The sequence below is a fragment of the Methylosinus sporium genome (genome assembly GCF_003113265.1).
GTDB lineage: Bacteria > Pseudomonadota > Alphaproteobacteria > Rhizobiales > Beijerinckiaceae > Methylosinus > Methylosinus sporium.
Map to the genome: position 1 here is coordinate 55,680 of NZ_PUIV01000004.1, position 115,343 is coordinate 171,022.

The 115,343-nt window shown below is 64.4% G+C and carries 90 protein-coding genes (2 of these 90 cut by a window edge); 42 read left to right on the forward strand and 48 right to left on the reverse strand.

Going from position 1 to position 115,343, the window contains the following annotated elements:
* The 5 genes from C5689_RS04450 to C5689_RS04470 all read left to right on the forward strand — a co-directional run.
* On the forward strand, positions 1–776 hold the 3' portion of the coding sequence (locus C5689_RS04450) for a cell envelope integrity TolA family protein (protein ID WP_108916063.1). It extends 220 nt beyond the left edge of the window; only the last 776 of its 996 coding nucleotides appear in the window; its start codon lies beyond the left edge, outside the window; the stop codon is at positions 774–776.
* A 16-nt stretch (positions 777–792) separates the two neighbouring features.
* Positions 793–1,485: an ABC transporter ATP-binding protein gene (locus C5689_RS04455; RefSeq protein WP_108916064.1), complete on the forward strand. Its 693-nt coding sequence runs from the start codon at positions 793–795 to the stop codon at positions 1,483–1,485.
* Positions 1,482–3,962 carry an ABC transporter permease gene (locus tag C5689_RS04460; RefSeq protein ID WP_108916065.1) on the forward strand — a complete coding sequence of 827 codons (2,481 nt, stop codon included), beginning with the start codon at positions 1,482–1,484 and terminating at the stop codon, positions 3,960–3,962. Before C5689_RS04455 ends, C5689_RS04460 begins: the two co-directional genes overlap by 4 nt.
* A complete protein-coding gene (locus tag C5689_RS04465; RefSeq protein WP_108916066.1) occupies positions 3,952–5,010 on the forward strand; it encodes a lipocalin-like domain-containing protein in 1,059 nt (352 codons plus the stop codon). The genes C5689_RS04460 and C5689_RS04465 overlap by 11 nt, the downstream gene beginning before the upstream one ends.
* 131 nt (positions 5,011–5,141) lie before the next feature.
* Positions 5,142–6,122, forward strand: coding sequence for a hypothetical protein (locus tag C5689_RS04470; protein ID WP_108916067.1), 981 nt, complete (start codon positions 5,142–5,144; stop codon positions 6,120–6,122).
* Positions 6,123–6,220: 98 nt separating this feature from the next.
* On the opposite strand, the gene C5689_RS04475 is transcribed toward C5689_RS04470, so the two are convergent.
* The 3 genes from C5689_RS04475 to C5689_RS04485 form a co-directional block, all read right to left on the reverse strand.
* Positions 6,221–8,311 (reverse strand): transglycosylase domain-containing protein, encoded by a 2,091-nt coding sequence (locus tag C5689_RS04475; RefSeq protein WP_108916068.1) that lies wholly within the window; start codon positions 8,309–8,311, stop codon positions 6,221–6,223.
* A 257-nt stretch (positions 8,312–8,568) separates the two neighbouring features.
* Positions 8,569–14,397: an alpha-2-macroglobulin gene (locus C5689_RS04480; RefSeq protein ID WP_483237931.1), complete on the reverse strand. Its 5,829-nt coding sequence runs from the start codon at positions 14,395–14,397 to the stop codon at positions 8,569–8,571.
* 98 nt (positions 14,398–14,495) lie between these two features.
* Positions 14,496–19,604 carry a hypothetical protein gene (locus tag C5689_RS04485; protein ID WP_108916070.1) on the reverse strand — a complete coding sequence of 1,703 codons (5,109 nt, stop codon included), beginning with the start codon at positions 19,602–19,604 and terminating at the stop codon, positions 14,496–14,498.
* 316 nt (positions 19,605–19,920) lie between these two features.
* Between C5689_RS04485 and C5689_RS04490 the strand changes: the two genes are divergently transcribed.
* The 14 genes from C5689_RS04490 to C5689_RS04555 all read left to right on the forward strand — a co-directional run bounded on the left by C5689_RS04490 (position 19,921) and on the right by C5689_RS04555 (position 34,009).
* Positions 19,921–20,310, forward strand: coding sequence for an SH3 domain-containing protein (locus tag C5689_RS04490; protein WP_108916071.1), 390 nt, complete (start codon positions 19,921–19,923; stop codon positions 20,308–20,310).
* Positions 20,311–20,554: 244 nt separating this feature from the next.
* On the forward strand, positions 20,555–21,025 hold the full coding sequence (locus C5689_RS04495; protein WP_108916072.1) for an SH3 domain-containing protein: 471 nt from the start codon (positions 20,555–20,557) through the stop codon (positions 21,023–21,025).
* A gap of 348 nt (positions 21,026–21,373) precedes the next feature.
* Complete coding sequence (gene ccoN, locus C5689_RS04500; protein ID WP_108916073.1) at positions 21,374–23,032, forward strand: cytochrome-c oxidase, cbb3-type subunit I; 1,659 nt, start codon at positions 21,374–21,376, stop codon at positions 23,030–23,032.
* Positions 23,033–23,044: 12 nt separating this feature from the next.
* Entirely contained in the window at positions 23,045–23,803 is a 759-nt protein-coding gene (gene ccoO / locus C5689_RS04505; RefSeq protein WP_108916074.1) for a cytochrome-c oxidase, cbb3-type subunit II, read from the forward strand.
* Positions 23,804–23,806: 3 nt separating this feature from the next.
* Positions 23,807–23,959 (forward strand): cbb3-type cytochrome c oxidase subunit 3, encoded by a 153-nt coding sequence (locus tag C5689_RS04510; RefSeq protein ID WP_108916075.1) that lies wholly within the window; start codon positions 23,807–23,809, stop codon positions 23,957–23,959.
* Between the two features lie 5 nt (positions 23,960–23,964).
* Positions 23,965–24,852 carry a cytochrome-c oxidase, cbb3-type subunit III gene (ccoP, locus tag C5689_RS04515; protein ID WP_108916076.1) on the forward strand — a complete coding sequence of 296 codons (888 nt, stop codon included), beginning with the start codon at positions 23,965–23,967 and terminating at the stop codon, positions 24,850–24,852.
* A gap of 11 nt (positions 24,853–24,863) precedes the next feature.
* On the forward strand, positions 24,864–26,312 hold the full coding sequence (gene ccoG, locus C5689_RS04520) for a cytochrome c oxidase accessory protein CcoG (RefSeq protein WP_108916077.1): 1,449 nt from the start codon (positions 24,864–24,866) through the stop codon (positions 26,310–26,312).
* A 10-nt stretch (positions 26,313–26,322) separates the two neighbouring features.
* Entirely contained in the window at positions 26,323–26,829 is a 507-nt protein-coding gene (locus C5689_RS04525; RefSeq protein WP_108916078.1) for a FixH family protein, read from the forward strand.
* A 9-nt stretch (positions 26,830–26,838) separates the two neighbouring features.
* Complete coding sequence (locus tag C5689_RS04530; RefSeq protein WP_108916079.1) at positions 26,839–29,133, forward strand: heavy metal translocating P-type ATPase; 2,295 nt, start codon at positions 26,839–26,841, stop codon at positions 29,131–29,133.
* Complete coding sequence (gene ccoS / locus C5689_RS04535; protein ID WP_108916080.1) at positions 29,130–29,285, forward strand: cbb3-type cytochrome oxidase assembly protein CcoS; 156 nt, start codon at positions 29,130–29,132, stop codon at positions 29,283–29,285. The genes C5689_RS04530 and ccoS overlap by 4 nt, the downstream gene beginning before the upstream one ends.
* Positions 29,282–30,376, forward strand: a complete 1,095-nt coding sequence (locus tag C5689_RS04540) for a hypothetical protein (RefSeq protein ID WP_108916081.1) — start codon at positions 29,282–29,284, stop codon at positions 30,374–30,376. The genes ccoS and C5689_RS04540 overlap by 4 nt, the downstream gene beginning before the upstream one ends.
* Positions 30,377–30,547: 171 nt before the next feature.
* Entirely contained in the window at positions 30,548–33,013 is a 2,466-nt protein-coding gene (locus C5689_RS04545) for a TIGR02302 family protein (protein WP_108916082.1), read from the forward strand.
* Between the two features lie 192 nt (positions 33,014–33,205).
* On the forward strand, positions 33,206–33,517 hold the full coding sequence (locus C5689_RS04550) for a hypothetical protein (protein WP_108916083.1): 312 nt from the start codon (positions 33,206–33,208) through the stop codon (positions 33,515–33,517).
* Between the two features lie 210 nt (positions 33,518–33,727).
* Complete coding sequence (locus tag C5689_RS04555) at positions 33,728–34,009, forward strand: hypothetical protein (RefSeq protein ID WP_146188318.1); 282 nt, start codon at positions 33,728–33,730, stop codon at positions 34,007–34,009.
* On the opposite strand, the gene C5689_RS04560 is transcribed toward C5689_RS04555, so the two are convergent.
* The 6 genes from C5689_RS04560 to C5689_RS18800 all read right to left on the reverse strand — a co-directional run bounded on the left by C5689_RS04560 (position 34,003) and on the right by C5689_RS18800 (position 40,219).
* Positions 34,003–35,334 carry a hypothetical protein gene (locus tag C5689_RS04560; protein WP_108916085.1) on the reverse strand — a complete coding sequence of 444 codons (1,332 nt, stop codon included), beginning with the start codon at positions 35,332–35,334 and terminating at the stop codon, positions 34,003–34,005. The genes C5689_RS04555 and C5689_RS04560 overlap by 7 nt on opposite strands.
* A gap of 12 nt (positions 35,335–35,346) precedes the next feature.
* Positions 35,347–35,982 (reverse strand): DnaJ domain-containing protein, encoded by a 636-nt coding sequence (locus tag C5689_RS04565; protein ID WP_108916086.1) that lies wholly within the window; start codon positions 35,980–35,982, stop codon positions 35,347–35,349.
* A complete protein-coding gene (locus C5689_RS04570) occupies positions 35,979–38,267 on the reverse strand; it encodes a GumC family protein (protein WP_108916087.1) in 2,289 nt (762 codons plus the stop codon). Before C5689_RS04570 ends, C5689_RS04565 begins: the two co-directional genes overlap by 4 nt.
* Before the next feature lie 43 nt (positions 38,268–38,310).
* Positions 38,311–38,916 carry a polysaccharide biosynthesis/export family protein gene (locus C5689_RS04575; RefSeq protein WP_244594583.1) on the reverse strand — a complete coding sequence of 202 codons (606 nt, stop codon included), beginning with the start codon at positions 38,914–38,916 and terminating at the stop codon, positions 38,311–38,313.
* 70 nt (positions 38,917–38,986) lie between these two features.
* Complete coding sequence (locus C5689_RS18795; protein ID WP_108916089.1) at positions 38,987–39,877, reverse strand: tyrosine-protein phosphatase; 891 nt, start codon at positions 39,875–39,877, stop codon at positions 38,987–38,989.
* Between the two features lie 129 nt (positions 39,878–40,006).
* Complete coding sequence (locus tag C5689_RS18800; protein ID WP_146188319.1) at positions 40,007–40,219, reverse strand: hypothetical protein; 213 nt, start codon at positions 40,217–40,219, stop codon at positions 40,007–40,009.
* 17 nt (positions 40,220–40,236) lie between these two features.
* Here C5689_RS18800 and C5689_RS04585 point away from each other — a divergent pair, with 17 nt between their 5' ends.
* Entirely contained in the window at positions 40,237–41,787 is a 1,551-nt protein-coding gene (locus C5689_RS04585; RefSeq protein ID WP_108916090.1) for an O-antigen ligase family protein, read from the forward strand.
* Positions 41,784–42,980, forward strand: a complete 1,197-nt coding sequence (locus C5689_RS04590; RefSeq protein WP_108916091.1) for a CgeB family protein — start codon at positions 41,784–41,786, stop codon at positions 42,978–42,980. The genes C5689_RS04585 and C5689_RS04590 overlap by 4 nt, the downstream gene beginning before the upstream one ends.
* A gap of 102 nt (positions 42,981–43,082) precedes the next feature.
* On the opposite strand, the gene C5689_RS04595 is transcribed toward C5689_RS04590, so the two are convergent.
* The 22 genes from C5689_RS04595 to C5689_RS04700 form a co-directional block, all read right to left on the reverse strand.
* Entirely contained in the window at positions 43,083–43,886 is an 804-nt protein-coding gene (locus C5689_RS04595; protein ID WP_158271751.1) for an FkbM family methyltransferase, read from the reverse strand.
* A gap of 140 nt (positions 43,887–44,026) precedes the next feature.
* On the reverse strand, positions 44,027–45,172 hold the full coding sequence (locus tag C5689_RS04600; RefSeq protein WP_158271752.1) for an acyltransferase family protein: 1,146 nt from the start codon (positions 45,170–45,172) through the stop codon (positions 44,027–44,029).
* A gap of 52 nt (positions 45,173–45,224) precedes the next feature.
* A complete protein-coding gene (locus C5689_RS04605) occupies positions 45,225–46,508 on the reverse strand; it encodes a glycosyltransferase family protein (RefSeq protein ID WP_158271753.1) in 1,284 nt (427 codons plus the stop codon).
* Positions 46,505–48,538 carry an asparagine synthase (glutamine-hydrolyzing) gene (gene asnB / locus C5689_RS04610; protein WP_108916095.1) on the reverse strand — a complete coding sequence of 678 codons (2,034 nt, stop codon included), beginning with the start codon at positions 48,536–48,538 and terminating at the stop codon, positions 46,505–46,507. Before asnB (C5689_RS04610) ends, C5689_RS04605 begins: the two co-directional genes overlap by 4 nt.
* Positions 48,511–49,188, reverse strand: coding sequence for a methyltransferase domain-containing protein (locus C5689_RS04615; protein ID WP_108916096.1), 678 nt, complete (start codon positions 49,186–49,188; stop codon positions 48,511–48,513). Before C5689_RS04615 ends, asnB (C5689_RS04610) begins: the two co-directional genes overlap by 28 nt.
* Before the next feature lie 97 nt (positions 49,189–49,285).
* On the reverse strand, positions 49,286–50,650 hold the full coding sequence (locus C5689_RS04620) for an oligosaccharide flippase family protein (protein WP_158271755.1): 1,365 nt from the start codon (positions 50,648–50,650) through the stop codon (positions 49,286–49,288).
* Between the two features lie 129 nt (positions 50,651–50,779).
* Positions 50,780–52,726 (reverse strand): asparagine synthase (glutamine-hydrolyzing), encoded by a 1,947-nt coding sequence (gene asnB, locus C5689_RS04625; protein ID WP_108916098.1) that lies wholly within the window; start codon positions 52,724–52,726, stop codon positions 50,780–50,782.
* 123 nt (positions 52,727–52,849) lie between these two features.
* Positions 52,850–54,409 (reverse strand): hypothetical protein, encoded by a 1,560-nt coding sequence (locus C5689_RS04630; protein WP_108916099.1) that lies wholly within the window; start codon positions 54,407–54,409, stop codon positions 52,850–52,852.
* Between the two features lie 23 nt (positions 54,410–54,432).
* A complete protein-coding gene (locus C5689_RS04635) occupies positions 54,433–55,629 on the reverse strand; it encodes an acyltransferase family protein (RefSeq protein ID WP_108916100.1) in 1,197 nt (398 codons plus the stop codon).
* Positions 55,630–55,726: 97 nt separating this feature from the next.
* Positions 55,727–56,803 carry a CgeB family protein gene (locus tag C5689_RS04640; RefSeq protein WP_108916101.1) on the reverse strand — a complete coding sequence of 359 codons (1,077 nt, stop codon included), beginning with the start codon at positions 56,801–56,803 and terminating at the stop codon, positions 55,727–55,729.
* Positions 56,800–58,725 (reverse strand): asparagine synthase (glutamine-hydrolyzing), encoded by a 1,926-nt coding sequence (gene asnB / locus C5689_RS04645; protein ID WP_108916102.1) that lies wholly within the window; start codon positions 58,723–58,725, stop codon positions 56,800–56,802. The genes C5689_RS04640 and asnB (C5689_RS04645) overlap by 4 nt, the downstream gene beginning before the upstream one ends.
* Positions 58,726–58,880: 155 nt before the next feature.
* A complete protein-coding gene (locus C5689_RS04650) occupies positions 58,881–60,074 on the reverse strand; it encodes a glycosyltransferase (protein ID WP_158271756.1) in 1,194 nt (397 codons plus the stop codon).
* Between the two features lie 41 nt (positions 60,075–60,115).
* Positions 60,116–61,660 carry a GMC oxidoreductase gene (locus C5689_RS04655; protein ID WP_108916104.1) on the reverse strand — a complete coding sequence of 515 codons (1,545 nt, stop codon included), beginning with the start codon at positions 61,658–61,660 and terminating at the stop codon, positions 60,116–60,118.
* Positions 61,657–62,457, reverse strand: a complete 801-nt coding sequence (locus C5689_RS04660) for an aldo/keto reductase (protein WP_108916105.1) — start codon at positions 62,455–62,457, stop codon at positions 61,657–61,659. Before C5689_RS04660 ends, C5689_RS04655 begins: the two co-directional genes overlap by 4 nt.
* A 16-nt stretch (positions 62,458–62,473) precedes the next feature.
* A complete protein-coding gene (locus tag C5689_RS04665; RefSeq protein WP_158271757.1) occupies positions 62,474–63,352 on the reverse strand; it encodes a class I SAM-dependent methyltransferase in 879 nt (292 codons plus the stop codon).
* 25 nt (positions 63,353–63,377) lie between these two features.
* On the reverse strand, positions 63,378–64,343 hold the full coding sequence (locus tag C5689_RS04670) for a glycosyltransferase family 2 protein (RefSeq protein WP_108916106.1): 966 nt from the start codon (positions 64,341–64,343) through the stop codon (positions 63,378–63,380).
* Positions 64,340–66,460 carry a bi-domain-containing oxidoreductase gene (locus C5689_RS04675; protein ID WP_108916107.1) on the reverse strand — a complete coding sequence of 707 codons (2,121 nt, stop codon included), beginning with the start codon at positions 66,458–66,460 and terminating at the stop codon, positions 64,340–64,342. Before C5689_RS04675 ends, C5689_RS04670 begins: the two co-directional genes overlap by 4 nt.
* A gap of 17 nt (positions 66,461–66,477) precedes the next feature.
* Positions 66,478–68,163, reverse strand: a complete 1,686-nt coding sequence (locus C5689_RS19065) for a heparinase II/III family protein (protein ID WP_108916108.1) — start codon at positions 68,161–68,163, stop codon at positions 66,478–66,480.
* On the reverse strand, positions 68,160–69,452 hold the full coding sequence (locus C5689_RS04685; RefSeq protein ID WP_244594588.1) for a glycosyltransferase family 4 protein: 1,293 nt from the start codon (positions 69,450–69,452) through the stop codon (positions 68,160–68,162). The genes C5689_RS19065 and C5689_RS04685 overlap by 4 nt, the downstream gene beginning before the upstream one ends.
* Positions 69,453–69,460: 8 nt before the next feature.
* Positions 69,461–70,621 carry a non-hydrolyzing UDP-N-acetylglucosamine 2-epimerase gene (gene wecB / locus C5689_RS04690; RefSeq protein ID WP_108916109.1) on the reverse strand — a complete coding sequence of 387 codons (1,161 nt, stop codon included), beginning with the start codon at positions 70,619–70,621 and terminating at the stop codon, positions 69,461–69,463.
* Positions 70,621–72,483: an asparagine synthase (glutamine-hydrolyzing) gene (gene asnB, locus C5689_RS04695; protein WP_108916110.1), complete on the reverse strand. Its 1,863-nt coding sequence runs from the start codon at positions 72,481–72,483 to the stop codon at positions 70,621–70,623. Before asnB (C5689_RS04695) ends, wecB begins: the two co-directional genes overlap by 1 nt.
* 16 nt (positions 72,484–72,499) lie before the next feature.
* A complete protein-coding gene (locus tag C5689_RS04700; RefSeq protein WP_108916111.1) occupies positions 72,500–73,852 on the reverse strand; it encodes a nucleotide sugar dehydrogenase in 1,353 nt (450 codons plus the stop codon).
* Positions 73,853–74,619: 767 nt separating this feature from the next.
* Between C5689_RS04700 and C5689_RS04710 the strand changes: the two genes are divergently transcribed.
* The 4 genes from C5689_RS04710 to C5689_RS04725 are packed head-to-tail and all read left to right on the forward strand — an operon-like array spanning position 74,620 to position 78,658.
* The gene (locus C5689_RS04710) at positions 74,620–76,119 is read left to right on the forward strand and encodes a UbiA family prenyltransferase (RefSeq protein WP_108916113.1); all 1,500 of its coding nucleotides are present in this window, start codon (positions 74,620–74,622) and stop codon (positions 76,117–76,119) included.
* Between the two features lie 17 nt (positions 76,120–76,136).
* A complete protein-coding gene (locus tag C5689_RS04715; protein ID WP_167398683.1) occupies positions 76,137–77,468 on the forward strand; it encodes an FAD-binding oxidoreductase in 1,332 nt (443 codons plus the stop codon).
* Positions 77,465–78,214 (forward strand): SDR family NAD(P)-dependent oxidoreductase, encoded by a 750-nt coding sequence (locus C5689_RS04720; protein ID WP_108916115.1) that lies wholly within the window; start codon positions 77,465–77,467, stop codon positions 78,212–78,214. Before C5689_RS04715 ends, C5689_RS04720 begins: the two co-directional genes overlap by 4 nt.
* Positions 78,215–78,247: 33 nt before the next feature.
* Complete coding sequence (locus C5689_RS04725) at positions 78,248–78,658, forward strand: GtrA family protein (RefSeq protein WP_158271758.1); 411 nt, start codon at positions 78,248–78,250, stop codon at positions 78,656–78,658.
* A gap of 80 nt (positions 78,659–78,738) precedes the next feature.
* On the opposite strand, the gene C5689_RS04730 is transcribed toward C5689_RS04725, so the two are convergent.
* Complete coding sequence (locus C5689_RS04730; RefSeq protein WP_146188321.1) at positions 78,739–80,403, reverse strand: hypothetical protein; 1,665 nt, start codon at positions 80,401–80,403, stop codon at positions 78,739–78,741.
* 370 nt (positions 80,404–80,773) lie between these two features.
* Between C5689_RS04730 and C5689_RS04735 the strand changes: the two genes are divergently transcribed.
* Both C5689_RS04735 and C5689_RS04740 read left to right on the forward strand, forming a co-directional pair.
* Positions 80,774–80,965, forward strand: coding sequence for a twin transmembrane helix small protein (locus C5689_RS04735; RefSeq protein ID WP_174800232.1), 192 nt, complete (start codon positions 80,774–80,776; stop codon positions 80,963–80,965).
* Between the two features lie 11 nt (positions 80,966–80,976).
* Positions 80,977–81,555, forward strand: a complete 579-nt coding sequence (locus tag C5689_RS04740) for a cob(I)yrinic acid a,c-diamide adenosyltransferase (RefSeq protein ID WP_108916118.1) — start codon at positions 80,977–80,979, stop codon at positions 81,553–81,555.
* Between the two features lie 3 nt (positions 81,556–81,558).
* On the opposite strand, the gene C5689_RS04745 is transcribed toward C5689_RS04740, so the two are convergent.
* Positions 81,559–82,122, reverse strand: a complete 564-nt coding sequence (locus C5689_RS04745) for a TlpA family protein disulfide reductase (RefSeq protein ID WP_244594589.1) — start codon at positions 82,120–82,122, stop codon at positions 81,559–81,561.
* 190 nt (positions 82,123–82,312) lie between these two features.
* Here C5689_RS04745 and C5689_RS04750 point away from each other — a divergent pair, with 190 nt between their 5' ends.
* From C5689_RS04750 to C5689_RS04775, 6 genes are all read left to right on the forward strand, one after another.
* Positions 82,313–83,716 carry a cation diffusion facilitator family transporter gene (locus tag C5689_RS04750; RefSeq protein ID WP_108916120.1) on the forward strand — a complete coding sequence of 468 codons (1,404 nt, stop codon included), beginning with the start codon at positions 82,313–82,315 and terminating at the stop codon, positions 83,714–83,716.
* 102 nt (positions 83,717–83,818) lie between these two features.
* Positions 83,819–84,484, forward strand: coding sequence for a hypothetical protein (locus tag C5689_RS04755; protein ID WP_108916121.1), 666 nt, complete (start codon positions 83,819–83,821; stop codon positions 84,482–84,484).
* A 65-nt stretch (positions 84,485–84,549) separates the two neighbouring features.
* On the forward strand, positions 84,550–85,536 hold the full coding sequence (locus C5689_RS04760) for a hypothetical protein (protein WP_108916122.1): 987 nt from the start codon (positions 84,550–84,552) through the stop codon (positions 85,534–85,536).
* A 9-nt stretch (positions 85,537–85,545) separates the two neighbouring features.
* A complete protein-coding gene (locus tag C5689_RS04765) occupies positions 85,546–87,171 on the forward strand; it encodes a Dyp-type peroxidase (RefSeq protein ID WP_108916123.1) in 1,626 nt (541 codons plus the stop codon).
* Positions 87,172–87,314: 143 nt separating this feature from the next.
* Positions 87,315–88,670, forward strand: a complete 1,356-nt coding sequence (locus C5689_RS04770) for a cytochrome P450 (RefSeq protein WP_108916124.1) — start codon at positions 87,315–87,317, stop codon at positions 88,668–88,670.
* A 69-nt stretch (positions 88,671–88,739) separates the two neighbouring features.
* Positions 88,740–88,988, forward strand: a complete 249-nt coding sequence (locus tag C5689_RS04775; protein WP_108916125.1) for an exodeoxyribonuclease VII small subunit — start codon at positions 88,740–88,742, stop codon at positions 88,986–88,988.
* A 7-nt stretch (positions 88,989–88,995) separates the two neighbouring features.
* Here the strand turns inward: C5689_RS04775 and C5689_RS04780 are convergent, their stop codons facing one another.
* The 3 genes from C5689_RS04780 to C5689_RS04790 all read right to left on the reverse strand — a co-directional run bounded on the left by C5689_RS04780 (position 88,996) and on the right by C5689_RS04790 (position 94,003).
* The gene (locus C5689_RS04780; RefSeq protein WP_108916126.1) at positions 88,996–90,273 is read right to left on the reverse strand and encodes an efflux RND transporter periplasmic adaptor subunit; all 1,278 of its coding nucleotides are present in this window, start codon (positions 90,271–90,273) and stop codon (positions 88,996–88,998) included.
* Positions 90,270–93,458, reverse strand: a complete 3,189-nt coding sequence (locus tag C5689_RS04785) for an efflux RND transporter permease subunit (RefSeq protein WP_108916127.1) — start codon at positions 93,456–93,458, stop codon at positions 90,270–90,272. The genes C5689_RS04780 and C5689_RS04785 overlap by 4 nt, the downstream gene beginning before the upstream one ends.
* A 68-nt stretch (positions 93,459–93,526) precedes the next feature.
* Positions 93,527–94,003, reverse strand: a complete 477-nt coding sequence (locus C5689_RS04790) for a MarR family winged helix-turn-helix transcriptional regulator (RefSeq protein WP_108916128.1) — start codon at positions 94,001–94,003, stop codon at positions 93,527–93,529.
* A 230-nt stretch (positions 94,004–94,233) separates the two neighbouring features.
* On the opposite strand from C5689_RS04790, the gene C5689_RS04795 reads away from it, so the two are divergent.
* Entirely contained in the window at positions 94,234–94,476 is a 243-nt protein-coding gene (locus tag C5689_RS04795; protein WP_108916179.1) for a cysteine rich repeat-containing protein, read from the forward strand.
* Positions 94,477–94,482: 6 nt separating this feature from the next.
* Here C5689_RS04795 and C5689_RS04800 read toward each other — a convergent pair whose 3' ends face one another.
* On the reverse strand, positions 94,483–94,791 hold the full coding sequence (locus C5689_RS04800) for a hypothetical protein (protein WP_108916129.1): 309 nt from the start codon (positions 94,789–94,791) through the stop codon (positions 94,483–94,485).
* A gap of 288 nt (positions 94,792–95,079) precedes the next feature.
* On the opposite strand from C5689_RS04800, the gene C5689_RS04805 reads away from it, so the two are divergent.
* Both C5689_RS04805 and C5689_RS04810 read left to right on the forward strand, forming a co-directional pair.
* The gene (locus C5689_RS04805) at positions 95,080–95,916 is read left to right on the forward strand and encodes a hypothetical protein (RefSeq protein ID WP_108916130.1); all 837 of its coding nucleotides are present in this window, start codon (positions 95,080–95,082) and stop codon (positions 95,914–95,916) included.
* A gap of 138 nt (positions 95,917–96,054) precedes the next feature.
* Positions 96,055–96,429, forward strand: coding sequence for a hypothetical protein (locus C5689_RS04810; RefSeq protein ID WP_108916131.1), 375 nt, complete (start codon positions 96,055–96,057; stop codon positions 96,427–96,429).
* A 70-nt stretch (positions 96,430–96,499) separates the two neighbouring features.
* On the opposite strand, the gene C5689_RS04815 is transcribed toward C5689_RS04810, so the two are convergent.
* Positions 96,500–97,381 carry a response regulator transcription factor gene (locus tag C5689_RS04815; protein WP_108916180.1) on the reverse strand — a complete coding sequence of 294 codons (882 nt, stop codon included), beginning with the start codon at positions 97,379–97,381 and terminating at the stop codon, positions 96,500–96,502.
* A 755-nt stretch (positions 97,382–98,136) separates the two neighbouring features.
* Between C5689_RS04815 and C5689_RS04820 the strand changes: the two genes are divergently transcribed.
* Positions 98,137–98,538, forward strand: a complete 402-nt coding sequence (locus C5689_RS04820) for a DUF1190 domain-containing protein (RefSeq protein ID WP_108916132.1) — start codon at positions 98,137–98,139, stop codon at positions 98,536–98,538.
* Positions 98,539–98,571: 33 nt separating this feature from the next.
* Here C5689_RS04820 and C5689_RS04825 read toward each other — a convergent pair whose 3' ends face one another.
* Positions 98,572–99,414, reverse strand: a complete 843-nt coding sequence (locus tag C5689_RS04825; protein WP_108916133.1) for a DUF3108 domain-containing protein — start codon at positions 99,412–99,414, stop codon at positions 98,572–98,574.
* 98 nt (positions 99,415–99,512) lie between these two features.
* The gene (locus C5689_RS04830) at positions 99,513–99,929 is read right to left on the reverse strand and encodes a CxxCxxCC domain-containing protein (protein WP_108916134.1); all 417 of its coding nucleotides are present in this window, start codon (positions 99,927–99,929) and stop codon (positions 99,513–99,515) included.
* Between the two features lie 141 nt (positions 99,930–100,070).
* Between C5689_RS04830 and sseA the strand changes: the two genes are divergently transcribed.
* From sseA to glnA, 4 genes are all read left to right on the forward strand, one after another.
* Positions 100,071–100,943, forward strand: coding sequence for a 3-mercaptopyruvate sulfurtransferase (sseA, locus tag C5689_RS04835; RefSeq protein WP_108916181.1), 873 nt, complete (start codon positions 100,071–100,073; stop codon positions 100,941–100,943).
* A gap of 334 nt (positions 100,944–101,277) precedes the next feature.
* A complete protein-coding gene (locus C5689_RS04840; protein WP_108916182.1) occupies positions 101,278–102,297 on the forward strand; it encodes a glutamine synthetase beta-grasp domain-containing protein in 1,020 nt (339 codons plus the stop codon).
* Between the two features lie 249 nt (positions 102,298–102,546).
* Positions 102,547–102,885, forward strand: coding sequence for a P-II family nitrogen regulator (locus C5689_RS04845; protein ID WP_108916135.1), 339 nt, complete (start codon positions 102,547–102,549; stop codon positions 102,883–102,885).
* Between the two features lie 99 nt (positions 102,886–102,984).
* Entirely contained in the window at positions 102,985–104,394 is a 1,410-nt protein-coding gene (gene glnA, locus C5689_RS04850) for a type I glutamate--ammonia ligase (protein ID WP_108916136.1), read from the forward strand.
* Between the two features lie 108 nt (positions 104,395–104,502).
* On the opposite strand, the gene prfB is transcribed toward glnA, so the two are convergent.
* From prfB to C5689_RS04890, 8 genes are all read right to left on the reverse strand, one after another.
* Positions 104,503–105,634 (reverse strand): peptide chain release factor 2 gene (prfB, locus tag C5689_RS04855; protein ID WP_108916137.1). Its coding sequence is split into 2 segments (ribosomal slippage): positions 104,503–105,564 and positions 105,566–105,634, totalling 1,131 coding nucleotides; the frame shifts between segments, so codons are not numbered across the junction.
* 138 nt (positions 105,635–105,772) lie between these two features.
* Entirely contained in the window at positions 105,773–107,401 is a 1,629-nt protein-coding gene (locus C5689_RS04860) for a rhomboid family intramembrane serine protease (protein ID WP_146188322.1), read from the reverse strand.
* Positions 107,402–107,490: 89 nt separating this feature from the next.
* Positions 107,491–109,035 carry a pyridoxal phosphate-dependent decarboxylase family protein gene (locus C5689_RS04865; protein ID WP_108916139.1) on the reverse strand — a complete coding sequence of 515 codons (1,545 nt, stop codon included), beginning with the start codon at positions 109,033–109,035 and terminating at the stop codon, positions 107,491–107,493.
* 107 nt (positions 109,036–109,142) lie between these two features.
* Positions 109,143–109,835 carry a fumarylacetoacetate hydrolase family protein gene (locus C5689_RS04870; RefSeq protein WP_108916140.1) on the reverse strand — a complete coding sequence of 231 codons (693 nt, stop codon included), beginning with the start codon at positions 109,833–109,835 and terminating at the stop codon, positions 109,143–109,145.
* A gap of 10 nt (positions 109,836–109,845) precedes the next feature.
* Positions 109,846–111,042 carry an acetyltransferase domain-containing protein gene (locus C5689_RS04875; RefSeq protein WP_108916141.1) on the reverse strand — a complete coding sequence of 399 codons (1,197 nt, stop codon included), beginning with the start codon at positions 111,040–111,042 and terminating at the stop codon, positions 109,846–109,848.
* Positions 111,043–111,173: 131 nt separating this feature from the next.
* On the reverse strand, positions 111,174–112,139 hold the full coding sequence (locus C5689_RS04880) for an Hsp33 family molecular chaperone (protein WP_108916142.1): 966 nt from the start codon (positions 112,137–112,139) through the stop codon (positions 111,174–111,176).
* A gap of 37 nt (positions 112,140–112,176) precedes the next feature.
* Entirely contained in the window at positions 112,177–113,127 is a 951-nt protein-coding gene (gene argF, locus C5689_RS04885; RefSeq protein WP_108916143.1) for an ornithine carbamoyltransferase, read from the reverse strand.
* Complete coding sequence (locus C5689_RS04890) at positions 113,124–114,311, reverse strand: aspartate aminotransferase family protein (RefSeq protein WP_108916183.1); 1,188 nt, start codon at positions 114,309–114,311, stop codon at positions 113,124–113,126. Before C5689_RS04890 ends, argF begins: the two co-directional genes overlap by 4 nt.
* A gap of 613 nt (positions 114,312–114,924) precedes the next feature.
* Here C5689_RS04890 and C5689_RS04895 point away from each other — a divergent pair.
* Positions 114,925–115,343, forward strand: partial view of a GcrA family cell cycle regulator gene (locus C5689_RS04895; protein ID WP_108916144.1) — the 5' portion only. The gene runs 118 nt beyond the window's last position; 419 of the gene's 537 nt are visible here — the first part of the coding sequence; its start codon is at positions 114,925–114,927; its stop codon lies off the right edge, out of view.

Sequence of the window (115,343 nt, forward strand, 5' to 3'; positions counted from 1 at the left end):
AACAGCCGCAACCAGAGCCGGAGCCCGAGAAAGAGCAGCCCAAGCCCGAGGAGAAGGAGAAGCAGAAGCCTCCGCCGCCGCAAAAGCTCGTCGACGACGAGAAGCCCGCCTTCGACGCGCCGCGCGCGCCGAATCAGGAAAAGCTCGACCGCGAGGCGCCGGATCAGGAGACTAAATCCGCCCGTCGCGAGCCGCCCAATGAGCAGCGCGCCGCCAAGCCTGCGCAGGAAAAATCCGCCGATCCGCGACAGCAGCAGGCGGCCAGAGCCGAGCCCGCGCCGGCGACGCCCAAGGCGGAGGAGGACAAGCCCGACGCCGAGATCGTCGAGCAGGGGCAGCCGCAGCTCGAGGCGCGGCTCGACGACAGGCGGGGCGATGTCGAGATCAAGGCCTCGCCCGAGCCCAAGCCGAAATCCATCGCCGATCAGCTCGCCTCGCTGGAGCCGCTGCCGGATTTCAAGCTTTCCGGCTCCTCCAAGCCCGCGCCGGTCAGCGGCGGCACGGCGAAGACCACTTATCTCTCCGTCCTCTACGGGCTGATAATACCGCATTTGCATGTGCCGCCGCCCTTGCGCAACAAGACGACGCCAAATCATGGCGTCGTCGTGTTCTTCATCGACGAGGGCGGGCATCTCACGCATCAGGCGGTCTATCGCTCGAGCGGCTTTCCGGAGCTCGACAACGCCGCCCTGGCCGCCGTGCGCCGCGCCGCGCCTTTCCCCGCGCCGCCCTATGGCCATCCGCGCGGCATCCAATTCCACTTCGATCCGAAATGAGGGCGTTTTGAGCGTGATGTCGGCGGCGCGTGATGCGGCCGTAAATGGCGCATTATTGCGCGTGACGGGCCTTTCCAAATCCTATCGCGGGCCGCAGGGGCCGCTGCCCGTTCTGCGCGGCGTCGACCTCGCGCTCGCCGCCGGGACGAGCCTCGCGCTGATGGGCGAGTCGGGCAGCGGCAAGAGCACGCTGCTGCATCTCGTCGCCGGGCTCGACCATGCCGATAGCGGCGCCATTCGCATCGACGATGTGGAAGTGACGAAGCTCGACGACGACGGCCGCGCGGCGCTGCGCCGCAAGACGCTCGGCGTCGTGTTCCAACAGTTCAATCTCGTGCCCAGCCTGACCGTCGGCGACAATCTCGCCCTGCAGGCGCGGCTCGCCGGGCGTTACGATTGCGATTGGCGCGACGCGCTCGCCGACCGCCTCGGCCTTTCGGCGCTGCTCGATCGCTATCCCGAGCAATTGTCGGGCGGGCAGCAGCAGCGCGTCGCCGTCGGCCGGGCGCTGGCGCCGCGCCCGCGGCTGCTGCTCGCCGATGAGCCGACCGGCAATCTCGATGAAGCGACCGGCGACGCCGTGCTCGATCTTCTGCTCGAGCTCTCCGCCACGGCGGGCGCCGCGGTGCTGATGGTCACGCATAGCGCGCTGCTCGCAGCGAAGCTCGACCGCCGCGCCACGCTCGCCGGCGGAAGGCTCGCTCTATGAGACAGTTCCTCTACGCGCTCGCCACGCTGGCGAGTCATTGGCGGCGGCGGCCCGGCCAATTCGCCGCGCTCTTCGTCGGCCTCGCCATAGCGACTGCGCTGTGGAGCGGCGTCGCGGCGCTCAACGATCAAGCGCGCCGCAGCTATGACCATGCGGCCGGCGCGCTCGGCCTCGGCGCCTCGCCCAGTCTCGTTGCGGCGAGCGGCGGTTTTTTCGTGCAGGATATGTTCATCGCGCTGCGGCGCGCCGGCTGGAAGGTCTCGCCGATCCTCGAGGGGACGATCCGCCTCGGCGACAAATCCTATCGTCTCGTCGGCGTCGAGCCGCTGACTCTGCCCAAAATCTCCAGCGCCAAAATGCCGACGGGCGAGGCGCTGAATGATTTCCTCGGCCCGCCCGGCCGTGCGCTGGCCGCGCCGCAAACTCTGCGCGCGCTCGGCCTCGCCATGGGCGCGACGCCGAGGATCGGCGACGCGGATAGGCTGCCGCCGCTCGCCATCGCCGAAGACCTCTCGCCGGGAATGATCGTCGTCGACATCGGCGTCGCGCAACGCCTGCTGCATCGGCCGGCGCGTTTGTCGCGCCTGCTCATCGCCGAGGAGCCCGCGCCGGATGCGCCCGCGCTCGCAGCCGTCATCGGCGAGGCTCTACGCCGCGTCGAGGCGGATGAGGCGCCGGAACTCGCCAAGCTCACCGACAGCTTTCATCTCAACCTCACCGCCTTCGGCCTTCTGGCCTATGTGGTTGGGCTGTTCATCGCTCATGCGTCTTTCGGCCTCGCCTTCGAGCAGCGCCTGCCCATCATTCGCACGCTGCGCGCGATCGGCGCATCCTTGCGCGCGCTCACATTCGCGCTGATCGCGGAGCTGACGCTGCTCGCGCTTCTCGCCGGCGTAGCGGGAATGATCGGCGGCTATCTCATCGCCGCCGCTCTGCTGCCCGATATGGCCGCGAGCCTCGAAGGACTCTATGGCGCCGAGCTCGACGGCGCGCTCGGCCTCGCGCCCTCCTGGTGGATATCCGGAATCGGCATGGCGCTGATCGGCGCCGTGATCGCCGCGGCGAGCGGTCTCGTCAAGACTCTGCGCCTGCCTGTGCTCGCCATAGCGCAGCCCTTCGCCTGGCGCGAGGCGCAGCGCCATTGGCTTTATCGCCAAGCGGCGCTCGCCGCTCTCGCGCTCCTGGGCGCGGCGGCGGCGCTGCTCTTGGGCGAAGGGCTCGAGGCCGGCTTCGTCTCCATGGCGGGATTGCTGCTCGGCGCGGCGCTCGCTCTGCCGCTGCCGCTCGCCGCAATGCTGCGACTCGGCGAGCGACGCGCGCGCGGACCGCTCACAAAGTGGTTCTTCGCCGATGCGCTGCAGCAGCTTCCCGGCCTCTCGCTGGCGCTGATGGCGCTGCTGCTCGCGCTCTCGACCAACATAGGCGTCGGCTCGATGGTGGAGGGCTTCCGTCGCACATTCGCGCAATGGCTCGATCAGCGCCTCGTCGCGGAAATCTATTTCGAAGCCGCGAGCGAGACGGACGCGCATCGGATCGAGACCTGGCTCGCGCGCCGCGAGGACGTCGCCGCCATTCTACCGCTGTGCAAGGCGAAGACGACTCGGCGCGCCTCGGCTATCGAAACCGCTTGGCCCGTCGAGATCGTCGGCGCGCCGCCGCATGAGACATTCAGCGCGCATTTTCCATTGCTCGAAACGCGCGCCGACGCTTGGGGCTCCGTCGCGCGCGGCGACGCCGCCCTCGTCAGCGAGCAGCTCGCGCGGCGTCTTCGTCTGGAGCTCGGCTCTCATTTGAACATACCGACGCCGACAGGCGATTGGCGCGTCGAGATCGTCGGACTCTATCCCGATTACGGCGCCGCCAAGGGCCAGCTGCGCGTCGATCGCGATGCGCTCGTATCGCGCTGGCCGGACGCGCGCAAGCTCGACTATATGCTGCGCGCCAAGGCCGAATCCGCGCCCGATGTGATGCTCGCGCTGCAATCGGAATTCGGAGCCGGCGTCGCGCGCATCATCGATCAGGCGGCGCTGAAGCAGCGCTCGATGACCATATTCGAGCGCACTTTCGCCGTCACCGCCGCGCTCGACGCGCTGACGCTCGTGGTCTCGGCCATTGCGTTATTCGCCAGCCTCACCACGCTCGCCGCCGCGCGCACGCCGCAGCTTGCGCCTCTATGGGCGGCGGGCGTCTCGCGGCGCAGCCTCTCTCTGCTCGAATTCGTGCGCGTCACGCTGTTCGCGGCGGCGACGGCGCTCGTCTCCGTGCCGCTCGGCCTCGCGCTCGCTTATGATCTCGTCGCCATCGTCAATGTCCGCGCCTTCGGCTGGCGCCTGCCCTTTCATGTGTTTCCATCGCAATGGCTCGAAGTCTTCGCTCTGGCGCTGCTCACCGCCGCGCTCGCCGCGCTATTACCCATTCGCCGTCTCGCGCGCATCGCGCCGGCGTCGCTGCTCGCGGTCTTCGCCAATGAACGCTGACGCGATGCGCGGCCTCTTCCTCTCGCTGGCGCTCTGCGCCGCCTCTTTCGCCCACGCAGAGGGTTTCGCCGGCCTCGGCGATGAGGCTCGAGGCTTCGCCGAGCCGCAGCCCGGCCATAGGCTCGTCTTTCCGCGCGATCATGGCGCGCATCCGCAATTTCGCATCGAGTGGTGGTATCTCACCGCCAATCTGAAAGACGAGTCCGGCAAATCCTATGGCGCGCAATGGACCTTGTTCCGTCACGCCCGCGCGCCCCAGGACGGCGAAGGCTGGGACAGTCCGCAAGCCTTTGTCGCGCACGCGGCCGTCACGACGGACACGCTGCATCTCTTCGCCGAGACCCGCGCGCGCGGCGGCGTCGGACAGGCGGGCGTCGAGGCGGCGCCATTCCGCGCCTTTATCGATAATTGGTCCTTTTCCGCGACAGAATCCAATCTCTCCGGCGCGAGCATAGCCGCCGTCGCGCCGCGCTTTCGCTACACGCTCGCGCTCGCCGCCGACGAGCCGCTCGCGCTGCATGGCGAAGCCGGCTTCAGCCGCAAATCGGAGAGCGGACAGGCCTCTTATTATTACAGCCAGCCTTTTTTCCGCGTCGACGGCGCGCTCGCCATAGACGCCGCCGAGCGCAAGGTCACGGGCCGCGCCTGGATGGACCATGAGTGGAGCAGCCGCCCGCTCGCCGCGGATCAGAAAGGCTGGGACTGGTTCTCGCTGCATCTCGACGGCGGCGCAGCGCTGATGCTGTTTCGCTTGCGCAGCGACAAGACGCTCCCCTTCGTCTCGGGAAGCTTCATCTCCGCCGATGGCGCGGCGCGCGCGCTCGCGCGCGACGATATTTTTCTCGAGCCGCTGGAGCAGAGCCTCGTCTCCGGCCGCCTGCTGCCCATACGCTGGCGTGTACGCGTCGCGAGCCTTCGCCTCGACATAGAGGCGAAGCCGCTCAATTCGCAGAGCTTCATGGGAACCGGCCTCGGCTATTTCGAAGGGCCCATCGCCGTCTTCGGCTCGCATCGCGGCGAGGGCTACCTCGAGATGACGGGATACTGAAGCGCCGGTTTCGATTCTCCGCCGAAGCTTGATCCGAATGTCATCGGCTCTATCCATACTGGGACGCTTTCTTCTGACGCAACGCTCTCGCCGGACGCGTTTCCGCGACGCATCGCCATGGGATTTCTCACATGTATCTGTCGCCGACCTTTTTCCTCGATCTCGGCCTGCGCACATTCACGAACAATCCCTTCTTCAGCCGCGATCGTCCTATTCTCGCCGCGGGCGAGAGCGACTTTCGCCTGCTCGAGGGACAAGAGGGACTCGTCGTCACTCTGGGGCCGAATACGGCGTTTTTCGATCGTCCCAATCGCTCCGTCTGCCGCTGGCCAGGCGTCAAGACGATCCCGCGCCAGAGCCCGCACGCAATTCCTCGGCGCTCCTTCTTCGCCAATGAGAGCAACGCCTTTCTGCAGATATTCTGCGGCGGCGGCGACGTTCGGCTGAACCGCGTCGCCACGCTCGGCGATCAGCGGCAGATTCTCCTCTCCGCCGGCGCCGGCAATGTCGTCGAGAAAATCGATCTCACCGAGCTCGCGCGCGAAGGCGCGCCGGCGCTGAAGTTTCTGCAGCCCGCCTATCTCTGCTCTTCGGCGGAGGTCGCGATACGTTCGACGCCCTGCGACGCCGCCACCATGAGCTGGGCGCGCGCGCCCTATGTCTATCGCGCGGAACAGCAGGAGAGCGCGGGACGCCAGGCGATCCTCTGCCTCTCCGGCCGCACGATGGTCTGGTGCGAACGCCTCGCGCCCGGCGAGAGCCGCGATTTCGCGCTCGGCAATGTCATCGCCGCGACGGAGAATATCGATTCCAAGCTGCGTCCGACGAGCCAATGCCATCCGGAGGACGAAGACGACGCGCCGGCCTCGACGCTGGCGAAGCCCGTGCGGACGCGGCTGCGTGAATTCACCGAAGCGACAGGCATTTTATTCGAATCGATGCGGGCGCGCGAAGGCTTCCTCGTCTGCGAATTGACCAATCGCTCCGAGCGCCCGGCCTATGTCTATGTGCAGCTCAACAAGGACAGTTTCTATGGAGGCTCGGGCTTCGTCGGCGTCATGGTGAAGCTCGTCTCGGCGTTCTTGCGCATGTCGCATCTGCCGTTACGCTGAGCCGCCGCCTGTCATCGCGCGCGACCCGGCTCCTTTAAGGAAAAAGCCGGCCCTGGTAAACATCTGAGGGCGAGACGAAAAAAGCCGCGGCCCGGCTCTCACTCGATCGTCACCTCCACGACGCGCGAGCCGCCCGGCCGCAGCGGCAGACGCGCTTGAAATCGATGCGTTCCGGGCTGCATGGGCCAAAACGCCGGCTTGTCCGCATCGGCGAGCTGAAACGGCCTGCCGTCCACCATCCAGAGAATTTGCTCCACCGAGGCGGGGGCCGAGACGCGCAGGGCGAGGCGATCGAGCGCCGCCGGCTGCTCGGGATTGCGCCAAATATGGGTTCGATTCTCGGGCGTCGCGATCGCGAGCTCGAGATTTTCGTCGAACGGGGCCGGCAGCGACGCGCTGCTCGCGCCGACGGGCAGCGACGGCGCTCTCTCCGGCTTCACCCATTCCACCAGCGTTTCGCCGCAGCTTCCGTCGCTGCGTCCGCCGGCAAGGCACATTTCCATCGGCGCGCGGCCCCGCGGCGGTGGAAAGGTCCCCGCCTCCGTCTCGCCGGGCCTTGCGCCATGAATGAGAGTCAGCGCCGCATGAGCGAGCCGCGCGCTCGAGGAAGCGCCGCTCAACCTGTTCATCGCGCCGGCGTCGCCGCGGCCGACCCATACGCCGACGACGGCCTTGCGCGAGAATGCGATGGTCCAAGCGTCGCGATAGGCTTGTGACGTGCCGGTCTTCACCGCCACGGCGAATGGATATTCGAGCGGCCCATAGCGTGGGAAGCTCGGCAGGCGCGCGAGCGGATCGGCCAGCATGGAGGTGACGAGCCGCGCCGTGTCGCTCGACATAACGCGAATGGAGCGGCGGCGCGTTTGCTCCTTCGCGAAGACGAGATCTGACAGCAGGCCGTCCTCGGCGAGCGCGCCATAAGCGCGCATCAAATGCTCGAGCCGCGTCGGCAGCGCGCCGATCGCCATGGAGAGGCCGAAGGATTCCGCCGGGGCCTCGAGATCATGCAGGCCGAGATCGTGCAGAAATTGGAAATTGGCCTCGAGCCCGACCCGGCGCATGAGATTGGTCGCGGGCACATTGCGCGAATTGGCGAGCGCCTGGCGCGGCAGCATCGGCCCGAGAAATGCGCCATCGGCATTGTTGACGCCGGCTGCGCCCTCTGGGACATCGGCGAGGAGATCGGTGGGCTCGAGCGCGCCGCGCTCGAATGCGAGCGCATAGACGAAAGGCTTCAACGTCGAGCCGGGCGAACGCAGAGCGCGGGTGAAATCGATGGCGCCGTCGCGCCAGTCGCGATAATCGGAGGAGCCGATATCGGCGAGCACCGCGCCCGTGCCGCGCTCCACGACCATGAGCGCAACCTGCTGCGCGCCCGCCGAGCGCCACAGCGAGAGATAGCGCCGCGAAAGATGCGCGAGCTTTTCTTGCAACGAGAGATCAATCGTCGCGCCGATGCGCGGATCATGAGCCGAGGCCGGCGCTATGAGGCCCTCGCGCACGAGCCTCTCATAGCGCAATGCGAGATGCAGCGCCTCCGGCCGCCGCGCGGCACCGATCGGGCGCAGAGTCGCGAGCTGCCGCTCCGCGAGCGCGATTTGCGCCGGCTCGACGCGATTTTCGCGCGCGAGATACGTCAAAGCGCGCGCCGCCCGCGCGCGCGCGAGGGCGAGCCCGCTCTCGCGAAAGAGATTCATGCGCCCCGGCGATTGCGGAACGGCGGCGAGCAGCGCGATCTCGGCGAGCGAGAGATCCGCGACCGGCTTGTCGAAATAAAAGCGCGCGGCATGGGCTATTCCATGGCTGCCATTGCCATAGGGCGCGAGACGCAGATAATGCGCGAGCACGGCGTCATGACCCTTGCGCGCGACGAGCGCGAGCGCCGTCGCCGCTTCCACGATCTTGGCGGAGACGCTGCGCGGCGCGGGATTTTGCATCCGCGCGACCTGCATGGCGATGGTGGAGGCGCCCTCGCGGCGCTTTCCCCCTACGAGATTGCGCCATGCCGCGCGCAATAATGCGCGCGCATCGACGCCCCCATGCGAGGCGAAGCGGCGATCCTCGAGCGCGAGCGTCGCGAGCGCGACCCGCTGTGGAATGTCACGCAATGGCCAATAGCCATAGTCGATCCGCGCCGCGTCACGCGCGCCGATCTGCGTGAGAAAAGCGCCGTTGCGGTCATAGACCATCGGCGTCGGCCGCGGCGCGACGAGCTGCGCGCGCTCGAGGGCCGTATGAACGACGAAAGCGGAAGGAACGAGTAGCGCAACAATGAAGACGAAAAATAAGAAAAGAGCGGGCCGCCTCCTTCTCCCACTCGTGGGAGAAGGCGTCGCGCGAATGCGCGACGGATGAGAGTCCGCGAAATCGCCATCGCCATCATCCGACCCCGCTTCGCGGGGCCGCCTTCTCCCGCAAAGCGGGAGAAGGAAACCGCGAAGCGACTTCATTTCGTGATTTCCACGCGCTTGCCGGCGCTCTGCGCTTGCAGCCCCTTCTTATACATCGTCTCGACGACGCCCGGCGGCTCGGTGAAGGCGCCCGCCGTCTGCGCCTTGGCGCGGAAGGCGAAGCGATATGTTCCCTTCGGCAATTGGTCGTAAGCGTAGAATACGCGATCATCGCCGAAGGAGACGCTGGTCGGCGCCAGCGTCGGCGCGCTCGACGGCTGCGCCTCGGCGGGCGCCGTCGCGAGATTGGGGTTCAGTGGCTCGAAGCCGGCCGGCAGCGGCAGCGAGATCGCCACATGGGTGCGATCCTGCGGATTGACGAGCTCCGCTGTTTCCTCGATCACATCGCCGATGGCTAGCTTCACGACGCCATTCTCCGCCGCGATTTTTTCCAATGGCGCATCCGCTTTGCCGACGCGCAGAATATCGCGCGTCAGCGCGAAGCCTTCGCTCACCGGCAAAGCCTTCGCGCCGCTCTCTTGCGGCTCGTATCGCGTCTCGACCAACGCCACGATCGGCGCCGTTCCACGATTGACGACCGTCAGCGCCGAAGGAGCCGTGCTCGTCTCGCGCAGGACAGGATTATTGGCGTCCAGCGTCAGGGTCCGCGGCGGCGCGTCGTCCTGCGAGAGCGCGATCTGCAGCGGCGTTTGCGGACGACGCCAAATCTCTGCGAGCGCGTCGATCGCGGCGGCGGTGGCGTTGGTCGAGCCCCAGCCGTCGCCCTCGCCCAATCGCAGCAGCGCGTCGCGCAGCAGCCCCGCGCGCGGATCTGAAGGCGAAGCGATCGTGACGGCGCGCAGCATCTCCGCAAGCGAGCGCGTCTCGGAGGGGAGGATGATCGGATTGCCGCTGTCCGCCGCCTGACCCGCATAATATTGCGCGCCATTGCGAGAGAGAATCTTCACGCGGCTCCACAGCGAATCGAGCAAGGAATCGACGATGCGCCGATCGCCCGATTGCGCGCGCGCGGCGGCGCGCGTCAGCTCCGCAACACTGGCGCCCGCCATGAAATCGGCGTGGCGCGACAGCTCGGCGACATAGGATTCGTCGAGCTTGCCGCCGTCGGCGAGCGCGATCAGCGCCTCGACGCGCTCGCGCAATTCCTCGCCGGAGAGCAGGCGCGGATAATCCGAACGCAGCGACAGCTTCAGCACATTGGCGAGACGATCGGCGAGCGGCTTGTCGATCGGCTCGCCCGCGCGTTCTGCGCCGACGAGGAAAGAATAGGCCCAGGCGGTGAGCGACACATTTCCGCGCGCGCGCGGCCAGAAGGCGACGAGCCCATCGGCGTCGACCGCCTGATCGATCGCGCGGATCGCGTTGCGCACATCGCTCGAAAGACGGCTCTCGAGCCCCGCGGCCGAGAGAATCGGCGTGAAATTTTTGAGCGCCAGCGCCGAGCGCGCGAGCGAGAGGCGTTGCTCTGTGCAGCCATAAGGATATTCGACGAGCGCGTTCAATCCCGCGACGAGCCGCACCAGAACGGGATCGCCGGCGAGCGTGACGTCGCGGCGGAAGGAGCCGGGCCGCGCCGCGTCGGTCGCGGCCGCGAGGGCCTTGCTCTCGCCCGGCGCGATCTCGACGATCTCATAGCGCCGCACCGGCAAGCGATCAGGCCTGATCGGCAAGTCGATCTCCACCGCATCGCGCGCATGGTCGGCGTCGCGCTCCACACGAAAATTCAGCTTCACGCTCTCCTTGCCGGGCGCTGGCTCCGGTACGCTCGCGCGAACGTCTATGCGCGCGGGCTTGTTCGCGATCCAGCTGAAAGCCTGCGACGCATTGCTCGCCAGCGTCAGCCCCTCTGCGGCGACGGAGGCTCTGCCGCCGCCGCCGGGCCCCTCGACGATGCGCGCGAGAACGGACACATCGAGCGAATCGCCCGGCCGCAGGAAGCGCGGCAACACAGGCTGCGCGACGAGCTCCTGACGAATGAGCATCTCGCCCGTCGCATAGCCGAAACGATCGGCGCCGCTCACCGCCTTGGCGCGCAGCTTGAACACGGTGAGCGAGTCGGGCAGCTTCACCTTGATCTTGGCGACGCCGTCGGCGCCCACTTTCACGCTCGGCAGATAGATCGGCACGGGCGTGAAATTCTTGCGCACGCTGACATTGGTTTCCGCGCCCCATTCGTCGAGGCCGGCGTCGCCGCCAGGAATCTCCTCCAGCGGAATCTTGCCGAAAGCGAGATTGCGCGTGTCGCGCGCGGCGAGCCTCGTCTCGCGCTCGACGATGAAATCCGGCAGCGGATCGAGCGGCCGCTCCTTGGCGAGCGACAGCACCGCCTGATCGACCATCCAGAATGTCGCTTCTCCGGCGAGCGGCTTGCCGAGATCATCGGAAAGACGCAAGCTGACCTCCACCTCCTGCCCCGGCCGCGCCTTCGTCGGATAATCGAGCTTTGCGGTCACGATATTCTTGACCGGCGTCACCTCGATCCATTTGGTGGCGGCGATCGTCACCGGCTTGCCCTGGTCGATATTGGAGGCCGCCGCCGGCGCGCTGTCCTTCAAGCGCCCCCGCATAATGAGGAAATGCACGGCGAGCTTCGGCGTCTGCTCCTTGCGCAGCGTGAGCGTGTAGCGCCCGAAGCCATTGGCGATGTCGATGAGCTGATAATCGAACACGCCATTGGGCTGCTCGACGATGGCGAGCGCCTTGGCGCTTTGGAACGGCGATTGGACGATGAGCGTCGCCGTCTCGCCCGGCGCATAGGATTGCTTGTCGGTCGTGATCGTCGCGGTGGAAGCCGGCGGATGCTGGAAGGTCACAGGCGTATTGCCGCCGACGAAGAAATCGACGCTCACCTGCTGACGACGGCCGATGCGATCATAGGCCTCGAGCTGCACGACATAGACGCCGGCCTCGCGCGCCTCCAGCTCTATTTTCTGCGCCTCTTTCGCGCTCGTCAGCCTGCGCTCGAGGAGCGTCTCCTCCATCACCTGCGTCACATATTTCGCCGCGCCCTGCGCGAAATCGGAAGCCTGCAGCGTCGACACCCAATTGCGCTTGATGAAGCGCATGGTGACGGGAAGTCCTTCCACGGCCTCGCCTTTGCCGTCGAGTGCGAGAAACTCCGGCGTCACCGCGCCGGGCCGCTCGACATAGCGCGACAGCTTCACGCCGAGCGCGAAAGGCGGAACGGCGATGACATTCTGCACATTGCGCACCTCTATTCCGTCGTCGCCGGTGACGGTCGCCTCGATCGAATAGCGCCGCGGCTGCGCGGTCGGCTCTATCGTCGTATCGAAGGTCATGCGCGAGGCGCCGCCGGCGTCGGTGCGCGCGTCGCGCTCCAGCACTGGCGAGGATTTGAACTTGCCCTCGCCGGAGAAGCGCGCGTCGCTCGAGAACAAAAAGCCCTCGCGTCCGGGCGGCTGAAACACATGCGGAAATTGCACGGCGCGCCATTTCACCGGCCGTTCCGAAACCAGCCCGCCGGCGAAATAACGCGCGATGAGATCGACATTGAACTCGCCGTCGAGCGGAACGATCTGCGGCGCATTGAGCACCACCTCGAATGTCGGCAGACGATAGGCCTCTTTCTTGAACGGAAACTGTCCGCAAGAGGCGGTCTGCGGCGCGTCGCCCTCGGCCTCTGCGCTTTCGCTCGGCTCGGCCTCATCGCCTTTCGTGTCGCTCTTCTTCGGCTTTGCGCCATCGGGCTCGAAGCGCAGCGAATAATCGCCGGTCGCCGGCGTCTGCGCGTCGAATTTGTGATAGAAGCTCCCGGCGGCGTCGAGCTTCACCGGAATGCGCCATTCCTGATTGCCGGGACCGGAGACGACCAGCGTTCCACCAGCTTTCGCAATGGCCAGAGCGCCATCGCGATAGGCGCGCACGAAGCCCTTTATATGCACCGGCTCCTCGGGCCGATAGATCGGCCGCTCGGCGAACACATGGCAGAGCGTGCGCGGTTCCTCCTTGCGCGGCTCCTGCGGATTCGCGGTCCAGGCGAGCCAGGCGCCATCCGGCTTCGTCCAATTCTCGCGCGCATATTCGGAGGGGCCGTCATTGGCGTCCAACACGAGCGTGTCGAGGCCTTTGGTCACGACGATGCGGCGCACATCGGCTTCCGCGCGCTTGCCGGGATCGAAAGCGAAGAAGCCGGAATTGTCGGTGGTCCCGCGCGCGAGCGTGACGAATTTGTCGCCCTTCACGCCTTCGAGCCGCACTTCCGCGCCGGAGATGGGCTGCGCGGTGGCGAGCGAGGTGACGACGAAGCGCACGCGCGCGCGCTCCTCTATCGCGCTCAGCGACAGATCGGTCACTTGCGCGCGCAGCCAATGGCGTTTCTTCTCATCCACGGCGCGCAGGCCGATGAGATAGGTTCCCGGCTGTCCAGCGCCGGCGATCTTGGCAAATTCGCTCGAGAGATCGAGGCCGAATTTGGCGTCGGCGCCATTGCGGCGGATCGGCAGATCGAGCAGCGCCGAAACGGCGGGCGAGCCCAGCGCCTTTATGCGCGCGGCGATCGCCTCGGCCTCCGGCGCATCGGTCTCGCCCCAATGCGCGGGCTCATTGCCGGGCAACGGCGGCGCGGCGCTGTCCTCCGTCTCGACGCCGCTCTTGGGGAAAGGCCAGAAGTCGCGCGCGAGCGGATCGATCGCATGAATGCGAATATCGGCGCGGTCATAGCCGCGTCCGCGCAGCGGCAACAATTGCGGGCCGAAACGTTCGACGAGCCCTTGCGCGGCGTCCCATGCGAGCGCCGGCCGGTCGCGATCGAAAGCGAAGCGAAGCGCGAAACGCGAGGCGAGCGCGCGCTTTCTGACATCGCGCAGAGCGCCCGGCGCGAGCGCCAGCTCATAGACGCGATCGGAGAGAAACTTGCCATAGACGTTGAGGCGCTTGTGGTCGATCTCGACGGAGAGATCGTCGACCGGCGGCGAGATGCGCAGCGCCTCGCGCGCGCGCAGAATGTCGATCTCGTCCGGCTGCTCGGTGAAGCTCAATGTCAGCCGGCGCCGATTGGCGGGCTGGTAATTGGAGACGGGCGCGGAGTCTTCCTCGCCCTCCGATGAAGCCGACGCCGGCGCGACGGCATAGCCGAAGGCGCAACGCAGCACGCCGTCCTGCTTGTCGTCGCTCCAGCCGCGGCCGCAGCTCGCCTCACTGACAGCGAAAGGCGCGGCGGAGCGCGCGCGCAATTCGAAAATCTCATCGTCGAGGCCCGGCTCGTCGGCGAGCTTCAAGCGCAGGATCGCGACGCGTCCGTCGTGAATCGTCTCGCGCAAGCGAATGACGACGCTCTGCGCGGCGTTGCGATCGGCGCGCTCCAGCGGACGAATGTCATAGTCCTTCGGCGTCAGCAGCTGACCGCCGAGCGGAGAAATTCCGGGCGCAGGACGTAATTCGATCGTCAGCAGGCGCGCCAGCGCGGCGATATCGACGGGCTCGGGAAAAGTGAGCGTGATCTGCTCGAGATCGGCGATCGGATCGGCGCTCTCGGTCGGATTGGTGGAAGAGGGCGTCGGCAGCAGCGCGACGAGCCGCGTCGCGGCGGCGCCCGCCTCTATATCGACGCGCTGCAGCGGCTTCCACGGCTCGGCGGGACGAAATTGCAGCGCGCGCGCGCCGATCCAGCGCCATTCGCCGGCGGGCTCGCCAGAGAGCTTGGCGAATTTCTCATGCGCGTCTTCCGGCCCGCCGGCCTTGGGGCCGATGTCGCGATCGAAAAAGATGGTGATGGGATCGAAGCTGCGCAGAAATTTGTCCGGCACGATGCGCGCGCCATCGGCGCGGCGCAATTGATCGAAGGACGCCGGCTCGGCGCGCAGCGGCGCGGAGACGCAGAGACAAGCGAGAATGAGGAGCGCCATCGACGCGGCGACAATGGAGAAATGGATCGAGAAGCAAGCTATGCGTTTCATCGCCGAGCCTCGAATGGGACTGAGGGCGTTTGTCGAATGCGGAAAGCTCATCTGCCGGTCTTCCTTCCGGCCTTTTCCAAAAACTCCGCCGCCACTTCCTGCGGCGGGCCGGAGGGCGGCGGCGCGAGGCCGCGCAGAGCGAGGCGCAATGTCGTCGCGGGCGCGTCAGTGGGCGCGCGCGCCTCCACGAAATAGCGGCCGGGCTCGAGGCGCAGAATCTGCGCGGCGCCTTCGCCGAGCGTCTTGCCGGCGACATCGAGGAGACGCAGCGCGGCGCGATCCGGCTCGGCGCGCAGACCGAGGCCGATCTCGCTCGCCTTCGTCACCTCGAAGGTGAAGAGCGCCGAGCCGGCGGGGCCGAGAACGATCGGATCATTGACGCCGTCCGTCACCGGGATGACGGGTGTGGTCGTAATGTTCAGCGCGCCGGAGAGCGCGCCGTCATGCGGCGAAAAAATCTCGATGAGTGCGCGGCCGGGCGTTGCGTAGCGATGCAGCTCCACGCCGGCCGGGAAGCTCTCGACCTCGCGCGCGCCATTCTGCGCGAAGGCGACAATGGCCGGCGCGCTCGTGCGAACATCGACGACGACGGGCGCGCGCAGATCGAGCGCGAAAGCCTGCGCCTCGCCATTCAGCGTCGCGGCGAAAGGCGCCGTCGCATCGCGCGGCGCGGCTGCGGGCCAGGGCGATTTGCCGGCGCGCTCGATCCATGCGGCGACGAGGCCCGGCGCATGGGCGATCGTCACTTCGCCCGGCCCGCCGAGGAGAAGCGAGCGGCCGCGCTGCACGCGCCCGTCGGCGCCGACGAACACCGCTTCGCCGCCGGTCACGACGAGCCTGTCGCCCGGCTGCGCCTCGACGAGATGCGAGGTCTCGCCGGCGGCGCCGAAGAAGCGCTTGATCGCTCCGCCCGCCGTGAGCGGCTCATAGCGCTCGGCGGACGAAGCGACGCGCGCCGGCGCCGGGCGATCGGTGAGATTGACGAGCCAGAGCGCTCTCGCGCCCTCGAAACGGCGCGAGAGCGGCGCGCCATCGGCGAAAGCCGCGAAGCGGCGCGCCTCCTCCGGCGCGGAGAAAGCGGCGAGGCCGCTCGCGAGGTCGAGCGCCAGAGCGCCGGCGCCGTCGAAGACGACAGGCTGCGCCGTGAAGGGCGGGACGACGCCGGAAAACAATGCGCCGGCCTGCAATGGCGCCGCGAGGGCGACGTCGATCGCCTGCGCGGCGAGGCGCAAAGGCTCGACGCCGGCGGCGTTCCACAGGCGCGGCGGCTCCTTGCCGGCGAGCGCGAGCGCCGCGCCCGGCGCGACGGCGAACCCGCCTCCCGCCGAGACGCCCGGCTGGCCGAAGGCCGAGCGCGCCAGCCACAGCCGCGCCTTGCCGGACGGCCGCGCGGCGGCGGGCAGAATTGCGCGCTCGCTCTCGCCGAGCGTGAGCGGAATTTCGGCGCCGCCCGGCGTGAAGGCGGAGACGCGCGCCTTGGCGGCGCAATCCTCGCGCGAGAGCAGCCACAGGCTCTCCGCTTGCGGAGCCAGCGCTCCCGCCGAGGTCGGCGCGAGCAGACGTCCGCGGGCCGAGCCGGCGGCCAGCGACGACGGCGCCGCGCCTATGGCGACGAGGGCGGAGGCGGGCGCGGCGACGCGGCCGACGCAGATATTGCTGGCGAGCCCTTCGATCGGCGCCGGCGCCAGCGCAATGTCGCCGAAGCCGGCCGGCCGGCGCGTGAGGCTGCGTGCGGCGACGGTGACGGCCGCATCGGCGCCGCCGATGGTCCAGACGCTCACGCGCCACTCGCCGCCCTCCGCCGGCCAGGCGGCGACCGGCGCAAGGCCGCGCTCGCGCCCGATGACGCGCCAGCGTCCGTCGGCCTCGCGCTTCTCGATCGACAGCGCCGTCTCGCGCGTCGATTGCGCGGCGACGAGCATCAGCGCTCCCTCCGGCGCCGCCGGCAAGACCAGCTCATGCGCGCCGGCGCCGGAAATCGTCTTCACGCCGGAGAAGGCCAGCGGCTCGGCGGGCGCCGAAGCCGGCAAGGCGAGGCGAATCTCGACGCCTTTCGGCTCCTCGGCTTCCTGCCCGGCGGCGCTTTCGCCCTCGCCTTCGGGGCTCTGCTCCTCCGCCTCACGCGCGGGCTGCGGCGCGCCTTGCAGCGCATCGAGCCGCAGACGATAGGCGCCCGCGGGCAGACGGCGCGAGAGAGAGATATTCCAATCCTCCGCGCGCCCCTCGAGCCGCTCGACCACGGCGCCATTCTCGTCCTCGAGCGCGCCGATCAGTTCCTTGTCGCCGAAGCTCGCAATATCGACCACGCCATCGCGCGCGATGGAGAAGGGCAGAGTCGCGGGAAGCGCGACGAAGCGCGGCGCGCCCGGCTGCAATTGCTTCGAGGCGAGCGCGATTCGGTAATCCAGCCGATCGTCATGAGCGAGGCTGCGCGCCTCGATGCGATAGGCGCCGGCGGCGAGCCGGCCCGAAAATTTGCGGCCTGCGGAGAATTTGCCGACGCTCTCGCGCGCCTCGTCGAAAATCTCCGCCACCATGCCGTCGCCTATGTCGAGCGCGACATCGGAGGGGCCGGCGAGCGCGAAGCTCCACACATCGGGATCGCGCGGCGCGCCTTTGGCGAGCGGCTCGCGCCATTGCAGCTTCTGCGGCGCGTCGAAGGGCAGCGCATGAGGACCATGGCCCTCGAGCGGCGCGGGCGTCACGATTTTGCGCAGACGCGCGACGAAACGGCCCTCGACATCCTCCGGCAGAACGACGAGGCGATAGCTTCCCTTTTCGAACCGCCGCGTGAGCTGGGCGAGCGGGCCCGGCGCGGCGAGCGGCCAGCCGTCCGCCTCCTCGAGCCGGGCGCGCCATTGCTTGCCGAGCCCCTGGAGCTCGAGCCGATAGAGTCCGTCCTCGGCGATCTCGATCGGCGCGACGGCGCCGCGGCCCCCGTCGAGCGCAGCGCGCGCCGCGCCTTCGCCGACGATGGGCGCAGTCGTCGTCATCGCCACGCTCTTCACCGAAAGGCCGAGATGGCCCGCCGATTCTCGCGCGGCGATGGCAACGCGATAGGCGCCGGCGCGCAAATAGCTCGTCACCAGCCCATTATGGCCGGGACCATTGTTCTCGCCTTCGCCGAGATGCGGAGCGAGAGCCGCGCCGAGCGAAAGTCGCGTCCGCAACCGCCCCAAAGTCTCGACGCGATAGAGCCCGCCCTCTGGAATATCGAAGCGAAACTCCCGCGTCTCGTCGCGGGCGAGATCGAACCAGACGGGCTTGGCGGAAGAAATCGCCGCCGCGGGACGCTCCTTCGCGGCCTCCGACGCCGCCGGCTCGACAGCGCGCGCATAAACGAGCGCGAGCGCTTCCGCCTCGGCGCGCGCCGGCAGACGGATGGTCGCGAAGCGATTGTCGTTTTCGATTTTCTCTTCGACGATCTCTGCCGGCGCGCGCGCCCCTCTGTCGTCGACGACGAGAATCCTGCCGCCGCGCGGCGTGCGGACGGGCAGAAGATATTCCGTCGTAGCCGGCAGCCACAAAGGCGCGGCGCCTTTTTCGAGGTCAGCCGGCAGCGCGATGACGCGCGGGCCTGTCAGCAGGCCCGGCGCAGAATTGGCGAGGATGAAATGCGATGCGTTCCGGTCGAGCTTCTGCTCGCCGAAGGAAACGACCGCACGAGCCGGCGGTCGCGGGAGAAGCTCCGGCGCGACGCCGGGCGGGCCGAGCGTCAGATCGACACTGCCGACCGCCCCCTCGAGCGGCGTGAGCGAGAGGACATAAAAGCCCGCCTGAAGATCATAGCGGCTCGGCAGGCGCCCATCGGCGCGGGGCGCGGCGGCGGCGAAGGCAGGCTCGATGAGCGCGCGCAGCCGCGGCCCTTCGACATTGATCGCCACCGGGCCGCTGTCGGTCGCCTCGAACAGCAATGTGGTCGGCCCGCGCAGATTGAACCTGCCCCGATAGGCGCGCCCGCCCCCGATTCTCGGAAGATCGGCGGCGAGAACGCGCGTCTTGCCGTTTTCCGTGCGCGCCAGCAGGGCGGTGGCGGGAACTTCGTCGGCGCCCTCGCCGGTCACGTCCAAGGCGACGAGATTGGGCCCGGCCGTCTCGATCGGCGCGCGGCTCGCCCGGCGCAGCGCCCGCAAGGAGAACGCCTGTCCCTCGAGGCCGAAGATTTCGACGACGCCCGGCGTCTTGCCATCGCCGCCGAGCGAGACGACGGCGACCGGCTCCCGATTGCTCTTGTCCAGCACGGCGGAAGCGGACGCGCCCTCGCCACGGCGCGCCTCTATGCGCGCGGCGACGGGCTCGGGCAGCTCCAGGCGGAACGCGTCATAGCTCGCCGGCGCCTCGAAACGCGCCGAGCCGAATGGGCCGATAACGCCATTGGCGACGCCAGCGGCCAGCGAAGCCGGCTCGAGCCGGCGCAAGAGAAAGGGCTGCGCCGCGCCGCCCTCCGGCCAGACGATCGTCTCCCCGCCATAGGCGGTCGCGACATAGCGGCCGGGCTCGACCGCGCCTTCCAGCCGCAGCCGCGTCATCGGGCGGCCGGGCTTCGTTTCGATCGTCGCGCGCGTCGGCGACAGATCGACGAGTTCGCCGCTCGCCTTCCACAATCGCAGATCGCGCAAGCCGCGGCCGAGCGCCTCCACGGCGACGCGGCCCGAAGAGCCGACCTCGAGCGAATAGCTCCTCTGCGCGAGATCGCCGAGCTCGGCGGACATTGTCGCGCCCGGCGCCAGCGCCTCGCGCGCGCCCTGCTCCTGAAACGCCTCCGCGGCGAGCCGCGCCTTGCCGACCGCGCCCTTCGCGCCGAAGACGCGCAATTTGTAGACGCCTGCGTCGAGCAGGAGATCGAGACGCCCATCGCGCCGGCCGGCGACGCCAGACGTCTCGCCGGGACCCGAAATCATATCGATGAGCGCAATGACCACGCCCGAGGCGCTATGCGCGGAAATGGCGTAGCGGCCGGGCGCCGGAATGGTCAAGAGCGCGAAGCCGTCGCGATCGGCCGGCGGCTCGCTCTCCGAAAATCGGCCGGGAGCCGCGCGCGGCTCGCTACGCGATTTGGCTGAGGGCTCGGAAGCCGCAGAGGAAACGAAAGCGCCCAGCGCCAGGCAGGAAATGGCGAAAGCCGTCGACACTTTCACGAGCAAGGCCCCGATCATGCGCAACACCCTCCGCCGCCGCGCGCGAAAGCGTCGCGCTCGAGCTTACGCCGCCGCATCTCTTCGAGTCGAGCCGGACTCTTTTCGCGCCGCGCATCCTAGGGCGGAAAAAAGCGCGCTTTTTCGTGGCGCCGCCGTGCGCGAGCGCACATTGCGACCGGAATGCGACGTTTCGCTAAGAGATCGCGCGCACCGGCATTAACCTCGAGGGAAAGTGAATTTGCGCTGCGCCCCTGTCGCCGGCCCGCCGCGCGCTACTTGCGCCGACGTGAGGCATCATGATTGCCGAATGGGATGCCTATTACGGAGGTCTTGAATGAAATCGAAAATCGCATCCGTCCTCGCCGCCGCCGCGCTGCTCGGCTCGGTCGGTTCCGCCGCCGCCTTCCCGCGCGTCGTCACCGATCTCGCCGCCTTCCGCTCGGGCCCCGGCCTCGACTTCCTGCCCATCCTCGCCGTTCCCCCGCAGGCGGTGGTCGATGTGCAGGGCCATATCGGCGGCTGGTCGCGCGTCGCCTACGCGGGCAAGATCGGCTTCATCGCCAGCTCGCTGCTCGCGCGGCCGATCATCGTCAAGCCGGTCGTGACCTCGGTCGTCGTCGCCCCCGCTCCGGCGGTCGCCGTGACCCCGGTGGTCGCCGTCGCGCCCGCCCCGGCCCCGGCTCCGGTCGGCCTGATCACGGCCCCGCTGCGCATCTTCGAGTGATCGAGAGGCGACGCGACAAACAAGGAGACGCGCGGAATTCTTCCGCGCGTCGCCGCTTTCTCGACATGCGCCGGCGGCCTGCGTCGAATGATTCGACGTCTCGGGAAACGAGCCTGAAGCAAGGCTCGCGCTCGCTCTTTTAAAACCATTCCGTTCCGATGAAGCAGACCACTAGGCGGCGCCGACGGCTCGATGATAAGCTCGCCGCATCGAATCTCTTTTTGAAAATTCGTTTCGAGGCGCCATGCCCCCTCTCGCGATTTTCCCCTTCTGCGCCTTCGCTCTCATTCTCGCCGCGCAAGCACAGGCGAAGCCGGCCAAGGTCGCCGAGATCGTCAATTTGCGTTCCGGCCCGGGCCTCGATTTCGCGCCCCTGCTCGCCATTCCCGCCGATGCGGTCGTCGACGTCGCTCACTGCCGCTCGGCCTGGTGCCGCGTCACTTACGCGGGCTCCGGCGGCTATGTGGCGCAGCCTGCGCTCGCCGCCGTTCCCGCGCGTCCTGTCGAGACGCCGATCTTGCCGCCGCTCGGCGCCAATGTATGGCGGCGCGACATTCCCCCGCTCTACGATCCTTATGTTTCCGCCGGCCCCTGGTACACCGGCCCATGGGCATATGAAGGAGCCGCCGCCGTGCAATGGCGTTACGGCTTTCCCGGCGGATATGTGCCCTGGCATCGCAACGCCACATGGCGGCCGGGCTTCGGCTGGTTCTGACGGCGCGACGCACATCGCCGCCATTGCGCGCGAAGCGCTCGTCGAACGCCCGCGCGCAAATGCGCTTCGCATTGCGACAAAAAAGCGCGCGTCTCGTCTTATGACGCTTGCGCGCTGCGGTGGCCTCGTATGAAAGTCCAACAATTCCAGGGGAAATAACGCCTCGATTTCATTCGCCTGTGACATTTGTGCGCAGCGCGGCGCGCGCGCCGCTTTTCTTGATCGAAATCAAATCGCCATTTGGCGCGAGCGTTAGACTCTTCACTGTCATCAAAGACGAAAGAGGCGAAAGGCGTCGCATCGGCGGCGCATCCGCCCTCTTCCCGCCTGTCTGCGAGGATTGCTTCCATGGCGCCGACCGACGCTCCCGCAACCAAATCCGTCACTGTTTCCGAAGCCGCAACGACGCTTCTCTTCATCGCGCTCGCCACATTGGCCGGCTTCATCGCCTCACGCGCGCATACGCCGGCCTATGCGTTCCACGCCGCTCTCTTCGCGCTCGGCTCGATCATCGCAGTGTTCGCATTGCTGAAACGCTATGAGCTGCGCGACGTGGAGGCGCCTGCGCAATTCATCGACGGACGCCCCAATTACAACTATGGGCCGATTCGCTTTTGCGCACTCGCCGCATTGTTCTGGGGCGTCGCCGGCTTCGCCGTCGGCCTCTATATCGCGCTCGAGCTCGCCTTCCCGGCCTTCAATCTCGATCTGCCCTGGATCAACTTCGGGCGCCTGCGGCCCTTGCACACATCGGCGGTGATCTTCGCCTTCGGCGGCAATGTGCTGCTCGCCACCTCCTTCTATGTCGTGCAGCGCACCTGCCGCACGCGGCTCGCCGGCGAGATCGCGCCCTGGTTCGTCGTGCTCGGCTATAATTTCTTCATCCTCATCGCCGGCACCGGCTATCTGCTCGGCGTCACGCGCGGGCACGAATACGCCGAGCCGGAATGGTATGCGATACTCTGGCTCGTCGTGGTGTGGGTCGTCTATCTCATCGTCTTCCTCGCCACATTGGCCAAGCGCGAGGAGCCGCATATCTATGTCGCCAACTGGTTCTATCTCGCCTTCATCGTCACGGTCGCGGTTCTCGTGCTCGGCAACAACGCCGAGATTCCGATCTCCGTCTTCTCGCCGAAATCGGTGATCGTCTGGGCCGGCGTGCAGGATGCGATGATCCAATGGTGGTATGGACATAATGCGGTCGGCTTCTTCCTCACCGCGGGTTTTCTCGGCATAATGTATTATTTCGTGCCCAAGCGCGCGGAGCGGCCGATCTATTCCTACCGCCTCTCCATCGTGCATTTCTGGGCGCTGATCTTCCTCTACATCTGGGCCGGTCCGCATCATCTGCACTACACCGCTCTGCCCGATTGGGCGCAGACGCTCGGCATGACCTTCTCCATCATGCTGTGGATGCCCTCCTGGGGCGGCATGATCAACGGCCTCATGACTCTCTCCGGCGCCTGGGACCGCCTGCGCACCGATCCCGTGCTGCGGATGCTCGTCGTCTCCGTCGCCTTCTACGGAATGTCGACATTCGAAGGACCGCTGATGTCGGTGAAAACGGTGAATGCGCTGTCGCATTACACCGATTGGGGCATAGGCCATGTGCATTCGGGAAGCCTCGGCTGGGTCGGCTTCGTCTCCTTCGGCGCGCTCTACTGCCTCATTCCCTGGGTCTTCGGCCGCAAGCTCTATTCGCTGAAGCTCGTCGACTGGCACTTCTGGATCGCGACCATCGGCATCGTCTTCTACATATCGGCGATGTGGGTCGCGGGCATCATGCAAGGGCTGATGTGGCGCGCCTACACGCCGCAAGGATTCTTGGAATATTCCTTCATCGAGACCACCGACGCTCTGCATCCCGAATATGTGATCCGCGCGGCGGGCGGCGGCCTCTTCCTCATCGGCGCGCTCATCATGGTCTACAATATCTACAAGACGCTGCGCGCGCCTTCGGCGGCGAGCGCCACCGAATTCTCGCCCCTTCCCGCTCCCGCGCAATAAGAGGAGAGAGACATGTCCGACATTGCGCGCAACACGCCGACGGGCGGCCTGCAGAGGCGGCTCGAGACCAATTCGATCCTGCTTCTGCTGGCGATCCTGCTGCTCGTCTCGATCGGCGGAATCATCGAGATCACGCCGCTCTTCTATCTTCACAACACGATCGAGAAAGTGGAGGGCGTGCGGCCCTATTCGCCGCTCGAGCTTTCCGGCTACAATATCTATGTGCGTGAAGGCTGCTACACCTGCCATTCGCAGATGATCCGCCCCTTGCGCGACGAGGTCGAGCGCTACGGCCATTATTCGCTCGCCGCCGAGAGCATGTACGACCATCCGTTCCAATGGGGCTCCAAACGCAACGGGCCGGATCTGGCGCGCGTCGGCGGACGCTATTCCAATGATTGGCATCGCGACCATTTGCGCGATCCGCGCTCCGTCGTCCCGACGTCGATCATGCCGGGCTATCCTTTCCTCGCGCAGACGCCGCTCGACGCCGCGCATATCGTGGAGCAGATGAAGACGCTGCGCATCGTCGGCGTGCCCTACACGGATGCGCAGATCGACAACGCCGCGGCCGATCTTTCCGCGCAGAGCGCGCCGGACGATCCGGGCGCCGAAGCGATGCGCCGCCGCTATCCCAACGCCGTCGTCTACGACCAGGCGGGCAAGAACGGGATCACCGAGGAGGATGCGCTCATCGCCTATCTGCAGCATCTCGGCGTCTCGGTGAATTTCAAGCTCTATGACGACAAAGCCGCCGTGAATGTGAGGTGAGCCATGACCGCTTATGAATCATGGCGCGAATTCGCGGCGAATTCGGGCCTTTTCTTCTTCATTCTGCTGTTCGCCGGAGCCACGGCCTATGCGCTGTGGCCGTCCAATCGCGAGAAATTCCGACGCGCCGCCGAGACGCCGTTGCGGGAGGACTGAAAGACATGTCGACGCGAGAAGCTCACAGCGAGGCGGTCCGCATCGATCCGCACACCAAGACCACGACGACCGGCCATGAATGGGACGGCATAGAGGAGCTCGACACGCCGCTGCCGCGCTGGTGGGTCGTCACCTTCTATGCGACGATCCTATGGTCGATCGGCTATTTTCTCGCCTATCCGGCGCTGCCGACGCTCGAAGGCGGCACGCAGGGCCTCATCGGCTGGCATTCGCGCGCTTCCGTCGCGCGCGACATGGAACAGCTGAACGAGATTCGCGGGCCCGTGCTCGAGCGGCTCGCCAACGCCCCGCTGGAAGAGATAGAGGCGCGGCCGCAATTGCTGAGCGCCGTGCGCGCATTGGGCGCGGCGGCCTTCGCCAATAATTGCGCCGGCTGCCACGGCGCCGGCGCGCAGGGCGCGAAGGGCTATCCCAATCTCAATGACGATGATTGGCTGTGGGGCGGCAAGCTCTCCGACATTCGCCGCACCATCGAGCATGGCGTGCGCTGGGACGCCGACAAGGACACGCGCAGCGAGACCATGCCCGCCTTCGGCCGCGACGGACTGCTCGACGCAAAGCAAATCTCCCTCGTCGCCGATCAGCTCCGCGCAATGGCGAAGCTACCCGGCGGCATGGCGACGGCGCAGGGCGCCAAGCTCTTCGACGACAATTGCTCGGTCTGTCACGGCGTCGACGGCAAAGGCAATCGCGACATGGGCGCACCCAATCTCACCGACGCGCTGTGGCTGTTCGGATCGGACAAGGAGACGATCGCGAGCCGCATCGCCAATGGCGGCGGCGGCGTGATGCCGGCCTGGAAGGATCGCCTCGACGAGCCGACGATCAAGGCGCTCGCCATTTATGTGCATACGCTCGGCGGCGGCGAGTGAGGGAGCGGAAAATGACGAGCGCCGATATGGGCAAGGCCAAGAGCGACTCGTTCTATGCGCCGCGCAAAGCCATCTATCCGAAAGAGGTCGACGGAAAGTTCCGCCGCATCAAATGGGGGCTGCTGGCCTTCACTCTGGCGGTCTACTATCTGCTGCCTTTCGTGCGATGGGATCGCGGCCCCGATGCGCCATCCCAAGCCGTGCTCGTCGATTTTCCGCATCGGCGTTTCTATTTCTTCTTCATCGAGATATGGCCGCAGGAGGTCTATTATCTCACCGGCCTCCTGATCCTCGCAGCGCTGATCCTCTTCCTGATGAATGCGCTCGCCGGGCGCATATGGTGCGGCTATCTCTGCCCTCAAACCGTGTGGACCGATCTCTATCTCTCCGCCGAGCGTTGGATAGAGGGCGATGCGCGCGAGCGCGCCCGCAAGGACGCCGGCCCGCGCAGCGCGAAGATATGGCGTGAGAAGATCGCCAAACATGCGCTATGGCTATTGATCGCCTGGTGGACCGGCGGCGCCTGGGTGCTCTATTTCGCCGATGCGCCGACGCTCGTCTATGAGCTCGCGACCTTTCAACCGGGAATTTCGGAAGCCTATATTTGGATCGGCATTCTCACCTTCACCACCTATATGCTCGCCGGCCATATGCGCGAGCAGGTGTGCCTCTATATGTGTCCCTGGCCGCGCATACAGGCCGCGCTCACCGACGAATATGCGCTGAACGTCACCTATCGCTATGATCGCGGCGAGCCACGCATGTCGCTGAAGCAGGCGAGCGCGCTGCGCGCCGCCGGCGCGCCGGTCGGCGATTGCGTCGATTGCGACCAATGCGTCGCCGTCTGCCCGACCGGCGTCGACATTCGCAAAGGCGCTTCGCTCGGCTGCGTACAATGCGGATTGTGCATAGACGCCTGCGACAGCGTGATGGCGAAGATCGGCCGCTCCCAGAGCCTCATCGCCTATGACACGCAGATGAATTGCGATCGCCGCCGCAAGGGCGAGGCGCCTCTCTACAAGCCCCTGCGCGCCCGCACGCTCATCTATGCGGCGCTCATCGTCGCGATCGGCGCGCTCATGTCCGTGAAGCTGGCGACGCGCGACGATTCGCGCCTTTCCGTGCTGCATGATCGCAATCCGCTCGCCGTGACGCTGAAAGACGGCGCCGTTCGCAACGCCTATACGATCCGCTTCGCCAATATGAGCGCCGAGCCGCGCCGCTTTCTGCTGGAGACGAGCGGCGTCGAAGGCGCCGAGGTGGAGATCGTCGGCGTCGAGCCCGACGCCGAAGGCCGCATGATCGTCGGCGTCGGCGCCGATCAGACACGCGAAACGCGCGTGCTCGTCACATGGCGCGGCGCGCGCAAGACAAAGGGACAGACGCCGATCCTCTTCACCTCGAAAGATGTGGAGAGCGACGCCGCCATCTCCATGCGAGACGTGTTCGTGACCCCGTGAGGAGAAAGCCATGTCGCAGACCAATCTGATGCGCGCGGCGCCGCAGCGCCGCCTCGGCGGAACGGAAGTTCTCTTGCTGCTCATTTCGTTTTTCGGCGTCGTCGCCGCAGTCGACGCCGCGATGATCTACTTCGCCGTCTCCACCTTCCGCGGCGAGGAGATCAGCCGAGCCTATGAGAAAGGCCTCGCCTATAATCTCGACATCGCCGGCGCACATGCGCAGAGCGCGCGCGGCTGGAAAGTGGAGGCGACGATCCTGCGTCGCGGCGCATGGGAGAATCTCGTCTCCGTCACGCTGCGTGATGACGATGGCGCGCTGACCGGGCTGAAGCTCGCCGCGGAGATTCGCGCGCCCGTCGATGGCCGCAAGGATGTCGCCGTCGATCTCGCCGAGGCCGCGCCCGGGCGCTATGAGGCGCCGATCGTCATCGAATCGGGCTGGCGCGATCTCGTGCTGATCGCGACGCGCGAGGGCCGTGAAATGTTCCGCTCCAAGAGCCGCATCCGCATCGATTGAGCTCGCGCCATGACGATGGACGTCGATTTCTCCACTCTCGCGACGCATGGCCCGGATGGCGCGCGCCGCCTGGAGCTGGCGCTGGACGGCATGACCTGCGCCGCCTGCATCTTCGAAATCGAATCGGCGTTGAAGGCCATTCCCGATCTCACGACGGCGCGCGTCAATTACGGCGATCGGCGCCTCTCTCTGGAATGGACGGCGCCGACATTCGACTTTTCCATCGTGTCGGAAAGGCTGCGGCGCATGGGCTATCGCGCGCGGCCTTTCGAGCGCGAGAGCGGCGAGCGCGCCGAGCGCGAGACGTCACGGCGCCTGCTGCGCTGCCTCGCCGTCGCCGCTTTCGCCTCGGTGAATGTGATGATGCTGTCGGAAGCCGTCTGGCTCGGCGGCGATATGGATGCGACGACGCGCGATTTCTTCCATGGCGTCTCGGCGCTCATCGCTCTGCCGGCGGCGGCCTTCGCTGGCCAGCCATTCTTCGCGAGCGCCTTCGCCGCGCTGCGCGCGCATCGTCTGAATATAGATGTTCCCATTTCGCTCGGCGTGCTGCTGTCGCTCGCAATGTCGGTCTATGAGACGCTCACCCACGCGCCGCACGCCTATTTCGATTCGGCGACAATGCTGCTCGCTTTTCTGCTGCTGGCGCGTTATCTCGATTGCGCGATGCGCCGCAAGACCCGCGCCGTGGCCGCCAATCTCGCGGCTCTGCGCGCGCCGGCCGCTTGCCGCCTCGACGCGGATGGCGCGCAATCCTATGTTCCGCTCGCGGCGCTGGCGCCGGGCGATCACGCGCTCGTCCGCCCCGGCGAGCGCATTCCCGCCGACGGCGTCGTCTTATCGGGGGACTCAAGTCTCGACGAGAGCCTCGTCACCGGGGAGACGCGACGCCGCTCGGTCGGCGCCGGCGACACGGTCTATGCGGGAGCGATGAATTTCGACGGGGCGCTGACGATTTGCGTGCTGGCGGCGGCGGGCGGCTCGCTCATCGACGAGATCGAGCGCCTGCTGGACAAGGCAACGGCGGCGCGCTCGCGCTATAGGCGGCTCGCCGATCGCGTCGCGCGCCTCTATGCGCCGCTGGTGCATCTCGCCGCGCTCTGCACGGCGCTCGCATGGCTCCTCGCCGGCGCCTCGCTGCATGATGCGCTGACGACGGCGATCGCCGTGCTCATCGTCACCTGTCCTTGCGCGCTGGCGCTCGCCGTCCCCGCGGTGCAAGTGGCGGCGAGCGGCGCGCTGTTTCGTGCCGGCGTGCTGCTCAATTCGGCCGATGCGCTGGAGCGTCTCGCCGAGATCGACACTGTCGTCTTCGACAAGACCGGCACGCTGACGACGCCCGAGCCTCGCGTCGCCAATGCGCAAGAGATCGAGCCCGAGCTGCTGATGCTCGCCGCGCGTCTCGCGCACTCGAGCCGCCATCCGCTCGCGCGCGCGGTGGCGCGCGAATATCCCCGCGCCGCTCCGCTCGAGGGCGCGCGCGAAGAGCAAGGCGCAGGCGTCGTCGCCATAGTCGACGGAATCGAGGCGCGCCTTGGCGATCCATGCTTTTGCGGGGTCGAGCGCGATTGCGCCGCGGCGGCGCGCGACGAGTCCTCGGTGATCGCTTTTCGTCACGGCGAGCGCAGTGCGGCGCTCGTCGTGCGGCAGACATTGCGGCGCGACGCGCGAGACACCATCGATGCACTCACGCGCCGCGGCCTGCGCATTATCATCTTGTCCGGCGACCGCACGGCGCCGGTGGAGGCGGCGGCGCGCGCGCTCGATGTCGCGGAATGGCGCGGCGCGATGAAGCCCGCCGATAAGGTCGCGCGACTGGAGGCGCTGCGGGCGCAGGGGCGCAAGGTTCTGATGATCGGCGACGGCGTCAATGACGCGCCTGCGCTCGCCGCCGCACATGTGTCGCTGTCGCCGATCGACGCGGCGCAGATCGCGCAGGCCGCCGCCGACGCCGTCTTCCTCGGCGAAGAGCTCGCGCCCATCGTGACGACGGTCGACGCGGCGCGGCGCGCACGCGCGCTGATGCGGCAGAATCTCGCGCTCTCGCTTCTCTATAATGCTGTGGCGGCGCCGCTCGCAATGGCGGGCCTGCTGACGCCGCTCATCGCGGCCCTCGCAATGTCGAGCTCTTCGCTCATCGTCACGCTCAACGCCTCGCGCGCCGGCCGCGTGAGCGCTGCGCGTGAATTGGAGGGAGCGAGGGCGCGGTCGCCGCGGACGGATGGCCCGAACGGGAGCGGGCGCGCCGGGGACGAGTCGCGAGACGGGCGTCGCGTCGAAGAAGAAGAGGGAATCGTCGCATGAATGTCCTTCTCTTTCTCGTTCCGCTGGCTCTGCTGCTCGGCGCGCTCGGCCTCGCGGCATTCGTGTGGTCGCTGAATGCGGGTCAATATGAGGATCTCGAAGGCGCCGCGGCGCGCGCGCTCTCGGACGACGATGTCGAGGATGGACGATGAGCTTCGATCCGCTGATCGCGCGGCCGAGCGAGACGCTCTGCCTCTGCCCGCGCATCGACGAAAATACGGATGCGTCCTCGACGCGGCGTCTCGCGCTCGGCTTCGGCCTCGCCGTGCTGGCGCAAGCGCTCGCGCTCGCGCAATTGCCGCAGGCGGCGTTGCTCATCGCGCCGCGCGCGGAGCAGATCGGCTGGCCGCTGGCGCTGCTGCTCATCGGCGCGGCGCTCGCGTCCTTTCCGGCGGCGGCGCTCGTCGACGGCTTCGGACGCCGGGCGGCCTTCGCGCTCGGCGCGAGCCTCGGCGTCGGCGGCGGATTGCTCACGGCTTTCGGCATGACGCACGGACATTTTCCGGCGTTCTGTCTCGGCGCGCTATGGCTCGGCCTCGCGCAAGGTTTCGGGCTTTTCTATCGCCATATCGCGGCCTCGGCGCTCGGCGGCCTGCGCGTGCTGGCGGGCGGCGCGCTCGCCGCTCTGGCCGCGCCGCTCGTCGTCCACGCTTCGGAGTTCGCGGGAGGAGGAGCGGCGAGCCTGCTCTGCGCGGCGCTGCTTCAGCTCGCCGCGCTCTTTCTGGCGCTGCGTCTTCCGCATGGTTTCTCAAAGGTGAACGCGTCAGTTTCGAGCGCCGCCGCGGTCGATGGCGCGTCCTTCCGCTCGGCGACGCATTTCGCTCTGGCGACGCTCGCCGGCGCGGCGGCTTGGGCGATCATGGCGGCGGCGATGCTGCGCGGCCCGCTGTCGCTCGCTCTGTGCGGAGCCGCTCAGAGCCTCATCGGCGGGGCGATGGCGTGGCATCTCCTCGCAATGTACGGCCCGGCCGCTCTGGCGGCGCGCTTTCCCGCGCGCTTTCCGCCGCTCGCGAGCCTCGTCGCCGGGCTCGTCCTGCTGGCCGGGGCTTTCGCCTCGCTCCGGCTCTCGACCTCGCCCGCGCTTCTTGCGGCGGCGATGGCGGCGGTCGGCGTCGCCTGGTCGCTCGCCAATATCGGGGCGCTGCGCCTGCTGCACGAGAAAGGACCGCCGTCGCGCACGGCTCTGGCGCTCCACGATCTCTGCCTGCTCGGCGCGGCGGCCGCCGGCGCTCTGGCCTTCTGACGCGATTTCGCCGCAAGATTTTCGCAAATTGCCGAAAGAGCGTAGACTCCCACCCAAAGACGAGACCGCGCGCGCGAGCGTTCGCGCGCTAAAGTCTTACCGTGTTTCCAACGCCGAACCGGCGCCCACTTCGGCTGGAAAGGCGCTACATGCCCGGCGAGGAACCCGAAAATGACCTTCTGGCGCGGCAAGAGCGAGAGACAGGGCGAGGGCGAAAGCGAGGCTTCGCCGGCGCTGGAGCTTTTGGTGCGGCGCTCGCTCGCGGCCATCGCCGTCGAGCGGCTGGCGCGCGTCGCCGCCGGGCTCGCCACGCTTCTGCTCTTTTTTCTCGCGGTCTCGTTTTCGGGCCTGTGGCTGGAGATCGGCGCGACGGCGCGGGCGCTCGGCGTCGGCGGCTTTGCTCTTGCCGCGCTGTGGATCGGCGGCCGCGGGCTGTCGGCCGCGACGCCCCGCCGAAGCGAGGCGCTGGCGCGACTGGACGCGGCGCCGGGCGCGCAGCATCGGCCGGCGGCCTCGCTCGAGGACACGCTCGCCGGCGGCGCCGATCCGGCGACGCGCGCGCTATGGGCGCTGCATCGCAGCCGGCTCGAGCGCAAGCTCGCGGCGATCGAAGTGGCGCCGCCGGACCCCGGCCTGCCGCAGCGCGACCCATTCGCTCTGCGCGCCGCCGCGCTGGTCGCCGCCATGGCCGCGGCATTCGTCGCCGGGCCGGATCGCGAGGCGCGGCTGCTCTCCGCCTTCGATTGGGCGAGCGGCTCCGCCTCCGGCTCCGCCGCTCGCGTGGACGCCTGGTTCGAGCCGCCCGCCTATACGGGCCGTCCGCCCATCGTGCTGCCGCAGCGCGCCGAAGGACCCTGGGCGCAGGTCTCGGTTCCCGTGTATTCGACGCTCGTCGTGCGCAGCCTCGGCGCGCGCGGCGCCGCGTCGACGCGAGGCGCGCTCGCGCCCATAGAGGGCGGCAAGCAGAAGCAGCCGGGCGGCGAGTCGGAGGAGCGGTTCAAGCTCGAGGGCGAGGCCGCGCTGGCGCTGCGCGGCGCCGGCGAGTTCCGCATTCTCGTCATCCCGGACCGGCCGCCGACGATCGAGATCACCGAGCCGCCGCGCAATAATTCGCGCGGCACGATGACGCTCGGCTTTCGCATCGACGATGATTATGGCGTCGTCTCCGGCGAGGCGGCGGCCGCTCTCCCGGCCACGGCGCGACCGAGCCGATCGCTCTATCCGCCGCCGCGCCTCCCTCTGCCCGTGCCGCCGACCCGCGGCGGCCTCGGCGAGACCAAGGCGACGCTCGACTTCTCCGACCATCCCTGGGCCGGCGCGCGCGTCGCGCTGACGCTGATCGCCCGTGACGAGGGCGGCAATGAGGGCTTCTCGGCGCCGCTCGACGTCACTCTGCCCGAACGCCGCTTCAGCAAGCCATTCGCCCGCGCGCTCGCCGAGCAGCGCCGCAATCTGGCGCTCGACCCCGATCATCATGCGCGCGTTTCGACGGCGATCGGGGCCCTGTCGCTCGGCTCGGAGCTGTTCGAGACGCCCGCCTCCATTTTCCTGGGGCTGAACGCGGCCAAGGCGCGTCTGGAGGCGGCGCGCGACGACGCCGATCTGCGCGAGGTCGCCGATCTGCTCTGGTCGATGGCGCTCTCGCTCGAGGAGGGCGACGTCTCGCAGGCCGAGCGCGATCTTCGCGCCGCGCAGAAAGATCTGCGCGAGGCGCTGGCCCGCGGCGCGAGCGAGGAGGAGATCGCCAAGCTGACGCAGGACATGCGCGCCGCCATGGAGAAATTTCTGAGCGGACTCGGCCAGAAGACCGGCAAGAGCGCCGAGCGCGCCGCGCCGCAGCAGGGCGATCGGCGCGCGCTGACGGAAGACGATCTCGACGCCATGATGCGCGAAATCGAAAAGGCCGAGCGCGCCGGCGATTTCGCCGAGGCGCAACGCCTGCTCGACGAGCTTCAGGACGTGCTCGAAAATCTGAGCCCCGTGCAGGCGGGCCGTTCCGACCCCCGCGCACGAGACATGTCGCGCGCGCTCGACGAGCTCGACAAGCTCACGCGCGAGGAGCAGCAATTGCGCGACGAGACCAACCGCGGCCAGCAGGGCGGCGGCGAGCCGCGGCGCGGCGGCAAGGGCCAGTCTTCCGCCTCCGATGACGCGCGCGCGCGGCAAAAGGCGCTGCGCGACCGGCTGGAGCGCGAGCAGGACCGGCTGCGCCGCGCGGGAGAAGCCTCGCCCGATCTCTCCGACGCCGAGAAGGCGATGAAGGAGGCCGAAAAGGCGCTCGGCCCCGGCGGTGAGGGCGCGGGCCGCGCAGTCGACGCCCAAGGACGCGCGCTGCAGGCGCTGCGCCGCGGCGCGGATCAACTCGCCTCGCGAATGCAAGGCGAAGGAGAAGAGGGCGAGGGCCAGTCCGGCCGCGCCGGCCGCCGCGCGGGAATGCGCCCCGGCGACGGCGCCGATCCGCTCGGCCGTCCGACCGGCCGCCGCCAGCCCGGCGGTGACGCCGGCCTGCGCGACCCTCTGGGCTTGCCGCCGGCCGTGCGCGCGCGCCGCGTGCAGGAGGAGCTCCGCCGCCGCCTCGGCCAGCCAGAGCGCCCGGCCGAAGAGCTGGAATATTTTGAGCGGTTGCTGCGGCGATAGGCGGCGATCCGCGCGCCGCCGACGCCAGTCGCGCAGCCACGACGTGAACAGATTTTGGAAACCGCTTTTGCTCCGCCCGCCGTTCTCCGCACTAAACCCTAGATTGACGGACCGAGGCCTGTCGGGTACCAAATTCCCCTGGGCTTCTTATTCGCTTCCCCCTTCGAATCGCGAGGCGCAAAAGAATTTCAAATGATGGAGACCGACATGAAGAAATTGCTCACTCTGCTCGTATCCGGAATGCTGATCGCCGCTTCGACGTCGGCTGTCGGCGCCGCCCCTGTGGCCACGGCCGCGTGCTATGACGGCCAAGGACAACAGATCGCCTGCGCGCCCCATTACGAAGGACGTTCGCAAGCGACGGCGCAGGACGGCATCGATCCTCTGTGGGCCGGCGGCGCGCTGTTGCTCGCGGGCGGCGGCATCGCCGCGGGTCTCGCTCTCTCGAGCAACAACAATAATTCTTCTCTGCCGTTCATCGCCATTGGCGGCGTGAGCCCGTAATCAGACCGCGACTCGGGCGCGCGAGCGACCTCGCGCGCCTTTCGGTCTCGTCGATTCGACAACGCCCGGGAGACGCCTCTCGGGCGTTTCTTTGCGGCTCGTCCATCCCGGCCATTCCGGCGAAGAAGAGAAAAAATCGGCGAGACGCAACCTCGAAGCTTGTCCGAAGTTATTCCGGCTGTCGCCGAACCCGCGCGGCAGGAGAATGACATGTCGCTCACCGACAAGCTCGACCAGAACGCCGCGACGACGATAGCGCGAATGTCGCTCGCGAGAAGGCGGCCGACGCCGATGTCGCGCGCCCTCGCCGTGTTCGCCCTCGCTGCGCTCGCCTCAGCGTCGGCGCTCCTATTCGCCGCCGGCTGTCCGATTATCGCGATCTGGGCCGCGCTGGCTCTTCTCGGCTGGCTCTTCCTCGCAGGCGCCGCGGAGTCCGAAAGCGGCGCGGAAGACGCCGGCGCGCGAGATGTCGGAGCCGAAAAGCTCTACTGAGCGCCCGAGGGTCCGCCGACAGTCGCCGATGGCGCACCCTCGCCGATCGGCTCGATCTTCAAATCGGCATAGGAAATTTCGCCGGCGACGATCCATTCCGACGGCGAGCGCGCGTCGAGCTCCAATCGCGCCGATTGCATCCCGCAATCTTTGTCCGGCACGATGAACTCGAATTCGAAATGTCGCCAGTCGCGAATCCGGCCCATGCCCATTTCGCTCTCGCCGATCGACCCGTTGGCGTTCACGCAGGCCACGCGCCAGCGCGGCCCGCGGCGGCCGGCGATCTCGCCGCGATACCGCCCGACCATTCGATAAGCGCCCGCCGGGAGCTTGATGAATTGCATGGCGACATGCGGCGCGACGCGCCCCGGCCCGTAATCGATGCGCAGCGCGCGCGAATCTTCGGAGGCCGACGCGATGTCGATCCGCGCGCCGGCGCCCGAGCGCAGCAGCCAGTCGAATGGCGAGCCGCTCGGCGGAAAAGCGAAGTCGCCGTTGTAGAGCGTCGCCTCGTTCTGCGCGCGCTCCGGCGACAGCAATTGCCGCCAGGCGTAATAGGCGAAATCATAGACGCGACGCTCGAACAGAAACTCGAAATAGCGCCGCTGACTTTCCGCGCCGGCTGGATGGGCCGTGTTTTTCAGCGCCAGCATCAGCCGCAAAGGCGCGCGCACATCGGAGACGATCGACGGAAGATGCGTCAGAAAGCGCTCGCGCCATGGCGGATTTCGCGCCAGCATTCGTTCGAGCGCGATGGACGCCGTTCGATCCTCCGCCATACGCTCGAGATAAGGCGCGATAAACGGCATGAGCTGCGGTCGCGTGCGCAGCACGATGTCGGCCGAAAGCAGCGCCTCGGCATATCGGCCTTCCGACAAGCGCTTTTGCAGCAGCCAATGATGCGCGCGATACTCGTTGAGCGAATGACGCGCCGCCAGCTCCATGAAGTCGGCGGCCGCCGGCTCTTCCGGCGCGAGTTGGCCCAATATGCGTAGCCCTCTCGCGTCGAGCGGCGATCGAAGAAGCGCGTTCTGCGCGCGGCGACGCAGACGGTCACGCGCCGACCGGGACATCGCCGGCGGCGCCAGGATCGCGGCGCTCTCGGACGCGCTGTCGGGATTGATCTTGCGGTCGACGACGCCGAACACGACGTTCGGATTGTCGGACGCCAGCAAGAGCGCGACGCCGGGCGCGCGCTCGGCCACATGCGGCATGATATTCGTCGTCACGATCGCCCAGGCGAGCGCCGCGCCCAAGGCGCCGAGCGCAACGACCCGCAACGGCCGCCGCTCGAAGACGGAATCGAGCCCGACAATGCGCCTCATATCGAACACCGCTCACGAACGCCGCCGCACGCGCCTTCCGCCGAAGCCGAAAAGGACCAATATCGCGCGCAGCAGACGGATGAATTTCTCGGCCGGGTCATGCGCCTCTCGGCGTCCCGCCGAACGTCTCTCCCAGCCGATTCTGCCCTTGCTCTCCGACTTCGATCCGATTTTCGAGCGGGAAGCGCTCGTCTTCGACCTCCCCAATTCGATCGGCGGATGGGTTTCGTCGTAGCGGATGCGACGCTCCGGCGTTTTGAGATTGTCCCAGGCCTGCGTGACCTTGGCGACGGATGACGCCCGATCGGCGTCACGCTCGACATCGGGATGATAAACGCGCAGCAGCAACGCCATATTGCGCCTCAGCTCGATCATCGACGCCGAACGATCGGCGCCGAGGATGCGATAGCTGTCCGACTCCGCATCGAACAGGACCTGCTCGATGAAGAACAGCGCCGCTGCATGGACGGCCTCGCGCGATCTCTCGCTCGCGCGCACGGCCTCGTCCTCCGCCTCGGCGTCTCTTGCCGCGACCCGCAGCAGAAACACCACGCGAGCCGGCAATGGACGAGATTTCGCAATTCGCACGCGAGACGGCGCAAACAAAAGATCGAGCGCCACTCGCACCGCGGAAAGCTCCGTCGTCATGCGCTCTTTCGTTCCTCCGCGAGCTCGGCGTGGCGCTCGGAGCCGGATATCCGCGTAGGCTGATCGTTCTCGCCATATCCGTATCCATATCCATAACCATACCCGTACCCATATCCGGCGTTTTTGGAGTCGTGCCGCGTCAGCACGCCGCCGATCACATTCGCGCGCGCGGATCGCAATCGCTTCAGCGAATCGCGCAGCTGCGCCTTGCGCGTCCCGCCCGACCGTATGACGAAAGCCGTGGCGGCAGCGCCATTCGCCAGCAATTGCGCATCCGCGAGCCCCAGCACCGGGGGACTATCGACGACAATGAAATCGAATACTTCGGCGCCCACCGACAATAGCGTCATGAAGCGCGAGCTCGCCAACAAATCGGCAGGGCTCGGCGGAATCGGACCAGACGACATGAAGACGAGATTGTCGGTCGAGGTGTTCTGCATCGCATTGGGCGGCGAACACGCTCCCGTCAAATAATTGCTCAACCCCGTCGCATTGTCGAGACCGAGCTTCAGATGCAGAGACGGACGCCGCATATCGGCGTCGATGATGAGAACCTTCAGCCCCAAAGTGGCGAAATGCCGAGCGATCGCCAGCGCTGTCGTCGACTTGCCTTCCGACATGGCGGAGCTGGTGACCAGCAAGCTCTTCGGAAGTCCGCTCTCCGTCGCAAAATGCAGAGAGGTGCACAGCGAGCGATAGGCTTCGTTCACGCCGGAACGAAGCTCTGCGAGCTCGCGTTCGATGCCGTCCCCTTCGACCAGCGGGATCAAGCCCAGGGTCACGAGCCCGGTCACGCTCTCGAGCTCCTCCGCCGAGCCGATCGTATCGTCGAAGCGCTCCAGCACGAACACAGCGACTCCCGCCGCGAGCGCGCCCAGAAGCAAGGATAAAATGAGATTGCGCGTCATCAGCGGCGATGACGGGCTTCCCGGTAACGCGGCGGTCTCTACCACGAACACATTGTTCGCGCCCGCTCCGCTGGCCACATCCACCTCCTTATAGCGCTGCAGCAGGTTCTCGTACAGCGAGCGATTGGTGTCGACCTCGCGCTTCAGAATATTGTAGCGAATGCTTCGCTTTTGCAGATCGAGCACCTCTCCGCGAAGCGCCTCGATCCGTTCCTTCATCTCGGACTCCTGGCTGAGCGAAGCCTCGTATGCGCCTTTCAGCGCGTCTTTGATCGCCTTGACCTCCATGCCGATCTGATGGTCGATTTCCTTGATCTTATTATTGATCTGGACCATCCCAGGATAGCTCGGCCGGAACGTCTCCAGCTTCTCCTGATACTCGGTGACCAATGAATTGCGCTTGTCTCGCAATCCTTCGATCACCTTGTTGGACAAGAACTGGGGCAGATTGATCGCCTGCACCTGCTCCACCTGCCTATACAATTGCTCGTTCCTGATCCGCTCCGCCACCAGAGCGCCGAGCGCCACATTTCCCGCCGCGAGATTATTGTCGGCGATCGACGATTTCTCATTGGTCGTGATGATCTGCTCTTTCGCGCCGAAATCGACCAACGCCTTCTCGGAATCCTGCAGACGGCTCTGCAATTGCTTGATCTGATCCTCGAGAAACGATTTTGCGTAGGCGTTGACCTGAAAACGCTTGTCGAGGTTCAAATCGATGAAGGCTTGCGCGAATCCCGCGGCGATCTTCTGCGCCCTCGCAGGACTCGAATCCGTGTAGGAGATATCCACCAGCCGCGACCCGCTCAGCGGCTTGATCGTTCGGTTCGAAAGCACGACGCCGGCCGCCGCTCGCTCTTTCGCGCCCTTGTCCGCCGAATTTCCCGGACGAGAACCAAAGGACAACAATCTGCGGATGGCCCCGAAAGCGCCGTCCCCGCCCTGGTTCAGAAATCCCGCGTCTTCCCCGAGCGACAGATTCGACGCGGCGCGCTCGGCGACCGCCATTCCTTGCAAGAGCTCGTATTGTGTTCGCAGGAACTCCAGATCGAAACTATCGACCGGGGCTATGTTGCCGCTTTCGACGACTTTCGCGACATTGCGATCGATCTGCACTCTCGTCGTCGACGTGTAGAGCGGCGTCATCATCAAGGTCCGCAAAAGCCCTATGGCGCCGAAAGCCGCGACGATCGCCAGCACTCTCCACTTGTGCTTTCGCAGAATGCGCCAGATTTCGTGGAAGCTCGCGGAGTCGGAGCCAAAGGCCAAACGAGCCGAATATCCGCCCGAGTCCGCCTCGCCATAAGGCGCGGGCGCGGCCGAGCTCTTGGGCACGAGCTTTCCGGCTTCTTCTATGCTCATCGCTTTGTCGTTCATGCCGTCCGACTCCGAAATTCGAGACGAAAAAAGCAAGCCCGCGCTACCAGGCGGTGGGACGAAACGCGGCGAGCGCAGGGGTCACCTTCAAGAAGGACGAAAGCACGACCTTGGTCGCCGATGTCGGCACGACGACCACGTCTCCATTCTGCACAGCCGGATCATCGGCTCTCCCTTCCCGAATATCGTCGAGACTGAAAGAGGCGGCCATGCGCTGCCCGTCATGGGTGCGAAACACCATCACATTTTCCGACGCCGTATCGCGATCGAGCCCTTCCGCCATAGCGATCAGCTGAATGAGAGAATTCTTGCCCCGAAGCGGGTAGATCCCCGGCCTCTTGACCGCGCCCTCGATCGTCACGCGCTGACTGTTGAACTCGCGGACATAGACGGACACTTGAGGCGATCTCAGATAGGTCGCCCCGAGCCGCGCGGAAAGATCACGCTCGAGCTCTTGCGCCGTTTTTCCGGACGCCGGCACCTCGCCGAGGAGCGGCAAATTCACGGTTCCCGTGTCGGCGACCTGCACATTGCGCGTGAGCTCCGGCACCTTGAACACCACCACTTCGAGCACATCCTGCGCGCCGATCTTATACGCCGTATTGCCGGGCGTCGCGGCGGCGATGAAAGATCCGACCGAGCTCGCCAATTGCTTCGTTTCCTCTGGCGCCGGCTCGCTCGCAGCGCCGCTGGAAAGCGCTATCGCGCCGCGCGCGTCGTCATTGAAAGATTGCTCGCACCCGGCCAATGACATCGCGCCAGCCGCCAGCATCGCCATCTTGATAAGCGTCGACTTTATTCGCATTACCGCCACCGTATTGTTTCCTCGAGCGCAAGGACGTCTCGTCGCGTCTGAAGCCACCGCAGCCTCCCGGTCCCGGCGCCGGCATATGCGACGGCGGCAAATTCTCGAGGATTCCCAGAGGCCGCGTGAGCACCATATCGATGGCCGCCTCGTCGCCGAGACGCTTTGCGACAGCGTCGCGCCCCTGTCCGAGATTGGGCCGCCGCCGCCCGATCCCATGCGCGTCCGATGCGAGAATGTGAACGCGCCCCTCGTCGAGCATTCGCTCCGCCCAATAGCGCGGACCACGGCCGAAAGCGCCGATGAGCGACCCGGCAGTGATCTGCATCCACACCCCGCCGTGAAACAATTGCTCGATCGCGGCGGAATGCGTGTCGATCCAGGACAGCCGCTCCGGGTGAGTGAGGATGGGCACATAGCCGGCGAGGAGAACGTTGAAAAAAAAATCGACGAGCCTGAGAGGCGCGACGTGATGCGGCGGCTCCACCAGCACGTAGCGCGTGTCGGCCAAAGACAGAATGCGCCCGGACCGCAGCCCCTCGGCGAGATCGGGCGCCAAATGAACGTCCGCGCCCGTGATCAGCCGCAGCGGAATGTCGTTTTCATCCAGACGCCGCTGGAGCTCTCTGGTAGCGGCGCGTATCTGCGGACCGGTATTGTGATAGAGGCCGGGAAGAATGTGCGGCGTGCAAGCCTGCACCTCCACCCCGTCCGCCACGGCCATGCGCGCCATAGCGAGCGAGATCCGAAGATCCGCCGCGCCGTCGTCGATGCCGGGAAGCATGTGACTGTGAAGATCTATCATCGTCGTATCGACACCAAAATGAAAAATGAACGAAGCAGCGCATCGGCGCCGGACGCTGCCGATCGACGCCGATCAATGTCGACATTTTTGCATTCTTCCGAACGCCTCGTCTCGCGCAAAACGACCGGATCACATATTTTTTTGTGCATCGACATCGGTATTTTTGTGACATGTCTCCACAATGCTCGGTGAAAGCGCGTACGTATATTTGCGCGAGTTACAAAAATGCGCTTCCAAACCACGAGAAACGCCACAGGCTTCTTCGATGGACCGCGCCGAACGCCATTTACTGCATTTCGCAGCCTTGTTAGACTCGTCCCATTGTCGATCCTGCTCGCTCATTCATTTACGAGGTCTTCTTGTTCGCGCTCACGGCATTCACCGTCATTGCGAGCTTTCTGCTCGGGGGCGGAACGAGAAGCGGCATGGTCTCCGACGCCATTCTCGAGCTGCTCGCCCTTCCGCTGCTCTTATGCGGCCTATGGCGCTGGCGCGACATTCCCGCCGATCGTCGGCCCCGCTCGATCTTCGTCCTCTGCGCCGCTTCGGCCCTCTTGCTTTCGATGCAGCTGCTGCCGCTCCCGCCCGCTCTGTGGACCATGTTGCCGCACAGACAGCCGATCATCGAGTCGATCCAATCGATCCAACGCGATCTTCCCTGGATGCCGATGAGCGTCGATCCGCTTCTCACGCTCGCGAGCCTCCTTACGATGATTGCGCCATTGAGCGTATTTATCGCGGCGTCCTGTCTCGAAGGCGAGCAGCGTCGACATCTCGCCCTTCTGATTCTGCCCATGAGCGCGGTCAGCGTGTTCCTCGGTCTCCTGCAAGTGGCGCAGGGCGAGGACAGTCCGCTTCGCTTCTTCAACTACACAAATCCAACGGAAGCGGTCGGCTTCTTCGCGAACCGAAACCACTTCTCCGCCTTTCTCTATTGCGCGATCCTCTTCGCCTCGGCCTGGCTTGCCGAGACCGCCTCGAAAGCCGCGCCCGCCGATTCCAAACATCGCTTCGAAATGACGTCCTTCGTCGCCGCGACCGCCGCCGCCACACTGATCGTCATTCTTCTCTCGGGGCAGGCAATGGCGCGATCGCGCGCCGGCATCGCCCTCACTCTGCTCGCGCTGATCGGCGCGATCGCCATCGCTTACGCAAAGCGGCGAGATATACAGGCGAATGGGTCGAGCAATCGTCTGCTTCTCGGGGCGATCACAGTCGGCGCAATCCTCCCCGCCCCTTTCGCTCTCTATCGTGTTCTCGATCGCTTCGACGCCGGCATGTTCGACGAGACGCGTTGGACGATCGCAATTCGCGCGATGGGCGCAGCGCGAACATTTTTTCCCTTCGGCGCCGGCATCGGCACATTCGTTCCCGTCTATGCGGGATTCGAACGTCCAGAGGACGCTGTCGTCAACGCCTATGTCAACCACGCGCATAATGATCTTTTGGAGCTATTTCTCGAGAGTGGCGTCATCGGCGTCGGCGTCGCCGCCGCATTTATCGGCTGGTGGGCGCGGAGCAGCTGGCGCATTTGGCGCGGCCCCGCGGCCTCTCGGCCGGCGCTCGAAGAGCCATATGCCCGCGCCGCGACCCTTGCCGTCGCGCTTCTCCTGCTGCATTCCTTAGTGGATTATCCGCTCCGCACCGCAGCGATGACGACGATATTCGCGCTGGCCTGCGCCTTGATGATCGATCCGCCGTTGGTCGCGGCCAATAGACAGCCCGATCACTCCGACGATGGCCCCAGCCGACGCAAATCAGCGAAGGCGCCGCCGACGCGGCCAATATCTATCGGAACGCCGAACGCAGAAGCGCCGCCGCCGCGCGCGAGCGCCGCGCCCGTGATCGATTGGCCGACGGAACCAAAAGGCGCCCGACGGCAGACTTCTGTTCGGGAGAAGGCCGAATGACCGACTGGCGCGCCGAGATGAAGCAAATTCCCTTTTTCGCAGAAGCGAACGCCGCTTTGAAAGCGGCGTTGACAGAACAAGAGGCGGCGAGGACCTATCGCCGCTACGTCCTCGAAGCACGCAAGCGCGGCCTCCGGCCTCTGCATGGGGCCGAACGAGACACCGCATTGCGTCTTCGCCTTCACGAGCGCGCATCTCGGCTCGGCTGGCCCAAGCCGAAGGGAGGACTGCACATTTTTCTCGGCTACGCCTCTTGGAATTGGGAGGCCGTGCTGCCGGAAGCATTGTCGCCCTTCGGCGAAGTCGCCTCATTCGAATGGCGCAGCCATGGCTTCGCCGAAGAACGCTCCGATTGGCTCGACCACAGAGACGAAATGAACGCGATGATGCTCGCTTCGTTTCGCGCGGCGAATCGACGTCGCCCCGTGGATGTCGTGGTAGGATATTTCTCCGGGCTGACTGTGTCGCTTGAAACGATCCGCGAAATGACCGCTACGGGCACCATCGTCTGCAACTTCTGCTTCGACGACAAGTTGCACTTTCCAGGCGCGATCATCGGCGGACGCTATTCGACCACAGCGGCGATAGCCGAGGCTGTCGACCTCAATCTCACCAGCGATCCCGAAGCGATTTCCAGATACGCCGTCCACGGAGGACTGGCCATGTTTCATCCCGAGGCGGCGTCGCCACGTCTACACTTTCCGCACGACATTCCTTTCGTGCACGACGTCTCCTTCATCGGCGCGCGCTATGGATGGCGGCCCCGCTTCATCGAACGACTGAAAGCGCTCGGAATCGATGTCGCCTGTTATGGCCAAGGCTGGCCGAACGGCGCGGTGACGAATGAGGCGATGGCCGAGATCTATTCGAAAAGCCGGATCAATCTCGGCTTTGGCGGCATCGGCCATTCGCGTAAGCTCGTCAATCTCAAAGGGCGCGATTTCGAGACGCCGATGAGCGGCGGACTCTATCTCACGCAACACAATCCCGAGCTGGCGCTCGTTTACGACATCGGCCGTGAAATCCTGACCTATAGGAATGAGGCGGATTGCGCGAAGATCATCCGCGCCCTCCTCACCGATCCCGAACATGCAGCGGCGATCCGAGCGCGCGGCCACCAACGCGCGCTACGGGACCATACATATGAAGCGCGCTGGACCAATGCGCTGAAAGCGCTCGGCGCTCTCGCCTGATCGCCGTTGAGCCGCAGGGTTTTGCACATCCGAGTTTTGATGGAGCCACATCACGTTCGCCGGATCGAAACGGCGCTTCGAGCCTCGGCGCGCCGACAAAGGTCACGACTTCGGCTGAGCCGATCGAGCGTACACATCGCCCCAATCGGCCGCATCGGCCTCGCTCAACATCTGGCGCATGACCTCGGCTTCCACCCAATCCGCATATTTCAACGCCAATGACTCTCCTTGCGAGAAATTGAATCGATAAGGCCCCAGCCGAGCTATGCGGTCGATGCATTCTCTCGCCTGCTCGAGGCACTCCGGCGTGAATTCGAACGACAATGCCGGAACAGGCGCCGACAGCCCTTTCAGGACCTCCACCTCGAATCCTTCGACATCGATTTTGACGAAGCTCGGTTCGCCGTATTTTACGCGCGCATGATCCATCGTGACGATATTGATTCGGGTCCGAACGTCCCAATCCTTGTCGCCGAATCGACCGCTTTTTTTCACAGCGTCGATCCACGCGGTCGAGAGAGACGAAATCGTGCTCGAATCGCTAATGAACATTTCGGCGGAGCCCGGCGCCGCGCCCAGCGCGTCGCGGACGATCGTCACATTCTCATGTTCGGCGAAGCCGGCCTCGAGCACAGAAATGCAATAAGGCTGCGGCTCGAAGGCGATCACCTCGGCGCCGAGATGGGCGAATATCTTCGCTCGATTGCCGATATTGGCTCCGACATCGAAAACGATATCGCCCGGCGCCACGAAATCCGCATAGAAGCCCGCGAGACGCTCGTCCGCGCTCGTCCATTCTCGTAGCTGGCCCCGATCTCGACGGAACCGCCTTTCGGCGATCAAACGGTCGAGGACGATCCGCGCCGGCCCGGATCTCCGCGCGAGCTTGATGACCTGTCGCAACATTTGGGTCCCTCCATTTCGCTGCGAAGGACAACCATCCGCTGTCCATTCCGATGGACCGATAGCGCCGGCATGTCCCGATGACTTCGAACGGCGCAACGCACGACGAGCAGCGAGAGACCCTCGCCACACAGCTCCGCGCTTCATGTCGCCAATTGCGGCCTGTGCGCGCGCTTGATCGAGCGGAGCAGTCCGAGCGTCGGTCGCTCCACCACTGCGTAGAACGCCGTCGAGACGGCCAGCACGACGCAAATATAGACCAGCGTGACGCAAGCCAAAGCTATCGATGACGTATATCCGAAATATACGAATCCCGCGGCTTGAACGGATCCGAGCAGCGGAAAATGCACCAAATAAAGCGAGAAGCTGATTTTCCCCAGAAATGCCCCCGACCTTCCGCTGAGAATATTCTGCATCGTCGGCGATGTCAGAGCGCCGAACAGCAGCAACATCGCGCCGAGCGGGTATATGAGACCCGTGACATGCATTCCATCGGCGAAGTGGACCAACGGGAAATAAATCGAGCTCAGGCTCGGCGCAGAGAGCGGTTTGCCGCCGAGAAAGATCCCGAGCGCGATGGCCGCGACGACGAGCTGTCTCGGTGGCCTTCGCTTCACGACGCCGAGATCGTACATTGCGGCGCCGGCGACGAAGCAGAGATAATTTTGTGGCTCCAGCCTCGCCACAACGCATAGCGCGGCAATCGCGACATAGGCCATGAGCCGCGTGGAGGCGGCCGACGCCGACTTGAAGATGATATATATTCCTATCGATCCGATGAGTTCCCGTTGCATCGTCCATAATACGGGCACCAGAATCGATCCGCCGGTAAGGTAATACGTACCGAGAGCCTCGGCGAGCGCGTGGGACCAGCTTATGTTCGGATCGGAATATTGCCTCTCGATCCACGGGTGACCGACGATCTCGGAAGCTTTCGCCATATACATGGCGTCGAGCTTGAAGAGCATATAGGTCAGCAATATCGCAGCAGCGCAGGGAAACGATAGACGAACGATACGCGCTGCGCATTGCGAGAGGAGCGGCGTCCTGGCGCCATCGCTCGAGCCGGCGATGACATAGGCGCTCAGAACGAAAAATAGGTGAACATGGAACGCGCCATTTATGACGAAGAAACCCGGCGTGACAGAAAATACCGTCCACCACCATGCGTCTTCGTCGGCCCTGCCGCCGAAATATACCGAAGGCGCGAAGCCGGCGACCACATGAGACAAGACCACGAACAGCGCCGCTACGCCGCGCATTCCGTCGAGGCTCACATTTCGCGGCAAGGCTCCCGCGACGCGGCACACGGACCTCGTTAAAAGGGCTTCGCCTTGCATCTCAGAAAAACTCGACTCGTTCGTGGCGACGCCGTTCGACCCGATCGCCGCGTGAGGGAACCATCGATCGCTCATCGATCGCTTCGAGCATGAGCGTCTCGAGCCTCGCTGTCATCATGTCCCACGAAAATGCGTCGACATCGATCGAGACAGAGCGCCGAGGGGCGCCAGCCCATGATTTCCATGCGTCGTCGAGCGCCGCAGCGACATCGATCGAGTCCGCGCAGAGACACAGCGAGCCGCCGACCATCCGGGCGAGCGCGACAGATTCCTCATGCTCGCCTGGATAGGCGACGACAGGACGCCGACAGGCGAGGAGCTCGAGAAGCTTGTGATGAAATGTCGTTTTGTCCCAGAGATAGCAGTTCAGCGCCGCTTCCTGGCAAAAGCGGCCGAGGTCGGTCAAAGACAGATATTTCTGGATGTCGATCGCGCAAGTGAGGCGCGCGTCGCGCACCGCCGCCGTCACTTCATCTGCGGATCCTCCTGCATAGCAGAACATGATTTTCGCTCGCTCGTCGTTCGGTCGCCGCTCGATCCACTGCTGCAAGTCGGAGAGAAGACGCGGCAAGTCGGGCGAACCTCTGGTGCCACCCACCAGAGTGATACGAAATTTTTCGGTTCCGCCGCGGTCGCCTGAGGCGATCATTTCCGGCGCGACGCCGCTATAAATCGTCGCGATCGGGCGTCGATGCCAGCGCACCGCCGATCGCGCGTGATAGTCGGCGTTGCTGGTCACGCGAGAGGCGTCGCGAAATCGCCACGCTACGATCCGACGCAGCCCGCATGGAACAAAAGCTTCCCAATTGTCTTTCAGGTCCATGATCCACGGCGCATCGGCCAAACGGGCGATCGATCGCGCGGCGATCAGATTGCTGGTATCGCCGAAGGTGGACCACACGATGTCCGGGCGAAAGCCTTCGATCAGTGGCCGCCATGCCGGACGCGACGCCGCCACCCTCGCGGCCGCGGTTCCATTTCCGAAAACCAGCGCTGTCGCCGTCGTCGCTTTGCGTATGACCGCGCCAGCTCGACGTCCCTTACGCGGCGTCGCGCCATCGATAGGCATAGGATGGGTCACGAGCATCGGCTCGCTCCAATCACGCCTTTGAAGCAGCTCCTTCTCGAAATGTCGCCAATTCGCGCTCTGGTCGCGGTCGAAGACCGGAGTCAGCAAAACGACCTTATGGCCGCGATGCGCGAGGCCGGCTGCGAAGCGCGCCGCTCGAACAGCGCCTATATGAGAAGCGTCGGGATGCTGACTGTTCACCAGGAGCGCTTTCATGAAGCGACCTTTTCCAAGGCGGCGGTCCGATGCGTCGCCTCGGCCACAAAATGGCGCTTCCAGGATTCGATCATGAATGGTTGCCAAGCCGTCCATCCGAGCGCCCAGTCGCCTCTGTCGATTCTGTCGAGCAGACTGTTCCACCATGACGCCGTCCAATAGGGCGACTCGCGAAAGCTCGACGACGACAATGTGTCGCGGACGATCGCTCGCATTCGCGCAGATTTGAACCAGAGCTCCTGCGGAGGCAGAAAGCCCCGCTTGGCCCAACGCGTTCTGATCGGCTCGGGCAGAATTCCACGCATACTCTCGCGAAGCAGGCGCTTCGTTTGAATTTCGCCCATCAACAAATGGGGAGGAAGAGAAAGCGCGAGATCTGCGAGACGATGATCGCAGAAAGGAAGCCTCACTTCGCGCGAATGCGCCATTGAATTGCGGTCTCCGTAACGAAGCAGCGTCGTCAGAAAGCGGCCAAAACTATCTTCCGCGAGCGCGCTGGACAAAGGATTGAAGCCAGCGAGCCTCTCACGCTCCGAGAGCTTCAGCGATTGCGCCGCGACATCCGGGGAGAGCCCATAGAGAATGCTAGAACCGGTTCCGGTTCGGTTCGCAAACGCATGTCGCCACGAAAATGGCAGGCTGTCGCGTAATCGGCGCAGCGGCTTATCGCGCGCGGACGGATATCGCTCGTCAATTCGAATGATTTCGTCATCCAATCGTGCGTGATCGCCGATCTCCGTGAGACTCTCGACATAAAGCGAGTAATAGCTCGGATATCCGCCGAGAAGCTCATCCGATCCTTGTCCGTCGAGCAGAACGGTTACGCCATGTTGCGCGGCGAGCTCGAACACGCACCATTGCGCGAACTGACTCGATGTGCCGACCGGTAGCTCGTTCAGCCACACGAAGCGAGGAAGTTCGGCGATGAAGCGTTCGCATGTCGGCTCGACAATGTGGTTGCCGACGCCCGTCTTGGCGATGACCTCGTCCGCAAAGCGCTTTTCGTCCGCGTAGGTCCCGGGAAACACGCCGGTGAACGTCTCATACGGCGCATCGTCTCCGAGCAAACGCCGCGCAATGCAGACAATGGCGCTCGAGTCGAGGCCGCCCGAGAGGCACGAGCCTACCGTCACGTCGCTCCGCAAACGCAGACGAACAGAATCGATGAGAAGCTCACGGAATTCCGCAAACGCGTCTTCCTCCTTTCCATTCCACCGGGATGGATCGAAGCGAGGTTCGTAGTAGCGCCAAATCCGGTGCGTGAAGTCACGGCAGTCGATCTCCAGCGCCTCGCCGGGCCTGAGCTGCTGGATATCATCGAATGTCGTCTGCCGGTCGGCGTCGAGCCCTGTGCTCGGATTATATCCCGCGCGAATGAGACGGAATTCGTCATATCGCGCGCTCACCTCCGCCTGAGCGAGCAGCGCCTTATATTCAGATGCAAAGGCGAAAAACGACGGCTTCGAGCAGAACAGAAAAGGTTTTTCGCCATATCTATCTCGTGCGCAGAAGAGCCGCTTGCGCAAGCGATCATAGATCGCGAACGCGAACATTCCATTGAAGCGCGACACGCAATCATTCCCCGACTGCTTGTACGCCTCCAGAATGACCTCGCTATCCGAATCGGTTCGGAACCGCGCGCCCGAGCGGACGAGCTCGGCGCGCAGTTCGAGATAATTATAGATTTCGCCATTGAAGGTAAGAATATAGCGCCCGGAAACATCCGCCATCGGCTGCGTCGCCGCCTGCGAAAGATCGATTATCGCGAGCCGACGATGGCCGAGCGTCACCCTCGGACCATCTAAAATCGCTTCCTGCCACTGATCGTGACCATCCGGGCCTCGATGGCCCATCAAATCGAGCATTCGCGACATATCCTCGCGATCATGGCCGCCTCGGCGAATAATTCCCGCAATGCCGCACATTTGGCGCAATGTCCTTTCGGAAGTCGAACGAACGGAAACGAGCGGTCCCGGCGCCGCGGTCCAAAGCCGCAAAGGCGCTACTGCTTGCGATAGACATGGGTCCATTCACGCCACCATTGTGGCAGACCTTCCGCGCGCGAGAAGGCGCAGAGCTGTGCGGTCTCCTCTATGTTGGGCCACCACCCCTGGCGCAGGAAAAGCCCATGCCAGAATTCTTTGGGCCGACAATTGATATGGTCGGTGCCAGATTCCGAAGGCGGCGCCGCGCTGAAGACGATCACATCCTCGGCGTGCCTGCAAACGGACTCAACCAAGGTCTCGCTGGCGTTCGACGGTATATGCTCGGCCACTTCTATGCACATCGTAAGAGAAAATCTGCGATTCAACCGCAATGGCCGGCGAAGGTCGAACTGAAACGCTGTAGCCGGGCTGGGCACTCGACGAATTCCCTCGATGCTGCCTTCACATCCGACTGCGAGGCAGCCAGCATCTGCAAAATGGCGAAGATAGCTGCCCTTCCCACAACCGATGTCGAGCACGGAACGCGGTGCGTAGGTTCGAATGAGATAATGAACGACATGGCGAGCCGTTTCCTCCGTCTTGTCGAACGCGCCGCCATCATAGAAGGCCCCATCGTAGATCGCATCCGGCGACATGCCGAAACGCTGCGATCTCACGAAGGTCTTGAATCGATATGCGGCGGAGCGAATCTTACGTAGGAGAACCGGCGCGGTCGTCTCGCTGCTGACGGACATGACTTTCTGCTCCTTGGTGAGTCGGGATCGAGCTCGTATCGAAACATCGGACGATCGTGTTCACGCTCCTTGACGACACGTCGTATCCGCAGCGCCGTCAGCATGTCCGCATTTCACTCGAAGCGACCCAGATGTGAACGACGACGCAAGTCGCGAAGGTCGAAAAGAGCGTCGCCGCGGCAAATCCGGAGACGCCATATCGCGGCACGACGACCCAGTACACGACGATCTGCATAGCGCCCTGAACGATGGTCTGCATCAATACTTCGAACATCCGCCCTTGACTGACGAACAGGTTCTGGAGCACCACGATGTAGACCCCCGGCAATGATGTCGTGACGACGAGCGTAAACGGCAATTGTCCGCTCTGGAACTCATCGCCATAAGCCGCCAAGAGATGGCTTGCCGCCGACAGTACGACCACGACGACCGCGCCCGCCGCGAGCAAATTGGCGGCGGTGTTGAGACGGTGAATTCGTCTAGTGGCGGCAGTGTCGCCACTGGCGAGCAACCGGCTCATCATCGGCACGGCCACCGAGGCGAGGATCGTGGTCGCGAACACGACGGCGCTACGCCATTGCACGCCGACCGTAACGAACGCTAAATCACGAAAACCGGTCGCCCCTTGTTTCACCATCAGCAATCCGTACCATTGGGAGAGCCCCGACACCAAGCTGATGAGAAGAGACGGAATGCTGAACTCGACGATAACCGGCGCCGCCGATATAATCTCGGACATGCGCGTGCGCAGCCCGAGACGGCGGGTCGCCGCTTCCTTCAGAGAGAATAGCAACAAAGTGCGCGCCATGCTCGCGACGGCGATCGCAGTTATGACCGACGTCAAATCGCCGGCGCGCCCCATTATCAAAAGCAGTGCAAATCCCAAAAGCGATGTCACGACGCGCGCGATCGACAAGCGCGCGAACTCCTCGAAACCCTGCAAAATCGCTTCCTGCACGCCCCCCGCGACAGCGAACAACGCTATGAGCGCGCCGGCGACGATGACTTGGCCTCCAAAAGGACTGTCGAGGAGCCAATGCGCTATCGCCTCCGGCGCGAAGAGAATAGCGACGAGCCCGATCACGCTCAGCGACAAAGTGACGAATTCGCATAGGCGCATGACAGCGGCGGCCCGATGTGGCCTAGAGGTCAGATAACGTGAAATCTGCACTGTCGCAGTGAGTCCGAGCTGCAGCCCCGTGACCATGCTCACGAGAGCGATGGTCGTGAAGAGCAATCCATATTTTCCGAATGCATCGATGCCGAGCAGCCGCGCGACATAATAGGCCTGAACCAGACCGACGAGACGTTCGATCGCGGCAGCCCCGCCGGTCCACGCGACTCCCCGGAAAAGAGCTCGGACCGAATGGTCGGACCAAATCCGCTCGATTACCGCGAGGCGATTCGATCTCGCCGCGACCAAGCTCGACGATAGCGACGGATTTGCATTGCCGGACTCCAAATTAGGCATTCCGATCACCGTCGCTCCGGGAATTCGACAATTGCTGGCATTTCACGCTTCGGCTCGTAACATTGCGCGTCGCCTCATACCGCTGGCGCTCGCGGTGAGATCAATAACGAAGAGCAGAAGCTAGATCGGCGCCGCGACGTCGATCCGCTTCGCCGATCGACCGGCGGCGGTCGCGGTCGACCGCCCGTCGAGAAACCGCTTCATCCAAAGCTCTGTCATCACGATCGCGAGAATGAGATAGGAATTGTCGCGCCGCCCCGATCGAAGGTCGTCGAATGCCTTGCGGACGCCTCCGACATCGAATAGTCCGCGCTCGCGAAAACCTCTCGACGCGAAGAGATCTGCTACCATCTCGCCGGTCTGACCAGCGAGCCACAGGCGGACCGGACCGCCAAACCCCGTCTTGCGACGTTTCAATACCGAAAGCGGGAGGCGCGAGCCCAAGCCTTTTTTCAAAGCCCATTTTTCGGACAAGCCGCGTATCTTGAGCCGCCAGGGTATGCGCCGCGCATATCCCACCAGTCGGGGATCGAGGAACGGCACCCGCACCTCGACGCCATGCGCCATCGACGCCTTATCCGTGTAGTTGAGATTATGATCGGGCAAAAAGCCGTGCAATTCGAGATCGAGCATTCGCTCCACGAGCGGCCAATCGACGGTTCGCATCAAAGCCTGTTCGAGCCATTTCGACGGCGCCGCATCGATTGCGTCACGCGCCTCGCCGCCGAGACAGGCGATAGCGCTCTCACGAGGATTGAATTCGAACGCGCGAATGAGAAACTCCTGCTCCGATCCCGCGAACATATAGCGCAGCTTCTCTATCCGCCGCTTCGACGCCTGACCCATGACGCGCACCGTCGCAGGCGGCAATGCCTCGAGAATGCCGCCGAACCACCCCCCTAGCCGCGCCCGCATCGCCGCGGCCCGATGACGTCGATAGCCGGAGAATATATCGTCGCCTCCGACTCCGCCGAGCAGCACCTTGATCCCATCTGCTCGCGCCGCTCGCGCGATCGCGCCGACATATAGCGGCGCCGGATCGGCTTGCGGCTCGTCGAGAGTATAGGCGAGAGTTTCGAAGTCTTGCATGGTCGGCGACGGCGCGAGCAAAGGCGTCAAAGGCACATCGAGCAGAGCGGCGACCTCACGTGCATGAGTGAGATCGTCTGAAAACCCCTCTTCTTCCAGTCCTGCGCCTTCGAAGCCCACGCAATAGGTCCGTCGCGGAACATGACCGTTCGCAACCATAGCAGCGACGATCGCGCTGGAATCTACGCCGCCGGACAGGAAAGCTCCAACCGGCGCGTCGCTCATGCATTGGTCCGAGACGACTTGGTCGAAAATCCGCCCGAGCCCTGCGATCGCGCCGACATTCTCCGTCCCACCCTCGGCGACCGGCGGAGCCGAGCAATGCCATCGTCTAATCTCTACATCGCCGCGCCGCGCTTTCAAAAGATGGCCGGGCGCCAGCTTGGCGACCGAGCGCAAGGGCGTTCTCTCGCCCGGGCTCCACAAATGCGTCAGATAATCGCCGATCGCGACGAGGTCCACCTCGAGATCGAGTCGCGAATAGGCGAACAGCGCCTTGAGTTCGGAAGCAAAGACGAGCCCGCCGCCCGACTTGACGAAATACAAGGGCTTCACGCCGAATGAATCGCGCGCGATGAGGAGTTCGCGCCGGCTCCGGTCCCATAGAGCGAAAGAAAACATCCCATTGAGGCGATCCAACATCGCCTCGCCCTCGAGATCGTACAATGGCGCGATGACCGCCGTGTCGGAGTTCGGATTGAAGCGATATCCGCGCGCGGCCAACTCGACGCCGAGCTCGCGAAAATTATATATTTCGCCGTTGAAGACGACGACGTATCGATCATTGCAGCTCAGCATAGGCTGGGCCGCCCCGTCGCTCGTGTCGATTATCGAAAGGCGGCGATGCGCCAATCCGACCATTGCGTCGCGATCGCTCCATTGGCCCGCGCCATCGGGGCCCCGATGCGCGATGAGCTGCGACATGTCGCCGAGCAGACGCTCTTCGTCAATGCCGAGAAAACCGGCGATTCCGCACATCGAAATCTCATTGTTTGAAGCTGAACGAATATATTTCGTAGCCGGAGCGCGGCGCGAGACTGTCCATGCAACCACGACTTCCAATCACGACCTGGATCATAGGCCGATCGTCGATTCCAAGCGTCATGCACGGTGAAGCGCGCCAAATCCAATTCTTTGCATGCCCGCCTCCAAGGCGGCCGTGACGACATGAAAGACCACGACAATGGCCGTCGTGCCGGCAATTTGCGAGACGAACATTCCATCGATCGCCAGACCGACCTTCATTCCGATCAGCGCGATCGGAAAGAACATCCATTTCTCACGTTGCAACACCCAGAGCGAGTAGCGTGACATCCACAAAAGGAAGAGTCCGAGCGGCGTCATCACCAAGGGAACGCCCATCCATCCGTAGTTCCAATAAGCCTCCGCGAACATGCCGGGCGACACAGAATTTTCTGCATATCGTCCCGAAGCCGCCATCGCGAAATCGCCACCCGCCTGAAGCAGCGGCTTTTCCGGCCAAATTACGCGCGGAACGAGCGAGACGAAAAGATTTTTGAAAGAATCGCCCGAATTGCCGCGATCATACATCACAATAGCGAAAGCGCCGGCGTTCACATAGCTGATGCGCATTAGCCCCTCGCCGGGTTCTTCGCTCGGGCTCCGCGTCCGAAACGGATCGAAATAGGATACCAAGATCTGGGCTCTCATCGCGATCGTCGCATTGGTCGCCATTCCCCCGGTGCGCAAATTGAATTCGTCTCGCGCGAATGCGATCATGGGCTGAAGCACCTCGAGCGCGATCGCGACCGCGATAAAGGCGCCGATCACGCGCTTCAATGTCAATCTTTGCGCCATGATTCCGACCAGAAGCATGAGCATTGGGAGCAGCACCTGCGTTTTACTGAGAAGCAGCACGCCTACCAACATCTCTATTGCGACCAGAACGCATACGATCGGAAAAAATGCACGGGCGTTCTGCAGACTCCAAATTGTCAACAGATTGAGCCCAATGAGCGACATTTCCGCCATCGTCACGATCGAGCCGGGCACTTCACCCCACGCGACCCATCCGATCGACACCGGGAACACGAAAATGTATTTGAGCGCCGACCCGATCACTAGGAACACCAGGCCATAGTTTCTCATCCGCCTCGCATTGGCCCCGGCGATGCTCGTCGTCGGCGCCGGCGTTTCGGAACGCGTCGCGAGGCTCTCCGCCACCCCAGCGACGACAAGGATAAAGAGCGTGGAACACGCCACCAGAAAATTGAGCTTGGCCACGTCTCGGTCGGTGAACAAATAGAACGACTCGAGTATGGCGCGGCGCTCTGGGCTGACGACCATATGCACGAGCGATCCCATGCCGAAATAGACGGCCGACGCCACGCGGAATGTAAAGAGTGGCGCGAAGATCGATCGCGCGTCGTCGAGCAGCATCCGGACGAGGCCGAAGCCCATGATCGCCGAGAAAGCGATCGGTCCGGCAATGTTGACCAGATCATCGCTGGCCTCGCCGACAATCTCGTCGGCGAGCCAATAGAAGGCGATGAGCGCCGACAGCGACCACAGCTCGACGCTCGTAGGAATGAACAGAGATCGCGAACGAGGAGTCGCGGCAGCTACGCTGAACATGCGTGGAGTCTCGACCGCGTGATCTTTGCGATCGGCCCTCAGCGCGTCGATATTCGGGTAGCTCATGTTATCCTTCGCTGTTTAATCGACTATTCCACAACTTTTCTCACGAACGCGCGCCCATGCGCGTCCTCGTCGACAGACTTGGCCCAATTGTCGTAGATCTTCATTATTCTGGCGCGCAGCGGCCGCTCGACATATCTATAGACGAGCACGCTCACGCCGATGAGCATCGCGATATAGACCACCCAGCCGAAGATTGTCTCGTCCAGCCCACCAGCCTGCAACGCCGCCCGTAAGGGCGCATGGGCGAGGTAGATGGCGTAGCTCGCTTCGCCCAGCGACACGAATGCAGGGAAGCACAGAAACGTCCGCAAGCCGCCTCCGCATAATGCGACTGAAAGAATGAAGCAGCAATAGACAGGTATCAGCAGTCCATTATGTAGCGCGAGGTAACACGCTTCATAGGCATATAGGGCGAGCGGGACGAAGACCGCGAGGCTCACCATCAACCCAATATTGGCGTTCCTTCTACATTCTCGCTCCGACGACCGCCGAGCTCGGTGGAAATTCGCCAGCGCAATTCCGGCCACAAACTCGGGAAGCCGCAGTATGGGGTGCTGCTGAATAGCCATCTCCATATTTATCGGCGGAGATACGAGGACGGCGCATATGAGCGCCGAGGTAAAAATCGTGACGATCCATGCGCCCGCCATCACGCCCAACAGACCACTGGGCGAGCGGATCGCCGATATGGGCCCGACCAAAAATGGAAAAGCGATATAAAAGAACGCCTCGGTCGAAACGGTCCAGCTCGGACTGTTCAATCCTTGCAGAACTGTCAAAGGCAGCCATGTCTGGAGCAGAGTCGACTGGAAGCCGAAAGTGGCGAAAGTGGCCGCGGCGGCCGACACAAATCCGTATTTGGCCACACGCCAGCTCAACAGCCTCGGAAGATCGGCGAGAAGCGAGAGTAGATAGACTGGATAGATCCGCGCGAACCGTGCTACCCAAAATCGTCGGATCGATCTCGGATTGTCGAACCATTGATAAGCCATGGTGAGGAGAAATCCAGACAGCACCATGAATAATCCGACCGTCACAAAGCCGTATTGGACCAATCCGCGAAGGACCGGAGCGCTGGACTCGTCGATTGGAAAGGTATGATAGATCACCACCCAGAGCGCGGCCACGAACCGAAGAGACGTCATTGGCGCAATTTTGCTCGCCTTCTGCGCGCGAAGCGCAGAAGGAGCGAGCGAATTTCTCTCGATGGCGTTCGTCATAGGAGCTACGCCTCTGTCGACAGGACCGTCGAAATTCTACGCCAGATTACGAACGATGGCAGGCTGCCGACGAGCGCTTTGAATACGTAGCGAACGCTCAGACTTGCACCAAGGAGTGGACTGTCGGCGCGTTCGCCGAAGATCGCAAGTTGCTGCGAATCGCCTCGATCATCTGCAGCGCGCGTTCATCGCTCGAATATCCAGAGGAGCGGCAGCGCGCCAGCGCGTGTCGCCCGATCGCTGCGCGCCTCTCGTCGTCATCCAGCATTTCGCGGGCTTTGGCGATCAGCTCGCTATTCGAGGAAAAGCCCTGATATTCGCTTCCGTCGACGAAATGAACGTCGTGCTCGTCTGTCTTCTCTGCGAGCATCGGTCGCCCCATCGCGGCGATTTCCATCGTCCGCTGCGTTATGCGGTCCCGGTTCAGCTTGCGAAGAAAGCAAAGCGCGATTTTGCCGTGGTGCAATGCGCGGGTGTATAGATGCGCGAACCGCGGCTCTCGCAAGGTCGCGCGGGAATGAAGGCGCCCGCTGCTCCATCGCGCGTGAGCGTCGCCATACACGACGACGCTGAAACCCGCCTCGGCGAGCGCATTGATGCTGTCGCAACGCTCCTTCTCGAATGCGCCGGCGAACACCAAATCGAATCTCTCATAGTCCGGGCCGGCCTCCTGTGGCGAAACGGGACGATGAATGTCCGCATCGAAGGCTTTGCCCATGAGCACGACATTGCGTACGCCGGCGGCCGCGAGCTCGGCGACATTGAACGTCTTCGTCGTGAAGAAGACATCCCAATCTGGAAGCGACGCCTTGAGAGTCCAGCTCAAATTGTGGCGGCCCATGACATCGTCCGGCGTGTAATAGGCGAGGCAGCGGACGCCGAGCCTGCGCAGAGTCGCGAGCGTGTCGCGCCTGATGACTTTGCTGTTATCCACCACGACCACCTCGGGCCGCTCGCGCGAAGCGGCCGCGACGAGAGATTCGTTCAGACGGAGGTCGTCGATCGGCCATCGAAGCTTCCAGCGCAAGCGGTTGTAGAGGCTGATCCGACGCCCGACCACGCCCGTGCCTGTGGCCAGCCCGATGAGCTCGACTCCGGGGATGCGGCCGAACGCCTCTGCGCGTTGAAGAGACGTCGCGCCGAGCATGAGTTCTCCGAGGTAGAGCAGCTTCACATGAATGCCCTCGCTCTCGAGGAATCGGCGGCGATCACGAGCGGCGGCTGTCTGTCCGCGACCACATCACAATCGACAGAGAATGCACGCGTCCAAATTGTGGCGACGAGCGCACGCCACACGCGGCCGACATCCGCGGGGCCCGCGGCGCGATGTCGTAGCGCCTCGCAGCGCGACGATATCCAATCTGTATCGAAGAGCTCCGACGCTCTCGCCTCCTCTCCGCAGACGAGCTCCTGCACCCATTCGATTTCGGCGGCCATCAATTCCGTCAGCGGGGTATGAAAGCCGATCTTGTCATTCCGCGAACGGACGATATCGGGCAATAGATCACCACACGCGTGGCGTAGCAAATTCTTTCGTCGACCATGATCCAGGAAGGCCTGCGGCTCGAAGCCAGCGACCACATCGGCGAGGCGATGGTCCAGAAAAGGCATACGCCCCTCGATCGAATGACGCATACAGTTACGATCGTCGTAGTGCACCAGATGAGGCAACGCCAGCTTCTCGATGTTTTCGAGCCAGACGCCGTCGAGATGGCTGAGCGCCGCGAGATGCGGTGAAAGATCCCATGCCGCTTCTCGCAGCGCGGGACTGAGCCAATGATACGCGTTCAGTTTGCTTCGTCGTCTCATGCTGCGTTCGAGCGTTGGCCAAATCGCCGACGCGCCTATGCGGATCAGCGCGCCGCTTCCCATGCCGAGGCTCGTCATTTCGCGCAGCGCCCAGTACCGCCGACCGCCGCGCAATTCGGACGCGACGACAGCGGGCGAAAAGTGCGGATAGCCGAGCAGCAGCTCGTCGCCGCCTTGTCCGCCGAGCAAAACCGTTATCCCGGACTTCCGAACCGCGCGCGTGATGAGATCATGCGCGATGATCGAAGGATCGCCGAACGGTTCTTCCTGCGCAACGACGACCGCCTCCGTCAGAATCGAGAGCGACATGGTCTCGACAGCGAGGGCCTCGATCTCGAGCCGGTCGCCCCATAGCTCGCCCACCGCCGCAACGTAGCTGCTCTCGTCGTAAGCCGTTCCTCTCGCCTGAGCGGTGAACGCTCGGATCCGGCCATTCGACTTCGACAACGCCATCGCGCCGACCACGGCGCTCGAATCCAGGCCCCCGGAAAGAGTCGCAGCGATGGGAACGTCGGCGACCATCTGCGAGCCGACCGCTTCCAGAAATGCCTCTCGGAATTGGCGGGCGGCATAATCGTCGAGCGGCCTCTGGTCCTGCTTTCGGCAAACGGGGAAGCGCCAATATCGTCGCGGCTCGATCTCGCTTCGACAATTGTCGATCCATGCCCAATGTCCCGGCGGAAAAGATCGGATATCGCGGAAAAATGTTCGCTCGCCGAGATGCCCATAGCTGCCGACGGCGAGGAATTCGGCCATGGCGGGCGCGTAGAGCTTCGGCCTCTCGCCAGCGTCGATCAGTGGCGCGATTTCGCTCGCGAAGCGTAGCGACCCATCGTCGCACTTGCGCCAATACAGCGGCTTTTGGCCATATCGATCACGCGACAGCAGAAGCCGCCGATCGACCGCATCCCAGAGGGCCAGCGCCCACATTCCCACCATTCGCTCGAGCGCCGCCGGTCCCTCCTGCGCGAGCGCCGCGAGAACGGTTTCCGTGTCGCAGCGCGAGCTGAATTGCCAGCGGTTCGACAATCGAGGGCGCAAATCCTCGTGATTATAGACTTCACCATTGTAGATGAGCGTGTAGCGTCCATCTGGAGACGTCATCGGTTGATGACCCGCCGCTGTCAGATCGACAATCGATAGGCGACGAAAACCCAAAACGACTCCGTCTGCAGCGAAAACACCTTCGTCATCGAGCCCACGATGCTGCAGGAGCCGACCGCCCCGCTCCGCGAATTGCCGGCCGCTCGCTGCATCGGCGCCCAAATACCCGACGATCCCACACATGAGCTTCTCTCATTCTCTAAGAAGTTGCGAGAGCCGACACAGCCGGCGCCGCGTCGTCGCCATGATCCGCATTGCAACCCGAGGCAGCGAACTGGCGAGAGTGACCGAGTGTCTTCGAGAGCGCAGCGCCTATCGCGCCGCCATCGATGTCATCGTCAACGCATATGGCCGAGAGCCGAATGGAGCATTGCACGATTGGCCGCCACAGAGTCGCTCTCAAGGATCGATCGCTCCCCCAGCTCGCGCGCAGCCGCCCTCATCGCCGCGGCTTTCTCCGGGCTCATCGCAGCGAATGCTTCGATCGCTTCCGCGAAGCGTTCTGGCGCATCGAGCGAAAGACTCCAGCCGGCCCCTTTCAGTTCGAGAGACTGAAATGGCGTCCGATCGCTGATGAGAACAGGCACACCCGCGAGGAGAGCGTCGAGAATGGCATGGCCGAAATTTTCGCCCCGCGTCGGCAGAAAAAACAGGTCACAATCGCCGAGCGCTTGTGGAACGAGTTCGTTACGGATTTCGCCTTTGAACGCGACCGAGATCTGTCCCGGCAAATCGGCGGCGATCGCCAGGCACTCTTGGAGATAGTCGCCGTCTTGCACGGGACCGAAAATGTCGAAAGACACGGGCCTCTCGACACTCCTCAATACACGAAGCGCATAGTCGAGATTTTTGACGCGCGCGACTCGGCCGAGAAACGCCAGGCGAAGCATCCCTTCGCGCTTGGCAACCGTCCGAATCGCTGGCGCAGGCGTTGGTCGCCGCACATTCGGCGCGACGAAAATTCCTCTCCCATGCGGAAAGGCGCGGGCGATGTCCTCGGCCTCACATGGTCCGGTCGCATGGAGCCACACGTCTTCGAGAAGGCCGAGCCGTCGAGCGAGCGCGAGGTAGCAATGCTTGCGGCCGGAATTGAGCGCAAGTGCGCCTCGGGAGAATTCGCCACGCGGTGAGAGAATCGTCGGACGCTGGGGAACACGACCGAAGCGACGAAGCGTCAGCGCCGGAATGGTAAAGTCTCGATCAAAAAATCCATTCATCATCAGGACGTCGTAACTCGTCGTCCGCAAAATCTCCGCGAGGCCGGCCGCGCCGAATACGGAGACGGGGCAATATCGCACCTTCGCGAACTCTCGCTCGAACCACACCCCGACGGGAGCAACGGCTAGCGTCGAGCCGAATGGCCTATCGCGAGCCACCGCCTTGAATACGAATTCGTCGCCGAGACTTCGGCAGAGCTCCAGAAAGCTCTGATTTGGGCCTGTCGCGTCATTTCCCGGCCACAGCACTTCGAGCAGCGCCAAGACGACCGGCCGCGTTTTCTCGACGCCGCGAGGCGAAGCCTCGATCTTCATCGCTGCGGTTTGTGGCGCCGAAGCGCCCGCACGATGCCGCATCATGAAGGAATCCCTCGGCGGGGCTGGTCTGCTCGCGATCGGCGCTCGCATTTCGGCATTCGACCGAGTTCGAAGCATAGATCGTCGACACACCGATGCGCGAGCGCCATCAGCGACATCGTCGGATTAGCGAGGCCTGGGCGCTGGAAGACAGCGCTAGAAATCACATAGACATTTTCGGCGCCGATCAAACGAAGCCGATCATCGATCACTTCTCCGAGCACGAGCCCTCCGCCGAGATGGTAAGCGTCAGTGGCCTCCCGACGAAGATGATCGAGCCGCCCCTCGAATGTCGAAATGTCTCCGAGCGGCTTTATCTGCACGCGGTATTTCTCGGCGAGCTCGAGGAGCACGGCCATCGCCCTCTCGTACAATCGTTCGAACGCGACTTCGTCATCCCGGCGGACATCCCAGCTCATGACGACATCGCCGAATTCGTCGAATTCGACTTTGTTGTCGCCGCAACACGTCGACTCGACGTCGAGGGTCGCGATGACGGGAACATTTCTGCTCACATGAAGCCGGCTATTGACGAAGCGTACATAGCCTATCCGACAGAGTTCGAATATGTGAGGAGAAGCCTTTGTCATAGCCCACAGGATTTCGATCGAGCCGGCCCGCTGCTGGCGCAGAGCGAGAATGCGCTTGATCTGGCGGTAGAGCGGCGAATCGTCGAACCGAAACTGAAAATGCAGAACGCCGCGCATAGAATCGTCGGCGCTCTCGAGCTCGAGCCGCTTCCCCACGATGCAATTCCCACGGAAAGTCGGAAACAGGAACTCCTGGAACGCTCGGCTTTCGCCGATCGCCACTTCGCCGATCGGCATTGAAATATGATCATGGACATTCGCGCCTATCGAATGCATCCGACTCGAATGCAATGCGGAGCCAAGGCGTCGAACGAGCAATAGGGTGTCGATCGTTCCCGCGCAGAGGAAAAGCCCGTCGCACAAGACGTCGATCCGCTTTCCGCGAGAAAGAACGCCCAATCTACGGCGTGGGCCGCCCTGATCGAAATGCATGATTTCGGAATCGCATATGATGGTGCATGACTTTGTTCCGCGCAGAAATTCGAGTGCGCTCGCCGCGAGATTTCGAACTCGACCCGGAAGAACGACGGTCTCGGATAGCCAACAATCTTCAATGGCGCCATCCGAAACAAAAACTCGATCGTTCCGAGGCGACTCTTCGAGGCCGACATCGGCTTCCACCGCATCGAAATACGGCGCCAGATCTTCCGATGTCGAATTTCCCGACGGCGCCATTCCCAAGACAGCGCGAAGCGTCGTATTCCGCGGTCGGACAAGTCCTCCCCCCCAGTAATGACCATTTCCGCCGAGCACATGATTGCGTGCGTTATAGACGCCATCGTGTCGCCGTGCGGAACAACGCACATTCGGGCGAGCTTCGAGTTGATCCGCGAGAGCAGCCGGCCCTTTCTCGATCAACGCGACACGCATTCCACGCCTTACGAGCAGTTTGGCGACGAGCGTGCCCACCAGGCCGCCGCCAATGATCGTCGCATCGACGTCGAGTATGCTCACGGGAACAGACCCTTCCAGCTGTTCAAGGTCTTGCGCGAGGTCGACGCAAGAATGATCTCGAGTCTCGGGCGCTCGACGCGTAAAGACGACACGAAGTCGACGAAGCCCCGACCCCGGCTCGGCGCCCGATTCGAGAACTCCCGATACGCTCCGTAAGCCACGGTCGCCGCACCCTCGATCGGCAGATCGGCAATGTCCCATATAGGCGCTTGGACCACATCGAAAGGTATGGAATCGAGGACATTTCTTATCGATCGAGATGTTCCACAGACCCCGAACGATCGAATCTTTCCCTCGACCTTCAAGCGCTCCGCGAGATCGATCAATTCAACGGAAATGCGCAATGGCAGAGGCTCCAGCGGCTCATGCATCATCAGACGATCCACGTAATCGCAGCGCAGCCGGCGCAACGATCCATGCAGGCTTTCGAGCAGCGCGGACGCGGAAAAGCAACGCCGCTCATATTCGGAGCCGTAGCTGCGCGACAAATATTTTCTCTTCGCCCGCATCAAAAAAAACATCGCCCTCATGCGTTCGCCATAGAGCTCGACGGGGATGCCGAATTTTGTCGTGAGCTCGACCTCCGATCGTCGCCGGCCGAATGCGTATCCGAGCTCGAGCTCGTTCAGGCCATTGCCGTAGGCCGGCGCGGCGTCGAACGCCCGAAAGCCGAGCTCGAACGCCTGATCGAGCAGCCTCTGCCTGCCGGCGCTCGAAAAGATCCGATGAAGGCTTCCCGCGCCGAACACGAAATCATTCCGCGGCGAGCGCTCGGCGCCGGGCGTGAACGCCGTCATATCGAGCGTCGCCGATTCATGTCGTATAGCCTCCCCCTTTCGCGGGCCTGCGCCCCTCGATCAAGAGATACAGTCCGAAGCGATCCCCGAGCAGCCTGACCAGCGGACGCGGGTAGAACATCCAGGCGAGGCGCGCCGCCCATCCACGATAGCGACGGCTCGGCTTGATCTCCAACAAATCGCCGGGACCGAGGCGCGTCGTCACGACAACGGAATCGAATCCCACATCGGCGGCGAGCCTACGTCCTTCTGCGCATGTATAAGCCTTCGTGCCGGGGCTCTCCAAATGATTGAAAATCGCCGAACGCAATCCGAGCGCGATGCGTCCTTTCAACAAGCCATGCGCGACATACAGCATGATTCCAGTCCAGGAGGGAATGTGATAGATCATGGTCCGCATCACGCCGCCCGGCTTCAGAACGCGATAGGCTTCGCGATAAGCACGCTCCGTGTTCGGCGTGTGATGCAACACTCCCCAAGAATAGACGATGTCGAAAGTTTTATCTTCGAACGGCAGAGCTTCGGCGTCGGCCGTTCTCAAAGTGAATCGGCTTTCGGATATCCCCTCGAGCCGGAGATGTTCCGCCGTGAGCGCGATCGCCGCCTCCGTCAGATCGACGCCGGTCGCATGGGCGGCATATCGACACCACTGCTCGAAATCCGTTCCCGCCCCGACGCCTATCTCCAGAATCTGGCGGCCATCCGCCTCCGGGAAGCGCGCAAAATCCAAAATATAAGGTTCGAGACGGATACGATTTTCTGCGATCTCCCGAAACCATGCGAGCCGATCATGATCCTCGCCATATCGCGTCCCGCAGGTCTCCAATTCCCAATGATCTCGCACGCGAGCCTTCAATTCGCACCGCACGTCGCTGGATCCTTCGGTCGTCACCATTGCATCCTCCATCCTCTCGTCGCGTTCACAACGCGATGCGGTGGCGTCGGCGAAGATGGTCGCGAAATGCATCGACTCCGTTCTCGCTTATGTAGCCGCGCGCTTCGTCGACCTTGGCGTCGATCAGGAGAAAATACCAAAGTCCGTGCAAAACATGGAACAAGAGGCCCTCGCGCCCGTCGAGAAAGCCAAATCTCAGGATGTAGCGATAGAAAAAATACAAGAGGCTGCGTAGATAGAGCGGCGCGCCGGCGAAGACGCGGTTGCGAAGGAAGCGCTTCCAACGCGCCTGGGCGTGAGCGTTGCGGTCGACGCGGTGGTCGATCGCGAACAGGCTATGCTCGCGATTTATGAAGTCCACCATCTGCCTTGTCGCGTATCGATTGTGCTTGTCTGTCCACCAATCAATGTCCTTCAGGCTGTGATCGACGAGATCGCCGCCTTTCACACGAATGGACCGCCCACGAGTCAACACGACGCGTTCATCCATCCAGCGTTGCTCGTAATAGCCCGCGCCGGAGCGCCACAAGCGGGTGAGCAAGGTGGAATAATAGCCGCCGAATCGGATCCAGCGATTACGAAAAACGACTTTGAGCTTCAGATCGAGACCGGTCACATCGTCGGGAAGCGCACTGAGACAATGTCGAAGCGTATCGATCAGCCCCGGCTCGAGATATTCGTCGGCGTCGAGCCGCAACACCCATTCCGTGGCGATGACGCAGCTCGATTGCGCCCATTGAAACTGCTCCGCTTGATTCTTGAACGCGCGTTGAACCACCTCCGCGCCGAGCCCGCGCGCGATCGCGACGGTTCGATCGGTGGAGAAGCTGTCGACCACGATGATGCGTTCGACCAGAGGCGCGATCCGCGTCAAGCAGCGTTCGATATGGACTTCCTCGTCAAAGGTAAGGATGATCGCTGTAATGGACAGCTTTCCCGCGCCGCGAGAAAATGACCCGCGCCCGTCTCGCGCCTCCTGAACGCAGCTCATGCCGAGATCGCGACAGGCGCGCCGATACGCAACGAGTCCTCGATCGCAAAGGTCGCCGCGGTCACGGCCACGAGCTCCACCAACGGAATTGGCGGATCGCAATCGCCGCGCGTCGCTTCGAGAAATGCGGCGACGAGTCCGTGCTGTCCTTTGTCCTGCGCCCGCTTGGTGACGATGCTCTTTCCACCGTTGGTCACCGTCAGCCGTCGAAAATCGTCGAGCTGAATAACCCTGCCATCCGCGAAGGCCTCGACAAATTCTTTCGCCACGCCCGGATCGCCGATCGATGTGTAGATGATCGAGCCGGTCGAGCCGTCGGCGAAGCGAATGAGGATCGAAACGGCGTCGGCATGGTCGCGCGCTGCGATCGCCTGCGCCTCGATCGGAAGACTTCCCGACAGAAACGTGAGCGCGTCGACGAAGTGGCAGATTTCGCCGACGATACGCCCTCCCCCCTCCTCGCGCTGGATCCAGCTGTCGCCAGGAATCACGCCGGCGTTGATTCGATAGAGCATCACGAGAGGTCCGGTGCGCGGCTCCAACGCGGATTTCGCATCCCGTAGCAGCGGCGCGAAACGTCGATTGAAGCCGACTGTCAGCACGCCCGACGAAATCTCCGCCGCGGCGAGCACATCGGCCAGCCCAGGCGCATCGATCGCGAGTGGCTTTTCGCAAAACACATGCTTGCTGGCGCGAAGGCCGGCCGCCGTCAATGGCGAATGTGTGTCGTGCCTGGTCGCAATGAAAACGGTATCGGTATCGGGATCGTCCAACGCCGCCGCCGGATCGGTCGCCGCGACGGCGAATCCGTGCTTTTGAGCGGCATGTCCTGCGCTCACGCCGGTCGTCGTGACCACCGTGGTCAGCGACGTCTTGCCGACCTTGCGCACGGCGGGCGCGAGCACGCCTTTGGCGTAATTGCCGAAGCCGATGAAGGCGACGCCATTCGCCGCTTTGCGGGGAGGCGGCGCGAGCCGCAATCGTCTCTCGAACTGGCGCGCCTTCGGCTCGGGATATGTAATCAGGATCGCGAGATGGGGCGCTCCGCTGCCCATCAGCGAATAGGCCTTTTCCGCCTCTTCGATGCCGAAACGATGCGTCACGAGCCGCTTCGGCGTGACCTTTCCGTCGGCGACAAGGGCAAGAAATGTTTCCATATTGCGCTGCTCTGTCCAGCGCACATAGGAGAGCGGATAATCGACGCCGCTCTGCTCGTAGCTCGGATCGTGGCGCCCTGGACCATAGGACAAGGACAATTTCAATTCGAGCTCGCGCTTGTAGAAGGGTTCGCGATCGATCGTCATTCCCACCATGCCGACCACGACGATTCGACCTTTCAGGCGACTGATCTCCGCCGCGACATTGATCGGCTCATTGGATTTGCTCGATGCGGTGAGGATCACCGCGTCGGCGCCGTAACCGCTCGTGAAACCACCCGCCGCCTCGCGCAGCCCGTCACGCACAGCAACGTCTGCCCCCAGCTCCTCCGCGAGCTTCACGCGGTCCGCATTGGGATCGAACCCCAGCACACGGCAACCATTGGCCTTCAGCAACTGCACTGTCAACAGGCCGAGCAGCCCCAATCCGATGACCACGATCCTTTCGCCGAGCGTCGGCGCAGCGAGCCGCACGCCCTGCAAGGCGATGGCGCCGAGCGTCACGAAGCTCGCATCCTCGTCGTCGACGGCGCCGGGGATCGCCGCCGTCAGATTTTTCGGCACAGCGTTGATCTCGGCGTGATTGGCGAACCCCGCACCTGCGCAGGCGATGCGATCACCGACGGCGTGTGCGCCGCCCCGACGTCCGATATCGATCACCTCGCCGGCCAGGCTGTAGCCGAGCGGAATCGGCGTGTCGAGCTTTGCGAACACTTTTTCGATCGTCGGTCGCAGGCCGTCGCGCTGCACATTGTGAAGCACGCGGCGCACGAGATCGGGACGAGCGATCGCCTTGCCGGCGAGCGACGCCTTGGCGAGATCGATCAGCTGCTTCTCGGTCCCGGAACTTATCAATGACACGCGCGTCGCCACCAGGACGCCACCCTCCGGCGCGCGTGGCGCAGGAACTTCGGCGATTCTCAGCGCGCCGGTTCGATAGTTTTGCTCGACTTGCTTCACGCTATCTCCATTCGCTTCTAGGCGCCTACCGAATGCGACGACACGCGCAAAATGGTCGTAATTTCGCTACGATCCGATCCGAGTCGCACGCGCAGTCGCCTCGTTTCGCGCTCGCACCCCATGTCGGGCCACCACACCGCTCTTTCGATCTCGATTTTCTGCGCGCAGCTCATGAGAATCTCGATTCCGCCGCGCCTGATGCGCGCGCCATCGTCAGCAACTTCCGCCTGCGCCTCTGGATGCAGGAGAAAGCCGAGCGCCGCCGCTCGTTTCGAGAACGGCTCGATTCGATCACGAATGACGACCTCGCTCGACCTCACCGACAAACGACGGACATGGATGGGGCCGGCGGGAAGGTTCGCGAAGCCATTGTGCGATCCCTCGAGGACGAAGCGGTCCTTTGTCCTATCGTAGAATCGCACGTTCACATCAGGTCGGCGGCCACATCGAAAGGCGCTGAAAAAATCGGCCTGATCGGCGTTCTCGAAACAAAGAGTGTTGTGATTGGCGGCCGAGCGTGCGCGCCGGCGTTTCTCGCCCGCGACATATTCGAAGACACCTTGATCGACGAAGATGCGCTCGCCTGCGACCGACCATTCGAAACTGCCGATGTCTCCATGGGCGTGGGCCGGCAGATCATCCGGACCGATGCGGCCGAAATCCGCGACGAAATAATCCGCGCCATTGCGCAGGCCGAAGTAGCCGGCCTGCGGATAGGCGAAAACGCGTTGCGGCGTCGGTCGGCTGCCGAACAATCGCGCATAGACCTCGAGACATTCACCGGGCTCATATGACATGGACAGTCCGGCGTCGTTGAACAAGGCGACGCCGCCGTCTGGATGCGCCAAATCGGCGGTGGCCTGCGCCATTCGTTCTAGCGCCTCGTCGATTCGGCCGGTCGATGGACCCACGCCGAGAGCGCGCCGGCACTCGAGAACATCAGCGAAGACCTGACAATGATAGGATGGCGAGCGTTCATAATGTACGCCGTCGAGTGGGATTTGCCGCGCCAATTCGTCGATCAGCAAACGCGTCCCAAGCGCACGCCAGCGGTCGGCCATCGGACCCGCGAAAAATGCAGAGGCCCAGATCAGCGCCTTGATATTCTTCACGAGGTGATTGCCGCCGAGGTCCGTTTCGAGATTCTTCTCGAGATGGCAAATTTGGCTCGCCAAAGATGTGATCAACGGCGCCGCGGCTTCGGAGAGGCAGAGGCGCCGGGCGGCGAGCTGTTGCATCCAGACGACGACCCGCAACGAAAGAGAATAGCTGTTCCAGCTGTCCTTCCAGCACTCGGGTTCGTCTCCGAGATTGCCGCCGATCCACTGGCGCGCCAAATCTGTGAAGAGCGCGTCATCGACCTCCTCGAGATATTCCATATAGTGCAGATTCATCCGCCAGAGCTGACTGGCGGAGTCTTCACGCCGCCAGCGCCAATCGACTTCCGGCCCCGTCTCGAACGACTGCCCGAGAAATATGAGCAGAAACTTGTCGCCGACGCGCTCGAGCCGTCCATGCCTCGGAGCGAACAGAGGGAGTGGAGGTCTCGCCGCGAGCGGCGGAACGACGACGGGCGCTGGCGACCTCCTTGGAGCCCGGCGCCGTAGATCCCTTTCTATGCGACTCACCAGCTTGCGAAGAGGGACGCGTCGTCCGAAGGCGATCGCGCGCGTCATTTTCTGGAAGGGACCGACATCTTTCATCGATCCGCAATCCTTTCCAGCGCGACGCGGCGTCGCCGGGCGCCAGATCGAGCCGTAGCGATCGCATCATTGAGCACATCGATATATTTCGCGGCCAACTCGGCGCGATCGAAGTGCCGTCGCACATGCGCATAGCCGGCGGCGCCGAGCCGCTTCGCCAATTCACGATCCTGCGAGAGCCGCATCACGGCCGCCGCCAGTTCCTCGGGGCTCTCTGGAGTGATCGCGACTCCAGCGCCAGCCTCCTCCAGAAGCGTGCAGGCTTCGCCTTCCACTCCGAGAATGATAGGTCGACGCATCGCCATGGCCTCGAACATTTTGGATGGCAACACGGTCCTGAACAGATCGTCTCGACGAAGAACGATGAGGCTCGCATCAATGGCCTCCCAAACCCCCGGCATCGCCTCCTTGGGCTGCTGCCCGAGCATTACGACATTGCTCAATTGCTTCTCGTCCCTGATCTTCTGCAAATGGCGCCGCGCCGCTCCGTCGCCGACCAGGAGAAACGCGATCTGCGGGCGATCTCGAAGGATTTCGGCCGCATCCAGCACGGTTTCCAAACCATGCGCCATCCCATGCGTCCCGACATAGGCGGCCACGAAGCAGTTTTGGAGCCCGAGGCGTCGCTTGACGTCGCTTGCTCCCTCCGAAGGCGTGAAGCGCGTGAGATCGGCGCCATTCTTGATCACCGATATCTTTTCGGGAGTCCCACATCGCGACGAAATGTGCGAGACGAAGGACTCGGTCACGGAAACGATCCGGTCTGCGCGACGATAAGCGATCCGCTCCAGCCACTCCAGACAACGCACGACGACGCCTTTGCGTATCGCCCCGACAGCGACGATGCTCTCCGGCCACAAATCTCTGATCTCGAGCACCCAGGGCGTGCGTTTGAAAGTCTGCGCCACCAGGCCGATCAGACCACAAAAGAATTGCGGGGATGTCGTGACGACGACATCGGGGCGCCCGAGCCAGAACATCGCCAAGCTGGCCGACGCCGCATAGGAGAGATAATTGATCGTGCGCAGCATGACGCCTTCATTGGCTGCGATGCAGGTCCACACTCGGACGACGCGCACCCCATCGACCGTCTCGCTCTGATAGAGCGCGTTCCTGTGGCCAGGATAAAGTCGGCCCTCCGGATGGTTGGGGGCGCATGTGACCACGACGACATCGTGTCCGCTGCGGGCCCAAACGCGCGCATGTTCCGCGGTCCGGGACGCCGGCGCATTAACTTCCGGGGGATAGTAATGGGTGAAGAACATGATGCGCACGTCGTGATCTCGCAATATGCCATTCACGCCGGCAATAGAGCGTGTCTACCGCCGAGATGAGCATCGATCGCCGCAACAATTCGTTCCGCCGCCTTGCCGTCCCACATCGGCGGAATCTGTCCCCTCTTTCCGCCGCCCGCGAGCGTATCGTCGACCGCGCTCGCGAGCGCCTCGATGGATGTTCCCACCAGAATATTCGTTCCCTGCTGGACCGTGACGGGACGCTCGGTGCTGTCGCGCACCGTCAGACAGGGAATCCCGAGCGCTGTGGTCTCCTCCTGGACGCCGCCGCTGTCCGTGATCACGAAACGCGCCTCCTTCATCAATCCAATCGCACGAAGATAGCTGAGCGGCGGCGTGACGATGATGGAGGACGTCAGCAGCAGCGCATCGAGCCCCGCGCTCTCGATCATCGCCCTGGTGCGAGGATGCAACGCGAAAACGAGCGTGATCTTCCGCGCTATGCGCGCCAATGCGTTCAACAGTGATTCGAGCCTTTCGGGGTCGTCCACATTGGAGGGACGATGAAGGGTCACAAAGGCGAATCCGAGCGCCGCCGCCTGCTCGCTCAGCGCGGGGTCCGCTCCCGCTCCCGACAGCGTCGAACGCACGGGAGCCGCTCTCGTCGAGCAGGCACGCAGAGTGTCGATCATTACATTGCCGACGAAGACGATGCGCCGAGGCGAGACGCCTTCGGAAATCAGATTGTCGATTGCGGACTGCTCGCTCGTGAACAGCAAATCGGAAAGCCTGTCGACGACGAGACGATTGACTTCCTCCGGCATCGAGCGATCTCCGCTGCGCAGCCCTGCCTCGACATGTGCGAGCGGAATGCCGAGCTTGGCGGCGACGAGAGCCGCCGCCAGCGTCGAATTCACGTCGCCGACGACAATCGCCATATCGGGCGGGCGCGTCGATAGGATTGGCTCGAGCCCCAGCATGATGCGCGCCGTCTGCTCGGTCCCCGTGCCGGAGCCCACCTCGAGATTGATATCCGGCCGTGGAATCTCGAGCTCGTCGAAGAAAATCGAATTCATGGCGACGTCGTAATGCTGCCCGGTGTGAATGAGTTGAGGAGTGAGTCTGTCGCAGTCCGTCAGCGCGCGCATGATCGGCGCGATTTTCACGAAATTCGGCCGCGCTCCGACGATGCAGCAGATGGTTCGCGCTCGCGGATCCGACATTATCGCTCCGTCAATTCGATCGGCGTCGACGCATGCATCGACGAAACGCATCGCGCCCAGACCCGGCTCCAGGGAACGCCACTCTCCGCGGCGAATTTCAAAGGATCGTTCCCTGCCGAGGCTTCGCACATCCACGCATGGACCGGAATTCCGAAGCCCGTTTTCGGTCGGTTCACGATTTCTTCCGGCAGCGCCCGACTTGGCGCATTCGCGAGCAGCGACTTTCCGTTCGGCCGATGGCGACGCCCGAGCAACGGCGCGACGCGCCGCAAAAGCCTGCAGTCCACCAATGGCGTGCGTATCTCCAAAGAGTGCGCCATGCCGGCCCAATCCGCGTCGCGCAGCAACTGATTGCGGAGATAGAAGCTCGACTCGAGCGTCGCGACCTCGCCGAACGACGATGTCGGCCCATCCTCGAGCGCCGCGGCGACATGCGCGAGCGGATCCAGCCGCACGAGCCCCTCGCGCAAAAAGTCCACGTCGGCGATCTCGCTGTCGAGCTCTGTCGGAAGAAACAGACCACGAGAGAGCAAATAGGCTCCGGCCGCGCTGCCGCCGTATGCCAGGAGGCCGATCGCCTTCGGATGCAGACGCACGCCAGATCTGCGCGCCGTTTCCACGAGACGCGCGAAAGCCGTCCCCTTCCCGGCGATGCGCGCGGCGAGGCCGAACCATTTGACGCAATGCGGCACCCTATGGAAGGTGCTATAGCCGCCGAGCAGCTCGTCGCCCCCGACGCCGGAGACCGCCACTTTCAGTCCGAGCTCATGCGCCGCTTTCGCGACGAACCAGCAGTTGATTCCATCGACGCTCGGCTGATCCATCGCTGCGATGATCTGCGGAAGATCGCGCTTGAATTCGGCGGCGCCGATCCGCCTTTTCGTATGATCGGCGCCGTATCGCCTCGCGAGCCGCTCTGCAGCGGGGGCTTCGTCGCTCGCCCCGCCTACGAATTCATCGAACTCGAGAGTGATCGTCTTGATTTGCGTCTGACCGAGATCGCGCATCAGACCGAGCAGCGCCCCGGAGTCGACTCCGGCCGACAGGAAGGCGCCCACCGGGACATCTGCGACGAGGTGATGCCGGACGCTGTCGAGAAGCGCTTCCCGAAACCATTCGTCGCATTCTTCGTCGCTCGCTTTGAGCGCCTCATCCTCGGCGTCCCGAAGAATGCGAGCGATCGAAGCGTAGCGCCGCGGCTCCTTCACACCATCGCGTCCGACAATGATCGTCGTCCCGGCGGGAACAGCGCTGATCGCGCGGTAGACGGTGAATGGCTCCGGCACGCTGCCGAACACATAGAAGCCGATCACGCCCGCAGGATCGGGAACACGCGACGTCAGACCGCCGGCGACCAGCGCTTTGACGCTCGATGCGAACTGAAACATTTTCCCGTCGTCCGCATAATAGAGCGGCTTGATCCCGTAAGGATCTCGCGCGAGCAGAAGCACGCCGCGCTCCGAGTCCCATAGAGCGAAGGCGAACATGCCCCGAAGCTCGCGGACCATCGCTTCGCCCATTTCGGCATAGAGATGCAGCAGCACCTCCGTATCCGATCGGCTGACGAACCGACGGCCCTTTTTCTCGAGCCTGTCGCGCAACTCGAGATGATTGTAGATTTCGCCATTGAAGGTGACGACGAGCCTCCCGTCCGCGCTCGGCATCGGCTGCGCTCCGGCGGGCGAGAGATCTATGATCGACAAGCGACGATGACCCAAGCCGACGCGCTGGTCGCCGGAGATCCACTCGCCGGCCCCGTCCGGCCCACGTTCGGCCATATGGTCCCGGGTGCGAACGAGCGCTTCCGGATCGATCGGGCCGGCGCTCGCCGCGTAAGCGTAAATGCCGTTGACGCCGCACATAGGAGAATGATTCTCGTCAGGCCAGAACGACATTCGAGCTGGTCACGCCCGCGCGCCGGCAAGCGTTGCGCGTATCGACAATCAGCTTTGCGTTCGACGCGAGAGCGGCATAGTCCACGTCGTCGTGATCTGTTGCGATGAGAACCGCGTCATAATCGACGAGTCGAACCGGATCCCAGATCTCAGAGCGCCGGCCAGATAGCGATTTGTGCTCGCGTGAGTCCGGAAGGACGCTCACGAAAGGATCGTAGAACCGCACCTGCGCGCCGCGCGCCTCGAGCAATTCGATCATTCGAAGCGCAGGGCTCTCGCGTGTGTCGTCGACGTTCTTCTTGTAGGCGACGCCCGCGACCAATATCCGTGACCGGCTCAAGCCGCGACCAGATGCACGATCCAACGCACCCGCCAGCTCGTTGACGATATGCTGCGGCATACTCGAATTGATCTGCCCCGCGAGTTCGATGAACTTCGTCGCGACGCCATATTCACGCGCTTTCCAGGTCAGGTAGAACGGATCGATCGGGATGCAATGCCCGCCGAGACCGGGCCCCGGATAGAAAGGCATGTAGCCGAATGGCTTCGATTTTGCGGCTTCGATGACTTCCCAGACGTCGACGCCCATCGCGCCGTAAACGAGCTTCAGCTCGTTGACGAGCGCGATATTGACGGCGCGGAAGATGTTTTCGGTGAGCTTGACCGCCTCGGCCGTCGCGCTCGACGACACGACCACCGTTCGCGGGACGAATTGATCGTAGAGAATGGCGGCGAGGTTGGATGCGTCGGCGCTATCCGCGCCGATCACTTTAGGAATGCGCGACGTCGAGAATTCGAGATTGCCGGGATCTTCCCGCTCGGGGGAAAAGGCGAGGTAGAAGTCGCGATCGCAGACGAGGCCGCTCGTCTCCAGAATGGGTCGCAACACTTCGAAGGTCGTGCCCGGATAGGTGGTCGACTCGAGGATCACGATCTGGCCGCGACGAAGCCGGGGCGCGATTTGCTCGCCTGTCGCCACAACGAATGAGAGATCGGGATCGAGATGCGCGTCGAGCGGCGTCGGCACGCAGATCAGCAATGCGTCCGGCTCCGACAAGCGATCGAAATTGGTCGTCGCATCGAATCGGTTCTCGCTCAGCAGCGATCGAATGCGGTCGTCGGGAATATGCTTGAGATAGCTTTTGCCGCGGACCAATGCGTCGGGCTTGGCCGGATCGACGTCGAAACCCAGCACCATCGAGCCCGCCTCAGCGGCGGCGATACAGATCGGAAGGCCGACATAGCCGAGCCCGATCACTCCGATCACCGCCTGCTTGTGTCGCAATTTGTCTTCGAGAATCTGAATGGGAGCGCGTTGCAATGTCGTATTGAGCATCGTTCCGTCCTGTAGGAGCGTTTCGATAGGCATTTCGCGTGCGTAAGGACATTTGGCGCAGGGGCTGGCCGGTCGAGAAATTTTCGATCCGCCACGCTACCGCACTTCGGGTGAATCACATCCCCGAGCGTCGACCTTCGTCGTCGCGCCGCCGATTCGGCGCCGTTGCGCGGCGATCGCACGCCCTATGATCGTGCGTCGCCGAAGAGAGAAGCCGTCGGGCGACCGGGATTCGTCGGTCTGCGATAGAAATTATTCATCGGTCGATTCTGCCGCTTCATCGATTTCGACCGGCCGCGGTTCGCGCAGAGAGCGTCGGAGCGCGATCGATGTCGAACTCCAGCGATGCCTCCCTTACGCGCGAGGCGGCTTCGCGATCAAAGCGAGAGCGATGATCAGCAGATGTGATTGTCGTAACTCCGTATCCTCGAAGGGAAACGAACAATTGTGGAAAATATATGCTATCGATAAAGCTCAGCGGAATAATAGGGGCTCCGCTCATCGTCTTCATTGAAGAAGATACTGCACATCGGCGTTAGGCGCTCGTTAGGAAAATTACTCGGTGGGCGCAATCGCGAAATCGCTTATTAATTCGTGGCGACGCGGCGTTCGGCGCACGCAGGCGGAGGCGATCGCGGCCTCGGCCGGTGGATGAGATCGAATGCGCGGCGCCGGCGTCGGACGTCGTTTCGAGACGCCGGCGCAGATTGGATCGTGAACGATCGTTTCGATGAATTTCATGTCCAATTTCGTGCAGGAGAGACGAAATGGCGCAAGCATCGGCAGTTGCGGCGGACGCGGCCATCGAAATGGAAAGCCTCGACATTCCCGCCCTGCGTCATGATCTCAGCGTGCCTCTGGTCATCGATCTCGACGGCACTCTCGTCACCACCGACACGCTTCACGAAGCGCTGCTGCTGCTCATCAAGCGAAAGTGGTGGCAGGCGTGGCGGGTTCCCGCATGGACATTGAAGGGGCGCGCCGTCGTCAAAGAGAAATTGGCGGCGATCGTCACCGATGACGATGTCGCCGGCTTTCCTTGCAACCCCGCGCTTCGAACCTTCGCGGAGCGTGAAGCGCGATTTGGGCGACCGATCGTGCTGGCGACAGCCGCCGATCATGCGATCGCCGAAAAGGTCGCGAGGCGTTTTCCCTTCATTTGCAAAGTCGTCTCTTCCGACGGGCGGATCAATATGAGAGGACGCGCGAAAGCCGATGCATTGACGCAGCTCTACCCGAACGGCTTCGTCTACGCTGGCGATTCCTTTCCGGACATCCATGTCTGGCGACATGCTTCGGCGGCGGTGTTCGCGGGAGCTTCGCCGCGCATCGTCGAGAAGGCGCGCGAGGTGACGGAGATCGTGGCCTCCTTCCCGAGGCGCGCGCTCGGCCTGAAGGGAATCCGGCGCGGTCTGCGACTGCACCAATGGGCGAAGAACGCGCTGGTCTTCATTCCGCTCATACTCGGCGGAAAAGCCCTCGACATCGGCGCTTGGATCTTCGCATTCGAGGCCTTCCTGGCCTTCGGCCTGCTCGCATCGGGCGCCTATCTGCTCAACGATCTTTGCGATCTGGCCGACGACAGGCGGCATTGGTCGAAGAAAAATCGTCCGCTCGCCACTGGAGAGCTGCCGATCGTCTGGAGCATCGGACTTATCGCGGCCTGCGGCGCAGCGGCTTTCGGACTGGCGTGGATCGCCGGCCCGGCGTCGGTCATCCTGCTCGCGCTCTATCTCGTCGTCAGCCTATCCTATTCGTTCCGCTTGAAGCGCGAGCCGATCATCGACGTCTTTTTGCTCGCCTGCTTGTTCACCATGCGCCTCGCTCTCGGAGTCGTCGTCGCCGATGTGGCTTTCTCGCCATGGCTGTTCGTGTTTTCGATGTTCATCTTTCTTTCGCTGTCCTTGGCCAAACGGCAAACGGAAATCACGCGAATGGCGGCGCATGGGCAGGAGCGCACGCCGGGCCGCGGCTATCGCGCCGGCGATGCGCCTTTCGTGCTGGCGACGGGAATCGGCGCCATGATGGCGACGATCCTCGTCATGGTCATCTACCTCGTCGAAGACGCCTTTCCCAAGGGCTTCTACAAGCATCCGGATTTCCTCTGGGGCTTTGCGGTCGTCATCTTTCTGTGGCTCGCGCGCGTTTGGCTGCTGTGTCACAGGGGCGAGCTCGACGACGATCCGGTGGCGTTCGCATTGAAGGATCGCGTGAGCCTGCTCTATGCGGCTGCGATGGGCGCAATTTTCGTCGCCGCGATCTGGTGACAAAGGGAAGCAATTCCATGTCCTCTGATTTCGCGAAGCGCGATGGCGTGCGGTCCTGGGGGCGCACGTCGAATCATTCGCAGCATGTGGCGCGTCCGCGGTTCCGCGACGAGCTGAATGGTCTGATCGGCGACGCCGAAGCGAGCAGCCGTCTCGCGTCGGGCCTGCGTCGGTCCTATGGAGATTCATGCCTCAATTCGGACGGGGCGCTGATCGACATGCGCGGCCTCGATCGATTGATCGCCTTCGATGACAGAACCGGAACGCTCTGCGCCGAAGCCGGCGCATCGCTCTCGCAGATTCTGGCCTTCTCGGCGCCGCGTGGCTGGTTCCTGCCGACGACGCCCGGAACGCGGTTCGTCACATTGGGCGGCGCAGTCGCCAATGACGTGCATGGCAAGAATCACCATGCGGCCGGATCATTCGGACGACACATCGAATCGATCGGGCTATTGCGCAGCGACGGCGCTCGGCGCATCCTCTCGCCGACCGCCGAGCCGGACCTGTTCGCGGCGACGATCGGCGGCCTGGGCTTGACCGGAATCATCGAATGGGCCGAGCTCCGGCTCGAGCGGATCGCGAGCGCCTATCTCGATGTGGAAACCATCCCCTATCGCTGCCTCGCCGAATTCTGGGCGCTCGCCGAGCAGAGCGCCGAAAATTTCGAACACACGGTCGCCTGGATCGATTGCGTGTCTCGCGGGACGAAATTCGGTCGCGGCCTCTTCTCCCGTGCGAATTGGCGCGCCGACGATGCGCTGGACGCCCATGACGATCGCACCTGGAAAAGCATTCCATGCGATGCGCCGGTCTTCCTTCTCGATCGGCTCGCCATCGCCGGCTTCAACGAGCTCTACTACAGAAAGAGCTGCGCCCGCAGAGGACTGAGGCGACAGCATTATGCGAGCTATTTCTACCCGCTCGACGCGCTCCGCGGCTGGAACAGGCTCTATGGACGGCGCGGAATGTTCCAATATCAATGCGTCATTCCGAGAAGCGAGGCCCGCGAGGCCATCGCTATCCTGCTCGACGAGATCACGCGTTCGGGCCAGGCCTCCTTCCTCGCCGTTCTCAAGACTTTCGGCGAGCTGGCGTCACCAGGCCTTCTGTCCTTCCCGCGGGCGGGCGTGACGCTGGCGCTCGATTTCCCCAATCGTGGAATGGACACATTGCGCCTGATGTCGCGGCTCGACGCGATCGTCGAAGAGGCGCGCGGCGCGCTCTACCCGGCCAAGGATGGTCGGATGACGGGAAAAATGTTCCGACATTCGTTTCCCCGATGGCGGGAATTCGTCGTCCACAGGGATCCCGCCATGAGCTCGGATTTCTGGCGAAGGGTGAGCTCATGACTCGAGCGGGCAAGCGTATCGTAATTCTGGGCGCCGCCTCAGCGATCGCCGAAGCGACGGCGCGGATCTGGGCGCGCGAAGGAGCGCGCTTCATTCTCGTCGGCCGCGAAAAATCTCGGCTCGACGCGATAGCGGATCATTTGAGACTTTTAGGCGCAGCGCAGGCGCATCCGCTGGTCCTCGATTGCGCGACGGCCGATGCGGGCGCGGAACTCGCCGCCATGCTGAAAGCCCTCGGCGGTCTCGACGTCATGCTGCTCGCCTATGGACTGCTCGGCGAGCCGAAGCGCTTGGAGACGGAGCCAGCTGCGGCGGCCGAGCTGATGCAGACGAATTTTTGCAGCGCCGCCGCCTGGTGCCTCGCGGCCAGCGCCATTTTGGAGCGGCAGCGCTCCGGCGTTCTTCTCGTCATCGGCTCGGTCGCCGGCGACCGCGGGCGCCGATCGAATTTCGTCTACGGCGCCAGCAAGGGCGGACTCGCGCGGCTCGTCGAGGGGATAGCGCACAAGCTCGCGCCTGTCGGAGCGCGCGCGGTCGTCGTCAAGCCCGGCTTCGTCGATACGCCCATGACGGCCGGCGTCGCGAAGAAGGGCTTGCTATGGGCCGATCCCGACACGATCGCGCGGGTCATCGCGCGAGCGGCGGAGAGAGGCGGCCCCACTGTCTATGCGCCGGCCTTCTGGCGCTGGATCATGCTGGCGATTCGGCATCTTCCAGCCCCGGTTTTCAACAAGCTCGATATTTGAGGTTCGTCCATGACGACGCAAAGCGACAGCGACATGAGAGCCGATGCGAACGCGCGGCAATTCGCCTGCTTTATCGCGCTCGGCGGCTGCGCCGCTCTGGCGAATTGGCTTTCGCGCTTTGCGCTGGAGCGGATCGTGAGCTTTCCGCTCGCCATCGCCATCGCCTATATGATCGGCATGGTCGTCGCCTTTGCGCTGTTTCGTCGTTTCGTCTTCCCGGCCTCGCCTCAGCCGCTGGAGCGGCAGGTGAAGTTTTTCGTTCTCGTCAATCTGGCGGGCGTCGCTCAAGTGTGGGCGGTCTCCATGGCGCTCGTCTATTATGTGTTTCCTGCCCTCCATTTCGCCGGCGCGCTGGCCGAGCCGATCGGACACGGCGTCGCGATCGGCGTCCCAACGCTCTCGAGCTATTTCGGGCACAGACTCCTGACCTTCAGAGCGGCCTGAAGCCGCAGCCTCCGCTAAACACCATCACATCATGCTCCGCGCGCAGGCAAAGCTCGCGGAGCGAATGCGCGAGCGGACCTTTATTGCGTCCCATGACTCGAGGTCAGCTCTGTGGTCCGGCTGGTTGAGCACGCGCCGCCGGGACGCGAGGAGGAGCGATCGACGGTTCGCTGAACTTTCACGATCCTCGGCCGGATCTTCGTGTAGGTGACGCCCGGGCGCGCCACCGACTCCCCGACCGCGAGCTCCGCGAGATCGGCGATCGACCAGACGGATCGCGCGCGGTCGAGGCTCGGGAATTCCAGCAGATAATCGACCTTCGTATCGATCACATAGCCGTCATGATCGACCCAGCCGTCGCAAAGATAGCGGAGCAGGCGAGAATCGGTGATGCCGTCGAGAGAGCGAACTTCGAAATTATCCGTCAGCTCATAACGTGTATCCACTTCCTGCAGGCCGAGCGTCGCCCGCGCTCCGACCGCGAGCCCGAGCGACTGCGCGAGCTTGGCGGAATTGGCTTCGCGCCGCTCGGGCGCCGCCTGGACCGAATAGAGGCTGTCGGCATTGCGCGAGACGTCGCGCCGCAGGCCGAGCTCATAGACGGCGACTCCGACAAAGCCGAGGCTCGATGTCGCGATCATGCCCATGGCGAGCCCGCGCCGCGGCCAATGCGACTGCGCGACGGCCTGCAATCCGAGCGCCGCCGCGAGCATTCCGAACGGCCATATGAAGATCGTGTAGCGCGCGAAATGAAACGACGGCAGCACATTGAACAGATAGGCGGCGAGAAACCCGAAGAAGGCCGCGGCCAGCGCTATGATCGTCAGGCGCTCGCTCCGGTCGGACGAATTGCGAAACAGCGCCCATCCGACGACCGCGAGCGCGGGGACGACAATGCTGAAATAGGCGGCGATCCGAACCAGGACTTTGATGTTGACCGGGACTTTGCCGATCCAGGCGCTTTCCAGATGCGACGACATCACCCGACGCGCCTGTCCGGCGCCATAGGGCAATTCATGCGAGAAATGCACGAAGATCGCGATATAGGCGAGGATGGCGGCGCCGAAGACGCCGAGGAAAACGCCGAGCTGGGCGAGCTCCCGAACCATGCGCCTCCCGAACCAATGGGCTCCCGCGAGCCGCACGGTCACGAGAATGAGCAGCAGCGGAAGCGCTTCCGGGCGCAGCCAGAAGAGCGCGCCGGCAAGCAGGCCCGCGATCGCGTCCTGGCGGAGCGTCGGCCCCTGTCTCTCATCGTACCAGCGAAATAGGAGCGTGAGATAAAAATAGGCGCAGGCGAAGGCGGCGAACACCGCATTCTCGGTGCCGCTCATGCCATTGTAGACGCTGCCCGGCAGCCACAGAGTGAGGAGCGCCGCGAGCTCGCGCCAGGGGCGGCGCAGACCAATTCGCCCGGCGACGAGAAAGGTGACGCCGGCAGTCGCATAGAGGCCCGCGAGGCAAATGATTTTCACGGCGAGCGGAGTCATGGCGGCGCCGACGACCCACATGGCCAGAGCGTCGATCAGCATGAACCCCATGGAGGTTTCGCCGCTGTTGGGCTGATCCAGATTGAATTCCAGCGGATGGCCGCGCAAGAGATTGCGCGCATAGACGAGGTGAATTTCCGCATCGCCGGAGAATACGGACCAATACAAGAGAGGATGGAGCAATCCGACGACCGCCACGAAAGCGATCAGATAGGCTTCCCCCCTGAAATAGCGTTCGTAAAAAGACACGAGCATCTCATTCTCCAAATTGAAGAATTGCCGGACGATGAACCGGCCCGTCGAATAAGGATTATGGTCCTCTTCGCCCATTCCGAAGAGACGAATTGCGCTCGGAGCGCAGCGGAGAAATCAGCTTCGCTCTTTGGGCCGATCAATGTCGCGCGGATGGCCGCTCCGCCGAAATGCGGACTATTACCCGTGAGCCGAAAAGCGGGAGCCAAGACGCGGCGCGCGGCTCCTCGGCAGGCCCGGGCGAGCCGGTCGAGGAGCCGGAGTGCGAGCAGCTGCGGCGTCGTCGAGGGGCGCCGTTCCCCGCTTGCTCATCGCCCTGCGCTCCATTAGTCATGAAAGCGCAACAGAGCGCATCCGGGAGGGCGCGGGCCCCATGATGTCCAGCTGGTCCAATATCGCCGTCATGGGCGCGGTCGCCGCCGTCGCGATCGTCGTGCTGCTCGGCCTCGGCAATGTGCTGCGCGGGGGCGACGGCAATCTCTCGCAAAAGCTGATGCGCTGGCGCGTGGGCTTGCAATTTTGCGCGCTGCTGCTGATCCTGACGATCCTCGCCTTCCGTCATTAGAGGAGCCGCCGATGGTCCGCCTCGACAAAATCTACACACGCGGCGGCGACGCCGGCGCCACCTCGCTCATCGGCGGCCAGCGCCGCCGCAAGGACGATCTGCGCGTCGAGGCCTATGGCGCCGTGGACGAGACCAACGCCGCCGTCGGCCTCGCCCGCCTCGCCACGGGCGAAGATGCGGCCCTCGACGCCATGCTGGCGCGCATTCAGAACGACCTCTTCGATCTCGGCGCCGAGTTGGCGACGCCGGTCGCGCCCGGCGAGACTTTGCCCGAGCACAGCCTCGCCATCGTGCAATCGCAGGTCGATCGGCTGGAGCGCGAGATCGACGCGCTGAACGCCCCGCTCGCGCCGCTCAAATCTTTCGTGCTGCCGGGCGGAACGGCGGCGGCCGCGCATCTCCACCTCGCCCGCACGGTGAGCCGCCGCGCCGAGCGGATAATGGTGGCGCTCGCCAACGCCCCGGACGAATCCGTCGGCGAGACGGCGCTACGCTATGTCAACCGCCTCTCCGATTTCCTCTTCGTCGCGGCGCGCTACGCCAATAAGGACGCGGGCGATGTGCTGTGGACGCCGGGCGCGACGCGCTGAAGCTCAGCGCTCGGCCTTGTCCGCGAGCCAGCTCGCGAGCTTCAGATCGGAAAGCGCGCCGATCTCCGTGACCAGTCGGCCATTGGCGGCGACCAGCGCGGTGAAGGGCAATTCGCCCGCCCAGGCCTGATCCACCTCGAAATAGAGCCGCTCCACGAAACGATCGGCGAAAGCGAAATTGGCGGCCTGCCGCAGCCCCGCCTTCTCCATGCGGGACAAGGCGCGATGGCGGTCGCTCTCCGGATCGGCATTGACGAAGACGAAATCCACGCCCGACGTCTCCCGGGCGAGCTTCGCCCAATCGGCGAGCTCGGCGACACAGATGGAACAGGTCACCGACCAGAAATGCACGATGAGTGGCCGGCCGGCGTGGGCCTTGCGGATGGCGTCGAAAGAGCCGCGCGCGAAAGGCGCGATCTCCGGCTTCGAGACCGCCTGCCCCGAGACGGCCTCGCCGGTTGCGATTTGCGGCGCGGTGGCCTGCGACCAGCCGACTTGCGGCCAACCGACTTGCGCCGTGGCGCAGGCGGCGGCGGCGAACAGCGCCCGTCTCATCCTCGCGCGCATGTCTGACACTCCTGTTTCTGCCGCTCTTTTCCACCACATAGCGGAAATCGCAAAGAGATGCGAGCCCGAGACGGCGCGGCGACCACGACGCGGAAAAGGGCCGCCGACCGTCGATTTGCGCCCGTCGCACTGTGTTGTTAAGTCTGGGATCAGCGGCGCGGCGGCGCGCCGACCAACCGATCCGCCCCCCATGTCCGACACGACCCATACAGCCAACGACCCGGCCGCCCGCAAGGCCGCGGCCGCAAAAGCCTCGATCGCCGCCAGCGCCGCGCTGACGCTCGCCAAGCTCGTGGCCGGCCTCGCCTCGGGCTCGCTGGCGCTGATTTCGGAGGCCGGCCATTCGGCCGCCGACGTCGCCGCCACAGTGCTCACCTATGTCGCCGTGCGCCAGGCCGAGAAGCCGGCGGACGAGCGGCACCATTATGGCCATGGCAAGGTCGAATCGCTCGCTGCGCTGATCGAGACCGGGCTGCTCTTCGGCCTCGCGCTGGTCGTCGCCGGCCAGGCGGCGCGACGGCTCGGCGAGCCGGAAGTCGAGATCGACGCCGGCTGGCCGATCTTCGCCGTGCTCTTCTTCTCTATCGTCATCGATTTCGTGCGCGCCCGGGGCCTTCGCGCCGTGGCCGAAGAGACGCAGAGCGACGCGCTCGCCGCCGACGCCCTGCATTTTGCGAGCGATCTCGTCTCCTCGGCTCTGGTCATTCTCGGCCTCGCCGCGACGCGCGCCGGCTTCGCCCAGGGCGATGCGCTGGCCGCGATCGGGGTCGCCGCCTTCATCGCTATCGCCGGCTACAGGCTCGGCCGCCGCACGGTGGCGACGCTGCTCGACGCCGCGCCGCAGGAGCTGGTGCCGCAAATTCAGGAAATTCTGCGCGCCACGCCCGGCGTCATAGCGGTGGAGAGCCTGCGCCTGCGCACCGCCGGGCCGAAAGTGATGGGCGAGGCGGTCATCGGCGTCGCGCGCACGCTGCCCCTGGAGCGCGCGGCGCGCATAAAGGAGGACGCCAATTCCGCGATTCTGCGCGCCATTCCCAGCGCGCAGATCGCGCTCGCCACACGTCCGATCGCGCTCGACGACGAGACCGTAATCGAGCGCATCCTGCTCGTCGCCGCGCGCCGCCGCATTCAGGTGCATCACATCATCGCGCAAACGGTGGGCGAACGCCTCTCCATCACGCTGGATATGGAGCTCGACGGCGGCATGTCGCATGGGCGCGCGCATCAGATCGCCTGCGATCTCGAGCAGGCGATTCGCGAGGAATTCGGCGAATCGATCGAAATCGAAACGCATATCGAGCCTTCCGAGCCGCAATTGCTCGCCGGCCAGGATGCCGAGCCGCAGACGCAGCGCGCGATCGCCGACGCCCTCGCGCGTCATGCCGCGCGCGGCGGAAAAGTCAGCGACGTCCACGATGTCCGCGCACGCGAGACGGCGGAGGGGCTGGTCGTCAATTATCATTGCTGCGTCGATCCGCAGCTCTCCGTCGACGCCACGCACGCGGCCGTCGACGAAGTGGAGCGCGCCATGCGCAACGAATTTCCGAACATCCTGCGAATTGCGGGACATGCGGAAATAAACGACCATTCTTGAGCGCGCCGGAGCGATTTGCGCCGCGCTTCGCATATTGTCTTTTGGAAAAAATGCGGCTATCCGTAGCCGGAAATAATCGAATATTTTTTCGAGGCCGCGATCATGTCGAATGTCACGGGCAAAGCCTATGGAATGAACGTCATTACGCCGATGAAACCCTGGCGGACATGGTTCAATCGTTTCAGCTTCATGATTTCCCGATCGATTCCCACCTCTCTCGGCGGATTGCTCGGCCTCTCCTTCATTCATTTCGCGCGCTGGGCCATCGTCAAGCGCGACCAATGGCCCGATCTCGGCCAGGGCAAGCAAAATCTCGCCAATGACTATCTGCTGTTCTGCAGCAATTTCAACGGCACCTGGGATCAATATATCGACGCTTTCGCCGACGGCCTGCCCAACGGCCTCGATCTTCTGTGGTACACGAGCACGAAATATCCGCATTCCGTGCCGATCACGCCGTTCAAGAATTATATTCGCGCCAATCAGATCGACACGAATTATTATTACAATTCCGTTCCCGGCGCCGCGCAGCCCGATGTGAAGGCGGCGCTGCGCGTGCGGCGCGCGCTGCTCGTGCTCGCGCAGGCCCACGCCTCTTCGACGCCCGAGCAGTTCCGCGCGCTCTATGTGCGCCACCTCGTCTCCGTGCAGAACGACCTCGGCTATGAGGGCTATGCGCCGGTCGCCAGCAACGACACCGAGAATGCGGAACGAGACCGCGCGGATTATCTGGCCAACGCCGGCGCTCTCGCGCTGGCCGCCCGCTGATCCGTTTCGTTCGACGATCAAGAACTCCCTCGCGACGATCGAGAATTTTCCCGAAAGAGGACGCCATGCCGACCTTCGACAGCGGAGCCTATTTCCTCACGACCCTCATTCCGATCAGCACCGCGCCGATCTTCGAGGAGAGCGGCGGCTCGGCCTCGCCCGCTCATGCGCTGCGCAAGCGGCTGTCGCTGCTGCCGCGCGGAGAGCGCAGCCCATTCGCGCGCAGCTCGCGCAATCATTTCGCCCGTTTCGTCGTCATCGACGATGTCGCCTATAATGGCCGCGAGCAACCCAACACGCTGCTGGTCGCCGCCGCTCCGGCTCTATCCATCGACCAGAAATACAAAGACATGCTCAATCCGGTGATCGCGCAGCCGCAAGATCGCCTCTCCTGTCCATTCCTCTTCTTCTCCGCTGATTTCGACGCGGCGAGCGGCGCGGATTCCGAGCGCGACGCCTATCTTCGCGATCTGTGGATTCGATCGGAAGCGGAGTTGAAGGACATATTCAAATATTGCCTCGGCTTCGAGGCGCGCGTTACCGACGCCGCGAGCTTCGCCAAATATATCGCCGACTGCCAGATCGAGACGACGATGCCGTTCCACGATTACTGGCTCGACGGCGTGCCGGCGGACCAGCTGCCGAATCTGTCGCTACAGAAGCTCGGCCTCGTCGGGCTGGGCATTTTGGCGGCCGTCGCGGCGCTCGTCTATTTCTGGCTGCTGCCCGCTTTCCTGCAGGGTTTCCTCGGCGCGCTGATCGCGCTCGTCGCCGGCGTCGCGGCCGCTGGAGCCTCCATCTATTTCTACGTTCTGGACTTCGGCAAGAAGCCCTTTCCAGCGGCGCCGAACTCCACTCTGCCGGAGGTTCTCAAGGCGCTCTATCTACGTCGCGAATTCACGCGCTTCGCCATCGATCGCCAGTTCGACGCGGCGGGCTCGGACGAAGCCTCGGCGCAGAGCCTCTACGACTCGTTCAAATCTTTCATCGACGCCAACAAGCCGGACGACGTCGCAGAACCGACGCAAAAGGCCGGGGCCATCGGAATCTAGGGGCGGAAAATGTCAGTCGTTCTCGACCTCGCGGATATTCAGGGCAATATTCTCGAAGCCTATCCCAAGCAGGGCTATTTCAAAGGCCGCACCATATTGCTGAACATCGGCGGCGACGCGGCCGGTCGCGCCGCCAATGGCCGCCATTTCGTGACGCAGCTGCTGCCGCGCGTCACCTCGGCGCTGGACAGCAAGGGATCGGGCGGCGCGGCGGAGCCGCCGGCGATCACGGTCAATATCGCCTTCACCTTCTACGGCCTGCTCATGCTCGGCGTGCCGACGCGCACGCTGCGCGGCCTGCCGGACGAGTTCATCGACGGCATGGCCAAGCGCGCGCGCATGTTGGGCGATGATTTCTCCGGCAGAAATTGGCAGGACAAATGGGACAAGGTCTGGCAGCCGGCCTCGCCGGAGAACGCCGTCCACATTCTCATCGTGCTCAATCAGCGCTATACGGCGAGCGCCGCCGATCTCGACGCGGCGACGAAGTCGATCGTCGCCCTCGCCGCGGAAAATCAGGTGAGCGTGCTCGGCGGCCATAATCCGCCGGACTATTCGCACCAGCCGCTCTATCAGGACCTCACCGCTCTCTTCGACGCGCAGGGACGGCCGACGCCCAAAGAGCATTTCGGCTTTTCCGACGGAATCAGCGATCCTGTGTTCGAGGGACAATATCCGGCGGACAAGGAACAGGCGGCGGCGGTCGGCCAAGGCGCGGTCGACGGCAATGGCGTTTGGCGGGCTTTGGCCGCCGGCGAATTCCTGCTCGGCTATCCCGACGAAGCGCAGGAGATTCCGGGTGCCGCCATGCCGCTCTCCTTCAGCCGCAACGGCACTTTCCTCGCCTATCGCAAATTGCACGAGAACGTCGCCTCCTGGCGCAAATTCATCGACGATCAGGCCGAGAAATTCGCCGCCGTCCGCGGCCTCACAGTAGAGGTGGCGCGCGAGACCCTGGTCGCCAAAATGGCGGGCCGCTGGTCCGACGGCGTGCCGCTGATCAAGGCGAAGGATTTCGCCGCCTGGCAGGCGTTCAACGAGAAATATCCAGAAGGCTCGCCGGAGCGCGAGCGCGAGCTCGTCGATTTCACCTATCGCGACGACCCCGACGGCGGCGCCTGCCCGATGACCTCGCATACGCGCCGCGTCAACACGCGCGACGCGCTCGACCCTTGGGTCGCGGCCGGCCAGCCCAAGCAGGCGGCAGGCTCCGTGCTCAACAATCGCCGCCGCATCCTGCGTCGCGGCCTGCCCTATGGCTCCTCCGGCCCCGACACGACGGATGCGGACGAGCATGGCATCGTCATGCTGGTCGTCTGCTCGAGCCTCGCCCGCCAGTTCGAATTCGTGCAGCAGCAATGGATTCATTACGGCGTCGACGCGCGCGCGGGCAATGACACCTGCCCGATCGTCGGCAATCATTCGCAAGGCGCCGACACGCCGGACGATTATGCCCGCGATCGCAATGGGCCCAAGGCGAAATTCGTGGTGCCGTCCGACCCCGCGTCGGGCAAGCCGCCTTATATCGCCGAAGGTCTGCCGCAATTCGTGGAGACGCGCGGCGGCGAATATTTCTTCGTGCCGAGCCTCACCGCTCTGCGCATGATCGGCATGGGCACGGTCGATCCGACCTGACGAGTAGGCAGGCGCTCGGGAGCGGGGTGACACGTCCCCAATCTCTGGGAGCAACCCCACCCCGGACGGCTTCGCCGTCTCACCCTCCCCCAGAAGGGGAGGGTGAGACGGCCTTTCCGGCGATAGACAGCGGGACAGAGACGATGACTTTGCTGAAAAACATTATAGCCTCTCTGCGCGCCTATGCGCTGACGCTCGCGGACGCCATCGTCGCCTTTTTCTCGCTGCTCGCGGTGGCGGCGCGCGCTCTCCTCTCCGGCAAGGGACCACTGAAGGAGCGACTCGTCGGCGCGCTCACTCTTCCGAGTTCGCAGATCAAGGTCTTTGCGGTGCTGCGCGCCGTGCTGCCCAATTTCTTCATCGCCAAGCAATTGATCACCAGCTACGAGAACAATGGCACGGCCTTCGTCACCCGCGCCACGGATGTGATCGAGGTGCTCGATCGAGAGGAAGATTTCGCCGTCGTCTACGAGCCGAAGATGCGCGCCATCACAGGCGGCCCCAATTTCTTCCTCGGAATGCAGAATACGGCGCAATATCAGCACGACACCTCGCTGATGAAGCTCGCCATGCGCCGCGACGACGTCGAGACGCTGGTGACGCCGCTGGCCCGCGCCCGCGCCGAGGCCTATGCGAGCGCCTTTCCGACGCGCATCGACGTTCCGCAGGAGCTGACGCTGCGCGTCCCCTCCGCCATCGTCGCCGAATATTTCGGCGTCTCGGCGCAGGCCGAGACCGACGCCATTCATTGGGCGACGAGCCTCTTCTGGTGGCTGTTCGTCGATCTCAAAGGCGATCCGGCGATCGAGACGAAGGCGTTGATGGCGGCCGCCGAGCTGCGCAAGGCGATCGACGCCGCCATCGCCGCGCGCAAGGCGAGCGGAGAGACGAAGGACGATGTGCTCGGCCGCGCGCTCGATCTGCAGAAGGGCGCGCCGGAGTTCGACGATCTCGCCATTCGCAACAATCTCATCGGCCTCGTCATCGGCGCGATCCCGACCATTTCTAAAGCCTCGGTGCAGGCGCTCGACCAATTGCTCGACCGGCCGGAGGCGCTGGCCGGCGCCCATGCCGCGGCGAAAGCCGGCGACGAGGCGCTGCTCGGCGCCTATCTCTTCGAGGCGCTGCGCTTCAATCCGGTCAATCCCGTGATCTATCGCCGCGCCAACCGCTCCACGGTGATCGCCGCCAATACCTTCCGCGCCCGCAAAATTCCCGAGGGCGCCATGGTGCTCGCCGCCAATCTCTCGGCCATGTTCGATCCGCTGAAGATCGAGAAGCCGAACGAGTTCCGCGTCGATCGTCCCTGGGGCGAATATATTCTGTGGGGCTATGGCCTGCACACTTGCTTCGGCGCCTATATCAATCGCGCCGTGATCCCGGCCATTCTGCGTCCCGTGCTGGCGCGGCCCAATCTGCGCCGCGCCGCCGGGACGGCGGGCCAGATCGACGGCGGCGGCACGCCCTTCCCGCAGCATTTCGTGGTAGAGAGCGACTGATCGCCAGCCGTCTCTCGCCCGGCGGCGCAACCGTGAGCCGAAGGGAAGACCCAATTGTCCGCAAGCCAATTGTCCGACGCCAATTCCGATATCGCGGCCCTGCCCTTCGAAAAGGCGATACAGGAGCTCGAGGAGATCGTCGGCAAGCTCGAGAAGGCGAGCGTCTCGCTCGACGATTCGGTGAAGCTCTATGAGCGCGGCGAGGCGCTGAAGAAGCGCTGCGACGCGCTGCTGCGCGAGGCCGAGGCCCGCATAGAGAAAATCACGCTCGGCGCCGATGGCGCGCCCAAGGGAACAGCGCCGCTCGACGTCGAGTGACTCCCGCTCACTTGCGGATCGTCACCTTGCGGCCGTCGCGAATGTCGGCGGGCGGATCGAGCGCGATGGTCTCGTCGCCGGTCAAGCCCTGATCCACATCGACATTCGTGCCGAAATCGCGCGTGATGCCGATCTTCGCCATTCGCACCACATCGTCCTTGTCGATCACCGCGACGCGCGGTCCGTCGGCGCCGAAGAGGATCGACGGCGCCGGTATGTTCACCAGCGGCCGCGGCCGTGGAATGTCCAGCACCACGCGCACGAACATGCCCGGCCTCAGCTCGCCGGTCGGATTGGGCACGTCGACCTCGGTGAGCAGCGTGCGCGAGGCGGCGGCGAGCGAACTGGCGTTGCGCGCGATGCGCCCCTTGAAGCTCTTGCCGGGCATTTCCGGCGGCAGCACCTTGGCTTCGAGCCCATCGACGAGACCGGCCGCCTCCGATTGCGGCACCGACACCTGCACGCGCATGATATCGTCGCGCGCCATGGAGAACAGCGGCGTGCCGCTATTGGCGTCGGCGCTGACGAGATCGCCGACCTCTATGTTGCGCGCCGTCACCACGCCCTTGAACGGCGCGGCGACGTCCTTGAAGCCGACGAGCTCCTTCAGCCGATCGACATTGGCCTGCGCCGCGGCGATATTGGCCTGCGCCACCTCGACGCCCGCCTGCGCCGATTGCAGATTGGCGGCCTGCGTCTCGACATTGGCGGCGTTGATGTCGTTGTTCTGCTTGCTCTCGTAATTGTTTTTGACGAGCTGCGAGCTGCGCCCATAGGTGAGCTTGGCGAGGTTGAGATTGGCCTTGTTCTGCTCGACCTGCGCCTTGGATTGCAGGAGCTGCGCCTTGTTGAGCGCGAGCTGCGCCAGCGCCTGCGAATATTGCTGGTCGAGATCGGGCGCGGAAATGCGAACGAGAAGATCGCCCTGCTTCACCTTGCTGCCGATGTCGACGCGGCGCTCGGCGATATAACCCGTCGCGCGGGCGAAAAGACGCGCCTGCTCCCAAGCGAGCGTCTGGCCCGGCAGCTCGACATGCACGGGGCCCGCGACTTTCGTCACTTTGGTCGCGCGCAGGCTGAGCGGAGCGTTGGCCTGCTCCTGCTGAAACATTTGCGCATCGTGCTCTTGCGCCGCATGGCGGCGAAAGCCGATGAGCAGCACCAGAGCGAGCAGCGCGAGCACAAGAAAGAAAGGCAACCTTCGCAGGCGCGGCGGCGGCGCCTCGCGCACGCCGACGCCGGTCGAAGCGAATCCGCGTCCCTGCGGCTGCAACGTCTCGGTCATAGATAATCCCTCGGAGGTTGCGCCTCTCCACGCCGCAGCAGCGAATAGAGGAAAGGCACGAAAAGCAGAGTCGAACATGTGCCGAAGGCGATGCCGCCCATCACCGCGCGAGCGAGCGCGGCGTTCTGCTCGGCGCCTTCGCCGAGCCCGAGCGACATGGGCAGAAGGCCGACGAACATCGCCGTCGCCGTCATGATCACCGGACGAATACGCGTCAGCCCGGCCTCGATCGCCGCCGCCTCGGCGGAGACGCCGGTCTCCTCGCGATGCTCGCGCGCGAAAGTGACGAGCAGGATGGAATTGGCCGAAGCGACGCCGACCGACATTATGGCGCCCATCAATGACGGAATGGAGAAGGTCGTGCCGGTGACGTAGAGCGCGAAGACGATTCCGCAAAAGGCGATGGGCAGCGCCAATATGACGACGAAAGGATCGCCCCAGCTCTGGAAGTTCACCACCATCAGCAGATAGACGAAGATCATCGAGGCGACGAGGCCGAGGCCGATGCGCGCGAAAGCCTGATTCTTGCTGTCGATCTGGCCGCGGATGACGATGTAGTTGCCGGGCTTCAATTCCGGCTCGATCTCGGCGATCGCCTTGCGCAAATCCCGCTCCACGCCGCCGAGATCGCGATCCTGAATATTGGCGTAGACGTCATAGGTCGGCTGCGTGTTGGAGTGCGTGGCGACGCTCTGCTCCACGCCGCGCTTCCATTGCGCGACATTGGTCAAAAGATCGACCTGCGCCGAAGAGCCGCCGGTGAGATCGGAAATTGGCGTATTGGCGAAGGCGTTGAGCGAGGCGATGCGATATTCCGGCGTCTGCACCGCCACCTGATAGGGAATGCCGGTCGTCGGATCGGCCCAGAAATTGGGCGTCACCTGGAAGGAGGAGGAGAGCGAGATATTCACATTATTGGCGACCTGCTGAACGCTGACGCCGAGCTGCTGCCCCTTCCAGCGATCTATATCGACGAAGAATTCCGGCGCGTCGAGAATCTGATGAATATGCGCGTCGACGACGCCGCGCACTTCCTTGACGCGATCCAGCAGCTTGCGCACGATCGCCTTGTTGCCGGGCGCATCGCGGCCGACGACGCGCAGCGCGATCGGCGCCGGCAGGCCGAAGTTCAAAATCTGCGTGACGATGTCGGCCGGCTGGAAATAGAAGATCGAGTCTGGAAAACGCAGCGGCAGAACTTCACGCAGCTTGCGCATATAGACCGCCGTCGGCGCATGGCCATGGGCGAGCGAGATCATGATCTGCCCGTCGTTGTAGCCGACCGTCGTGCCGTCCGAGAAGGCGTAATTATAGGTGATCTGCGGCAGGCCGATATTGTCGATCAGCAGAGCGAGCTCATGCTGCGGGATCACCTCGCGAATGACGCCCTCGATCTTTTGGAAGAGACGCTCGGTCTCCTCAATGCGCAGGCCGGAGCGGCCGCGCACATGCAGCGTCATCTGGCCGGCGTCGATCTGCGGATAATAATCCTCGCCGACGGAGACGAACAGAAAGGCGCCGAAAGCAAAGACGCCGGCGACAAAGGCGAGCGTGCGGCCCTTGTGGCGCAGCACCGCGACCAGCAGCAGCGCATATTGGCCGCGCAGCTTCTCGAACCCATGCTCGAAGCCGAGCTGAATGCGCGTCAGCGCCGCCGAAAATCCGAGACCCCGCGCGTCGCTCTCGCGTTCGCGCTCCGCGTGATGCTCATGGATGAGCAGCTGGTCCATCAATATGGGCACCAGCGTTCGCGACAGGAAATAGGAGGCCAGCATGGCGAAGACGACGGCCAGCGCCTGCGGCACGAAGAGAAAGCGCGCGGCGTCGGTGAGGAAGAGCACGGACACGAAGGCCGCGCAAATGGCGAGCGTGGAGATCAGCGCCGGCTTGGCGATGCCGGCGGCGCCTTCCGCCACCGCATGGCGGAAATCCTTGCCCTCCTCGAACAGACGATAGGTGTTCTCGATGGCGACTGTGGCGTCGTCCACCAAAATGCCGACCGCGAGCGCCATGCCGCCCAGCGTCATGATGTTGATCGTATGGCCGAGCGCGCTGAGTATGGCGAGCGAGGTGAGGATCGACAGCGGGATCGAGATGACCACGATCAGGGTCGAACGCCAGGACCCCAGGAACAGAAGGATCATCAGCGCGGTGAGGCCGGCGGCGATGATTCCCTCGTGCAGCACGTCCGATATTGCGTTGGAGACGAAGACCGACTGGTCGAACAGCTCCGCTATGTTGGTGTCCTTGGGGATCGCCTCGCGCAGCTTGGCGATGCCGGCCTTCACATTCTCGACGACATTGAGCGTCGAGGCGTTGCCGTTCTTCAATATGGTCAAGAGCACGGCGCGCGAGCCGTCGACGCGCACGATATTCTGCTGCGGCGGGTTGCCGTCGCGCACTTGCGCCACGTCCCGGATCAGCAAGGGCGCGCCATCGGCCACGCGGATCGGAATGCTGTTGAGCGTCGACAGCGCGTCGGGCGTCGAGTTGAGGCGCACGACATATTGCAGATCGCCGAATTTCACGAGGCCCGACGGCACCACCAGATTGCCGGCGGTGATGGCGTTGACGACATCGAGCGGCGTCAAGCCCCGCGCCTGCAGCGTCGCCGTGTCGAGATCGACCATGATCTGGCGCTGCTTGCCGCCCCAGGGCGTCGGCAGCGTGACGCCGGGAGTCGTCGTCAGCTGCTGGCGCACGCGATAGAGGCCCATGTCGTAGAGCTGCTGCTCATTGAGACTCTTGCTGGAGAGCGCCAGCTGAATGACCGGCACCTGCGACGCCGAATAGCGGATGACAGTCGGCGGATTGATGCCGGGCGGCATCAAGGCGCGAATGGAGTTCATCGCCGAGACGACCTGCGTGATGGCGAGCTCTATGTTCACATCCGGCTGAAAATAGATCTTCATCACCGCGACGCCTTGCAGCGTCTGGCTCTCCATATTGCGAATGCCGTTGACGTTGTTGCTCGTGGAGAGCTCGGCGTAAGTGGTGACGCGGCTCTCCATCTCGGCGGTGGAGAGGCCGGTGTAGGACCAGATGACCGTCACGACCGGGATATCGACGTTGGGAAACACGTCCTTGGGCGTCGAGACGATCGCCGCGCCGCCGAGGAACGTCATCAATATGGCCAGGACGTAGAACGTCAGCCGAAATTTGAGAGCATATTTGACGAGTTCCATGGACGTCTTCCACTCTCACCGCGACGCGGGCCGCTGTCCGCATCGCTCTCGCCACGTAACGCTTCCGCTCAGCCGACGGCGCTCCGCGCTTTCGGCTTCTTCGCGGAACAGCTCATTTTTTCGATCAGATTGGCGCGCGCGGTCCCCAGCACGCGCATCAATGTGGCCCGGTCCTCGTCGCTGACGCCGGCCAGCGCCTCCAGGCGCGTCGCCTCCGAGATGGGCGCGATGGCTTCGACCAGAGGCCAGGCCGTCTCGGTCAGAAACAGCAGCCAGACGCGCCGGTCGCTCTCATGCGGCCGCCGCTCGACGAGGCCCATCGTCTGCAGCCGATCCACGGTGCGGCCGAGGGTGATCGGCTCGAGATCGAGCATTTCGGCGAGCACGCACTGGCTGACGCCCTCATTGCGCGACAGATAGGCCAGGGCCTGGGTCTGCGCGCGCGTCAGGCCCAATTGGCGGGCGTTCTGCTCGAAACGCTTGCGCATCAGCCGCGCCGCATCATGCAGCAGAAAACAGAAGGTCGTCGGCGGCGGCGAAGGCATTGGACGCGCTTTCTATAGCCGTGCTTTTGATAAGTGTGCTTATTAAATAGATGCGCCGCGCCGATTTCAAGCCCCGTCCGAGGCGGCGCCCGCCCCCGAGAGGATCAGGGCCCTATTTAGTATGATCGCACGGGCCGATTGCCGCGCAGCGTCTCGCGCCTATCGTAATTATGGCAATTCGGCGCCGAGACGGCGGCGCAACGGCGCAACGCCACAGGGAGGATGACGGGATGAGGCTGCTATTGGCTTGCACATTCTTGCTGATCTGCGCGGCCTCGGCCGACGCGGCGACGCGCGGAACGGCCCGCCAGCGCTCGGCCTGCACGGACGACGCCTATAAATTCTGCGAGCGCTACGTGCCCGACGAGGCGGCGGTGGAGAGCTGCCTGAAGGCCAATTTCGGCGGGCTCAGCCGCGCCTGCAAGGCGCAGATTCGCGGGGCCGCGGCCGGCAGGAAGCGCGGCCGCCATTGACGCGGCTCACATCCGCCGCGCGGCGAAACGGCGAATGTCGACGCCGTTCTGAGCGAGGAGATCGCGTAGGGCCGGCGGGACATTCACCACACGTGTGGCGCCGCCGTCATATTGGCAGGCGCTGCGCAGGCTCACGTAATGGCCGTAGATGCGATTGGTCTCGTGGTCGCCGATGACCGAACGCGCCTCGCTCAGAAGATAACCGACTTGATCTTCGCTGTATTGCGTCACCAGCTGACATCCGAACGCTACTTTTTCAGCGCAGGCGGGAAAAGAGATAAAAGTCACGACAGCCGCCGTTGCGAGAATCTTCATGCCACTTCCTCGAGGTTTACCGGATGAGAGCGACGTCGTGTCGCGCCTATGTCGATCCGGACGCTTCTCTTTTGCGGAGCTTCTTGTCCGAAGTTTGTCTCGACGTCGCGACGGGCTGCGCAAACCCTGCGCCTTTGCGCAGCCCATCCCCGCGGCGAGCGGAAACTCCGCCATGCTCAACGGAATGTTTACGCTTAACGCCAATGTTCATCGGCAGATTATGTCTCGGGACAGCGCGCCCGATCCGTATGTGAAGCCCGCGAGACATCGGGCCGTTGGAGTTGCGTCATGAGTTTGTCGGTTTCCGGCGATGACCTCCCTTATGCCGCCGGCCCGTTGAGGGCCCGCCCGCTCGGCAATCTCGCCGCAGTGTCGATGGGCGTCGTGGCGCTTCTCGTGCTCGCCGGCTCGCTCGCCTTCGTCCGCGCGCCGCAGCAGCAGGCCGCGCCGACGCCCGCCGCCACGCCGATGGCGCGCGCGACGCCCGCCGCCGCAACGGCGCCCGCCGCCGTCCCCGAGCGGACCGCCGCCTTTCGGCTGGAGGCGCCGGAGATCGACAAGAACCCGAAAATCGCCTTCGATCCGCCGCTGCCCTCGGGCGGGCGTCAGGAGACGCACACTTTCGGCGCCTTCGACAATGGCAGACCCTATCTGCGGCTCGATATTCTGCAGCCGGCCGGCGAAAAGCTCGGCAATTCCGATTTCTTCCTCGATGTGGCGCGGCACGCCGCCCGAGCCGGCCTCGGCGTGGTCCGCATCGGCCAGCCGACGCCCTTGGTGACGCGCGCCGGCGCTTTCGAAGCCGCCGAAATCAAATTGTCGCTACGTGAGGGCGGCGTCGCCGCGGCCGCCGCGGGCGAGCGCTCCTGCCTCGCCGTGCGCCTCGTCAACGCCAGCCTGTCGATGGAAATGGCGGGCGTCGCCTGCGGCGTCGGGACCAAGCCGATGGATCGCCGCGCCTTGGGCTGCCTGCTCGATCGGGTCTATTATCTGCCATCCGGCGACAATAGAGCGCTGGCTCGCTCCTTCCCCAGGCTCGAAGGGCCGGGATGCCTCGCCGCCGCCCCCGCGGGCGAGGCGGAGGCCACCAAGCCGGCGCCGAAAAAACGCGCCGCGCGCCACTGAGATCGACGCTGCTTAGGGGCGATCCGGCGCTTTCGCCGGGCCGCCTTCAGCTTTCATGAGGCGCGCCGCACGGCGGCCCGTATCGCCCGGCGGCGCGATTGGTTATGATCGCGTCGATATCGAAATCAGGAGATGAGGATGCGTCATTTCGTCAATTTGTCGGCCGGACTCGCCTGCCTTCTCGCCCTCGCGACGGCGGGCGAGGCGCTCGCAAAGACTCATCGCGCGGCGCATCGTCATCCCGTCATCGCGCCGGCGGGAGTCATCGTGGCGACCGGCCCCATCCCCTATGTGCGCCAGCCGCTCGTCGTTCCGCGCCGCAGCTGGCTCGATCCGGGCCCGGTCGTGCCGGTCGGCTCCACCAATCGCTATATGGTTGAAGCGACCTATTTCGCCTATCAGCCGATGGAGGACAATCAGCGCAGCTGGTTCATGCAGGAGACGCTGCCGAACCGCCGCCGCTTCGAGGTTCTGCCCTATCGCGACGGCATCGCGCCGATCTGGTGGCCCTGATCGCCTCGAGGGGAAAGCTCATCGGGCCGGCCCGCGACGCGCGAGCCGGCCTCGCACGGCCCCGGAAACGCTAATCGCGCGGCGGCTTCTTGCCGCGGGCGCCGGCCGTCTCGGCGCGGCCGCCCGGCGTCGCCGCGCTCCAGGAGCCGTGCTTCATCTCAAGGAAGAGCGCGATGGCCTGGGCGCGATTGCGCACCTCGAGCTTCTCGAACAAATTCCGCAAATGGAATTTGATCGTGTTGATCGAGACGCCGAAATCCTTGGCGAGCTGGTTGTTGGTGTGTCCCGAGCCGAGCGCCGACAGCAGGCTGCGCTCGCGCAGAGTGAGATTCTCCAGCGGATCGGCGCGCATCTTGCGGATATCGACGAAGGGAAACACCATGTCGCCGGCCGCCACGGAGGCGAGCACGTCGAGCAGACGCTCCGGCGGGGCGCGCTTGCTGACGAAGCCGGCGCCGCCCAATTGCAACGTCTCCGCCGGCGCGGCCGGATCATTGGTGCCGCTATAGACGACGATCTTGGGCGCGGAGGGCTGGCGCGACAGCGCGCGCAACACTTCCCGCGCGTGAAGCGTCGGCAATTGCCAGCCGATGATGGCGATCTGAAAGCGCTGCAGCTTGGCGGCGTCGAGAAATTCCTCGCCGTCCGTGACCTTCAGCACGAGATTGAAGCGGCGGTCGTCGGCGAGCAGCGCCTCCAGTCCGGCGAGGATCAGCGGGCTCTTGTCGGCGATGGCGACATCGATCGGGAAAGCCGCGCCCGCCTCGCCGCGGTCGTCGCCCGCGCGCTCGGCCTTTTGTCGCAGAGCGCTCGGCGCGCCCTCGGCCGCAGCCTGCGCCGCAGGGCGTCCCGAAGGACGCTCCTGGGAACGTTCGGGCGCGCGGATCGGGCCGGGACTTCCGACGGCTCGCGGTCGTTCGTCTCCGGGCCGCGTCGAAGACGTCGTGGCCATGGACCACTCCAATTGAAAGCTCCGGGTGAGAGCGCCGCCGTCGCGGACAGGATAGGCTCGGGCGGCGCGAGGCTCCCCGAGTGGGTAGGCCGGACTATATCGCCAGAGGCTGCCCTTGGAAAGCCTCGCCGCATATTTCAAACCGCCGGCGGCGGACTCTTTCAGAGGCCGCGCGGCCGGGATTCGCGCCGGCAAAAAGAAGCGGCGCATCGATCGAGCCGATGCGCCGCGTCATATCCGTAGACCGGTTCTGAAGCGTCAGTCGCTCAGGACCCAGCGAGCGGCGAAATAAGCCGCAGCGCCGAGCGCGATGATCGCGATCATGCCAACCGGCGTCGCCGCATAGCTCGTAAGCTCGAGAATTGCTCCCATAACGCTTCCTCCTTTTTTAACGCCCGACCTCGTTCAGGCTGCCTATCGCGCCACGATATCACCCAAGACAGGCGATGTCTCGCCTTTGAGTGCGATACGTTCTGGTGGATATCGTCGCCGGCTCGAATTCCGAGAACGCCCTCTAGGGGCCGACCGCGATCCGAGACGCGCCGACGGTCTTTTGCGTTCGGCGCGAACTCGCACGAACCGCCGAGCGAAGCCGCGATCCACGCCCGCGACACGTTGTTGGCAATTATATTAGCCTTTGATCCTCGTCAAGATGTGGCGCCGCCGCCATCGCGGCGGAGAGGGCTTGCCGAGGCGCGCTCGGCGCGGTTATTGAAGCTGCGGCTCGACGAAGAAGAACGGAAAAAACCAAAGCCATGGCCCGCCCTTCGCTCACCTTCATCGCCGTCGCCGGCGTCGCGGCTCTCGCCGGCGCCGTCTGGTTCTTCGGCTATCGCCGCACGCCCGCCTGTTCGGGCGACGGACGCTACATGGCGACGGTCCAGCAGTGCCGCGCCTATGGCGTCGACGCCGGCATTTGCGCGAGCGCCGTCGAAAAAGCGCGCGCGCTCGCGGCGAAAGTCGCGCCGCGGACCGACGCCGCCTTCGATTGCGAGGTGCGGTTCTCCGAATGTTTCGCCGGCGCCGACGGCCGCTTCACGCCGACGCCCTCCTTCTGCCTCGCGCCGGGATCTGCGGAGCCGAAGGAGGTGCGTTATCTCGAATACGAGTCCGACCGGCTGAACCGCAAGAAGACGCGCGAAATCCGCATCGACTGAAAGGCGGACGCCGAGCGCCTGTCTGTCCGCCGCCTATCTGTCCGCAGCTTGGCGCCGCCCGCTGAGGTGGAACTCGGCCGGCTCGACGGTCAACATGCCGACCGTGGTGCGCAGCGCCATGCGATAGGGCACCACGGCGTGCGCCATGGGCAAAGGCGCGAGCCAGACGGTGATGTCGTTGTTCTCCGCCATGAAGCGCGTGGAGACGCTGTCCGGCCGATGGCCGGCGATCGGATGATAGCGCGCCGCGCAGACCGAGACCGGGCCAGAATAGCCGCGCGTCTCCACATTGCGCATCTCGACGAAAGCGAGCGTCACGTCGAAGCGCGTCACGCCGTCGAAGACGGGAATGGTGCGATTGCAGGCGGCGGGGCCGACCAGCGGCTCGCTCGCCGGAACGCTCATGATCAGCGCGCTCACCGGATCGATGATGTTGGATTTGTTGGCGTCCGTCACCGGGATGCGCACAGGCATGTCCCAGGGCGTCGGCTCCACATGCACGGCGCGCGCGATATTGTTGGCGAGCGCCATGCGGACCGTGCGCGTCTCGTAAGTGTTGGAGGTGGTGTTGGCGTAGCTCGCCGGCGCGAGCCCGTCGCGCGAGAGCGCGCCGGCCGCGGTTGCGGCGCCGCGCGTGTCGTTGACGAGCGAGGCGAGGCCGGTGGTGCGCATCGAAATGTCGATGCGATAATTGCGACCCTCGATGACGCCATTGGCGGAAGCGTGGCCGATGGAGAGGCCGAGCAGGCTCAGCGCGAAATTGGCCCTGAGCGTCTCCGCCCGGCAGGGCGCGGCGGCGACGAGCAGAGCCAGCGCCACGACGCTGCGGGTCGAGCCGCGTCCGGCCCCGCCCGGAACAGATGTGAGAAACGCCATTCTCGTGACCTGCGATCGATCGAATCAGTCCTGGGCACGATGAGCCAGGCGCGGGCGCTTGTCGATGCTCGGATCGCGCCGGAGGAGACGGACCCGGCTCAGGCCCATTCCTGCCAGCTGCCGTCGGCGAATATGCGCCAGGCGCGCAAACCCGCTTTGGCGACCACGATGCGGTCGGCCTTCGCCTCGCTCACCAGGTGCTGGAATACGAGAGGATTGCGCCAGGAAAACGGCTTTTCGGGGTCGCAGACCGCGTGATATTCGTCGCTGTCGGGATCGTCCATCAGCAGCGTGCCGACCTTGTCCGGCCGCAATTGCGCGCCGAGCGAGCGCTCTTCCTTCCAGCGGCAATGATAGTCGCGGCACACATCCGGGCGCGTAGCGTAGACGCCGCAGCCATTGGTCTTCGTGCAATGCTCGCACCAGACGCCGGCCTTCTTGGTGAACTCCTCGATCTCCAGCACCTTGCAGCAGAAGGCGCAGGGACCGCAGGCCTTGCCGGGAATCTCGAGCATGTGGCGGTTTTCGTCTTTTGGGGCGATGTCGGGAGCGAATCGATTCTGATACATTGCTACAACGATCGCGAGGCCGACGCCATCGCCGCCGCAGCGGCGGGATCGGCAGGAGAACCGCCGGGATCGACAAGGAGAACCGCCATGCCGACAGCCGCTCCGAACATCGATCAAGAGACGCTGTTCGTCTCGACGCAATGGCTCGCCGATCATCTCCATGCGCCGGACGTCGTCATTTTCGACGCCTCCTGGCACATGCCGGCCGCCGGCCGAAACGCCCATGCGGAATATTTGGACGCCCATATTCCCGGCGCCGTTTTCTTCGACATAGACGCCATCGCCGACCATTCCACCGATCTGCCGCATATGCTGCCGGACCCGGTCGCCTTCTCCTCGGCGGTCCGCAAGCTCGGCCTCGGCGACGGAATGCGCGCAATCGTCTATGACAGTCTCGGCCTGTTCTCCGCGCCGCGCCTATGGTGGACCTTGCGCGTCTTCGGCGTCGCCGACGTCTCCGTCCTCGATGGCGGACTGCCGGCCTGGAAAGCGGAAGGACGTCCGCTCGAGCAGGGTGAGACGCAACGCAAGCCGCGCCATTTCACCGCGCGCATGGATCACGCCCTCGTCGCCGACGCCGCCGATGTGACGCGCGCGCTGGCGGACGGCTCGGCGCAGGTGGTCGACGTGCGTTCGGCGGAGCGTTTCGCGGGAAGCGTTCCCGAGCCGCGCCCGGGCCTGCGCTCCGGCCATATGCCCGGCGCGCTCAATCTGCCCTTCGGCAATCTCCTCGCCGAAGGGCGCATGAAGCCGGCCGAGGCGCTGGCGGAGGCCTTCGCAAAGGCGCAGATCGACCCTGATCGGCCAGTGATCGCGAGCTGCGGCTCCGGCCTCACCGCCTCCATCCTCAGCCTGGCGCTGGCCGCCTCGGGACGCCGCCCGGCCACTGTCTATGACGGCTCCTGGTCGGAATGGGGCGCGCGCGCCGAGCTGCCCGTCGTCGTCGGCCCGGCCGGCTGAAACAGCCTCTGCATCAAAACAAGGCGATGAGCCTAATTCGGGGGCGCCGTCGCGAATGCCGGCGCCGCTCGACGATGCGCAGTCGGCTCGCGCGCGGCGCGGCGGAGCCTCGGCTGCAAATTACGTAAAAATACTGAAAAATAAGTCATTGCAAAAAACCGCGCGCGCCGATGACGGCGCGTCCTCCGCCCTGCGACGCCTGCCGATCGGGCCGAATTCGGCTTTGGCACGAGCCGTGCTGTGGCCCAGCGCCGTCAACGGCCTCGGCGAGACCGCCGACGAAGTCGAACGGCGCCGCTTCGAGCGTCGATCAAGGGTAAGGAGGCGAATAAAAATGCCCAAATACAAGCTCGAATATCTCTGGCTCGACGGCTACACGCCCGTGCCGAACCTCCGAGGCAAGACCCAGATCAAAGAATTCGAGAGCTTCCCGACGCTGGAGCAGCTCCCGCTGTGGGGCTTCGACGGCAGCTCGACCAAGCAGGCGGAGGGCAGAAGCTCTGACTGCGTTCTCAAGCCCGTCTCCGTCTTCCCGGACATCACCCGCACCAATGGCGCGCTGGTGATGTGCGAGGTGATGATGCCGGACGGCGTGACGCCTCATCCGTCCAACGCCCGCGCCACCATCCTCGACGATCCGGGCGCCTGGTTCGGCTTCGAGCAGGAATATTTCTTCTACAAGAACGGCCGTCCGCTCGGCTTCCCCGAGGCGGGCTTCCCGGCCCCGCAGGGTCCCTATTACACCGGCGTCGGCTATAAGAATGTCGGCGACATCGCGCGCCAGATCGTCGAGGAGCATCTCGACATCTGCCTCGCCGCCGGCATCAACCACGAAGGCATCAACGCCGAAGTGGCCAAGGGCCAGTGGGAATTCCAGATCTTCGGCAAGGGCTCCCGCAAGGCGGCCGACGAGATGTGGGTGGCGCGCTACATTCTGCTGCGTCTCGCCGAGAAATACGGCATCGACATCGAGTTCCACTGCAAGCCGCTCGGCGCCACGGATTGGAACGGCTCGGGTATGCACGCCAATTTCTCGACGACCTATCTGCGCGAGGTGGGCGGCAAGGCCTATTTCGAGCAGCTGATGAGCGCCTTCGAGAAGGCCAAGGACGATCACATCGCCGTCTATGGTCCGGACAATCACATGCGCCTGACCGGCCTGCACGAGACGGCGTCGATCCACACCTTCAGCTGGGGCGTGGCGGATCGCGGCGCGTCGATCCGCGTGCCGCACAGCTTCATCAAGAACGAATATAAGGGCTATCTAGAAGATCGCCGCCCGAACTCGCAAGGCGACCCCTACCAGATCGCCTCGCAGATTCTGAAAACCATCTCCACCGTGCCGACCCACTGAGGAGCCCGGCGTCGCTCCGAAACGCGCTTTCCGAAGCGCGAGCTTCGGGCGGCGCCTCCGAAGCCGGAGCGGGACATGCGAGCAGGCCGACCGCAGGCGACGCCCAGAATTTAGGCGTGGCCCGCGGTTGGCCGCACAATTTTATCCGTGGAACATTTTTGCAGCAAATGCTATGAGCCCCATCGGTTCCTCGGCCGGATCGAACTTGGATTTCGGCGCGAGGGACATGAGCGATGCGGGGAAAGGTGAATGAAGAAAATCGAGGCGATCATCAAACCCTTCAAGCTCGATGAAGTAAAAGAGGCGCTCCAGAGCGCCGGCCTGCAAGGCATTACTGTCACCGAGGCGAAGGGTTTCGGTCGCCAGAAGGGGCATACGGAACTCTATCGCGGCGCGGAATATGTGGTCGATTTTCTTCCCAAGGTGAAAATCGAGATCGTGCTCGCCGACGACGCGGTGGACAACGCCATCGAAGCCATCCGTAAAGCCGCGCAGACCGGACGCATCGGCGACGGAAAAATCTTCGTTTCGAATGTCGAAGGCGCCATCCGCATCCGCACGGGAGAGACCGGCGCGGACGCCATCTGATTTCGCCCGGATATCGCCGACGCCCCGCCGCCCCCCGGCATTCATTCTCGTCTCCCGCGCTGGACTCGACCGTCCACATCGAACTGAAGGCTCCACGACATGACCACGGCCAAGGACGTTCTCAAGCAGATCGCCGACAATGACGTAAAATATGTGGATTTCCGCTTCACGGATCCGCGCGGCAAGTGGCAGCACGTCACCTTCGACGTGTCGATCATCGACGAGGACGCGCTGAACGAAGGCATCATGTTCGACGGCTCCTCGATCGCCGGCTGGAAGGCGATCAACGAGTCGGACATGACTCTCCTGCCCGATCTCTCGACGGTCACGCACGACCCCTTCTTCGCCGCCTCCACCCTCTCCATCGTCTGCGACGTCGTCGAGCCCACCACCGGCCAGCCCTACAACCGCGACCCGCGCGGCATCGCCAAAAAGGCCCAGGCCTATCTGCAGTCGACCGGAATCGGCGACACCTCTTTCTTCGGTCCGGAAGCCGAATTCTTCGTCTTCGACGACGTGCGCTTCTCGACCGATCCCTACAACACCGGCTTCACCGTCGACTCCGTCGAGCTGCCCACCAATTCCGACACCGCCTATGAGGGCGGCAATCTCGGCCATCGCGTGCGCACCAAGGGCGGCTATTTCCCTGTTCCGCCGATCGACTCCGCCCAGGACATGCGCGGCGAAATGCTGGCGGCCATGGCGGCCATGGGCGTCGCCGTCGAGAAGCACCATCACGAGGTCGCCTCCGCGCAGCATGAGCTCGGTCTGAAATTCGCGACGCTCGTCACTGTCGCCGACCATCTGCAGATCTACAAATACGCCATTCATCAGGTGGCGCATTCCTACGGCAAGACGGCGACCTTCATGCCCAAGCCCGTCTATGGCGACAATGGCTCGGGTATGCACGTCCACCAGTCGATCTGGAAGGAAGGCAAGCCGGTGTTCGCCGGCGACAAATACGCCGGCCTCAGCCAAGAGTGCCTGTGGTATATCGGCGGCATCATCAAGCACGCCAAGGCGCTGAACGCCTTCACCAATCCGTCGACGAACTCCTATAAGCGCCTGGTTCCGGGCTTCGAGGCTCCGGTGCTGCTCGCCTATTCGTCGCGCAACCGCTCGGCCTCCTGCCGCATCCCCTTCGCGACCAGCCCGAAGGCGAAGCGCGTCGAGGTTCGCTTCCCCGATCCGACGGCGAATCCCTATCTCGCCTTCTCGGCCATGCTGATGGCCGGTCTCGACGGCATCGCCAACAAGATCGATCCGGGCGCGCCGTCCGACAAGGACCTCTACGACCTGCCGCCGGAGGAGCTGAAGGCGATCCCGACGGTCTGCGGCTCGCTGCGCGAGGCGCTGGACAGCCTGAAGGCCGACCACGCCTTCCTGACGGCCGGCGGCGTCTTCAACGAGGATTTCATCCTCTCCTACATCGACCTGAAGTATCAGGACGTCTATCGCTTCGAGATGGCGCCGCATCCGGTCGAGTATGACATGTATTATTCCTACTGATCGCCTCGCGATCCTGTAGAAACGAAAGGGCGGCCGAGAGGCCGCCCTTTTTGTTTGTCCAGAGCGATTGGGCGAGGAAGAGACCCGCCCCGCCCTCGCGCCGAAAGATCACTCCACGTCCTCGACCTTCTCCGGTCCGCCGCCGAGCACGCGCTGGGCGAGCGAGGCCTGCATGAAATCGTCGAGCTCGCCGTCCAGCACCTCGTCCGGCGTGCCGGAGGTGTGGCCGGTGCGCAAATCCTTCACCAGCTGATAGGGCTGCAGCACATAGCTGCGAATCTGATGGCCCCAGCCGATATCGGACTTCGACGCTTCGACGGCATTGGCCTCCGCCTCGCGCCTTTCCAGCTCCACCTCATAGAGGCGGGCGCGCAGCATGTTCCACGCGGTGGCGCGGTTCTTGTGCTGCGAGCGCTCCGCCTGACAGGCGACGACGATGCCGGACGGAATATGGGTGATGCGAATGGCCGAGTCCGTCGTGTTGACGTGCTGGCCGCCCGCGCCGGACGAGCGATAAGTGTCGATGCGGCAATCGGATTCGTTGATCTGAATGTCGATCTTGTCGTCGATGACCGGATAGACCCAGACCGAGGCGAAGCTCGTGTGCCGCCGCGCATTAGAGTCGAAGGGCGAGATGCGCACGAGACGATGCACGCCCGATTCGGTCTTGGCCCAGCCATGGGCGTTCATGCCCTTGACCAGCAGCGTGGCCGATTTGATGCCGGCCTCGTCGCCGGCCGTCTCCTCGATCACCTCGACCTTGAACTTCTTCCGCTCCGCCCAGCGGGCGTACATGCGGAACAGCATTCGCGCCCAGTCGCAGCTCTCTGTGCCGCCGGCGCCCGAATGCACCTCGATGAAAGTGTCATTGCCGTCGGCCTCGCCCGAGAACAGCGCCTCGATCTGGCGCTCGCGCGATTCCTTCAGCAGCGCCACGAGCTGCGCTATGCCTTCTTTCTCAGTGTCGGCGTCATTCTCGGCCTCGCCGAGCTCGACGAGCGTGATGGCGTCCTCGAGGTCGCGGTCGAGCCGCGCGATGGAGGAGAGCTGATCCTCGAGCTGGGTGCGCTCGCGCATGATCTTCTGCGCGGCTTCGGCGTCGTTCCAGAGATCGGGGTCCTCGACCCTGGCGTTCAGCTCGGCGAGACGTCGCGTTGAAGTCTCGACGTCAAAGATGCCTCCTCAGCAGTCCCATGGACTGCTCGATCTGTTCTTTCAGCGCAAGCGGCTCGGCGCGCATGTCTCTCATCCCTTTTGGGCTCAGGGCCGGCGGCCCGAGGCCGGAGGTATTAGAGCAAGACGCGCAAAAGATGAAGCCCCCGGCGGAAGCGCGGCGCCGGCCGGCCGCGACGACGGCGCCAAACGGCGCCGTTCACGGTCAGGGACAGAGCCCGGTCGATTTGCGGTAATTCGCGAGAGAATCCGGCAGCGCCGACGCGCATATCGGCGCGGCGATGTTGCGCGCCTGCTGCGGCTGTCCATCGCGGAGCAGCGCAGCGAGCATCAGCCGGACACGCGCCTCCATATGGTTCAAAACGGGGATGGTCAGCGCCTGCTTATCGGCGAGCGCTTCGCGCAATTCCTTTTCCGCCGCGGCTGCCGATCCATGATCGATCAGCCAGGCCGCGTGCGCGAGACGCGCGCGCGGGTCGCGCGGATTGCGCGCGAGCGTCACAGCAGCGCCCGCCTTGGCCTTTTCCCAATCGGCCGGAAAGTCGGGAGCGAGAAGCTGGACTTGCGCGAGGCGCGGCGGGATGAGTGTCGCAGCGCCGAGCGCGACGGCGAAGAAAGCTGCGGCGAGCGCCGCCGGCAATTTGTCGAATGCCGGCCGCGGCCGATCGATCGGCCAGAGCGGCAAAAGCGCCAGCCCGCAGAGCAAGCCTCCGGCCGCGCCGCCGAAATGCGCGGCATAATCGATATGCGCGCCGTGACTGATCGAAACGAGCGGCAGCAAGGAGGGCAGCAGAATCTGAAACGAGCCGGTCAGGAGATTGTTGCGCTCCGGCCCCGGCGGAAAGCGATAGCTCGCGACTGCCGTCGCCGCGAACAGAGCCACGACGCCGCCGGACGCGCCGACGCCGACGATATCCGGCGGATTGAAGAAGACCGACGCCGTCGAGCCGGCGAGCGCGCCGACGCAAAAAACGCCGGCGAACCAGGCCGCCCCGACGAGACGCTCCAATTGCGAGCCGGCGGCGATCAGCGCGACGACATTGAGCAGCAAATGAAACAGCCCGCCATGCAGCAGCGGCGCGGTGAACAATCGCCACCATTCGCCGTCACGAATGGCGGCGAGCGAGGAGCCGCCCATGGCGAACACGGTTCCGACCGCCGGCGTGATAGCGTCCGTCGCCGGAAAGGGCGCGAAGGCCAGCTCGCAGGCGAAGATCGCAGCGAGAACGACCGCGAGCGCGATCGAGAAATAAGGCGCGACGAGCGCGACTTTCGGCTCGGCGGGCGCGCTCTCGCGCGCGAGCGGCCCCGCTTCCGGCGTCTGCTGCGCCTTGGCCTCCTCCACTCTGGTCGCGACGAACGTCGCCAATTTGTCCGGCTCGACGTCCAGCATGGAGAGCGGAAAAACGATCTCGCGGCTACGCCAACCGAAAAGTCCCCCGAGCCGAGCCCAAAGGCCAGCACGCTCCACCCGATCGACGGCGGCCGGATAGAGAGTGAGATGCAAGAACTTCTGATTTTGGGTGACGCTCACATAGACGTTCTGCACGTCGTCCCAGGCCACTGGTGCGCTCGCGATCGAAGGACTGGAGAAATCCTGATCGGTCATAATGATAGCGGGGTTTCGCGCCTGGATCAGCTGCCAGAGGAAGACGAGCGTGCACAGACCGAAAAAGGCGAGAGCCAGCACGCCGGCCGCGACGCCGTGACGCTCATCCGGGCGAAGCGTCATCAAGACGCCGCCCGCTGTGAAAATTAGACTGACCACGAACAGCAGCAAAAGCTTTTTGGTCGCACGCCGGATCTCGACGCGCGTGGATTGTTCGACCGTCATGAAATACACTCGCCGCTATATAGATGTGACGTCGGCGTAAGCTTAGCCGAAATATCTCGGGCCGCCTAGACGGCGGACTCGCGGCTTCGTCAATCCTGCGACAGCGGCTCGCCGTCCTCGCGCGGCTCCGGCAGCGGCTCCAACGGCGGCTCGCCCCTCGCGCGCTGAGCGGCGCGCTCCAGCATGAGCATGAAGGCGTCTATGTCTTCCTCGCGCGTGCGGTGATTGAAGATCGCCGCGCGGATCGTCGGATGGCCGTCGAGCAGCGTCAGCGAGGGCGCCGCCTCGCCGCTCTCATGCAGCTCCATTACGATCTCGCGATTGAGACGCCCCGCCTCATCGTCGTCCTTCACGCCGAAGCAGACGACATTGAGCGCCACCGGCGCACGCATCTCGAACGTGCCGGACGCTTCGATATTGCGGCGCAGCCGTTGCGCCAGAGCGCAGCTTTTTTCGATGCAGGCGCCGAGACGCTCGGTCCCGAACACCTCTATGGTGAACCAGGTCTTCAGCGCGCGAAAGCCGCGCGAGAGATCGGCGCCGAGATCGCAAGGCCAAATCTCGCCCGCCGCCAGCCCGCGCGGCGCGCGCGTCAGATAGGCGGCGTTGGCGGCGAAGGCGCGGCGATGCGCCTCCGGGTCGCGCACCAGGAAGAAGCCCGCGTCATAGGGCACATGCAGCCATTTGTGGAAATCGAAGGCGACAGAGTCGGCGCGCTCGAGACCCTTCACCAAAGGCTTCAGCGCCGGCGAGAGAACGGCCAGCGCGCCGAAGGCGCCGTCTATGTGGAACCAGAGGTCTTCCGCCTTCGCAATGTCGGCGAGCGCGTCGAGATCGTCGATCGCGCCCGTGTCGACCGAGCCCGCCGTGCCGACGACGAGAAACGGATGCAGCCCCGCGGCGCGATCCTCGGCGATGGCGCGGCGCAGCTCGTCCACACGCAGCGAACGGGCTCCGTCCGACTCGATGAGCCGCAAATGGCGGGCGCCGAGGCCGGCGAGCTCCATCGCCTGCCGCACGCAGTTGTGCGCCTCGCGCGAGGCATAGGCGACGAGCTGCTCCTCGAGCGCCTTCAGCCCGTTCTTGCGCACATTCTTGTCGCCGAGCGCATGTTCGCGCGCGACCAGCAGCGAGAGAAAATTGGCGATCGACGTGCCGGTGACGAAGACGCCGCTGGCGTCTAGAGGGAAGCCGAACGCCTGCGCCATCCAGGCGGCGATCTGCCGCTCGACGTCGAGCGCGATGTGATTGCGGCCGCCGCAATTGGAGTTGAGCCCGGCGGCGAGCATTTCCGCCACCATGCCGACGGGCGTGCCGGCGCCCTGCGCCCAGCCCATGAACAGCGGATGGATATTGCCATTGGCGTAGGGCTGAATGAAGCGCTCGAAATCGTCCAGCGCGGCGGCGAGGCCCCGGCCTTCGGCCGGCAGCGGGCGCCGGAAGCGCTCGCGCGCCTCCGCAGAGGGCTCGCGCCAGACCGGCCGCTCGCGCAGCGTCGCGAGATGGTCGATCATCTGGTCGAGCGCACGATGACTCTCGGCGCGAAACGCCTCCCAATCCGTCGGATCGAGATCCGCGGACAAGGCGTCGGCGGGCGCGCCGATCGGCTTCGGCGGCCGCTGTGAATGGTTCATTCCCGCTTCATCCCCGGGAGCTTCGTAAGTGGAACAGGACTAATCAGCTTTCGCGCTGCGAAGCAATATCGCCGCCGGAAACAGCGCGGCGCCGACCTGCGCCGTCACTACGCCACCGTCAGCTCGACTGTTCCTACTCCGTCGATCGCCCCCGTCACATGGTCGCCCGCGACGATCGGCCCGACGCCGGCCGGCGTGCCGGTGAAGATGAGATCGCCCGCCTCGAGCCGCACAAAGGCCGACAGGATCGCCACGATCTCGGCGACGCTCCAGATCATTTCGGAGAGATCGGCGTCCTGCCGCACGGCGCCGTTGACGGCGAGGCTTATGCGCCCGGCGGCCGGATGGCCGATGCGCGCGGCCGGGGCCAGCGCGCCCAGCGGGGCGGAATTGTCGAAGCCTTTGGAGAGGTCCCAGGGCCGACCGGCCTTGCGCGCCTCGCTCTGCAGATCGCGGCGGGTGAGATCGATCCCGGCGGCGTAGCCGAAGACATGGGCGAGCGCATCCGCCCGCGCTATCTCCGCGCCGCCGCTCCCGATCGCCGCGACCAGCTCGATCTCGTGATGGAGGTCCGCGGTTCGCGGCGGATAGGGGATCGTCGCGCCGCTGACGACCACGGCGTCGGCGGGCTTGGAAAAAAAACACGGCTGCTCGCGCGAGGGGTCCTTGCCCATTTCCCGCGCATGGGCGGCGTAATTCTGCCCGACGCAGAAAATGCGCCGCACCGGAAAACGCCGCGCATCTCCCGCTATGGCGAGCGAGGCCGGCGCCGGCGGCGGAAACAGAAATTCGTCGCTCATCGCGCTCCCCTCACAAATAGCTCAGCCACCAATCGCGCCGCCGCCGCTTGACGCCGGCGAACCAGACGCAGGCGGGATAGATCGCCGCGATGATCAGCATCCACATGACATAGGCGCCGGCGAGGCCGAGGCCGTAATTCTCGGGCGGCTGGCCGCCGCTCTCGAGGCCTTTCAGATCGACGCCCTTGGCGAGGGCGACGATGAGAGCGGCGACGAGAATGACATAGAGATGCAGCACATAGGCGAAGAGCGGAACGCGGCCGAATGTGGCCAGCACGCGCCCCACGGCGCCGCCCGCCCGCTCCAACGCCGGCAGCAGCAGCAGGCCGACGCCGAGCGTGACCAGCGCATAATGCAGCGAGGGCGGATATTTGCTGACATTGAGGAAGGAGAGCGCCGTTCGGGCGCCGTCCGGATAGGTCAGCCAAAGCCGCGCGTCGCCATAGACGCCGGCGAAGCGCAAGGCGGCGAATCCCGCTAGAAAGGCGAGGCCGAGCGCGACGAACGCCCGCATCCGACGCTCATGCGGCCACAGGAAGATCGGCGCGAGCCCATAGCCGAGCGCGATGACGCCGATCCAGGGCAGCACCGGATAATAGACTTGGCCGCTGAGGCCGAAGGGCAGCGGCCCTTTTTCATGCAGCACATTCCACAAGGGCGCGAACTCGCCCAATTGCGCCGCGTGGACGCTGTCGAATAGATTGTGCAGGAGAAGGATCGCCGCGCCGATCGCCAGCACGGCCCGCGTCGGCAGAGAGACGAGCGCCGAAAGCGCGATCATGCCGCAGCCGATCGCCCACAGAGTCCCGAGCTCGATCGCGCCCGAGCCGACTGTCCACACCGGGCTGACGATAAAAATGTCGAGCAGGATCAGCCATAGGCCGCGCGTCCACAGAAAGCGCGCGCTCTCGCCGCGATCCTCCAGCGAGAGCGCGTGCAGATAGGCGGAGACGCCGGCGAGAAAGGTGAAGGTCGGCGCGCAGAAATGCGTGACAAAGCGCGTGAGGAACAGCGCCGGATAGGTGCGGTCGAGATCGGTCGGATCGAAGCGCAGCGCGTCGGCGTCGAAGAAATCGCGCACATGATCCAGCGCCATGACGATGATGACCAGCCCGCGCAGGCGATCGATGGAGAGGAGACGCGCTCCTGCGGGGAGCGAGACATGCTCGCGCGTTGCGCTCGGGGCTTCGTCCAGCATGATCGTCATGACGTGTCTCCGCCGGCTGTCGAAAAATAAAGCGAGGTGAAACAGCGGCCCCACCCTCTCCTTCAGGGGAGGGTGGGCCTGCGGAGCGCCTTGCGCGCTCGACCTCCCCCTCGAGGAGGAGATGGAGCGCGCTAATCGAAATCGGCCGGATCGAACTCGCGCAAAGTGCGGCAGAATTCGCAGGTCACGCCGATGCGGCCATTGTCGCCGATCATGTCATGGCGATCCTGCGGCGTGAAGCTGCGCAACATATTGGCGATGCGATCGGTCGAGCAGCGGCAGGATTCGACGATCTCGCGCGTCGGATAGACGGTGACGCCGCGCTCGTGAAACAGCGAATAGAGCAGGCGCTCGCCCGAAAAGCCCGGATCGACGAGTTCGTGATCCTGCGTCGTCGCCGCCAGCGACAGGCCTTCCACCCAAGCGTCGTCCTCGCCCTCTTCCGGCAGGCCCGCGCTTTCGGGCGCGTCGCCGGGGTCGAGATCGCGCGGGCGCAGAGGCGCCTCGGGCAGATATTGCAGCAGCAGCCCGCCCGCGCGCCAGCTGCGGCCGGCGGGCGTCACGCTCTCGGCGACGGCGAGACGCACATAGCTCGGGATCTGCTCGGACTGGCGGAAATAGCGATGCGCCGCCTCGGCGAAGCCGTCGCCCTCCAGCGGCACGACGCCTTGGTAGCGCGCCGCGTCGCGGTCCCGCTCCATCGTCAGCGCCAGATGGCCCTGGCCGATGAGCGCGCCCGGGCTCATGCCGGCGAGAATGCGGCTCTCGTCATAGCGCGCGAAGCCGCGCAGCTTTCCGGGCGCGTCGAAATCGACGACGATCATGTCGACCGGCCCGTCGCTGCGCGTCTGCAATTGGAAGCGCCCATGCGACTCGACGAGCGAGCCGAGCAGCGCCGTCAGCGCCGCCGCCTCGCCGAGCAAGCGCGCCACGGCGGGCGGATAATCATAATGGGTGAGAATGGAATTCACCGCCGGCCCGAGCCGCACCAGACGCCCGCGCAGATCGAGCGGCTCGACGGCGAAGGGAAGCAGATTGTCGTCCTCGGCGAAGGGCGACGCCGGCCGGGCGTTGGCCTCGTCCGCCCGCCCGATCATCTGCTCGCCTGTGCGTTCAATTTGCTCGCCTGTGCGTTCATGGCGAGCCCACTCCGAACACCCAGGCGAGCACGCCCTTTTGCGCGTGGAGGCGATTTTCCGCCTCGTCGAAGACGACAGATTGCGGGCCGTCGATGACCTCGTCGGTCACTTCCTCGCCGCGATGCGCCGGCAGGCAATGCATGAAGATCGCGTCCTTATTCGCCGCGTCCATCAGCTTGGCGTTCACCTGGAAGGGCGAGAGCAGCGCATGGCGGCGCGCCTCCTCCTCCTCGTCGCCCATCGACACCCAGCAATCGGAGATGACCGCGTCGGCGCCGGCGACGGCCTCGAAAGGATCGGCGGTGAGATTCATCCGCACGCCATTGGCGCGCGTCCAGGCGATGAGCTCGTCGCTGGGCGCGAATTCCTTCGGCGTCGCGACATTGATGGTGAAATCGAAGGGCTTGGCCGCATGGACCCAGCTCGCCAGCACATTATTGGCGTCGCCGGTCCAGGCCACTGTGCGCCCCTTTATGGGGCCGCGACGCTCTTCGAAAGTCAGCACATCGGCCATCACCTGGCAAGGATGCGAGAGCTTGGTGAGCCCATTGACCACAGGCACGCTGGAAAAACGCGCGAGCTCAGTGAGATCGTCATGCGAGAGAATGCGGATGACGATGGCGTCGACGAAGCGCGACAGCACGCGCGCCGTGTCCGCTATGGTCTCGCCGCGGCCGAGCTGCATCTCCTGTCCCGTCAGCATGATCGTCTCGCCGCCGAGCTCCCGCATGGCGAGATCGAAGGAGACGCGCGTGCGGGTCGAGGGCTTGTCGAAGATCATCGCCAGCGTCTTGCCGGCCAGCGGCTGGAAGCTCGAGCGCGCGCCGCGCACGCGCGCCGCCTTGATGGCGGCGGCGGTGTCGAGAATGCGTCGCAGCTCCGCGGCCGGAACTTGCGAAATATCGAGGAAGTGACGGACTCCCGTCAATGGCGTATGGGCGGTCATCGCGCAGCTCCTGCGCTCTCGAGCTTCACACAAGCGGCGTCGAGCCGCCGCGCGGCCTCGGCGAGCTCGCTCTCGCCGATGATGAGCGGCGGCAGCAGGCGCACGACATTGTCGCTCGCCGGAATGATGAGCAGCTTGGCCTCGCGCGCCGCGGCGGCGAACTCGACATTGGGAACGCGCGTCTTGAGGCCGAACATCAGCCCCTCGCCGCGCACGCTCTCGATGATGGCGGAATGGCGATCCTCGAGCTCGGCGAGCTTTTGACGAAAGAGCACGCCGAGGCCGGCGACGCGCTCGATGAAACCCGGCTCCAGCACGACGTCCAGCACGGCGTTGCCGACCGCGGTGGCGAGCGGATTGCCGCCATAGGTGGAGCCATGCGCGCCGACGGTCATGCCCTTGCCGGCCTCGGCCGTGGCGAGACAGGCGCCGAGTGGAAAGCCCCCGCCTATGCCCTTGGCCAGAGCGGCGATATCCGGCGTCACGCCGGAATGCTCGACCGCGAGGAAACGGCCGGTGCGGCCGATCCCCGTCTGCACCTCGTCGACGATGAGCAACAGGCCGAGCTCGTCGCAGAGCTCGCGCAGGCCGGCCAGGAAGCGCGGCGGAGCCGCGCGCACGCCGCCCTCGCCCTGGATCGGCTCCAGCAGCACGCCGGCCGTCTGCGGGCCGACGAGCGCGCGCACGGCTTCGAGATCGCCATAGGGGGCCTGATCGAAGCCGTCGGTCGGCGGGCCGAAGCCGTCGAGATATTTGGGATTGCCGCCGGCGGCGATGGTCGCCAGCGTGCGGCCGTGGAAGGCGCCCTCGAAAGTGATGAGGCGGTAACGCTCCGGCCGGCCTTCCACAGCATGGAATTTCCGCGCCGTCTTGATCGCGCATTCGACCGCCTCCGCGCCCGAATTGGTGAAGAAGACGAGATCCGCGAAAGTCGCCTGGACGAGGCGGCGGGCGAGGCGCTCGGCCTCCGGAATCTGAAAGAGATTGGAGACGTGCCAGGGCTTCGCCGCAGCGGCGGAAAGCGTTCCGACGAGATGCGGATGGCCATGGCCGAGCGAATTGACCGCGACGCCGGCGCCGAAGTCGAGATAGCGCTCGCCGTCGCTGGCCGTGAGCCAGGCGCCCTCGCCCCGCTCGAAAGCGAGATCGGCCCGCGCATAAGTCGGAAACAGCGCCGAAACCACCTGGCGTCTCCCCTCGGAGAGACCCCGCTCGCAGGCGCCGCGGACAGCGCCGGACCCATGCAGCGAGGGTCTATGCAGCGAGGGTCTGAAAATCAAAGTGCCGCCCTTCGGGGGCGGCAGCTTTCTCATGGAAACATTCTAGGTCCTCCCCTTGCGCCGGTCAAATCCGTTTCGCCGTGGCGGACGGCGCCGAGACTGCGGCGAAAGGACGGCGCTGGAAGGGCGGCGATCGTCGAGCGCCGGGGCCGCCCCGCAAAAGACCCGCGACGAGGATTGCGACGAGGCTCGCGAGGCGCCTCTCGAAAAGACGTTCGCGCGTGGCGAAATGCGGCGTCATACGTGAAATTCCATGCGATGCGACGCCCATAGTGAGTCTTTCGCGCAACACCGGCGCGGAATGATCGGCATTAGCTTGTGGGGAACGCCGTTTCGCTTGCCAGGGACTCTTGCGCGTGATTCAACTGGTAGAGTAGCGTTCGCGTCATCGCCCACGATATCTCGTGTGGCGCCTTCAATCGAGTGTGTGGTGCGTCTTGTCGACTCCGGCTTCGCCGGTTGCGCGAACGTTCGCCGATTCTCTCGGCTGAAGCCGGCTTAATCGAGGAGGACCTTTATGTCCTGGACCGACGAGCGCGTCGAGATGCTGCGCAAGCTCTGGAACGACGGCCTCAGCGCCAGTCAGGTGGCGGCCGAGATCGGCGCTGGCATCACGCGCAACGCCGTCATTGGTAAAATCCATCGTCTCGGCCTCGCCCAGCGCGCCAAGACGCCCCTGGCGGCGCGTCCGCGCGTCGCAAAACCACAACGTCCGCAGGCGCCTCCGGCGCGCGTGCATCACGGCCATGCGCCGGCCGTCATCGGCAATGTGGCGCTCGCCCTCGCGCCGCGCGCATTGGTGATGCCGGACGCCCGGCCGCAAGAGGAAGTCGTCATTCCAATGTCCGAACGCGTCACGCTGATGGAGCTCCGAGAGTCGATGTGCCGTTGGCCGATCGGCGATCCGACCTCCCCGGAGTTTCGCTTCTGCGGCGC

Excerpts from the sequence above, each read along its gene's own strand:
- C5689_RS04455 (WP_108916064.1), top strand. The coding sequence starts at position 793 with ATGTCGGCGGCGCGTGATGCGGCCGTAAATGGCGCATTATTGCGCGTG.
- C5689_RS04460 (WP_108916065.1), top strand. The coding sequence starts at position 1,482 with ATGAGACAGTTCCTCTACGCGCTCGCCACGCTGGCGAGTCATTGGCGG.
- C5689_RS04465 (WP_108916066.1), top strand. The coding sequence starts at position 3,952 with ATGAACGCTGACGCGATGCGCGGCCTCTTCCTCTCGCTGGCGCTCTGC.
- C5689_RS04470 (WP_108916067.1), top strand. The coding sequence starts at position 5,142 with ATGTATCTGTCGCCGACCTTTTTCCTCGATCTCGGCCTGCGCACATTC.
- C5689_RS04475 (WP_108916068.1), bottom strand. The coding sequence starts at position 8,311 with ATGGTCTATGACCGCAACGGCGCTTTTCTCACGCAGATCGGCGCGCGT.
- C5689_RS04480 (WP_483237931.1), bottom strand. The coding sequence starts at position 14,397 with ATGGCGCTCCTCATTCTCGCTTGTCTCTGCGTCTCCGCGCCGCTGCGC.
- C5689_RS04485 (WP_108916070.1), bottom strand. The coding sequence starts at position 19,604 with ATGATCGGGGCCTTGCTCGTGAAAGTGTCGACGGCTTTCGCCATTTCC.
- C5689_RS04490 (WP_108916071.1), top strand. The coding sequence starts at position 19,921 with ATGAAATCGAAAATCGCATCCGTCCTCGCCGCCGCCGCGCTGCTCGGC.
- C5689_RS04495 (WP_108916072.1), top strand. The coding sequence starts at position 20,555 with ATGCCCCCTCTCGCGATTTTCCCCTTCTGCGCCTTCGCTCTCATTCTC.
- ccoN (WP_108916073.1), top strand. The coding sequence starts at position 21,374 with ATGGCGCCGACCGACGCTCCCGCAACCAAATCCGTCACTGTTTCCGAA.
- ccoO (WP_108916074.1), top strand. The coding sequence starts at position 23,045 with ATGTCCGACATTGCGCGCAACACGCCGACGGGCGGCCTGCAGAGGCGG.
- C5689_RS04510 (WP_108916075.1), top strand. The coding sequence starts at position 23,807 with ATGACCGCTTATGAATCATGGCGCGAATTCGCGGCGAATTCGGGCCTT.
- ccoP (WP_108916076.1), top strand. The coding sequence starts at position 23,965 with ATGTCGACGCGAGAAGCTCACAGCGAGGCGGTCCGCATCGATCCGCAC.
- ccoG (WP_108916077.1), top strand. The coding sequence starts at position 24,864 with ATGACGAGCGCCGATATGGGCAAGGCCAAGAGCGACTCGTTCTATGCG.
- C5689_RS04525 (WP_108916078.1), top strand. The coding sequence starts at position 26,323 with ATGTCGCAGACCAATCTGATGCGCGCGGCGCCGCAGCGCCGCCTCGGC.
- C5689_RS04530 (WP_108916079.1), top strand. The coding sequence starts at position 26,839 with ATGACGATGGACGTCGATTTCTCCACTCTCGCGACGCATGGCCCGGAT.
- ccoS (WP_108916080.1), top strand. The coding sequence starts at position 29,130 with ATGAATGTCCTTCTCTTTCTCGTTCCGCTGGCTCTGCTGCTCGGCGCG.
- C5689_RS04540 (WP_108916081.1), top strand. The coding sequence starts at position 29,282 with ATGAGCTTCGATCCGCTGATCGCGCGGCCGAGCGAGACGCTCTGCCTC.
- C5689_RS04545 (WP_108916082.1), top strand. The coding sequence starts at position 30,548 with ATGACCTTCTGGCGCGGCAAGAGCGAGAGACAGGGCGAGGGCGAAAGC.
- C5689_RS04550 (WP_108916083.1), top strand. The coding sequence starts at position 33,206 with ATGATGGAGACCGACATGAAGAAATTGCTCACTCTGCTCGTATCCGGA.
- C5689_RS04555 (WP_146188318.1), top strand. The coding sequence starts at position 33,728 with ATGTCGCTCACCGACAAGCTCGACCAGAACGCCGCGACGACGATAGCG.
- C5689_RS04560 (WP_108916085.1), bottom strand. The coding sequence starts at position 35,334 with ATGAGGCGCATTGTCGGGCTCGATTCCGTCTTCGAGCGGCGGCCGTTG.
- C5689_RS04565 (WP_108916086.1), bottom strand. The coding sequence starts at position 35,982 with ATGACGACGGAGCTTTCCGCGGTGCGAGTGGCGCTCGATCTTTTGTTT.
- C5689_RS04570 (WP_108916087.1), bottom strand. The coding sequence starts at position 38,267 with ATGAACGACAAAGCGATGAGCATAGAAGAAGCCGGAAAGCTCGTGCCC.
- C5689_RS18795 (WP_108916089.1), bottom strand. The coding sequence starts at position 39,877 with ATGATAGATCTTCACAGTCACATGCTTCCCGGCATCGACGACGGCGCG.
- C5689_RS18800 (WP_146188319.1), bottom strand. The coding sequence starts at position 40,219 with ATGAGCGAGCAGGATCGACAATGGGACGAGTCTAACAAGGCTGCGAAA.
- C5689_RS04590 (WP_108916091.1), top strand. The coding sequence starts at position 41,784 with ATGACCGACTGGCGCGCCGAGATGAAGCAAATTCCCTTTTTCGCAGAA.
- C5689_RS04595 (WP_158271751.1), bottom strand. The coding sequence starts at position 43,886 with ATGTTGCGACAGGTCATCAAGCTCGCGCGGAGATCCGGGCCGGCGCGG.
- C5689_RS04605 (WP_158271753.1), bottom strand. The coding sequence starts at position 46,508 with ATGAAAGCGCTCCTGGTGAACAGTCAGCATCCCGACGCTTCTCATATA.
- asnB (WP_108916095.1), bottom strand. The coding sequence starts at position 48,538 with ATGGACCCATGTCTATCGCAAGCAGTAGCGCCTTTGCGGCTTTGGACC.
- C5689_RS04615 (WP_108916096.1), bottom strand. The coding sequence starts at position 49,188 with ATGTCCGTCAGCAGCGAGACGACCGCGCCGGTTCTCCTACGTAAGATT.
- asnB (WP_108916098.1), bottom strand. The coding sequence starts at position 52,726 with ATGTGCGGAATCGCCGGTTTTCTCGGCATTGACGAAGAGCGTCTGCTC.
- C5689_RS04630 (WP_108916099.1), bottom strand. The coding sequence starts at position 54,409 with ATGAGCTACCCGAATATCGACGCGCTGAGGGCCGATCGCAAAGATCAC.
- C5689_RS04635 (WP_108916100.1), bottom strand. The coding sequence starts at position 55,629 with ATGACGAACGCCATCGAGAGAAATTCGCTCGCTCCTTCTGCGCTTCGC.
- asnB (WP_108916102.1), bottom strand. The coding sequence starts at position 58,725 with ATGTGTGGGATCGTCGGGTATTTGGGCGCCGATGCAGCGAGCGGCCGG.
- C5689_RS04650 (WP_158271756.1), bottom strand. The coding sequence starts at position 60,074 with ATGAAGATCGAGGCTTCGCCTCGCGGCGTCGAGAAAACGCGGCCGGTC.
- C5689_RS04660 (WP_108916105.1), bottom strand. The coding sequence starts at position 62,457 with ATGACGGCGTTCACGCCCGGCGCCGAGCGCTCGCCGCGGAATGATTTC.
- C5689_RS04665 (WP_158271757.1), bottom strand. The coding sequence starts at position 63,352 with ATGGTGACGACCGAAGGATCCAGCGACGTGCGGTGCGAATTGAAGGCT.
- C5689_RS04670 (WP_108916106.1), bottom strand. The coding sequence starts at position 64,343 with ATGAGCTGCGTTCAGGAGGCGCGAGACGGGCGCGGGTCATTTTCTCGC.
- C5689_RS19065 (WP_108916108.1), bottom strand. The coding sequence starts at position 68,163 with ATGAAAGATGTCGGTCCCTTCCAGAAAATGACGCGCGCGATCGCCTTC.
- wecB (WP_108916109.1), bottom strand. The coding sequence starts at position 70,621 with ATGTCGGATCCGCGAGCGCGAACCATCTGCTGCATCGTCGGAGCGCGG.
- asnB (WP_108916110.1), bottom strand. The coding sequence starts at position 72,483 with ATGTGCGGCGTCAACGGCATTTACGCTTACGCGGCGAGCGCCGGCCCG.
- C5689_RS04700 (WP_108916111.1), bottom strand. The coding sequence starts at position 73,852 with ATGCTCAATACGACATTGCAACGCGCTCCCATTCAGATTCTCGAAGAC.
- C5689_RS04710 (WP_108916113.1), top strand. The coding sequence starts at position 74,620 with ATGGCGCAAGCATCGGCAGTTGCGGCGGACGCGGCCATCGAAATGGAA.
- C5689_RS04715 (WP_167398683.1), top strand. The coding sequence starts at position 76,137 with ATGTCCTCTGATTTCGCGAAGCGCGATGGCGTGCGGTCCTGGGGGCGC.
- C5689_RS04720 (WP_108916115.1), top strand. The coding sequence starts at position 77,465 with ATGACTCGAGCGGGCAAGCGTATCGTAATTCTGGGCGCCGCCTCAGCG.
- C5689_RS04725 (WP_158271758.1), top strand. The coding sequence starts at position 78,248 with ATGAGAGCCGATGCGAACGCGCGGCAATTCGCCTGCTTTATCGCGCTC.
- C5689_RS04730 (WP_146188321.1), bottom strand. The coding sequence starts at position 80,403 with ATGCTCGTGTCTTTTTACGAACGCTATTTCAGGGGGGAAGCCTATCTG.
- C5689_RS04735 (WP_174800232.1), top strand. The coding sequence starts at position 80,774 with ATGATGTCCAGCTGGTCCAATATCGCCGTCATGGGCGCGGTCGCCGCC.
- C5689_RS04740 (WP_108916118.1), top strand. The coding sequence starts at position 80,977 with ATGGTCCGCCTCGACAAAATCTACACACGCGGCGGCGACGCCGGCGCC.
- C5689_RS04745 (WP_244594589.1), bottom strand. The coding sequence starts at position 82,122 with ATGCGCGCGAGGATGAGACGGGCGCTGTTCGCCGCCGCCGCCTGCGCC.
- C5689_RS04750 (WP_108916120.1), top strand. The coding sequence starts at position 82,313 with ATGTCCGACACGACCCATACAGCCAACGACCCGGCCGCCCGCAAGGCC.
- C5689_RS04755 (WP_108916121.1), top strand. The coding sequence starts at position 83,819 with ATGTCGAATGTCACGGGCAAAGCCTATGGAATGAACGTCATTACGCCG.
- C5689_RS04760 (WP_108916122.1), top strand. The coding sequence starts at position 84,550 with ATGCCGACCTTCGACAGCGGAGCCTATTTCCTCACGACCCTCATTCCG.
- C5689_RS04765 (WP_108916123.1), top strand. The coding sequence starts at position 85,546 with ATGTCAGTCGTTCTCGACCTCGCGGATATTCAGGGCAATATTCTCGAA.
- C5689_RS04770 (WP_108916124.1), top strand. The coding sequence starts at position 87,315 with ATGACTTTGCTGAAAAACATTATAGCCTCTCTGCGCGCCTATGCGCTG.
- C5689_RS04780 (WP_108916126.1), bottom strand. The coding sequence starts at position 90,273 with ATGACCGAGACGTTGCAGCCGCAGGGACGCGGATTCGCTTCGACCGGC.
- C5689_RS04785 (WP_108916127.1), bottom strand. The coding sequence starts at position 93,458 with ATGGAACTCGTCAAATATGCTCTCAAATTTCGGCTGACGTTCTACGTC.
- C5689_RS04790 (WP_108916128.1), bottom strand. The coding sequence starts at position 94,003 with ATGCCTTCGCCGCCGCCGACGACCTTCTGTTTTCTGCTGCATGATGCG.
- C5689_RS04795 (WP_108916179.1), top strand. The coding sequence starts at position 94,234 with ATGAGGCTGCTATTGGCTTGCACATTCTTGCTGATCTGCGCGGCCTCG.
- C5689_RS04800 (WP_108916129.1), bottom strand. The coding sequence starts at position 94,791 with ATGAAGATTCTCGCAACGGCGGCTGTCGTGACTTTTATCTCTTTTCCC.
- C5689_RS04805 (WP_108916130.1), top strand. The coding sequence starts at position 95,080 with ATGAGTTTGTCGGTTTCCGGCGATGACCTCCCTTATGCCGCCGGCCCG.
- C5689_RS04810 (WP_108916131.1), top strand. The coding sequence starts at position 96,055 with ATGCGTCATTTCGTCAATTTGTCGGCCGGACTCGCCTGCCTTCTCGCC.
- C5689_RS04815 (WP_108916180.1), bottom strand. The coding sequence starts at position 97,381 with ATGGCCACGACGTCTTCGACGCGGCCCGGAGACGAACGACCGCGAGCC.
- C5689_RS04820 (WP_108916132.1), top strand. The coding sequence starts at position 98,137 with ATGGCCCGCCCTTCGCTCACCTTCATCGCCGTCGCCGGCGTCGCGGCT.
- C5689_RS04825 (WP_108916133.1), bottom strand. The coding sequence starts at position 99,414 with ATGGCGTTTCTCACATCTGTTCCGGGCGGGGCCGGACGCGGCTCGACC.
- C5689_RS04830 (WP_108916134.1), bottom strand. The coding sequence starts at position 99,929 with ATGCTCGAGATTCCCGGCAAGGCCTGCGGTCCCTGCGCCTTCTGCTGC.
- sseA (WP_108916181.1), top strand. The coding sequence starts at position 100,071 with ATGCCGACAGCCGCTCCGAACATCGATCAAGAGACGCTGTTCGTCTCG.
- C5689_RS04840 (WP_108916182.1), top strand. The coding sequence starts at position 101,278 with ATGCCCAAATACAAGCTCGAATATCTCTGGCTCGACGGCTACACGCCC.
- C5689_RS04845 (WP_108916135.1), top strand. The coding sequence starts at position 102,547 with ATGAAGAAAATCGAGGCGATCATCAAACCCTTCAAGCTCGATGAAGTA.
- glnA (WP_108916136.1), top strand. The coding sequence starts at position 102,985 with ATGACCACGGCCAAGGACGTTCTCAAGCAGATCGCCGACAATGACGTA.
- C5689_RS04860 (WP_146188322.1), bottom strand. The coding sequence starts at position 107,401 with ATGACGGTCGAACAATCCACGCGCGTCGAGATCCGGCGTGCGACCAAA.
- C5689_RS04865 (WP_108916139.1), bottom strand. The coding sequence starts at position 109,035 with ATGAACCATTCACAGCGGCCGCCGAAGCCGATCGGCGCGCCCGCCGAC.
- C5689_RS04870 (WP_108916140.1), bottom strand. The coding sequence starts at position 109,835 with ATGAGCGACGAATTTCTGTTTCCGCCGCCGGCGCCGGCCTCGCTCGCC.
- C5689_RS04875 (WP_108916141.1), bottom strand. The coding sequence starts at position 111,042 with ATGACGATCATGCTGGACGAAGCCCCGAGCGCAACGCGCGAGCATGTC.
- C5689_RS04880 (WP_108916142.1), bottom strand. The coding sequence starts at position 112,139 with ATGATCGGGCGGGCGGACGAGGCCAACGCCCGGCCGGCGTCGCCCTTC.
- argF (WP_108916143.1), bottom strand. The coding sequence starts at position 113,127 with ATGACCGCCCATACGCCATTGACGGGAGTCCGTCACTTCCTCGATATT.